The organism is Rhizobium sp. S163 (genome assembly GCF_030380805.1).
In the GTDB taxonomy this organism is placed as follows: Bacteria; Pseudomonadota; Alphaproteobacteria; order Rhizobiales; family Rhizobiaceae; genus Rhizobium.
The window spans coordinates 1,169,954-1,280,750 of sequence record NZ_JAUDSA010000003.1 but is presented as its reverse complement, the minus strand read 5'-3'; the positions used below and the strand labels follow the sequence as shown (position 1 = coordinate 1,280,750).

The 110,797-nt window shown below is 62.3% G+C and carries 108 protein-coding genes and 1 tRNA gene (2 of these 109 cut by a window edge); 58 read left to right on the top strand and 51 right to left on the bottom strand.

Features of this window, described 5'->3' with window-relative positions:
• Positions 1-354: the final stretch of a transporter gene (locus QTL96_RS06515; protein ID WP_289727116.1), read on the top strand. Its footprint begins 624 nt before the window's first position; only the last 354 of its 978 coding nucleotides appear in the window; the start codon falls outside the window, past its left edge; the stop codon is at positions 352-354.
• Between the two features lie 21 nt (positions 355-375).
• On the opposite strand, the gene QTL96_RS06510 is transcribed toward QTL96_RS06515, so the two are convergent.
• The 4 genes from QTL96_RS06510 to QTL96_RS06495 all read right to left on the bottom strand — a co-directional run bounded on the left by QTL96_RS06510 (position 376) and on the right by QTL96_RS06495 (position 4,859).
• On the bottom strand, positions 376-1,380 hold the full coding sequence (locus tag QTL96_RS06510; protein ID WP_289727115.1) for an HAD family hydrolase: 1,005 nt from the start codon (positions 1,378-1,380) through the stop codon (positions 376-378).
• Complete coding sequence (locus QTL96_RS06505) at positions 1,377-2,354, bottom strand: formylglycine-generating enzyme family protein (RefSeq protein WP_289727114.1); 978 nt, start codon at positions 2,352-2,354, stop codon at positions 1,377-1,379. Before QTL96_RS06505 ends, QTL96_RS06510 begins: the two co-directional genes overlap by 4 nt.
• Before the next feature lie 165 nt (positions 2,355-2,519).
• Positions 2,520-4,160 carry an arylsulfatase gene (locus QTL96_RS06500; RefSeq protein ID WP_289727113.1) on the bottom strand — a complete coding sequence of 547 codons (1,641 nt, stop codon included), beginning with the start codon at positions 4,158-4,160 and terminating at the stop codon, positions 2,520-2,522.
• A gap of 261 nt (positions 4,161-4,421) precedes the next feature.
• The gene (locus tag QTL96_RS06495; RefSeq protein ID WP_289727112.1) at positions 4,422-4,859 is read right to left on the bottom strand and encodes a universal stress protein; all 438 of its coding nucleotides are present in this window, start codon (positions 4,857-4,859) and stop codon (positions 4,422-4,424) included.
• Positions 4,860-5,087: 228 nt separating this feature from the next.
• Here QTL96_RS06495 and QTL96_RS06490 point away from each other — a divergent pair, with 228 nt between their 5' ends.
• Both QTL96_RS06490 and QTL96_RS06485 read left to right on the top strand, forming a co-directional pair.
• Positions 5,088-5,948: a hypothetical protein gene (locus QTL96_RS06490; RefSeq protein WP_289727111.1), complete on the top strand. Its 861-nt coding sequence runs from the start codon at positions 5,088-5,090 to the stop codon at positions 5,946-5,948.
• A gap of 69 nt (positions 5,949-6,017) precedes the next feature.
• Positions 6,018-6,866, top strand: coding sequence for a hypothetical protein (locus QTL96_RS06485; RefSeq protein WP_289727110.1), 849 nt, complete (start codon positions 6,018-6,020; stop codon positions 6,864-6,866).
• A gap of 6 nt (positions 6,867-6,872) precedes the next feature.
• Here QTL96_RS06485 and QTL96_RS06480 read toward each other — a convergent pair.
• A tRNA-Arg gene (locus QTL96_RS06480) sits at positions 6,873-6,949 on the bottom strand.
• Between the two features lie 171 nt (positions 6,950-7,120).
• Between QTL96_RS06480 and QTL96_RS06475 the strand changes: the two genes are divergently transcribed.
• On the top strand, positions 7,121-7,882 hold the full coding sequence (locus QTL96_RS06475) for a hypothetical protein (protein WP_289727109.1): 762 nt from the start codon (positions 7,121-7,123) through the stop codon (positions 7,880-7,882).
• A gap of 57 nt (positions 7,883-7,939) precedes the next feature.
• Here QTL96_RS06475 and QTL96_RS06470 read toward each other — a convergent pair whose 3' ends face one another.
• The 3 genes from QTL96_RS06470 to xylF all read right to left on the bottom strand — a co-directional run bounded on the left by QTL96_RS06470 (position 7,940) and on the right by xylF (position 11,357).
• Complete coding sequence (locus QTL96_RS06470) at positions 7,940-8,740, bottom strand: ATP-binding cassette domain-containing protein (RefSeq protein WP_026282772.1); 801 nt, start codon at positions 8,738-8,740, stop codon at positions 7,940-7,942.
• Positions 8,741-8,753: 13 nt separating this feature from the next.
• Positions 8,754-10,064, bottom strand: a complete 1,311-nt coding sequence (locus QTL96_RS06465) for a sugar ABC transporter permease (protein WP_018897225.1) — start codon at positions 10,062-10,064, stop codon at positions 8,754-8,756.
• Positions 10,065-10,316: 252 nt separating this feature from the next.
• Positions 10,317-11,357 (bottom strand): D-xylose ABC transporter substrate-binding protein, encoded by a 1,041-nt coding sequence (xylF, locus tag QTL96_RS06460; protein ID WP_018897226.1) that lies wholly within the window; start codon positions 11,355-11,357, stop codon positions 10,317-10,319.
• A 229-nt stretch (positions 11,358-11,586) separates the two neighbouring features.
• Here xylF and QTL96_RS06455 point away from each other — a divergent pair, with 229 nt between their 5' ends.
• On the top strand, positions 11,587-12,801 hold the full coding sequence (locus QTL96_RS06455) for an ROK family transcriptional regulator (RefSeq protein WP_289727108.1): 1,215 nt from the start codon (positions 11,587-11,589) through the stop codon (positions 12,799-12,801).
• On the opposite strand, the gene QTL96_RS06450 is transcribed toward QTL96_RS06455, so the two are convergent.
• Together QTL96_RS06450 and iolG are read right to left on the bottom strand one after the other, a co-directional pair.
• Positions 12,798-13,943 (bottom strand): acyltransferase, encoded by a 1,146-nt coding sequence (locus QTL96_RS06450; protein WP_289727107.1) that lies wholly within the window; start codon positions 13,941-13,943, stop codon positions 12,798-12,800. The genes QTL96_RS06455 and QTL96_RS06450 overlap by 4 nt on opposite strands.
• Before the next feature lie 307 nt (positions 13,944-14,250).
• Positions 14,251-15,243 carry an inositol 2-dehydrogenase gene (gene iolG, locus QTL96_RS06445; RefSeq protein ID WP_113012081.1) on the bottom strand — a complete coding sequence of 331 codons (993 nt, stop codon included), beginning with the start codon at positions 15,241-15,243 and terminating at the stop codon, positions 14,251-14,253.
• A gap of 167 nt (positions 15,244-15,410) precedes the next feature.
• Between iolG and QTL96_RS06440 the strand changes: the two genes are divergently transcribed.
• A complete protein-coding gene (locus QTL96_RS06440; RefSeq protein WP_289727106.1) occupies positions 15,411-15,677 on the top strand; it encodes a hypothetical protein in 267 nt (88 codons plus the stop codon).
• Here QTL96_RS06440 and QTL96_RS06435 read toward each other — a convergent pair whose 3' ends face one another.
• Together QTL96_RS06435 and QTL96_RS06430 are read right to left on the bottom strand one after the other, a co-directional pair.
• On the bottom strand, positions 15,678-16,199 hold the full coding sequence (locus QTL96_RS06435; protein WP_289727105.1) for a hypothetical protein: 522 nt from the start codon (positions 16,197-16,199) through the stop codon (positions 15,678-15,680). It abuts the gene before it with no gap.
• Positions 16,200-16,272: 73 nt separating this feature from the next.
• Entirely contained in the window at positions 16,273-17,304 is a 1,032-nt protein-coding gene (locus tag QTL96_RS06430) for a LysR family transcriptional regulator (RefSeq protein WP_112943870.1), read from the bottom strand.
• 242 nt (positions 17,305-17,546) lie between these two features.
• Between QTL96_RS06430 and chvE the strand changes: the two genes are divergently transcribed.
• From chvE to QTL96_RS06385, 9 genes are all read left to right on the top strand, one after another.
• Entirely contained in the window at positions 17,547-18,611 is a 1,065-nt protein-coding gene (chvE, locus tag QTL96_RS06425) for a multiple monosaccharide ABC transporter substrate-binding protein (protein ID WP_018897233.1), read from the top strand.
• Positions 18,612-18,711: 100 nt separating this feature from the next.
• Positions 18,712-20,250, top strand: a complete 1,539-nt coding sequence (gene mmsA, locus QTL96_RS06420) for a multiple monosaccharide ABC transporter ATP-binding protein (protein ID WP_289727104.1) — start codon at positions 18,712-18,714, stop codon at positions 20,248-20,250.
• Positions 20,247-21,455: a multiple monosaccharide ABC transporter permease gene (gene mmsB, locus QTL96_RS06415; RefSeq protein ID WP_112943873.1), complete on the top strand. Its 1,209-nt coding sequence runs from the start codon at positions 20,247-20,249 to the stop codon at positions 21,453-21,455. Before mmsA ends, mmsB begins: the two co-directional genes overlap by 4 nt.
• Before the next feature lie 126 nt (positions 21,456-21,581).
• Positions 21,582-22,577, top strand: coding sequence for an AraD1 family protein (gene araD1 / locus QTL96_RS06410; RefSeq protein WP_289727188.1), 996 nt, complete (start codon positions 21,582-21,584; stop codon positions 22,575-22,577).
• An 83-nt stretch (positions 22,578-22,660) separates the two neighbouring features.
• Positions 22,661-24,094 (top strand): aldehyde dehydrogenase family protein, encoded by a 1,434-nt coding sequence (locus tag QTL96_RS06405; RefSeq protein ID WP_289727103.1) that lies wholly within the window; start codon positions 22,661-22,663, stop codon positions 24,092-24,094.
• Positions 24,095-24,157: 63 nt separating this feature from the next.
• Positions 24,158-25,897: an L-arabinonate dehydratase gene (araD, locus tag QTL96_RS06400; RefSeq protein WP_018897238.1), complete on the top strand. Its 1,740-nt coding sequence runs from the start codon at positions 24,158-24,160 to the stop codon at positions 25,895-25,897.
• A gap of 167 nt (positions 25,898-26,064) precedes the next feature.
• Positions 26,065-26,319: a hypothetical protein gene (locus tag QTL96_RS06395; RefSeq protein ID WP_289727102.1), complete on the top strand. Its 255-nt coding sequence runs from the start codon at positions 26,065-26,067 to the stop codon at positions 26,317-26,319.
• 102 nt (positions 26,320-26,421) lie between these two features.
• Complete coding sequence (locus QTL96_RS06390) at positions 26,422-26,895, top strand: VOC family protein (protein ID WP_018897240.1); 474 nt, start codon at positions 26,422-26,424, stop codon at positions 26,893-26,895.
• A 113-nt stretch (positions 26,896-27,008) separates the two neighbouring features.
• Positions 27,009-27,251, top strand: coding sequence for a hypothetical protein (locus QTL96_RS06385; protein WP_112943878.1), 243 nt, complete (start codon positions 27,009-27,011; stop codon positions 27,249-27,251).
• A 30-nt stretch (positions 27,252-27,281) separates the two neighbouring features.
• On the opposite strand, the gene QTL96_RS06380 is transcribed toward QTL96_RS06385, so the two are convergent.
• From QTL96_RS06380 to QTL96_RS06370, 3 genes are read right to left on the bottom strand one after another with little or no spacing between them, the layout of a single operon-like run.
• Positions 27,282-28,106, bottom strand: a complete 825-nt coding sequence (locus QTL96_RS06380) for a transglutaminase family protein (RefSeq protein ID WP_112982974.1) — start codon at positions 28,104-28,106, stop codon at positions 27,282-27,284.
• Between the two features lie 12 nt (positions 28,107-28,118).
• Complete coding sequence (locus tag QTL96_RS06375) at positions 28,119-29,060, bottom strand: alpha-E domain-containing protein (RefSeq protein ID WP_112943882.1); 942 nt, start codon at positions 29,058-29,060, stop codon at positions 28,119-28,121.
• Between the two features lie 4 nt (positions 29,061-29,064).
• Entirely contained in the window at positions 29,065-30,474 is a 1,410-nt protein-coding gene (locus QTL96_RS06370) for a circularly permuted type 2 ATP-grasp protein (RefSeq protein WP_018897244.1), read from the bottom strand.
• A gap of 354 nt (positions 30,475-30,828) precedes the next feature.
• On the opposite strand from QTL96_RS06370, the gene QTL96_RS06365 reads away from it, so the two are divergent.
• Complete coding sequence (locus QTL96_RS06365) at positions 30,829-31,728, top strand: DMT family transporter (RefSeq protein ID WP_289727101.1); 900 nt, start codon at positions 30,829-30,831, stop codon at positions 31,726-31,728.
• Between the two features lie 71 nt (positions 31,729-31,799).
• Here QTL96_RS06365 and QTL96_RS06360 read toward each other — a convergent pair whose 3' ends face one another.
• Positions 31,800-33,509, bottom strand: a complete 1,710-nt coding sequence (locus tag QTL96_RS06360; protein ID WP_289727100.1) for a DEAD/DEAH box helicase — start codon at positions 33,507-33,509, stop codon at positions 31,800-31,802.
• Between the two features lie 353 nt (positions 33,510-33,862).
• Positions 33,863-34,234, bottom strand: a complete 372-nt coding sequence (locus QTL96_RS06355; protein WP_112943885.1) for a hypothetical protein — start codon at positions 34,232-34,234, stop codon at positions 33,863-33,865.
• Positions 34,235-34,513: 279 nt separating this feature from the next.
• Between QTL96_RS06355 and QTL96_RS06350 the strand changes: the two genes are divergently transcribed.
• Entirely contained in the window at positions 34,514-37,732 is a 3,219-nt protein-coding gene (locus QTL96_RS06350; protein ID WP_289727187.1) for a response regulator, read from the top strand.
• A gap of 12 nt (positions 37,733-37,744) precedes the next feature.
• Here QTL96_RS06350 and mnmD read toward each other — a convergent pair whose 3' ends face one another.
• On the bottom strand, positions 37,745-38,485 hold the full coding sequence (gene mnmD, locus QTL96_RS06345; RefSeq protein ID WP_289727099.1) for a tRNA (5-methylaminomethyl-2-thiouridine)(34)-methyltransferase MnmD: 741 nt from the start codon (positions 38,483-38,485) through the stop codon (positions 37,745-37,747).
• On the opposite strand from mnmD, the gene QTL96_RS06340 reads away from it, so the two are divergent.
• From QTL96_RS06340 to QTL96_RS06290, 11 genes are all read left to right on the top strand, one after another.
• The gene (locus tag QTL96_RS06340; RefSeq protein WP_289727098.1) at positions 38,484-39,662 is read left to right on the top strand and encodes an FAD-binding oxidoreductase; all 1,179 of its coding nucleotides are present in this window, start codon (positions 38,484-38,486) and stop codon (positions 39,660-39,662) included. The two genes, mnmD and QTL96_RS06340, sit on opposite strands and share 2 nt — an antisense overlap.
• A gap of 224 nt (positions 39,663-39,886) precedes the next feature.
• Positions 39,887-40,609, top strand: coding sequence for a DUF1045 domain-containing protein (locus tag QTL96_RS06335; protein WP_289727097.1), 723 nt, complete (start codon positions 39,887-39,889; stop codon positions 40,607-40,609).
• A 98-nt stretch (positions 40,610-40,707) separates the two neighbouring features.
• Positions 40,708-41,631: an allantoinase PuuE gene (puuE, locus tag QTL96_RS06330; protein WP_289727096.1), complete on the top strand. Its 924-nt coding sequence runs from the start codon at positions 40,708-40,710 to the stop codon at positions 41,629-41,631.
• Positions 41,631-42,128, top strand: a complete 498-nt coding sequence (gene uraD / locus QTL96_RS06325) for a 2-oxo-4-hydroxy-4-carboxy-5-ureidoimidazoline decarboxylase (protein ID WP_289727095.1) — start codon at positions 41,631-41,633, stop codon at positions 42,126-42,128. Before puuE ends, uraD begins: the two co-directional genes overlap by 1 nt.
• Positions 42,129-42,188: 60 nt before the next feature.
• Positions 42,189-42,482 carry a nucleotidyltransferase family protein gene (locus QTL96_RS06320; protein ID WP_289727094.1) on the top strand — a complete coding sequence of 98 codons (294 nt, stop codon included), beginning with the start codon at positions 42,189-42,191 and terminating at the stop codon, positions 42,480-42,482.
• Between the two features lie 37 nt (positions 42,483-42,519).
• Positions 42,520-42,810: a nucleotidyltransferase family protein gene (locus tag QTL96_RS06315; RefSeq protein WP_289727093.1), complete on the top strand. Its 291-nt coding sequence runs from the start codon at positions 42,520-42,522 to the stop codon at positions 42,808-42,810.
• Between the two features lie 90 nt (positions 42,811-42,900).
• Positions 42,901-43,194 (top strand): nucleotidyltransferase family protein, encoded by a 294-nt coding sequence (locus QTL96_RS06310; protein WP_289727092.1) that lies wholly within the window; start codon positions 42,901-42,903, stop codon positions 43,192-43,194.
• On the top strand, positions 43,191-43,553 hold the full coding sequence (locus QTL96_RS06305; RefSeq protein WP_289727091.1) for a DUF86 domain-containing protein: 363 nt from the start codon (positions 43,191-43,193) through the stop codon (positions 43,551-43,553). The genes QTL96_RS06310 and QTL96_RS06305 overlap by 4 nt, the downstream gene beginning before the upstream one ends.
• A 1-nt stretch (position 43,554) precedes the next feature.
• Positions 43,555-44,055: an ureidoglycolate lyase gene (locus QTL96_RS06300; RefSeq protein ID WP_289727090.1), complete on the top strand. Its 501-nt coding sequence runs from the start codon at positions 43,555-43,557 to the stop codon at positions 44,053-44,055.
• A complete protein-coding gene (uraH, locus tag QTL96_RS06295; RefSeq protein ID WP_289727089.1) occupies positions 44,052-44,408 on the top strand; it encodes a hydroxyisourate hydrolase in 357 nt (118 codons plus the stop codon). The genes QTL96_RS06300 and uraH overlap by 4 nt, the downstream gene beginning before the upstream one ends.
• 3 nt (positions 44,409-44,411) lie before the next feature.
• Positions 44,412-45,152, top strand: a complete 741-nt coding sequence (locus QTL96_RS06290; RefSeq protein WP_289727088.1) for a metallophosphoesterase family protein — start codon at positions 44,412-44,414, stop codon at positions 45,150-45,152.
• Position 45,153: 1 nt separating this feature from the next.
• Here the strand turns inward: QTL96_RS06290 and QTL96_RS06285 are convergent, their stop codons facing one another.
• The 4 genes from QTL96_RS06285 to QTL96_RS06270 all read right to left on the bottom strand — a co-directional run bounded on the left by QTL96_RS06285 (position 45,154) and on the right by QTL96_RS06270 (position 47,998).
• Complete coding sequence (locus QTL96_RS06285; protein WP_289727087.1) at positions 45,154-45,558, bottom strand: type II toxin-antitoxin system HicB family antitoxin; 405 nt, start codon at positions 45,556-45,558, stop codon at positions 45,154-45,156.
• 2 nt (positions 45,559-45,560) lie between these two features.
• Positions 45,561-45,749 carry a type II toxin-antitoxin system HicA family toxin gene (locus QTL96_RS06280; protein WP_018897262.1) on the bottom strand — a complete coding sequence of 63 codons (189 nt, stop codon included), beginning with the start codon at positions 45,747-45,749 and terminating at the stop codon, positions 45,561-45,563.
• Between the two features lie 43 nt (positions 45,750-45,792).
• A complete protein-coding gene (locus QTL96_RS06275; RefSeq protein ID WP_289727086.1) occupies positions 45,793-46,935 on the bottom strand; it encodes an alpha-hydroxy acid oxidase in 1,143 nt (380 codons plus the stop codon).
• A 94-nt stretch (positions 46,936-47,029) separates the two neighbouring features.
• Positions 47,030-47,998 (bottom strand): quinone oxidoreductase, encoded by a 969-nt coding sequence (locus QTL96_RS06270; RefSeq protein ID WP_289727085.1) that lies wholly within the window; start codon positions 47,996-47,998, stop codon positions 47,030-47,032.
• A 97-nt stretch (positions 47,999-48,095) separates the two neighbouring features.
• On the opposite strand from QTL96_RS06270, the gene QTL96_RS06265 reads away from it, so the two are divergent.
• Complete coding sequence (locus QTL96_RS06265; RefSeq protein ID WP_289727084.1) at positions 48,096-48,932, top strand: LysR family transcriptional regulator; 837 nt, start codon at positions 48,096-48,098, stop codon at positions 48,930-48,932.
• Positions 48,933-49,029: 97 nt separating this feature from the next.
• Positions 49,030-49,626, top strand: a complete 597-nt coding sequence (locus QTL96_RS06260; protein WP_289727083.1) for a dihydrofolate reductase family protein — start codon at positions 49,030-49,032, stop codon at positions 49,624-49,626.
• On the opposite strand, the gene guaD is transcribed toward QTL96_RS06260, so the two are convergent.
• The 3 genes from guaD to puuD are packed head-to-tail and all read right to left on the bottom strand — an operon-like array spanning position 49,623 to position 52,689.
• Complete coding sequence (gene guaD, locus QTL96_RS06255) at positions 49,623-50,930, bottom strand: guanine deaminase (protein WP_289727082.1); 1,308 nt, start codon at positions 50,928-50,930, stop codon at positions 49,623-49,625. The two genes, QTL96_RS06260 and guaD, sit on opposite strands and share 4 nt — an antisense overlap.
• 44 nt (positions 50,931-50,974) lie before the next feature.
• The gene (locus QTL96_RS06250; protein ID WP_289727081.1) at positions 50,975-51,448 is read right to left on the bottom strand and encodes a hypothetical protein; all 474 of its coding nucleotides are present in this window, start codon (positions 51,446-51,448) and stop codon (positions 50,975-50,977) included.
• Entirely contained in the window at positions 51,445-52,689 is a 1,245-nt protein-coding gene (gene puuD, locus QTL96_RS06245) for a urate hydroxylase PuuD (RefSeq protein ID WP_289727080.1), read from the bottom strand. Before puuD ends, QTL96_RS06250 begins: the two co-directional genes overlap by 4 nt.
• A gap of 234 nt (positions 52,690-52,923) precedes the next feature.
• Between puuD and QTL96_RS06240 the strand changes: the two genes are divergently transcribed.
• Positions 52,924-53,916 (top strand): P63C domain-containing protein, encoded by a 993-nt coding sequence (locus QTL96_RS06240; protein ID WP_289727079.1) that lies wholly within the window; start codon positions 52,924-52,926, stop codon positions 53,914-53,916.
• A gap of 190 nt (positions 53,917-54,106) precedes the next feature.
• Positions 54,107-54,439, top strand: coding sequence for a hypothetical protein (locus QTL96_RS06235; protein WP_289727078.1), 333 nt, complete (start codon positions 54,107-54,109; stop codon positions 54,437-54,439).
• Here the strand turns inward: QTL96_RS06235 and QTL96_RS06230 are convergent.
• Complete coding sequence (locus QTL96_RS06230) at positions 54,436-55,338, bottom strand: LysR substrate-binding domain-containing protein (RefSeq protein ID WP_289727077.1); 903 nt, start codon at positions 55,336-55,338, stop codon at positions 54,436-54,438. The two genes, QTL96_RS06235 and QTL96_RS06230, sit on opposite strands and share 4 nt — an antisense overlap.
• Positions 55,339-55,439: 101 nt before the next feature.
• Here QTL96_RS06230 and QTL96_RS06225 point away from each other — a divergent pair, with 101 nt between their 5' ends.
• Positions 55,440-55,655, top strand: a complete 216-nt coding sequence (locus tag QTL96_RS06225; RefSeq protein ID WP_289727076.1) for a hypothetical protein — start codon at positions 55,440-55,442, stop codon at positions 55,653-55,655.
• Here the strand turns inward: QTL96_RS06225 and xdhC are convergent.
• From xdhC to QTL96_RS06205, 4 genes are all read right to left on the bottom strand, one after another.
• Positions 55,628-56,446 (bottom strand): xanthine dehydrogenase accessory protein XdhC, encoded by an 819-nt coding sequence (gene xdhC / locus QTL96_RS06220; protein WP_289727075.1) that lies wholly within the window; start codon positions 56,444-56,446, stop codon positions 55,628-55,630. The genes QTL96_RS06225 and xdhC overlap by 28 nt on opposite strands.
• A gap of 307 nt (positions 56,447-56,753) precedes the next feature.
• Entirely contained in the window at positions 56,754-59,093 is a 2,340-nt protein-coding gene (xdhB, locus tag QTL96_RS06215) for a xanthine dehydrogenase molybdopterin binding subunit (RefSeq protein ID WP_289727074.1), read from the bottom strand.
• 217 nt (positions 59,094-59,310) lie between these two features.
• Entirely contained in the window at positions 59,311-60,777 is a 1,467-nt protein-coding gene (gene xdhA / locus QTL96_RS06210) for a xanthine dehydrogenase small subunit (protein ID WP_289727073.1), read from the bottom strand.
• Positions 60,778-60,810: 33 nt separating this feature from the next.
• Positions 60,811-61,587, bottom strand: coding sequence for a 3-hydroxybutyrate dehydrogenase (locus QTL96_RS06205; RefSeq protein WP_111562945.1), 777 nt, complete (start codon positions 61,585-61,587; stop codon positions 60,811-60,813).
• 254 nt (positions 61,588-61,841) lie between these two features.
• Here QTL96_RS06205 and glpK point away from each other — a divergent pair, with 254 nt between their 5' ends.
• Complete coding sequence (glpK, locus tag QTL96_RS06200) at positions 61,842-63,335, top strand: glycerol kinase GlpK (protein WP_289727072.1); 1,494 nt, start codon at positions 61,842-61,844, stop codon at positions 63,333-63,335.
• An 81-nt stretch (positions 63,336-63,416) separates the two neighbouring features.
• Entirely contained in the window at positions 63,417-63,824 is a 408-nt protein-coding gene (locus QTL96_RS06195) for an OsmC family protein (RefSeq protein ID WP_289727071.1), read from the top strand.
• A 298-nt stretch (positions 63,825-64,122) separates the two neighbouring features.
• Here QTL96_RS06195 and QTL96_RS06190 read toward each other — a convergent pair whose 3' ends face one another.
• The 3 genes from QTL96_RS06190 to QTL96_RS06180 form a co-directional block, all read right to left on the bottom strand.
• Complete coding sequence (locus QTL96_RS06190) at positions 64,123-65,154, bottom strand: acyltransferase family protein (RefSeq protein WP_289727070.1); 1,032 nt, start codon at positions 65,152-65,154, stop codon at positions 64,123-64,125.
• A 110-nt stretch (positions 65,155-65,264) separates the two neighbouring features.
• Positions 65,265-66,206 (bottom strand): efflux RND transporter periplasmic adaptor subunit, encoded by a 942-nt coding sequence (locus tag QTL96_RS06185; protein WP_289727069.1) that lies wholly within the window; start codon positions 66,204-66,206, stop codon positions 65,265-65,267.
• Positions 66,203-66,448, bottom strand: a complete 246-nt coding sequence (locus QTL96_RS06180) for a DUF3302 domain-containing protein (RefSeq protein WP_289727068.1) — start codon at positions 66,446-66,448, stop codon at positions 66,203-66,205. The genes QTL96_RS06185 and QTL96_RS06180 overlap by 4 nt, the downstream gene beginning before the upstream one ends.
• 191 nt (positions 66,449-66,639) lie before the next feature.
• Here QTL96_RS06180 and QTL96_RS06175 point away from each other — a divergent pair, with 191 nt between their 5' ends.
• The 5 genes from QTL96_RS06175 to map all read left to right on the top strand — a co-directional run bounded on the left by QTL96_RS06175 (position 66,640) and on the right by map (position 71,100).
• Positions 66,640-67,014, top strand: coding sequence for a YciI family protein (locus tag QTL96_RS06175; protein WP_018897284.1), 375 nt, complete (start codon positions 66,640-66,642; stop codon positions 67,012-67,014).
• A complete protein-coding gene (locus tag QTL96_RS06170; protein WP_289727067.1) occupies positions 67,011-68,270 on the top strand; it encodes an RNA polymerase sigma factor in 1,260 nt (419 codons plus the stop codon). The genes QTL96_RS06175 and QTL96_RS06170 overlap by 4 nt, the downstream gene beginning before the upstream one ends.
• Positions 68,271-68,368: 98 nt before the next feature.
• Positions 68,369-68,830 (top strand): SRPBCC family protein, encoded by a 462-nt coding sequence (locus QTL96_RS06165; protein WP_112536870.1) that lies wholly within the window; start codon positions 68,369-68,371, stop codon positions 68,828-68,830.
• Between the two features lie 336 nt (positions 68,831-69,166).
• The gene (locus QTL96_RS06160; RefSeq protein ID WP_018897289.1) at positions 69,167-70,228 is read left to right on the top strand and encodes an LLM class flavin-dependent oxidoreductase; all 1,062 of its coding nucleotides are present in this window, start codon (positions 69,167-69,169) and stop codon (positions 70,226-70,228) included.
• Between the two features lie 113 nt (positions 70,229-70,341).
• Entirely contained in the window at positions 70,342-71,100 is a 759-nt protein-coding gene (gene map, locus QTL96_RS06155) for a type I methionyl aminopeptidase (protein ID WP_047506259.1), read from the top strand.
• A 104-nt stretch (positions 71,101-71,204) separates the two neighbouring features.
• Here the strand turns inward: map and QTL96_RS06150 are convergent, their stop codons facing one another.
• A complete protein-coding gene (locus QTL96_RS06150) occupies positions 71,205-71,786 on the bottom strand; it encodes a PadR family transcriptional regulator (protein WP_289727066.1) in 582 nt (193 codons plus the stop codon).
• Between the two features lie 151 nt (positions 71,787-71,937).
• On the opposite strand from QTL96_RS06150, the gene QTL96_RS06145 reads away from it, so the two are divergent.
• Together QTL96_RS06145 and sbmA are read left to right on the top strand one after the other, a co-directional pair.
• Entirely contained in the window at positions 71,938-73,122 is a 1,185-nt protein-coding gene (locus QTL96_RS06145) for a YbfB/YjiJ family MFS transporter (RefSeq protein ID WP_289727065.1), read from the top strand.
• Between the two features lie 123 nt (positions 73,123-73,245).
• Positions 73,246-74,511: a peptide antibiotic transporter SbmA gene (sbmA, locus tag QTL96_RS06140; protein ID WP_289727064.1), complete on the top strand. Its 1,266-nt coding sequence runs from the start codon at positions 73,246-73,248 to the stop codon at positions 74,509-74,511.
• A gap of 961 nt (positions 74,512-75,472) precedes the next feature.
• On the opposite strand, the gene QTL96_RS06135 is transcribed toward sbmA, so the two are convergent.
• Positions 75,473-76,519 carry a polysaccharide deacetylase gene (locus tag QTL96_RS06135; protein WP_289727063.1) on the bottom strand — a complete coding sequence of 349 codons (1,047 nt, stop codon included), beginning with the start codon at positions 76,517-76,519 and terminating at the stop codon, positions 75,473-75,475.
• Between the two features lie 122 nt (positions 76,520-76,641).
• Between QTL96_RS06135 and QTL96_RS06130 the strand changes: the two genes are divergently transcribed.
• From QTL96_RS06130 to der, 3 genes are all read left to right on the top strand, one after another.
• Positions 76,642-77,226, top strand: coding sequence for an NnrU family protein (locus QTL96_RS06130; RefSeq protein ID WP_289727062.1), 585 nt, complete (start codon positions 76,642-76,644; stop codon positions 77,224-77,226).
• A 104-nt stretch (positions 77,227-77,330) separates the two neighbouring features.
• A complete protein-coding gene (locus QTL96_RS06125; RefSeq protein ID WP_289727061.1) occupies positions 77,331-78,014 on the top strand; it encodes a tetratricopeptide repeat protein in 684 nt (227 codons plus the stop codon).
• 15 nt (positions 78,015-78,029) lie between these two features.
• A complete protein-coding gene (gene der, locus QTL96_RS06120; protein ID WP_047506246.1) occupies positions 78,030-79,469 on the top strand; it encodes a ribosome biogenesis GTPase Der in 1,440 nt (479 codons plus the stop codon).
• A 64-nt stretch (positions 79,470-79,533) separates the two neighbouring features.
• Here der and QTL96_RS06115 read toward each other — a convergent pair whose 3' ends face one another.
• The gene (locus QTL96_RS06115) at positions 79,534-79,767 is read right to left on the bottom strand and encodes a hypothetical protein (protein ID WP_113196397.1); all 234 of its coding nucleotides are present in this window, start codon (positions 79,765-79,767) and stop codon (positions 79,534-79,536) included.
• A 244-nt stretch (positions 79,768-80,011) separates the two neighbouring features.
• Between QTL96_RS06115 and QTL96_RS06110 the strand changes: the two genes are divergently transcribed.
• Positions 80,012-81,274, top strand: a complete 1,263-nt coding sequence (locus QTL96_RS06110) for an MFS transporter (RefSeq protein ID WP_289727060.1) — start codon at positions 80,012-80,014, stop codon at positions 81,272-81,274.
• A 342-nt stretch (positions 81,275-81,616) separates the two neighbouring features.
• Here QTL96_RS06110 and QTL96_RS06105 read toward each other — a convergent pair whose 3' ends face one another.
• Positions 81,617-82,732, bottom strand: coding sequence for a glycosyltransferase family 1 protein (locus QTL96_RS06105; protein WP_289727186.1), 1,116 nt, complete (start codon positions 82,730-82,732; stop codon positions 81,617-81,619).
• Positions 82,733-82,999: 267 nt separating this feature from the next.
• Here QTL96_RS06105 and QTL96_RS06100 point away from each other — a divergent pair, with 267 nt between their 5' ends.
• Positions 83,000-83,878 carry a hypothetical protein gene (locus QTL96_RS06100; RefSeq protein WP_289727059.1) on the top strand — a complete coding sequence of 293 codons (879 nt, stop codon included), beginning with the start codon at positions 83,000-83,002 and terminating at the stop codon, positions 83,876-83,878.
• A gap of 10 nt (positions 83,879-83,888) precedes the next feature.
• Positions 83,889-84,179, top strand: a complete 291-nt coding sequence (locus tag QTL96_RS06095) for a hypothetical protein (RefSeq protein ID WP_113196401.1) — start codon at positions 83,889-83,891, stop codon at positions 84,177-84,179.
• Between the two features lie 10 nt (positions 84,180-84,189).
• Here the strand turns inward: QTL96_RS06095 and QTL96_RS06090 are convergent, their stop codons facing one another.
• Positions 84,190-85,101, bottom strand: coding sequence for a sugar kinase (locus QTL96_RS06090; protein WP_289727058.1), 912 nt, complete (start codon positions 85,099-85,101; stop codon positions 84,190-84,192).
• Between the two features lie 218 nt (positions 85,102-85,319).
• Between QTL96_RS06090 and QTL96_RS06085 the strand changes: the two genes are divergently transcribed.
• Positions 85,320-86,969, top strand: coding sequence for an alpha-glucosidase (locus QTL96_RS06085; protein ID WP_289727057.1), 1,650 nt, complete (start codon positions 85,320-85,322; stop codon positions 86,967-86,969).
• On the opposite strand, the gene QTL96_RS06080 is transcribed toward QTL96_RS06085, so the two are convergent.
• Both QTL96_RS06080 and QTL96_RS06075 read right to left on the bottom strand, forming a co-directional pair.
• Positions 86,966-88,321, bottom strand: coding sequence for a GAF domain-containing protein (locus QTL96_RS06080; RefSeq protein ID WP_289727056.1), 1,356 nt, complete (start codon positions 88,319-88,321; stop codon positions 86,966-86,968). The two genes, QTL96_RS06085 and QTL96_RS06080, sit on opposite strands and share 4 nt — an antisense overlap.
• A complete protein-coding gene (locus QTL96_RS06075) occupies positions 88,318-88,788 on the bottom strand; it encodes a pyridoxamine 5'-phosphate oxidase family protein (protein ID WP_289727055.1) in 471 nt (156 codons plus the stop codon). Before QTL96_RS06075 ends, QTL96_RS06080 begins: the two co-directional genes overlap by 4 nt.
• 131 nt (positions 88,789-88,919) lie before the next feature.
• On the opposite strand from QTL96_RS06075, the gene QTL96_RS06070 reads away from it, so the two are divergent.
• Complete coding sequence (locus tag QTL96_RS06070) at positions 88,920-89,732, top strand: arylamine N-acetyltransferase (protein WP_289727054.1); 813 nt, start codon at positions 88,920-88,922, stop codon at positions 89,730-89,732.
• A gap of 31 nt (positions 89,733-89,763) precedes the next feature.
• On the opposite strand, the gene ade is transcribed toward QTL96_RS06070, so the two are convergent.
• Positions 89,764-91,458: an adenine deaminase gene (gene ade / locus QTL96_RS06065; protein ID WP_289727053.1), complete on the bottom strand. Its 1,695-nt coding sequence runs from the start codon at positions 91,456-91,458 to the stop codon at positions 89,764-89,766.
• A gap of 132 nt (positions 91,459-91,590) precedes the next feature.
• Positions 91,591-92,052, bottom strand: coding sequence for a MarR family transcriptional regulator (locus tag QTL96_RS06060; RefSeq protein WP_289727185.1), 462 nt, complete (start codon positions 92,050-92,052; stop codon positions 91,591-91,593).
• Positions 92,053-92,394: 342 nt separating this feature from the next.
• Between QTL96_RS06060 and QTL96_RS06055 the strand changes: the two genes are divergently transcribed.
• Positions 92,395-93,228, top strand: coding sequence for an alpha/beta hydrolase (locus tag QTL96_RS06055; protein WP_289727184.1), 834 nt, complete (start codon positions 92,395-92,397; stop codon positions 93,226-93,228).
• Between the two features lie 102 nt (positions 93,229-93,330).
• Here the strand turns inward: QTL96_RS06055 and QTL96_RS06050 are convergent, their stop codons facing one another.
• The gene (locus tag QTL96_RS06050) at positions 93,331-94,434 is read right to left on the bottom strand and encodes a branched-chain amino acid ABC transporter substrate-binding protein (RefSeq protein WP_289727052.1); all 1,104 of its coding nucleotides are present in this window, start codon (positions 94,432-94,434) and stop codon (positions 93,331-93,333) included.
• A 177-nt stretch (positions 94,435-94,611) separates the two neighbouring features.
• Here QTL96_RS06050 and QTL96_RS06045 point away from each other — a divergent pair, with 177 nt between their 5' ends.
• Positions 94,612-94,836, top strand: coding sequence for a hypothetical protein (locus tag QTL96_RS06045; protein WP_289727051.1), 225 nt, complete (start codon positions 94,612-94,614; stop codon positions 94,834-94,836).
• A gap of 31 nt (positions 94,837-94,867) precedes the next feature.
• Here QTL96_RS06045 and QTL96_RS06040 read toward each other — a convergent pair whose 3' ends face one another.
• From QTL96_RS06040 to QTL96_RS06020, 5 genes are all read right to left on the bottom strand, one after another.
• On the bottom strand, positions 94,868-95,185 hold the full coding sequence (locus QTL96_RS06040) for a metalloregulator ArsR/SmtB family transcription factor (RefSeq protein WP_018897310.1): 318 nt from the start codon (positions 95,183-95,185) through the stop codon (positions 94,868-94,870).
• 93 nt (positions 95,186-95,278) lie between these two features.
• Positions 95,279-96,034 (bottom strand): pyridoxamine 5'-phosphate oxidase family protein, encoded by a 756-nt coding sequence (locus QTL96_RS06035; RefSeq protein ID WP_289727050.1) that lies wholly within the window; start codon positions 96,032-96,034, stop codon positions 95,279-95,281.
• A gap of 32 nt (positions 96,035-96,066) precedes the next feature.
• Entirely contained in the window at positions 96,067-97,119 is a 1,053-nt protein-coding gene (choV, locus tag QTL96_RS06030; protein ID WP_289727049.1) for a choline ABC transporter ATP-binding protein, read from the bottom strand.
• On the bottom strand, positions 97,116-97,961 hold the full coding sequence (gene choW / locus QTL96_RS06025) for a choline ABC transporter permease subunit (RefSeq protein ID WP_018897313.1): 846 nt from the start codon (positions 97,959-97,961) through the stop codon (positions 97,116-97,118). The genes choV and choW overlap by 4 nt, the downstream gene beginning before the upstream one ends.
• An 81-nt stretch (positions 97,962-98,042) precedes the next feature.
• Positions 98,043-98,999: a choline ABC transporter substrate-binding protein gene (locus tag QTL96_RS06020; protein ID WP_018897314.1), complete on the bottom strand. Its 957-nt coding sequence runs from the start codon at positions 98,997-98,999 to the stop codon at positions 98,043-98,045.
• A 234-nt stretch (positions 99,000-99,233) separates the two neighbouring features.
• Here QTL96_RS06020 and QTL96_RS06015 point away from each other — a divergent pair, with 234 nt between their 5' ends.
• The 3 genes from QTL96_RS06015 to QTL96_RS06005 all read left to right on the top strand — a co-directional run bounded on the left by QTL96_RS06015 (position 99,234) and on the right by QTL96_RS06005 (position 102,233).
• Positions 99,234-99,839 carry a thymidine kinase gene (locus QTL96_RS06015; protein ID WP_289727048.1) on the top strand — a complete coding sequence of 202 codons (606 nt, stop codon included), beginning with the start codon at positions 99,234-99,236 and terminating at the stop codon, positions 99,837-99,839.
• Between the two features lie 66 nt (positions 99,840-99,905).
• Complete coding sequence (locus tag QTL96_RS06010) at positions 99,906-100,979, top strand: hypothetical protein (protein ID WP_289727047.1); 1,074 nt, start codon at positions 99,906-99,908, stop codon at positions 100,977-100,979.
• A 123-nt stretch (positions 100,980-101,102) separates the two neighbouring features.
• Positions 101,103-102,233 (top strand): DUF2333 family protein, encoded by a 1,131-nt coding sequence (locus QTL96_RS06005; protein WP_289727046.1) that lies wholly within the window; start codon positions 101,103-101,105, stop codon positions 102,231-102,233.
• Positions 102,234-102,281: 48 nt separating this feature from the next.
• On the opposite strand, the gene QTL96_RS06000 is transcribed toward QTL96_RS06005, so the two are convergent.
• Positions 102,282-103,001 (bottom strand): LuxR family transcriptional regulator, encoded by a 720-nt coding sequence (locus QTL96_RS06000; protein ID WP_113010309.1) that lies wholly within the window; start codon positions 102,999-103,001, stop codon positions 102,282-102,284.
• Between the two features lie 275 nt (positions 103,002-103,276).
• A complete protein-coding gene (locus tag QTL96_RS05995; protein WP_111562912.1) occupies positions 103,277-103,789 on the bottom strand; it encodes a TIGR00645 family protein in 513 nt (170 codons plus the stop codon).
• Between the two features lie 151 nt (positions 103,790-103,940).
• Between QTL96_RS05995 and QTL96_RS05990 the strand changes: the two genes are divergently transcribed.
• The gene (locus tag QTL96_RS05990) at positions 103,941-105,620 is read left to right on the top strand and encodes a formate--tetrahydrofolate ligase (RefSeq protein WP_289727045.1); all 1,680 of its coding nucleotides are present in this window, start codon (positions 103,941-103,943) and stop codon (positions 105,618-105,620) included.
• Positions 105,621-105,695: 75 nt separating this feature from the next.
• On the opposite strand, the gene QTL96_RS05985 is transcribed toward QTL96_RS05990, so the two are convergent.
• The gene (locus QTL96_RS05985) at positions 105,696-106,658 is read right to left on the bottom strand and encodes an extensin family protein (protein WP_289727044.1); all 963 of its coding nucleotides are present in this window, start codon (positions 106,656-106,658) and stop codon (positions 105,696-105,698) included.
• A gap of 249 nt (positions 106,659-106,907) precedes the next feature.
• On the opposite strand from QTL96_RS05985, the gene QTL96_RS05980 reads away from it, so the two are divergent.
• A complete protein-coding gene (locus QTL96_RS05980; protein WP_289727043.1) occupies positions 106,908-109,214 on the top strand; it encodes a TonB-dependent hemoglobin/transferrin/lactoferrin family receptor in 2,307 nt (768 codons plus the stop codon).
• A 249-nt stretch (positions 109,215-109,463) separates the two neighbouring features.
• Positions 109,464-110,797 carry the 5' portion of an anthranilate synthase gene (locus QTL96_RS05975; protein ID WP_289727042.1) on the top strand. 856 nt of this gene lie beyond the right edge of the window, so the window shows 1,334 of its 2,190 coding nt (coding positions 1-1,334); its start codon is at positions 109,464-109,466; the stop codon falls past the right edge of the window.

Genomic DNA, 110,797 nt, shown 5'->3' with positions numbered 1-110,797 from the left:
GGCGTGACCTTCAACGGCGAGAACCCCGACACGAATTATCGCACCGGCACCGAGTTCCACTTCGAATGGGCGGCCGTGCAGCATTTCAATGAGCAGTTCGACGCGGGCCTCGTGGGCTACTACTACGACCAGCTGACGGGGGATAGCGGCGAGGGCGCCTTCGGTCCGTTCAAGGGACGCGTGGCGGCGATCGGTGCGACGATCGGCTGGAACTTCAAGGCCGGCGAGCTGCCGATCTCTGCCCGGATCAAATATTTCCACGAGTTCGCCGCCGAGAACCGCGCGGAGGGAGACTCGGTGTTTCTGACGATCTCGATGCCGCTGTCGATCACCAAGCCGGTAGCTGTGCAATAAGACCGGTCATCGCCGTCGGCGTTACTGGTCGAAGGCGAAGACCTTCTTCCAATCGTTCTTCATGTCGACGACGAGCCAGTTGCGGCGTTCGGCTTCATCCAGCGCCTTGTCGAGCTTGCCGAAGGCGGATTGGCGGTCGTAGGCATATTCGCGCGCGCCATCGGTGTGATGCACGATAAGGGCGAAGCCGGGCTTCCTGGCCGTGACCCAGCGCAGCATCTCGTAATCGCCATCGGAATTGCCGGCCACGAAGATCGGCTTGCGGCCGATGAACTTGTTGATCCCAGTCGGCTTGCCGGGGCCGTCATCGATGAAATCGATCTTCGGCAGGCGCTTCAGCACGGGCACGTCGTCGACGATGGCATATTGGGTGGCGATGGTGCTGCCGACGACCTGTTGCGGCGGGATGCCATAGAGCTTCTCCGTCACCGGCCGCATGAACTCGACGCCGCCGCCGGAGACGATATAGGTGGTGAAGCCGTTGGCGCGCAGATAGTCCAGAAGCTCGCGCATCGGCAGAAAGGTCATCTCGGTGTATGGCCGGCCGGATTTCGGGTGTTTCGCGGTCGCGAACCAATCCGTCACGATCTTTTCGAACTCGTCCGTCGTCATGCCGGCATGCGTTGCCATGCCGAGCTCGACCATCCCCATCTCGCCGCCCCGGGCGATGCCCTTGACGTCGCCGTTCAGGATGCTGGCGAATGGTTCCTTGGTTTTCCATTCGGGATGCTCAGGCGCCAGCGTCTTCACCCGGTCGAGCATGAAGCCGAGCTGGATATAGAAGGGCTGCTCGGTCCACAGCGTGCCGTCATTGTCGAAGACGGCGATGCGATCATCCGGAGCAACGAAACCGTCGCCGCCCTCGGTCGTGGTGGCTTTGACGAAATCGATGATCCGTTGCCGGGCAGGGGTGTCGTTCCACGAGGCCAATGGTTCCTGCGCAAGCGCCACCGCCGGTGCGGCAAGCAGGGTCACGGCGAGCAGGCAGGCGCGGGCGGCGGCCAGCAATTGTCCCATCGCGGTCATCGGGCGTCTCCCTTGCTGCCAACCCGCTTGATGCAGCGGAAGCCGACATGGCTCGTCGATGTGTCCTCGGGCTCGGCATGGCGGGCGGCAGGGCGGTAGCGGCGGCAGTAATTGGGGGCGCAGAGATGCGAGCCGCCCTTTAGCACACGACGCGGAATGCGGATATCGGGCAGGCGCGGGTCGTAGCTTGCCTCCGCATCGTCGCCGCGCGGGTTGCTGGGGATGCAGCAGGAATGTTTCGCGGGCTCCGGATGGCGCGTCGTCCAGTAGTCCGATGTCCACTCCCAGACATTGCCGATCATGTCGTACAGGCCGTAGCCATTGGGCGGGAAGGAGCGGACCGCCGTTGTCCGCTCCTCGCCCTTCGGCTTGGTCGTTTGTGTCGGGAAGATGCCCTGCCAGGTATTCGCCATCGCCTTGCCATCGGGCGAGAGTTCGTCGCCCCAGGCATATTCGCTCTCCGATCGGCCGCGCGCGGCGAACTCCCACTCCGCTTCGGTGGCAAGCTCGAGGCCCGCCCAGTCGGCATAGGCCTTCGCATCCGGCCATGCCACGTGGACGACGGGGTGGTCGAGCCTGCCGCGCAGATCGCTGATGCCGCCGAGCGGGCGCCGCCAATTGGCGCCGAACTTGAAGCTCCACCACTGCGAAATGTCGGTACCATTGACCGTCTTCGGCTGCGTGAAGAGCAGGGAGCCGGCGCGCAGCATGTGCGGCAGCGCGCCCGGATAGTCGCGCGCGTCCGGTGCCTTCTCCGCCATGGTCACATGGCCGGTCGCCTTGACGAACTCCATGAACTTGCGGTTGGTGACGGGCGTTTCATCGATCCAGAAGCCATCCACCGTCACCGGATGCGCCGGCGCTTCCTCCGGATAATGGTGGTCGGATCCCATGGCGAAGGTGCCGCCCTCGATCCAGCGCATTCCGGCCGGTGTCGCTTCCGAAGTTCCGATCTTCTCGAACGCAAGCGCCATCGCTGTCTCCCGATTGTAAGCGCTCAGCATCGCGCAGGCGCGCGCGAGACGTAAGTACGCAACGGTAAATGTCGGCGGCGTTTACGGCGCGGGTCCGTAAATGCGCGCGATAGACGAAATGTGTCGGGCGCGATTGTGGTCGCGCCCGGCAATTTCGACTTCCCGCTATTTCGCGCCCGGACCCTGGTCGATCGAGTTCATCAGCGCCGAAATCATCTGGTCGACGCTGAAGCTTGCAGGCCGTTGGCTCGGTGGGTATTCGCGGAACGTCTGCAGGAACGGAGCGACCTTGTAGACGCCGTACTGCACAAGATAGGCGTTCTTCATCACCCAATCGTAATATTGATCCGACACGACATCCGCGCGTTCGTAGGGGTCCATCCTGAGGTTGAACACCTTCGGCACACGCAGGCAGGTGAACGGGTTCGCCCATACCACGAAGCCGCCCGGCTGCCGCTGTTCGCAGAAGACGATCTTCCAGTTGTCGTAGCGATAGGCGACGAGTTCACCGTCGTCGTTGAAGTAGAAGAACTCGTCACGTGCCGACTTCGGTTGCTCTCCTTTGAGATACGGAAGTTGGTTGAAGCCGTCGAGATGGACCTTGAACTGGTTGCCGCTGATCGAGGTGCCTTTCGCAAGCTTCTCCTTGATCTCGCCGTCGCCGGCAGCCGCGAGCAGGGTCGGGAACCAGTCGAGGCCCGACATCATCTCGTTCGACACTTCGCCGGCCTTGATCTTGCCGGGCCAGCGGATCATCGCGGGAACACGGAAGGCGCCTTCCCAGTTCGTATCCTTTTCGCTGCGGAACGCGGTGGTTGCCGCATCCGGCCAGGAGAACTGGTTGGGGCCGTTGTCGGTGGTGTAGACGACGATCGTGTTGTCGGCGACCTTCAGGTCGTCGAGCGCCTGCAGCAGCTTGCCCACGTCGCCATCATGCTCGACCATGCCGTCGGCATAGTCGTTGCCCGGCATTCCGCTCTGGCCCTTCATCGAGTCCCTGACATGCGTGAAGACATGCATGCGGGTCGTGTTCATCCAGGTGAAGAAGGGCTTGCCGGCCTTGACCTGCCGGTCCATGAAATCGATGGCAGCCGACGTCGTCTCGTCGTCGATGGTTTCCATGCGCTTGGTGGTGAGCGCACCCGTATCCTCGATCTTGCCGTCAGCCGACGCTTTCAGGACGCCGCGCGGCGCGTTGGACCGCACGAATTCCTCATCACCCTTCGGATAATAGGGTCGCTCGGGCTCTTCCTCGGCGTTCAGGTGATAGAGGTTGCCGTAGAATTCGTCGAAGCCGTGTTTCGTCGGCAGGAACTCGTCGCGGTCGCCGAGATGGTTCTTGCCGAACTGGCCGGTGGCGTAGCCGAGCGGCTTGAGGGCCTGGGCGATGGTGATGTCACGCGGCTGCAGGCCGACGGTCGCGCCGGGGATGCCGACCTTGCAAAGACCGGTGCGCAGGCAGACCTGCCCGGTGATGAAGGTCGAACGCCCCGCCGTGCAGCTGTTCTCGGCGTAATAGTCCGTGAACATCATGCCTTCCTTGGCGATACGGTCGATATTTGGCGTCTTGTAGCCCACCAGGCCGAAGGAGTAGGCGCTGATATTGGTCTGGCCGATATCATCGCCGAAGATGACGAGGATATTGGGCTTGGATGTGTCCTGCGCGGCCGCAGGTTCCGCTGCGGGAGCGGGTGCCGCCGGTGCGGCCTGCTGGGCTCTGGCCGGAGAGAGGAACGTGGTCGACGTCAGCGCCATCGCGACCGCGACCGTTGCCGAAAACAGCTTCTTTGGGAGTGAGTTCGTCATGACGCACTCCTCACCGATGGATCGTTCAACATTGCGGTCTCCCTTGTGCCGGGCGGCCGATGCCGCCGGATCTCGATCGTCGTCAGCCGACGCGAGGGGAGCCTTTCGCTTTATGCGCGCGCGCGTAAGTACGTAACGGTAAATGGCGGTGTAAGCGGTGCGTAAACGGGTCGCTTGCGTGTGATGAGGTGCACCAAGCGCCGGCACCGGCAAAATGCCGTGCGCGCAGATAGGAGCCGCGGTGAAATAGGTGTGCCGCCGCTATTTCACGACCACAACCGGGATCGTCGATCTGGCCAGCACGTCCTGCGTCTGGCTGCCGAGGATCATGCGGACGATGCCGGTACGGCCATGCGAGGAGATGACGATCAGGCCGCAGTTGCGCGCCTGCGCGGTCTCAAGGATGCCGGTTGCCGCCGAGACGGCTGTTTCGTTGATGAACTCGGCCACTACACCCGCTTCCGCCGCCCTATGCCGGACAAACAGTTCGGTGGCTGCAAGCTCTTGCCTGACGCCCTGGTCATAGCTCTCGAACGCCTGCCCTTGCACGACGCCCTGCAGCGCAAGGCCGCTGAGCGGCACCGTCACGCAAACGACGGTGACCGGCAGCCCGAGGGTCTTGGCCAATGCCAGACCATGATCCAGCCCCTTGGTGGCCAGTTGCGAGCCGTCGGTGGGGATGAGAATGCGGGTATACATGCGGGGTTCCTCTTTTGGATCTTGGTGGGATCAACCTGGAGGAGTGTAAAGGACTGGGAGTGCGGGGGCTTTGATCGGTGTCAAGTGAGGATGCCAAGTCCTGCGGGCGAGGTTCCACAGATCTGAAACAGCCTCGGGACAGCTTAGACAGCTAAGGCATGCGCAGCAACGATGCCCGTTTTTAGTCGTCGAATGCGCGCAATCGCCGTCTAACATGCTGGTGCCTATATGGACAAACTACTCTTCTCGATCCTTGCCGATGGCAACTCGGAAATTCTTGAGCGCCAGATTTCGGCGATCAATCGTTTCTCGCCGGGCTCTCTTATCTGCATCCATCATGCAAAAGATACGACGCCTCCAGGACCCGACGTGCTTGACCACATTGCCGCCGGCAACGTCTTCATCAATCCCAATTCCTACGCGATCCGACCGCACGAAGGCGTCCTGCACGCCCATGTCGGCAACTTCCAATACGCGGTTGCCCAGTCCCTCGATTTCGACAGGATCGTGCTTTTTTCGGCGCAGGAACTGCTGATCAAATCGGGATTGGGCGAATATACGAAGCGTTTCACGATCGGCGCGCAGACCGAGCTCTATGAAAACATCGAGACCGCGAACAACTGGGCCGGGTTTCGGCCGGAAGTCCTGAATTTCCCCGGTGTCAAGCAAATGCTCTCCCTTCTGGGGCTGCCTCTTTTTGCCGGAGGGCAGGCGGAAGGGCAGTTCTTCAGCCGGGACGTCTTCGCCCACCTGGAGCGCGTCTTCATCGAAGCGTTTCCGATGGAGCCTTGCGGATTTCCAACCGAGCAGATCGTGCCTGCAACGCTTGGCATGCGCCACGGTTTTGCCGGCACGAACATATCGCTGCCGATCACATTCACGGCGGCGAGCGCCCAGATCGAGATATCCGAGGGCGTGCTCCGTCAGCTTGTGAAGGGTGACGGCGCGCTTCATGCGCGCGCAAGGCCGGGCGCCCTGCGGCCGGCTCATATCGGTGCATGCGTGTTGAAGAATGTCTACGCGGTCAGCCTGCCGGCGGATCGACATGAGATCTGGTGCAAGGCGGTGGGCGAGCTGGAAAACAGCTGAGCTGCCCTTCCGGTTCATGCCACGCCGCCAACTCTCCAAGCCGTCAATTTCCTAAGACTGGGCCTGTCGATGACCAATGTCCTATTTTCCCTGCCAGTACATGAAATGCCCGCCATCGTGCGGGACCAGATCGAGAACATAAACTACTTCTGCCCCGGTGCCACGATCGTCATCCACATATCGGCGGGCGCCGCTGCGCTCGAAGACGAATTTCGGCGGCAGTGCGATTTTCCGAATGTTCTGATCAATCCGAGCTCATACGAGACAAGATGGAACGAAGGCATCTTCCATACGCATGTCAGCAACTATCTCTATGCGCTTGAGCGCGGCGTAGCTTTCGACCGCATCGTTCTGCTGTCCTCGAACGAACTTCTCGTAAAGCCCGGCCTTGCCGAATACATGTCGAAATTCGCCATGGGCAGCCACGTGCAGATCTACGACCTTGCCGCCGATTGGGGCGGTTTCCGCACCGACGTGGCGAGCGACCGGTCCGTGCGCAAATTCGTCGCCAGCCTCGGGCTGACCTCCTACTTCGCGGGGCAGGCGGAAGGGCAGTTTTTCAACGAGCGCATCTTCGCCCGTATCGTTCGGGTGTTCGTCGAGAATTTTCCGATGGCGCCCTGCGGCTTCAACAGCGAAGAGGTGATCCCGCCGACAGTCGCGGCCAGCCTTTCCATGGCCGGCGTCAACTACGCCCATCCGATCACCTTCTGCGACTACTCGACGGCGATCCGGATGACGCCGGAGCTGATCGACCAGATCCGAGCGGGAAAGGGTGCGGTCTACGCGCAGCGGGTGCCGAGATCGATGCGCTCGCCGCATATCGGCGTTTCGACCTTCGAGGGGATCTTCAGCGTCAAGCGCGTGCCGCGCGAGGACTGCGAGTTGCGGCGGTATGTGCGGGGGTTGATGGGGTGAGGGAGATGGCGCACCCGACAGGATTCGAACCTGTGACCTTTGGAATCGGAATCCAACACTCTATCCAGCTGAGCTACGGGTGCATGCCTGAGGCGGTTTGAATCGCCTGTCCGATGCGAGGTTCTTAGCCTAGCTCAGCGCGTCCTTCAATCTCTCTCTGTCGAATTTCTTCGGCGTGTCGCGCTGCGGCGGTTTCTTTTTTCTGGTGTCAGCTTAAAGCTTCTCTATTCATTCATGTTTCTTTGGGGGATTTGATGAGTGAGGTGAGGGATTTGGCGCGCCGGGCGCGCATGGCGGGGCTTTCCGGCAATTTTCTGCAGGGACAGGAGATTCTGGACCAGGCACAGGCCTTGGTGAGCGACGATCCTGTTGGGCAGGCGTCGATTGCGATCGAGCGGGGGCGGCTGCACAACTCCGCGGGATCGCGGCAGGATGCGCTTCCTTACTTTTTCAACGCCTGGGAACTGGCGGAGGGCGCCGGCGATCATAACCTTGGCGTCGACGCGGCCCACATGATGGCGATCGCATCCGATCTGGCGGGAGCGGAGCATTGGACGCAGGTGGGGCTTGCGCGCGTTGCCGCCGGCGACGCGAGTGCGCATTGGGCCGGCATGCTGCACCACAATCTCGGTTGGACATATTTCGAGGCCGAGCGTTTCGATGACGCGCTTGCCTGCTTTCGTCGTGACGAGGCCGTGCGTGAGGCGGCGGGCACGGCCCAGACGCTGAAGGTTGCGCGGTACGCGGTGATCCGCACCCTTCGCGCCTTGCGCCGCTACGAGGAGGCAATCGCGCTTGGCGAGCAGGTGGTCGCGCTTGCCGATGCCGCCAACGATCAGGCGCCCTTCGTCTGCGAGGAGCTTGCCGAGTGCCATGCCGCGAGCGGCAATGCCGAGGAGAGCAGGGCGTTTGCCAGGCGTGCTCATGCCCTTCTTGCCGGCAATCCCGCTATGTCTCGCGATGAGCCGGCAAGGCTTGAGCGGTTGGCGGTCTTGGCCGGTATTGCGTCGCCCTGAAAGCAAAAGCCCGCCGGACTTTCGTTCGACGGGCTTTCTGCTTCTATTTCTCGGCGATCAGACCTGCATGGCGCCAGGGCCGGGGATGGCCTTTGGGGGCACCTTGCCGAGGATGATCATGCCGAGCACTTCGTCCTTGGTCACGTCCTCGGTGCGGGCGTGGCCCACCACCTGGCCGTTCTTCATGACGGAGACGCGGTCGGCGAGGTCGAAGACGTCGTGGATGTCGTGGCTGATCAGGAAGATGCCGATGCCTTCCTTCTTCAATTGCTTGATCAGCTCGCCCACCTGCGCGGTCTCCTGCGGACCAAGGGCTGCCGTCGGCTCGTCCATGATCAGGATGCGGGCGTTGAAGAGGATGGCGCGGGCGATTGCCACGGATTGCCTCTGGCCGCCGGAGAGCGCCTTCACCGGCTCCTTGAAGCGGCGGAAGTTGGGGTTGAGGCGGCCCATCACCTCGCGGGTCGAGGCCTCCATGGCGACGTCGTCGAGCGTGCCCCACTTGGTGCGGATCTCGCGGCCGAGATAGAGGTTGGCGGCGGCGTCGACGTTGTCGGCGACGGCGAGCGTCTGATAGATCGTCTCGATGCCGTATTTCTTGGCGTCGCGCGGGTTCTTGATATCGGCGGGTTCGCCGTCGATCATGATCTCGCCGCTGTCGCGCTTGTAGGCGCCCGAGAGGATCTTGATGAGCGTCGACTTGCCGGCGCCGTTGTGGCCGAGAAGGGCGACGACCTCGCCGGGGTAGAGATCGACCGAGGCATTGTCCACGGCGTGGATGCCGCCAAACGAGATCGAGATGTTCTTCAGTTCCACGAGAGGAGTGTTCGGGCTTGGGGAAGTGCGTTGATCAGTCATATCCAGGCTCCTCTTACTTCGACCGCGAGCGATAGACGGTGTCGAGCCAGACGGCAACGACGAGAACCGCGCCCACGACGACGTTCTGTATGGGGGTATCGACGTTTGCGAGACCCATGCCCGACTGCAGCGACTGCATGACGAGCGCGCCGAGCATGGCGCCGGCGATCGTGCCGGTGCCGCCGGCAAGCGACGTGCCGCCGATGACGGCCGCCGCGATGGTGTAGAGCTCGTAGGTCGTCCCTTGAGAGTTGGCGGCGGCGTTGAGGCGGGCGGTGGAGATCGCCGCGGCGACGGCTGCCAGGAAGCCCATCAGCGCGAAGATGCGCACCGTGACCCAGCGGGTCTTGATGCCGGCGAGTTCGGCTGCCTCAGGGTTGCCGCCGATTGCGAAGACATAGCGGCCGAAGCGCAGGCGGGTGGCGATGAAGGTCATGACGATGCCGACGAGAACGGCGATCAGCACCGGCACGGCGATGCCGTAGGAGATGAAGAGCCCCGTTTCCGGCCAGGCGATAGCGTTGGCCTCGGCGTATTTCTTGGCGATCGCTACCGGCCAGTAATAGATCGTCGAGACCCAGATGGCGCCGAGCACCAGCGCGCAGCCGAGAACAACAAGGAAATACTCGGCCCAGAGCGGCCGGCGCGGGAAGTTGAAGCGCTTGCGCTGGTGGCGCGAGCTGATGATGCCGACGATGATCAGCACGCAGGCGATCAGCCCGATGATCCAGCTCCATGTGGCGCCGACGGAGCCTTCGGCACCACCGCCCATGATGCGGAAGGTGGTGTCGAGGGGGGCGACCGTCTGGCCCGATGTCACATACCAGGCAAGGCCGCGCCAGGCGAGGAAGCCGCCGAGCGTGACGATGAAGGAGGGGACGCCCAGGAAGGCGATGATGACGCCCTGGAAGAGGCCGATCAGCGTGCCGGCGATCAGGCCGCAGATCAGCGTGATGAGCCAGGTCCAGGAATTGTCGAAGCCGAGATATTGCGGCAGGAACTTCGCCTGGACGACGCCCATGATCATGGCGACGAGGCCGAGCATGGAGCCGATGGAAAGGTCGATGTTGCGGGTGACGATGACGAGCACCATGCCGGTCGCGAGAACTGCGATCTCGGTGGTCTGGACCGAGAGGTTCCAGAGGTTGCGCGGCGTCAGAAACAGCCCGCCGGTGTAGAGATGAAAGCCGATCCAGATGACCAAAAGTGCCGCGACCATGCCGAGCAGGCGCGTGTCGATCTCGGTTGCGCGCAGGAAGCGCGTGAAAGGGTTACCCTCCGCCGAGCGCGGATGGCTCGATGAGGATTGCGTGATGTTTGCCATGGGTTTGCCGTTTCCCCCATTGTTTGGGCTCTGGCGCGGGCGCCCGAAAGCCCTTGCCGAGGTGCCCTGTTCTTCAAATCGACCACCGAGAGACTTCCGAAGCGGCCGCGTGGGGCGCGGCATCGTTGCGGCAGGGAATCAAAGCGTTCGCGGTGCGTTGCGAGGCGGGGAGCGCTTCATTGGGGCTCCATCCGCATCCGGCGCCGCGGCGAGATCGCCACGGCGCCGGTGTGTTGGCTCAGCTGGCGAGGATTAGTCGCAAGCCTTGACGCTGCCGGCCTTTACGCCCTGGCAAGCTTCAGCCTTGGTGATCCAGCCTGCGTCGATGACGACGTTCAGGTTGTCCTTGGTAATGGCTTGCGGCTTCAGGAAGATGGACTGCATCTTCACCTTCTTCGGACCGCCTTCGAAGGCGGTTACGCCGTCGATCTTGTCCATGGTCTTGCCGCCGGCGAGGTCGAGCGCGATTTCAGCAGCGCGCTTGCCGAGTTCGCGGCTGTCCTTCCAGACGGAAACCGTCTGGGTGCCGAGCGCGATGCGGTTCAGAGCTGCCTTGTCGGCGTCCTGGCCGGAGACCGGAACGGTGCCTGCCATGCCCTGTGCGTCGAGAGCAGCAACCGCGCCGCCGGCCGTGCCATCGTTGGAAGCAACAACGGCGTCGACCTTGTTGTTGTTGGCGGTCAGGAACTGTTCCATGTTGCGCTGGGCGTTCTGCGGCAGCCAGCCATCGGTGTAGGCTTCGCCGACGTTCTTGATCTTGCCCGCGTCAACGGCAGCCTTCAGGACTTCCATCTGGCCGGCGAACAGGAAGTCCGCGTTCGGGTCGGAAGACGAGCCCTTGATGAAGACATAGTTGCCTTCCGGCTTGACCTTGAACACGCCTTCAGCCTGCAGGCGGCCGACTTCCTTGTTGTCGAAGGTGATGTAGAAGGCAGCCGGGTTTTCGATCAGGCGGTCGTAGCCAACGACAGGAATGCCTTCAGCGGCGGCCTTTTCGATGGCCGGGCCGATTGCGTCGGAGTCCTGCGCGAGAACGATGAGGGCGTTGGCACCCTGCGAGATCAGCGATTCAACGTCGGTCAGCTGCTTTGCGGCGGACGACTGGGCGTCTGCGGAGATGTACTTGGCGCCCTTGGCTTCAAGCGCCTTCTTGATGGCGGCTTCGTCGGTCTTCCAACGCTCTTCCTGGAAGTTGGACCACGACACGCCGACCACGAGGTCTGCTGCCATTGCGGCGGTATGCACCGATACGAGGATGGCAGCACCTGCCATCAGCTTCAAAACATGCTTCATAATATCCTCCCGAATAGAATGCGGCCAGCCCCAGCCAGTGGTTCCTCCGGCCGCCGCGATGTGCTGTCGGGAAAGGTTTTCATTATTTTCTCGACAGTCGAGAAATTAAGTGTCAGAGATTTTTTCAACTGTCAACACCGCACTACCTGTGAATGATCTCTCACGTGGAGGTTGTTGGAGATACGGTGTGAACGAGGGGTGGAATGCACGCGGGAATAGGGCGGCCTTCATGCTGACCAGATCGAGCACGGAACTGGTGCGCCAGCGCAACAGCGTGCTGGTGCTTGCCGCGCTGAGGCGTCATGGCGCGCTGTCCCATACCGAAATAGCTGATTTCACGGGACTTTCCTCGGCCACCATTTCGGCGATTACCGCCGATCTCGAAAAGGGCGAGGTGATCGAGAAATCCGAGCAGCAGGCGGCGAGCGGAAGGGGGCGGCCGCGCGTGCAGTTTCGCCAGAGACGCGACAGCGGCTATCTGATCGTCGTCATCATTTCGTCGGATGGCGTGCAATATTCGCTGGTGGATTACGCGGGCACGCTGATCGACCGGTTCGGCGAGGACCGCTCGCATGATCCCGATGGCGCGGCTCGATTCGCGGATGCTGTTGGTGATGGGCTGGAGCGGCTGCTCGAGCGCTCGCGGCTATCGCGGGACAAGATCAAGCTGATCTCGATCAGCAGCAAGGGGCTGGTGAGCTCGGATGACGCCGTGCTCCTGTGGTCGCCGATCTTCGGCAGCGACCGGATCGATTTCGAGGCGGCGCTGAGGCCCGCATGGCAGGCGAAGATCATCCTCGACAACGAGACGCTGCTGGTTGCCGCAGCGCTTGGCGCACGCGAGGATGCGGGCAATCCCGAGGGCCTGCGGTCGCTGGCGGCGCTGTCGCTGGGGCACAGTATCGGGCTCGGGATCGTCCGCAATGCGGGGCCGGCCGAGCGGGAGATTTCGGCGCCCAATTTCGGGCACATGCTGCACGTGGCCAATGGCGGGCTTTGTCGCTGTGGGAGTAGGGGGTGCATCGAGGCTTATGCCGGGTTTTACGCGATCCTGCGCATGGCCTTCGAAGTGCCTGACGATACGATCCCGGCGAAGTTCGTGCCCGTCGGCGAGTTGGACAAGATCGCGGCGCGGGCGCGCCAGGGGCATCGGATGTCGGCCTTTGCCTTCCGGCAGGCGGGCCTTGCGCTCGGAAACGGGCTGTCGCGGCTGCTCAGCCTCACCGAGCGGATGCCGGTCGCGATCACCGGGCCCGGCACGCGCTATTACGATCTGCTGCGGCCGGGGATCGAGGAGGGGCTTGCCCAGTCGCACATGGTGCGCATGCAGGGCATGCCCGAGCTGCGCGTCGTGTTCGACGAGCCGCTCCTGGTGTTCGAAGGGCATCTCAACCGGGCGCTGTCGGTCATCGACGGTGATATCGTCCAGGGTGGGCTCGGCTAAGCCGCGGATGTCCTGCGCCGCGTGAGCGTCCTGCCGATCTTCTGTCCCTGCATCTCGATGAACCTGTGCCCGACCGCCGAAAGCGCATAAACGATCGGGATGGTGATGACGATGGAGAGCAGAAAGCGCTGGAAGTTGCTGATGTCGTGGCCATGCGCCCTGATGAGGTAGGCGATGACGGGCTGCATGACCAGCAGGTGGATCAGATAGGCTCCGAAGGAGAGTTCGCCGAGCTCGTGGCAGAACTTGTTGCCCATGAAATCGGAAATCCGGTTCAGGGGGTTTGCCAGCGGGCGGGGCAGATGCGCGTGGAAGATTAGCGCGAAGAAGGCCACGACAAGCCCGAGGCGCACGACCTCGCGCATGACGGTCATGCCGCCGCCGATCGGGATCGCCACGAAGGCCAGCGCCAGGAGGAAGTGAGTGAAGGCTCTTCCGCTTCGGGCATTGAGCGCGCCGGCGAGCAGCATGCCTGATGCGAAGACGTGCATTTTTAGCGGCAGGAAGGCCGGCATCGGGAAGTTGATGCCGACGAGGCGCAGCGCCATGGCGATCGCGACGCCGGCGATAACCACGCCGATGCTTCCGCGCAGCCATCCGAGCCGGTGGATGAAGAGCATCAGGAAGGGCAGGACGGCGTAGAACTGCATCTCAAGGCTGATGCTCCAGTCCGGCAGCGGCGTGCGGAAGGCATGCGCCGGCGACAGGCCGAAGAGGAAGCTCACATGCAGCAGCACATTCTCGAGGCTGCCGTCGAGATAGCGTTCGGGCAGCTGCGGGGTGACGCCAAGGAAGTGGTCGATCACCATGCGGCTGTCGAAGATGACCGGGCCGAGGGCGATGGCGATGGCCAGCATCACGTAATAGAGCGGGGCGATGCGGAAGAAGCGGCGGGTCCAGAAATTCGACCATGTCGAGATCTCCGACCACGGCTCCTTTTCCTGGCGCAGTTGATAGTGAAACACCATCAGGAAGCCCGAGAGCATGATGAAGAGATCGACGCCGAGATCGGGGTCGCCGATCAGCGGCAGATGCCATCCGGTGAGCAGCATTGCGTGTCCGATCAGCACCCATAAAGCGGCAATGCCACGCAAGCCGTCGAGGCTGCCAATTCGCCCGGAAGAGCCCGAAATACTCGCCATCTATTGGTCACCCAGTTCGTCGGAGGTGGCATGAATGGCCCGAGAATTGAAGGAAACCAATGGCTAATCAGAGACTATAGGCGCTGTAACAAACGTCGGACGTGTGGAAAATTTGCTAATATACAAAGGCAGGCAATGCACTTGCGAGCGCCGCGCGAGGGTGCGTTTTGTGATCGGACCGGGCGAATGTTACAGGCGGCGTCAGAGGACAGATGGTGCGATGGCGATCGCGCCGGAGGCAAAAACGAGAAATGGCCGGGTCGGGCCCCGGCCATCTCCTATGTGGCTTTCGGTCGGGAGAAAACCGTCAGCCGATCTTGATCAGCTTGCCTTCCTTGACGGACTGGACGGCCGCGTCGGCGAGCACCAGGGCGGCGAGGCCATCGGCGCCCGAGGGGGAGATCTTGGCGCCCTTTTCGATGGCGGCGATGAAGCTCGCGATCTCGTTGGCATAGGCTTCGGTGTAGCGGGTCATGAAGAAGTCGTGCAGCGGCGGGCGGGTATAGCCTTCGCCGTTGGCGACTTCGATCGAGACGGCGCGCTGGTTTTCGGCCGAGACCATGCCCTTGGACCCATGCACCTCGATGCGCTGGTCGTAGCCATAGGTGGCGCGGCGGGAGTTGGAGATGATCGCCTGCTTGCCCGACTTGGTCTGCAGGATGACGGAAACGCTGTCGTAATCGCCGGCCTCGCCAATCGCCTTGTCGACAAGCACGGCGGCGGTTGCGGTGACGGCGACCGGCTCTTCGCCGAGCAGGAAGCGGGCCATGTCGAAATCGTGGATCGTCATGTCGCGGAAGATGCCGCCGGAGCGCTTGATATAGTCGACGGGAGGGGCGCCGGGATCGCGCGAGGTGATCGTCACCATCTCGACGTCGCCGATGCGGCCGTCGTCGATGGCATGGCGCACGGCCATGAAGTGCGGGTCGAAGCGGCGGTTGAAGCCGACCATCAGCTTGCCCTTGGTCTCTTCCACGACCTTGATGCAGGCCTTGACGCGCTCGACGGAGAGATCGACGGGCTTCTCGCAGAAGATCGCCTTGCCTGCGCGGGCGAAGCGCTCGATCAGGTCGGCATGGGTGTCGGTCGGCGTGCAGATGACGACGGCGTCGATGTCGCTGGCGGCTTCGATCGCCTCGATGGTGCGGACTTCGCAGCCGTAAGCAGATGCGATGGCGTTGGCGGCCTCCGGAAAGGCGTCGGCGACGGCAACGAGCCTCGCATTGGCATCGGCGCTGACCGCCTTGGCGTGAACCTTGCCGATACGACCGGCGCCGAGAAGACCAAATCTCACTGTCATGACTTCCTCCCTTGAATTCGGCTTTCCCTTTCGCGGAATGGATGGGCCGAATTTATCTCCTTGTGGAATTTTCATTCCATTTTATCCGCGCGTCGTCAAGGCCGTGGGCCTTTCACATTTCAAGAAACCATCTTAAAGACACGTAACAGTTCATATGTGGGAATGAGATGCAGCTGATCGATCCAAACCATCCGGCCTACCGCGCGCTTTGGGTGCGCGTTCTCATCGTCGCGGTCTGCTTCGGCTGGACCGGGGTCGAGGCCTTGTGGGGAGATCCCTTCTGGGCGGTGCTGGCGGCCGGTGCCGGCGCTTATGCCGCCTACGTTCTGCTCTGGTCCTACAAGCCGGCGGAGCCTACCGAGGAAACAGCGGCTGTCGAGGACAAGACGGCCGAGCCTGCCGAAACGCAGGACGCTCCCAAGAACGACGCGTAATCAGCGTCTGGCGCTTCTCGTCTTGCGGCGGATCGCCTCGTCGATCAATTGATTGGCGATGGTCATGCGCTTGGTAGCGTTGTCGCGAAACAGCGGGTGGACGCGATCGGGATGATTGGCCTTCGCGAAGCCGCGTCGCTTGTCGCTGAGGCTCTGGACTGTGTCGTTCGTCGAGATCGCCAGTTCGGCGGCGATTTCAGGCATTGTTGTGCGGGCGAGGTGCTCCGGCATCACCGGTTCGGGCTCGATCTCGGGGAGTGGTTCGGCCACCGGCGCGGGTGAGGGCTCAGCCGGCGGCGCGGCGTCGGTCGCCTCTCGCGGTGTTTCGAATTCGAGATTCTCGAAATAGGCCTGGCCGGGTCGCGCCGATGGGGCGGAGACACCCTCCATCACGTCGAAGGCGAGGCCAGTCGTGAAGCCCGGCATGCGGTGCGAGACGGGAGCGGCCTCCTCTATAGACTCGCCATCCTCTTCCTTCAGGCGATCGAGGACCGACTGGAACAGCGATTGTCCGAATAGCATGGAGCCTCCCTTGCGCGAATGCGCATAGAACGCGACCAAGATGGCGTGGGGCTTGTGAGGCCCCATCCAGCATTCAGGTCCCGCCCTTACGGCTTTCGGCCAGCACCAGATCATAAAGCAGCCGTGCGCTCGGGGGCAGGGCGCGTTCCCTTGCGGTGATCAGACTGTAGGGCCGGACGTTGATCTCGAAATCGATCGGCAGCACGCGGACATCGGAGGCGCGCGAGCGCTGCGCCGCCAGGAAGTGGGCGACGTCGATGGCGATGGGAGCGATCGCGTCGGTCTGGCAGATGATCGCGCAGGTGAGCAGCAGCGACGAGGTGTTGACGATATTCTCTGGCACGGCAACGCCGCGCGACAGGAACATGTCCTCGATCGTGCGCCTGAGCAATGTGCCGGGGGGCTGGAAGACCCAGTCATAGTCCGTCAGGTCGGCCATGGTGGCCACACCCTTCTGCAGGAGCGGGTGGCCGCTGCGCACGATCAGGCAGGCGCGCTCGACGCCGATCTCCTGGACCTCGAAAAGCCGGGGGTTGAGATCATCCGGGATGCGGCTGATGACGAAGTCGTGGCGGGCTGCCAGAAGTTCGCGGGCGAGCACGTTGCTGGTCTCGACCTGAATGTTGACCTCGATGCCGGGAAGCGCCGTGCGGATCTGCTTGATGGCGGGTACGACGAGGCTCATGGCGGGCGCCGTCACCGCGCCGATGAAGACCGATCCGCCTTTGCCGGATCTGAGCTCGGCGATCTCACGGCTTGCCTCCCTGAGTTCCAACATGATCTTGCGCGCACGCCTTGCGAGTGCCTCGCCGAAGGTGGTCAGCACCACGCCACGGGCAACGCGCTCATAAAGCGGAGTCTTAACAATGGTCTCCATTTCCGACAGCATTCGCGACGCGGCGGGCTGTGAAATGTTAAGTGCTTCGGCAGCCGCCGAAATCTGGCCGCTATCTTCGATTGCGACGATCATGCGCAGGTGATTCAGCTTGAGTCCCGACCGCAGAAGGCCGTCATCCCCAAAAATCTCTGTCTGTATATCCACGTTCTCTAATGCCACATGCCCTGAATTGCTCGACATGGTTGCAGCCTCCCCACTGCTCTCCATCAAAAGTAATACTTTTTAACGATATACCAAATTTGTTATGCCTTTTGCCACTTATTCTATTTGACAGTTATAGGAATCCATACCAGTTTGCCGCCGTGTGCTGGTTGGCACTCAACACGTGTGAGAGCGTGGAGGAGACCTACTTCGTTTCTCGCTATTGAAGTATTATCCAATACGAAACCCGCCACAGTTCGGGGTGGGCGAGGAGTCGCCCGCGCATTTATTAACTTAGGGAGAGAGAGATGAAATCCATTATCTCATTGATGGCAGCTGCCGCGTTCGGCGTTGCTTCGTTCGTTATGCCGGCTGTTGCCGCTGACAAGGGTCTCGTCGGTATTGCCATGCCGACCAAGTCGTCCGCTCGCTGGATCGACGACGGCAACAACATCGTCAAGCAGCTCCAGGACGCCGGTTACACGACCGACCTGCAGTATGCTGACGACGACATTCCGAACCAGCTGTCTCAGATCGAGAACATGGTCACGAAGGGCGCGAAGGTTCTCGTCATCGCTTCGATCGACGGCACCACGCTGTCGGACGTGCTGCAGAAGGCTGCTGACGCCGGTATCAAGGTCATCGCTTACGACCGCCTGATCCGCGATTCGGCCAACGTCAGCTACTACGCAACCTTCGACAACTTCCAGGTCGGCGTTCTTCAGGCTGGCACGATCGTCGACAAGCTCGGCCTCAAGGACGGCAAGGGCCCGTTCAACATCGAGCTCTTCGGTGGTTCGCCTGACGACAACAACGCCTTCTTCTTCTACGATGGCGCAATGTCCGTCCTGCAGCCTTACATCGACTCGGGCAAGCTCGTCGTAAAGTCCGGCCAGACCGGCATGGACAAGGTCGGCACGCTGCGTTGGGACCCGGCAACGGCCCAGGCTCGCATGGACAACCTGCTGTCGGCTAACTACACCGACGCCAAGGTTGACGCCGTTCTGTCGCCTTACGATGGTCTGTCCATCGGCATCATCTCCTCGCTCAAGGGCGTAGGCTATGGTTCTGGCGATCAGCCGCTCCCGGTCGTTTCCGGCCAGGACTCGGAAGTTCCTTCCGTCAAGTCGATCATCGCAGGCGAGCAGTATTCCACGATCTTCAAGGATACTCGCGAACTGGCGAAGGTTACCGTTGCCATGGTTGATGCCGTCATGTCCGGCAAGGAGCCTGAAGTCAACGACACCAAGACCTACGACAACGGCGTAAAGGTCGTTCCGTCCTACCTGCTGAAGCCGGTTGCCGTCACCAAGGAGAACTACAAGACCGTTCTCGTCGACAGCGGCTACTACAAAGAAGACCAGCTGAAGTAATCTGACGAACGCCGGAATCCGCGCCTATGCGCGCGGGTTCCGGTTTCCGATTTTTAGAACGCCAGGCCGATCTTACGGCCACGGCGCTGGAATTTTGATCATGGAAAATACACTCCTCGAAATGCGGAACATCACCAAGACGTTCCCGGGCGTAAAAGCGCTCGAGAATGTGAACCTCAAGGTTCGCCAGGGTGAGATACACGCAGTTGTGGGGGAAAACGGGGCCGGCAAGTCGACCCTGATGAAGGTTCTTTCCGGTGTCTACCCCTCGGGCACCTATGATGGAGAGATCTTCTACGACGGCGACGTCCGCAATTTCAAAGTCCTGAAGGACTCCGAAGAAATCGGCATCGTCATCATTCACCAGGAACTGGCGCTCGTACCGCTGCTCTCGATCGGGGAAAACATCTTCCTCGGCAACGAGAATGCGAAGAGCGGCGTCATCAGCTGGGAAACCACCTTCAACCGCACCAAGCAGCTGCTCGCCAAGGTGGGCCTGCGCGAATCTCCGAACACGCTCGTGACCGACATCGGCGTCGGCAAGCAGCAGCTCGTCGAAATCGCCAAGGCCCTGTCCAAGAGCGTCAAGCTGCTCATTCTCGATGAACCGACCGCGTCGCTCAACGAAAGCGATTCCGATGCGCTGCTGAACCTCCTGATGGAGTTCCGCAAGCAGGGCATCACGTCGATCATCATCTCGCACAAGCTCAACGAGATCCGCAAGGTCGCCGACCAGATCACCGTTCTGCGCGACGGCATGACCGTCAAGACGATGGACTGTCACAAGGAAGAGATCAGCGAGGACACCATCATCAGAAACATGGTGGGCCGCGATCTCGAAGACCGCTATCCGCCGCGCTCGGTGCCGATCGGCGAAACCATCTTCGAAGTGAAGAACTGGAACGCGTTTCACCAGCAGCATCGCGACCGCCAGGTTCTGCACGACATCAACATCAATGTCCGCAAGGGCGAGGTGGTCGGCATCGCCGGCCTGATGGGCGCCGGCCGTACCGAGTTCGCGATGAGCGTGTTCGGCAAGGCGTACGGCCACAAGATCAGCGGCGAAGTCTATGTCGACGGCAAGCAGGTGGACACCAGCACCGTTCGCAAGGCGATCGATGCCGGTCTGGCCTACGTGACCGAAGACCGCAAGCATCTCGGTCTCGTGCTCGCCGACAACATCATGCACAACACGTCGCTCGCCAATCTGGCGGGGATTTCGAAGAGCACCGTCATCGACGGCATCAAGGAAAGCAAGGTCGCGACCGACTACCGGTCGAAGCTGCGCATCCGTTCGTCGGGCATCTACCAGGAGACGGTCAACCTTTCGGGCGGGAACCAGCAGAAGGTGGTTCTGTCCAAGTGGCTGTTCTCCGATCCCGACGTGCTGATCCTCGACGAGCCGACCCGCGGTATCGACGTGGGTGCAAAATACGAAATTTATACTATCATCAACCAGCTTGCTGCCGATGGAAAAGGCGTTCTGATGATCTCGTCGGAAATGCCGGAACTGCTTGGCAACTGCGACCGCATTTATGTGATGAACGAAGGTCGCATCGTCGCTGAATTGCCGAAGGGCGAAGCGAGCCAAGAAACCATCATGCGCGCCATCATGCGCTCTGGGGAGAAGAAACAATGACTCCTGTCAACCCGACCAGCCACGAGGAAAGCAACGTCGTTTCCGTCGTCGATTACATCCGCGGCAACATTCGTGAATACGGCATGCTCATCGCGCTCGTCGCGATCATGGTGTTCTTCCAGTTCTACACCGGCGGCATCCTGTTCAAGCCGGTCAACCTGACCAACCTCGTTCTCCAGAACTCGTTCATCGTCATCATGGCGCTCGGCATGCTGCTGGTCATCGTGGCCGGCCATATCGACCTTTCGGTCGGCTCCATCGTCGCCTTCGTCGGCGCGCTGGCGGCGATCTTCACAGTCTCCTGGGGCATGAACTTCTGGCTCGCGGCCTTGCTTTGTCTCGCGATCGGCGGCGTCATCGGCGCGGCGCAGGGCTATTTCATCGCCTATCATCGCATTCCGTCGTTCATCGTGACGCTGGCCGGCATGCTGGTGTTCCGCGGCCTGACGCTGACGGTTCTCGGCGGCAAGAACATCGGTCCGTTCCCGAAGGAATTCCAGGTCATCTCCACCGGCTTCCTGCCCGGCGACATGGTCGATATCTTCGGCACGCCGACGCAGATCACCTCGCTGGTGCTCAGCGTGATCCTGCCGGTCATCCTGTTCTACCTCGCCTGGCGCCGCCGCAAGGTGAACGAAAGCCACGGCATCGACGTCGAGCCGATGGGCTTCTTCGTCGCGCAGAACGTCATCATCTCGCTGGCGATCGTCGCACTCGGATACCTGCTGTCGACCTATCGCGGCCTGCCGAACGTTCTCATCGTCATGCTGGTGCTGATCGCGGCCTACAGCTTCGTCACCCGCCGCACGACGATCGGTCGCCGCATCTACGCCATGGGCGGCAATGAAAAGGCCACCAAGCTCTCCGGTATCAACACCGAGCGCCTCAGCTTCTTCACCTTCGTCAACATGGGCGTTCTCGCCGGTCTCGCCGGCATGATCGTGGCACTTCGCCTGAACTCGGCAACGCCGAAGGCCGGCGTCGGCTTCGAGCTCGACGTCATCGCGGCCTGCTTCATCGGCGGCGCTTCGGCATCCGGCGGCGTTGGCAAGATCACCGGCGCCGTCATCGGCGCGTTCATCATGGGCGTCATGAACAACGGCATGTCGATCGTCGGTCTCGGCATCGACTTCCAGCAGATGGTCAAGGGTCTCGTGCTGCTCGCGGCCGTCTTCTTCGACGTCTACAACAAGAACAAGGGCTAAGCGCTTCGGCGCTGCCCACCTATTCGCAGTGACTTGAATTCGCAGTGACATGAACTTGTAATCCGGCTCCCTCGGGAGCCGGAATGGCGGAGCACATTCCGCGCAATGGAAAAAAGGATGAAGACCGTGCTTATTTCGCAGATCAAGGGTTCGAACGGAGAGATCGTCGTCGCCGTGCGCGAGCCGGGCGGTACCGCGAAAGCCGTAAACAATGCCGGCAGCGTCTATGCGCTCGCCATGGAAGCCGCAAACGGTGGCAAGTCGCTCGCATCGGTGATCGAGGCGCATGGCCTGGGTGACACCGTCGATCTCGAAAAGGCTTATGCCGAAGGTCGCTTCCTGCCGCCGATGACGCATCCTGACGCCGCGCACCTGCATCTGACGGGCACGGGCCTCACGCATCTCGGCTCGGCCGCGACGCGCGACAGCATGCACAAGAAGACCTCCGAGGCCGCGGAAGAAACGCTGACGGACTCGATGAAGATGTTCAAGATGGGCCTCGAGAACGGCAAGCCGAAGGCTGGCGAAAAGGGCGTCCAGCCCGAGTGGTTCTACAAGGGCAACGGCTATGGTGCCGCCGCTCCTGGTGCCGCGCTCGTCTCCCCATCCTTCGCGCTCGACGGTGGCGAAGAGCCCGAGATGGCCGGCATCTACGTGATCGCTGAGGACGGCACGCCGTTCCGCATCGGTTTCGCGCTCTCCAACGAGTTTTCCGACCACGTCACCGAGCGCCAGAACTATCTCTACCTCGCGCACTCCAAGCTGCGCCCGGCAAGCTTCGGCCCCGAGATCCGCATCGGTGCGGCACCTGACGATATCCGCGGCACCTCGCGCATCAAGCGCGGCGATAAGGTGATCTTCGAAAAGCCCTTCCTGTCGGGCGAGGCGAACATGTCGCACACCTTCGCCAACCTCGAATACCACCACTTCAAGTACGGCCTGTTCCGCGTCCCCGGCGACGTTCACGTCCACATGTTCGGCACCGCGACGCTTTCGTTTGCCGAAGGCATCAAGACGGAAGAGGGCGACGTGTTCGAGATCGAGGTCGCCGAGTTCGGCCTGCCGCTGCGCAATCCGCTGAAGATCGACGCCGAAGAAGAGATCGTCGTCAAGCAGCTCTGATTTCTCAGCTCTGGTTTCTAGTGCCCGGCGCATTGGCTGTCGGGCCATTCTTTCATAAGCGGTAAAGGAGGCTTGCAGGGCCCATGACCATTTATCAGAACCTGATCGCCGGCGAATGGATCGGCGCGGACGCCACCAAGAATATCAACCCGTCGGATACGAACGAAGTCGTCGGCCTCTACGCCGATGGCTCGGCCGAGGACACCAAGAACGCGATTGCCGCGGCCAAGGCCGCATTCCCGGCCTGGTCGCGCTCCGGCATCTGGGAGCGCCACGTCATCCTGAAGAAGGCCGGCGACGAGATCATGGCCCGCAAGGACGAGCTCGGCGCGTTGCTTGCCCGCGAAGAGGGCAAGACGCTCCCCGAGGCGATCGGCGAGACCATCCGCGCCAGCCAGATCTTCGAATTCTTCGCAGGCGAAGTGCTGCGCCTTGCCGGCGAAACCATTCCGTCGGTTCGTCCGAACATCGGCGTCGAGATCACCCGTGACCCGCTCGGCGTCATCGGCATCATCACGCCCTGGAACTTCCCGATCGCCATTCCGGCCTGGAAGATTGCCCCGGCGCTCTGCTACGGCAACACAATCGTGTTCAAGCCGGCCGAGCTGGTTCCCGCCTGCTCCTGGGCGATCGTCGATATCCTCCACCGCGCCGGCCTGCCGAAGGGCGTCCTGAACCTCGTCATGGGCAAGGGCTCGGTCGTCGGCCAGGCCATGCTCGACAGCCCCGATGTTGCCGGCATCACCTTTACCGGCTCCACCGGCACGGGAAAACGCGTCGCCGCTGCTTCGCTCGAGCATAACCGCAAGTTCCAGCTGGAAATGGGCGGCAAGAACCCGATGGTCGTTCTCGACGACGCCGACCTCAACGTCGCCGTCGAAGCTGCCGCCAACTCCGGCTTCTTCTCGACCGGCCAGCGCTGCACGGCCTCCTCGCGCCTGATCGTCACGGAAGGTATTCACGACAAATTCGTGGCTGCGCTGACGGCCAAGCTCGAAACGCTTATCGTCGACAACGCCATGAAATCGGGCACGCATATCGGCCCCGTGGTCGACGAGAGGCAGCTGAAGACCGACACCGACTATATCGAGATCGGCAAAAAGGAAGGCGCGAAGCTTGCCTTCGGCGGCGAGCTTTTGAAGCGCGACACGCCCGGCTTCTATCTGCAGCCGACGCTGTTTACCGAAGCCACCAACCAGATGCGCATCTCCCGCGAAGAGATCTTCGGACCTGTCGTCTCGGTCATCCGCGTCAAGGATTACGAAGAGGCACTGGCGACCGCCAACGACACGCCGTTTGGTCTGTCCTCGGGCATCGCGACGACCAGCCTCAAGCATGCGACGCACTTCAAGCGCAACGCCGAGGCCGGCATGGTGATGGTCAACCTGCCGACGGCGGGTGTCGATTTCCACGTTCCGTTCGGCGGCCGCAAGGGCTCTTCCTACGGCCCGCGCGAGCAGGGCAAGTACGCCGCCGAATTCTACACATCGGTCAAGACCAGCTACACGCTGGCCTGACGTCAAAATAGCGATACGGGCCGTCGCGAGGACGGCTCGGCATCCCTCAAAAGGCAGAAGACAATGTTTAAAAAAGCGGAATGGCCGCGCAAGCTTCGATCGCAGGAATGGTACGGCGGCACCAGCCGTGACGTCATCTATCACCGCGGCTGGATGAAGAACCAGGGTTACCCGCACGACCTGTTCGACGGACGCCCTGTGATCGGCATTCTCAACACCTGGTCGGACATGACGCCGTGCAACGGCCATCTGCGCGAACTGGCGGAGAAGGTGAAGGCGGGCATCTGGGAAGCCGGCGGCTTCCCGATGGAAGTTCCTGTCTTCTCGGCTTCCGAAAACACCTTCCGCCCGACCGCGATGATGTACCGCAACCTCGCGGCGCTCTCGATCGAGGAAACCATTCGCGGCCAGCCGATGGACGGCTGCGTGCTGATGGTCGGCTGCGACAAGACCACGCCGTCGCTGCTGATGGCGGCGGCCTCCGTCGACCTGCCGTCGATCGTCGTCACCGGCGGCCCGATGCTGAACGGCTATTTCCGCGGCGAACGCGTCGGCTCCGGCACGCACCTCTGGAAGTTCTCCGAAATGGTGAAGGCCGGCGAGATGACGCAGGCCGAGTTCCTCGAAGCCGAGGCTTCGATGAGCCGTTCGTCCGGCACCTGCAACACCATGGGCACCGCGTCGACGATGGCATCGATGGCCGAAGCGCTCGGCATGGCGCTTTCGGGCAATGCCGCGATCCCGGGCGTTGATAGCCGCCGCAAGGTGATGGCGCAGCTCACCGGCCGCCGTATCGTGCAGATGGTCAAGGACGACCTGAAACCATCAGACATCATGACCAAGCAGGCCTTCGAAAACGCCATCCGCACCAATGCGGCGATCGGCGGTTCGACCAATGCCGTCATCCATCTGCTGGCCATGGCCGGCCGCGTCGGCATCGACCTGACGCTCGACGACTGGGACCGTTGCGGCCGCGACGTACCGACCATCGTCAACCTGATGCCATCGGGCAAGTACCTCATGGAAGAGTTCTTCTATGCCGGCGGCCTGCCTGTCGTCATCAAGCGTCTCGGTGAAGCAGGCCTGCTGCACAAGGATGCGCTGACCGTTTCGGGCGAGACGATGTGGGAAGAGGTCAAGGACGTCGTCAACTGGAACGAAGACGTCATCCTGCCGGCCGAAAAGGCGCTGACGCAGTCCGGCGGTATCGTCGTTCTGCGCGGCAACATGGCGCCGAAGGGCGCCGTTCTGAAGCCATCGGCTGCTTCGCCGCATCTGCTGACACATCGCGGCCGCGCCGTGGTGTTCGAGGACATCGACGACTACAAGGCCAAGATCAACGACGACAATCTCGACATCGACGAGACCTGCGTCATGGTCATGAAGAACTGTGGTCCGAAGGGCTACCCTGGCATGGCCGAAGTCGGCAACATGGGTCTTCCTCCCAAGGTCCTGAAGAAGGGCATCACCGATATGGTGCGCATCTCGGATGCCCGTATGTCCGGCACCGCCTATGGCACTGTCGTCCTGCACACTTCGCCGGAAGCTGCCGTCGGCGGTCCGCTCGCCGTCATCAAGAACGGCGACATGATCGAGCTCGACGTGCCGAACCGCCGTCTGCATGTCGATATCTCCGATGAAGAGATGGCGCGCCGCCTGGCCGAATGGAAGCCGCAGCACGAGCTGCCGACCTCGGGCTATGCGTTCCTGCACCAGCAGCACGTCGAAGGTGCCGACACCGGCGCCGACCTCGACTTCCTCAAGGGATGTCGCGGCAGCGCGGTTGGCAAGGACAGCCACTAAGCGGTCGTTTCGATCGGATGAATTGACGAGGAGGCGGGGCGAAAGCTCCGCCTTTTCCATGTCTGGGAAGCGCACGCCCCGCGCGCGGGAAGCAGGGAAGTTATAGTTAAAGATTTAATAAAATCGTGTTAGCTTGACCTCGCACTGCAATGACGACGAGGCCAGACATGCGCAAGCCCGCGCCGAAGACCACCCATCACGACGCCGACGGGACCGAGACGGAAGACAATCGCCAGCTGGTGAACCGTCTGCTCGAGAACGCGCAGCGTGAGGTGAGAGCGGAGGCGCCTGCTGCTGTCGAAGAGGAGCGCCAGACGCGCCATTCGGTGCTCGAGATCGCCGTCCTCGTCTGCTTCATCCCCTTCTACTGGCTCTACTCGCTGGCGACCCGCCGCACGGCGGAACAATACGAGAGCCTCTGAGCCCGCCTTAACGATCCGCTCCAAAGAGACCATTGCGCTGGTCAACTGATATCGCTGCCTTATGTGTCCTGACATAGGCAACGAACGCGGGAGGAGCGCGTAATGGCAAAGAACACGATCTGCGTATGGTACGACAAGGATGCGGAGGAGGCAGCGCGCTTCTACGCAAAGACGTTCCCTGACAGTTCCGTCGGGAAGATCACGCGCGCACCGGGGGATTATCCCTCGGGCAAGGAGGGGCAGGTGCTCGTCGTCGAGTTCACCGTCGCCGGCGTTGCCTGTATCGGCCTCAACGGCGGCCCCGTCTTCAAGCACAACGAAGCCTTCTCGTTTCAGATCTCCACCGAGGACCAGGAAGAAACCGACCGCTACTGGAACGCGATCGTCGGCAATGGTGGCGAAGAGAGCGCCTGCGGTTGGTGCAAGGACAAATGGGGCGTATCATGGCAGATCACGCCGCGTGTGCTGACAGAGGCGATGAACGCCGGCGGCGCCGAGGCCAAGCGCGCATTCGATGCGATGATGGACATGGGCAAGATCGACGTCGCGGCGATCGAGGCTGCCCGCCGGGGCTGAGCGCAACACGCCGATCTTGTCGGCCGCCTTGCTACTCGATTTCCGTCATCAACACCGCCTGTCGCTCGGAACGAAACCGGGCGTCCTGCCGTTATCGCCGCAGGAGAGCGTCAATGCCAGGAGTGCGGAAATTGATTGTGCTGAGCGCGTTCAACATCGATGACAGCGGCGCTCTGGTGCACGCGTTCGAACCGCGACGGATGAAGGGCGAGGACACGGCTGTCTACGTCGCCGAAACGATGGTCAACGACTACGCCGGCGTCGTTGTCTGGTGCCGCGAGGCCAATGTCGCTGTCGGCGAGCAGGGGCCATCGATCATTCTCTTCCAGTCGGGGCAGGTGCCGGAGTTCGATTAAGATGGCAGCCGCTCACTTCCGCCGCCTTGCCTAGCTCTGGGACTGACTCTGAGATTGCCCCTGGTCCGCGACCTTGACGATCACCTGCAGCTTTTCGCCCGGCGTGCCGATACGCATGCCGGAGACGGGTGCGGCGTCCTTGTAGGAGAGGCCGCTGGCGATACGGACATAGCGCTCGTCCGGGCAAATCTTGTTGGCGGGATCGAAGCCGACCCAGCCGAGACCGGGAATATGCGCTTCGGCCCAGGCATGGGTTGCCGCCTGCTCGATCTTTTCTTCCATCATCAGGTAGCCCGAGACGTAGCGCGCGGGAACGCCGAGCGCATGCGCGGCTGCCACGAAGATGTGGGCGTGGTCCTGGCAGACGCCCGTCTTCTTTTCCAGCGCCTGCTCGGCCGTGGTTTCGACGTCGCTGGTGCCGGGCTGGTAGTTCACCGTCTCGTGGATCGCGCCCATCAGCGCATGCATGCGGCCAAGCTCGTTGTCGCCGCTGACGCCCTTGATGAGCTCCTTCACCAGCTTGCCGGGCTTGGTGCGCGGCGTATCGCGCAGGAACAGCCAGAGCGGGCAGAAGCCGGTGTGGGGGCCGGTGACGCCGTTCAGATCCTCGGTCTCGACCTCGCCCTCGGCGACGATGCGCGTCACCTGCTGCTCGCCTTCCAGCGAGACCAAGTTGACGTGGTTGCCGAACTGGTCGTCATACTCGACCTCCGGCTTGGCGCCCTCGACATGCAGCGACCAGCTCAGCACCTTTTGGCCCGGCCCCGATGGCGGGGTCAGCCGCAGGCGCTGCAGCGAGAAGGCGGAGGGTTCGTCGTAGCGGTATTCGGTGACGTGGCTAATCTTCAGTTTCATGTCGCGACCCGCCTATGCGTAGAACCGGTAACCGTCGGAAATTTCCTGTCCGAGCTGGTTGTTGCGTGAGACGAAATCCTCGAGGAATTCGTGCAGGCCCTGATCCATGATGTCCTTGATCGCCTGCTTCTTCAGCGACTGGCGGATGGCGTCGGCGGTGTCGTGCGCCTTCAGCCGCTCGCCGTAATCGGTGGCGAGGTGGCCGAGTTCGCTGGTGATCTTCTCGTAGCAATAGGCGAGCGAACGCGGCATCTGGCCGTTGAGGATCAGGAAGTCGGCGATGTTGGTGGCGCGATATTCGCCGTCATAGGCCCAGCTGTAGGAGCGGTGGGCGGAGACCGAGCGCAGGATCGATTCCCACTGGACGTTGTCGATCGAAGTGCCGACGGCCGACACCGCCGGCAGCAGCACGTAATATTTCACGTCGAGGATGCGGCTGGTGTTGTCGGCGCGCTCGATGAAGGTGCCGATGCGGGCGAAATTGTAAAGCTCGTTGCGCAGCATCGAGCCGTGCAGCGCGCCGCGGATCAGGCCCGCGCGGTGCTTGATGACGTCGATCGCCTGCGGCAGATCGGCCGGCTTCAGCCGCTTCGACAGGAGCTCCTTGAGCTCGATCCAGAACTCGTTGGTCGCTTCCCATGTCTCGCGGGTGAGCGCCGTGCGCACCATGCGGGCGTTGTTGCGGCCGAAATCGACGCAGGACATGACGCTCGACAGGTTGGTGCGGTCGCGCAGCAGGTAGTCGATGGCATCAGGGCCGGTCAGCTTCGAATGGCCCTCGTCATAGGCTTCGCGGACGCCGGCGCTCTGCAGCACGCCGTCCCAGTTGTCGTCGCTGCCGCTGCTTCTGGTGAGTGACATGCGGATGCCGGCATCGATGAGGCGCGCGATATTCTCGGCGCGCTCGAAGTAACGGAACATCCAGTAGAGACCGTTTGCGGTTCTTCCGAGCATCAGATCAATCCTCCAATACCCAGGTGTCTTTGGTGCCGCCGCCCTGGCTGGAATTGACCACCAGCGAGCCCTGCTTCAGCGCCACGCGGGTAAGGCCGCCGGGAATGATCTGCACCTTGTCGGAGACCAGCACGTAGGGGCGCAGGTCGACGTGGCGGGGCGCGATCCCCTTGTTGACGAGGATCGGCACGGTCGACAGCGAGAGCGTCGGCTGGGCGATGTAGTTGCTCGGCTTGGCGCGCAGCTTCTCGGCGAAATCGGCGCGTTCCTTCTTCGACGCGGTCGGGCCGACCAGCATGCCGTAGCCGCCGGAGCCGTGCACTTCCTTGACGACGAGCTCTTCCAGGTGCTCCAGCACGTATTTCAGGCTGGAGGCCTCCGAACAGCGCCAGGTCGGCACGTTTTCCAGAAGCGCCTTGCGGCCGGTGTAGAACTCGACGATTTCAGGCATGTAGGAATAGATCGCCTTGTCGTCGCAGATGCCGGTACCCGGCGCGTTGGCGATGGTGATGTTGCCGGAGCGGTAGACATCCATGATCCCGGGGATGCCGAGGGCGGAATCCGGACGGAACGTCAAGGGATCGAGGAAGTCGTCGTCGACGCGGCGATAGAGCACGTCGATCGCCTCATAGCCGCGCGTGGTGCGCATCTTCACCTTGCCGTCGATGACGCGAAGGTCCGAACCCTCGACCAGCTCGACGCCCATGGTGTCGGCGAGGAAGGAGTGCTCGTAATAGGCGGAGTTGTAGATGCCAGGCGTCAGCACGGCGACGCGCGGCTTGCCCTTGCAGCCGGGAGGGGCGAGCGAGGCGAGCGACTGGCGCAGCAGATAGGGGTAATCCTCGACCGGGCGCACCTTGTTCTCGTGGAATAGCTCCGGGAACATGTGCATCATCGTCTCGCGGTTTTCCAGCATGTAGCTGACCCCCGAGGGCGTGCGGGCATTGTCTTCCAGAACGTAGAACTGGTCCTCGCCGGTGCGCACGATGTCGGTGCCGACGATGTGGGTGTAAACGCCGCCCGGCGGGCGGAAACCGATCATCTCGGGCAGGAAGGCATCGTTCTTCTCGATCAGCTCGCGCGGAATGCGGCCGGCGCGGATGATCTCCTGCTTGTGGTAGATGTCGTCGAGAAAGGCGTTGAGCGCGATGACGCGCTGCTCGATGCCCTGCGCCAGCTTTCGCCATTCGCGGCCGGAGATGACGCGGGGGATGATATCGAAGGGAATGAGCTTTTCGGAACTGTCGGCGTGGCCATAGACGGCGAAGGTGATGCCGGTCTTGCGGAAGATGTTTTCCGCATCGCGGGATTTGGCGATCAGATGAGCGCGATCCTGATTATTGTACCACTCAAAGTATTTTTCATATGGCTGTCGAGGGCTTTCGTCCCCGGTGATCATTTCATCAAATGCCAAAGGTGTGGCTCCCCTTTTTTCTTCATTTGAGTACAACGGAGAAAGCAATGCAAGAACCATGCTCAGTTCAAACGGAAGATTCATAAAATCATAGCTATCGGCGAAAATAGCCGAAAAACTGAGCATTTCCGGGAAGCTAGCGTCGGGGCGGCAAAGAGCAATTGTATCTCGTCGCTTAAAACATGAGCATGTGATTATTTTCCACGCGCGACGCGATTCATTTTCGGGCGATCGCCATGTCGGAGCCGTTTTTTTCGGCTTCAATGAAACTTACAATAAGCATCAACGCTTCGCCTTTGACTGCCGGTACCCGCAGCGGCTATCTCGGCCCATTTCCGTTTTCCAAGGCCGCCCATGTCGCTCGATCGCCTCGCACCCGCCATCTTCGTTCTCCTGTGGTCCACCGGCTGGGTGGTGGCGAAATACGCGGCCATCCATTCCGAGCCCTTCACCTTTCTCGCCATTCGCTTCGCGCTGTCGGCGCTGGCCTTCCTGGCGCTCTGTCTCGTGCTCAGGGTTCAGTGGCCGGATAGGGCGGTGATCTGGAAAGCGATCTATTCAGGGCTGTTCCTGCACGGCTTTTATCTCGGCGGCCTGTGGTGGGCGATCGCCAATGGGGTGCCGGCCGGCATCTCCGGCATCATCGCGGCGCTGCAGCCGCTTCTGACGGCGATGGCCGCACCGCTTCTGATCGGCGAAAGGCTGCAGCCGGTGCAGAAAGCCGGGCTCGCGCTCGGCTTCGTGGGGATCGCGATCGCCATCTCGCCCAAGCTCTTTGACCCCGCCAACGCCAATCTCGCCCATGCCCTCGTGCCGCTCGCGATCAACCTCTTGGCGATGGCGTCGGTCACCTATGGAACGCTCTACCAGAAGAAGCACCTGCAAACAGGCAATCTGCCTGCTATCGCGACGCTGCAATATGTCGGCGCACTCATCGTCAGCGTGCCGCTGATGCTGAGCTTCGAGCGCATGCATTTCGACGGGTCGGCAACGGCGGTCGCGGCCCTCGTCTGGTCGGTCTTCGGCCTGTCGATGGGCGGCGTCGGGCTACTGCTCTATCTGATCCGGCGTGGGCAGGTGTCGCGCGCGGCCTCGCTGATCTACCTGATGCCGCCGACCGTGGCGCTGGAGGCCTTCATCGCCTTCGGCGAACCGCTGACCCTGCCGCTCATTATCGGCACCATCGTTGTCGTCACCGGCGTCTATCTGACCAACCGGCAGGCGGTCGCGCCGCTGCGCGAGCAGGCGCAGTAAGACCAGCGAGCAGGCACAATAAAAAACGGCGGGATTTCTCCCGCCGTTCGGTGTTCAATCGCGTCTAGGAATTACGCGCGTTCGCGACGCTGGCCGCCATTGCCGCCGCGCGAGGGGCCGCCGCGGCGGTTGCCGCCGTTGCCTTCGCGGCGTTCACCACGTTCGCCACCGGCATTCTGCTGCGCGCCACGGTCTTCGCCATGCTTGCGGGCCGGACGGCCCTGGCCGTTGCGGGGGGCATTGCGGGCGCCGCCGCCGGGCTGGTGACGGTTGGCGTCGCCATGGGCGTGGTTGCCGTGCTGCGGGCGCTGCTGCTTGCGGGCCTGGCCTGCGCCACGGAAATCCGAGGTCGAGGCGAGATCGTTGTCAGGGCCTGCCGTGACCGGCGCGACTTCGCCGCGACGCTGGCCGCGGAAATCCTCGTTGCGCTGGGTCTGGCGTTCCGGACGGGGACGACGCTCGCGGCGCTCCTCGTTGGCGCGGACTTCCTCGCCAGCCTCGGGGCGCGGACGGCGCTCGGGGCGACCGGCGCGGGCGTTGCCACGGCCTTCGCCGCCCCTGCCTTCGCCACCACGACCTTCACCGCCACGACCCTGGCTCTGGCCACGGTTGCCGCCATTGCCGCGCTTCGGCGCCGCGTTCATGTTGGCCGGGGCTTCGCCAGAGGCAACCGCGATCGAGATGTTCATCAGGCGCTCGATATCGCGCAGCAGACGGGTTTCATCCGGTGCGCAGAAAGCGATCGCGATACCATCGCGGCCGGCGCGGGCCGTACGGCCGATGCGGTGGACGTAGGCGTCCGGCACTTCAGGCAGATCGTAGTTGTAGACGTGGCTGACAGCCGGGATGTCGATGCCGCGCGCTGCGACGTCGGTCGCGATCAGCGTCTTGATATCGCCGTCCTTGAAGGCCTTCAGCGCGCGCTCGCGCTGACCCTGGCTCTTGTTGCCGTGGATCGAGGCGACGGAGTAGCCGACGTGCTCGAGATGCTTCATCAGCTTCTCGGCGCCATGCTTGGTGCGCAGGAAGACGATGGCGCGGCCATCGGGGTTTTCGGAGAGCGACTTCTTCAGAAGGTCGGTCTTGTCGTTCTTGCCGTTGACGAAGTGGACATACTGCTCGACCTTGTCGGCAGCCTTGCCCGGAGGCGTCACTTCGACCTTGACCGGATCGGTCAGGAAGTCTGCGGCGAGATCGGCGATCGCCTTCGGCATGGTGGCGGAAAAGAGCATCGTCTGGCGACGCTTCGGCACCATCTTGGAGATTTTGCGGAGATCATGCACGAAGCCGAGGTCGAGCATCTGGTCGGCTTCGTCGAGCACGAGGTAGCGCACGGCGGTGAGGCCGATGGCGCGGCGGGCGACGAGATCGAGCAGGCGGCCCGGGGTGGCGACCAGGATGTCGGTGCCCTTTTCAAGCTGCAGCTGCTGCTTGTTGATCGAGACGCCGCCAACGACGACGTTGATGCGCAGATGCGACTTGCGCAGGAAGTTCTTCAGGTTCTGGGCGATCTGGTTCACCAGTTCGCGGGTCGGCGCCAGGATCAGCGTACGGGTGGTACGGTTGTCGGGGCGGCGTTCTTCCGGGATCAGCTTTTCGATCAGCGGCAGGCCGAATGCGGCCGTCTTGCCGGTGCCGGTCTGTGCAAGGCCGATCAGGTCGCGGCCTTCGAGAAGAAGCGGGATCGCCTTTTCCTGGATGGGGGTCGGCGTTTCGATACCGAGCTGGAACAGTGTGGCGACGATCGGCTTGGAGACACCAAGCGATTCAAAATTGGTCAAGTCATAACCTTTTCAGGGGCGCCAAAACAATACCGCCGGAACGCGGGTTTGCGGTCCGGTGTTACTCTGGCGTCAAGAACCCCGCGTGAAGTGGGAACTTGTCTTGTTGGAAAAAGCTTTCCAGCGCTTCTGCCGCGTCCCTTGGGATGCGGTCCATTCGAAATGCGCTTTTGTCCTTCTTCCTGCATCCTATTTGCTGGCAGGGGCACGCTCACGCGGCGGCCGGAAGGTGAAAGCTGGCCTGCATTTGGTCTAGTTCCGCCGGAAAGTCAAGGGGAGGGGCGTAAAAGGCCGAGCAGGGCCACGGCGCGGGAGGCGTATCGCGCGCCGTTGTCGGGCGATCGGCTGAAATGTCAGTACGGGCAGACGCGAACGCGGTAAGCCTCGCCCCATCCGTTGCGCCGCCATTCGAGATGGCAGGTGCGGTAGGGTTGGACGTAATGCGTGCGGTAGACCGGATAGGCGCGGTAGGGCCGGTATGCCCTATAGGGATATCCGTAGCGATAGCCATAGGCATAGGGATAACCGTAGCCGTCGGGATAGCCGTATGTGTAGGGGTAGGGGCGCAGCGCCTGCGACAGCAGCACGCCGCCGACGAAGCCGGCCGCTGCACCGCCCCAGGCGTAATGTTCATGCGCCATCGCCGGCGAGGCCGATGTCAGCGTCGCCGCTGTCAGCGTGAGCAGGATAGAGCCGGTTGCCATGCTTTTATGAAGTACGGACATGTTCGCCTCCTGTGACGGACGAATTGTTCTTAGGCGTCGGCAGCAGAATATCGCGGCGGCCTAAGAAATGGCTGGGATTTTAGCACGATTTTCTAGGTTTTGCTTGGCGATGACAGGAGCATCAGTCGCTGCAACCACGCATGCTCTTCTTCTACTCTTCTCAATCTGCAGCGTTATTTTTGGTTGGGCGGGTCATGGTTAATTCGTTGTTAAACGCCTCTCGGCTATGGTCGATGACGTAGCAATTTACCTAGTGTTTTCATGGTGGAGCAGGTGTTTTTGGGACCGAACGGGGACATTCTCGAACTGGCATGCGGCCGGATCGCGGATCTGGACAACCCTGCCTATGTCAAGAACAGCGAGCTGCGCTATGTCGCGGTCAATCAGGCCTATGCGGATTTCTTCGGCAAGGAGATTTCCGATTTTATCGGCCGGCGCAGCCGCGAGCTGTTCGACCGTCCGGAAGAGCAGGACCGCGAGGACAAGGAGCGGCGCGCGCTGGTGTTCGGCAGCGAGGAAAGCGCGCTCTGCTTCGACGCGACAGGCGATCTCCATGACCGCGTGAGGATCGAGAGCTTTGCGCTGTCGGAGGAACGGATCTACGTGCTCGGCATGTTCGAAGAGGCGCGCAAGGCGGCGCGTCCGAAATGGCCGGCGGCGCGGGCGCTCAGTGACAACAGCACGGATATCGACTTCCTGCGCGATGTGATCGAGGCGCTTCCGGTTGCCGCCTTCGTGCGCGATCAGGATCACCGGCTGGTTTATGCCAATGCATCTTATGAACAGTTGACGGGACTGCCGCGCGCCGAGTCGCTGGGCAAGACCGAACGCGAGATGTTTGGCACGGCGTCCGGCGACATGGTGAGCCGCGGCCATGTGCAGGCGCTGGCCAAGGGAGAGGCGCGCGATATCGAGAGCTTGGTTCCTCGCGCGGATGGCGGGGTCTATCCTATCCTCGCGCAGATCAACCGGATCGATGGCGGCGACGGCCGGCACTATACGGTCGGGTCCTACTCGGATGTCTCGCTGCTGAAGGAGCGCGAAAGCGCGCTCATCGCCGCGCAGGCGCATACCGAAATTCTCCATCGCGACATGGCGCGCGTGCTGAATTCGCTGCCGGTCGGCGTTCTGATCCTTGAGAGTGATCTGACGATCCGCTACGGCAACCACGCCTTCTACACGATCTCCGAGCTGCCTGAGGGCCTGTTCGACGGCAAGGGCTTTGCCGAGCTTGTCGAGTACAACCACACGCTGGGGCGCTATCCGCCGGGCGTGACCGCCGAGGAAATCCTTGCGCGGCGCACGGATCAGTTCCGCTCCGACCAGCCGGCTGCGGCCGAGATCAACTGGGGCGAAAAGTTTCTCCTGGTCGACAGCCGCAAGATCTCGACGGATCGCATCCTGCTGACCTATGCCGACGTGTCGGCCGTGCGCCGGCATGAGCGCGAAATCCACGCCGCCCGCGAAGAGCTCGAGAACCTCGGCGAACTGATGGGCGATGCGACGCATGCGATGTCGCAGGGGCTGCTCGTGCTGCAGGATGGAGAAATCCTGCTCAGCAACGATGCGCTGGCCGGGATGCTGGACCTTGCATCCGAGCGCGTCGCCATCGGGCGCAACTGGCGCGAGATGCTGGCCTTCTGCGCCACGCGCGGTGATTTCTCGGAAGATGCCGATCACCTGCTCAACGATATCGGCCAGGCGCTTGCCGACGGCCAGCCGGCGTCGCATCTCTTTCGCGTGCCCGATGGCCGCTGGGTGCAGATGGACGTCATGGTCAGCGCGCGCCGGCATTGGGTCGTGCTGTTTACCGACATTTCGGCGATGAAGATCCGCGAAGTCGATCTGGAGAGCCTGCTTGAACGCGCCGAGGTCGCTGACCGGGTGAAGTCGGAGTTCCTGGCCAATATGAGCCATGAAATCCGCACGCCGATGAATGGCGTTCTCGGCATGGCGGAGCTGCTGTCGAAGACCAATCTCGACACGCGCCAGAAGACTTTCGTCGATATCATCACCAAGTCCGGCAATGCGCTGATGACCATCATCAACGACATCCTCGACTTCTCGAAGATCGATTCCGGGCAGATGACGCTGCGGCGCGTGACCTTCGACCCGATTGAGGCCGTCGAGGATGTGGTGACACTTCTGTCGTCGCTGGCGGCGGAAAAGAGCATCGAGCTTCTGGTGCGCGTCATGCCCGGTCTGCCTGCGGCGATCATCGGCGACGCCGGGCGTTTTCGCCAGATCGTCACCAATCTCGTCGGTAACGCCGTCAAGTTCACCGAGCGGGGCCATGTGCTGGTCGAGCTCGGCTATGTCGCCGGTGCGGCCGACGAGATCATGGCGACGCTGCGCATCGAGGATACCGGGATCGGCATGCCGAAGGACCGGCTCGACCAGATTTTCGGCAAGTTCTCGCAGATCGATTCCTCCTCGACGCGGCGCCACGAAGGCACCGGGCTGGGATTGGCGATCACCGCGGGTCTCGTCGACCTGTTCGGCGGTTATATCGAGGTCGACAGCGCTGTCGGCGAGGGTTCGGTCTTCACCGTCACGCTGCCGTTTACCGTCGGTGCCAAGCGGGCCGAGCCGCGGCCGCTGCCGGTCAATGTGCGCGGCGCGCGCGTGCTTGTCATCGATGACAACGCCGTCAACCGCCAGATCCTGACCGAGCAGCTTACGCAATGGGGCTTCGATGGCGCGGCCGCCGAAGACGGCGTCGAAGGGCTCGCCATTCTCGAGGAAGCGTCCGCACTCGGCGTTTCGATCGATGCGCTTGTTCTCGACTACCAGATACCCGGCATGAACGGCGCCGACATCGCCCGCCTGTTGCGCGCCGACGAGCGCTTCGCCGACCTGCCGATCGTCTTCCTGACGTCGATGGATATCTCCGGCACCGAGAAGGAATTCGCGGCGCTGAACGGCCAGGCGCATCTGATGAAGCCGGCCCGCGCCAACGTGTTGCGCAACACCATCGTCGATGTCGTGCGGACCAACCGGATCAGGCTGGCGCCGACGCTGCGCCCCGTTATCGAGGCGCCGCCGCTCGAACCCGAATTACTGCCGGAAGCTTTCAACGAAAGAGCGCCGCCGTCCTTCATCGACGTGCTCGTCGCCGAGGACAATGAAGTCAACCAGATCGTCTTCACGCAGATCCTGCAGGCGACGGGACTGAACTTCCTCGTCGTCAAGAACGGCGAAGAGGCCGTCGAGGCCTGGGAGGCCTATACGCCGCGCATCATCATGATGGATGTGTCGATGCCGGTCATGAACGGCCACGACGCGGCGCGGCGCATCCGCGAGCTTGAGCGCGGGCAGGGGCACCGCGTGCCGATCATCGGCGTCACCGCGCATGCGCTCGACGCCGACCGCGATCTCTGCCTCGACGCCGGCATGGACGACTACATGGCCAAGCCGATCAGCCCGGAACTGCTGGAAGAGAAGATCGCGCTGTGGCTCGGCAAGGAAGGCCGCACGAGCGGGATTTCGCTGAGCTAGTCTACAACTGGCCTAGCCCTCGGCGCGCTTGACGCCGCACAGCATTTCGCGCTTGCCGGCAAAGCCGGGACGGCGCTCGACCGCAAAGCCCGCGGCGCCCAGATTGCGCCGGACGAAGCCGGCCGCTGCGTAGGTGGCGAAGGTGCCGCCAGGGACCGTCTTTTCACAGACGAGCGTCATCAGTTCCTGCGACCACATGTCGGCATTGCGCGAAGGCGCAAAGCCATCCAGATACCAGGCATCGAAACCCGCCTTGGCGGCCGACACCCCATCGAGCGCCCGGCCGCAGACGACGCTGAGCGTGGTCTGCTCGTCGAGTTTCAAGGACACGGTGCCCTCGGGCATATCCGGCCATGCAGAGGTGAGCGCGATACGCTCGGCGTCGATCTCCGGCCAGTGCGACAGCGCGCGGTCGATCTCGTCTCGCCGCATCGGGTAGAGCTCGAAGGACATGAAGTGCAGTTGCTGGCCTTCTGCGCGCCTCAGCTTCCAGTTCCTGAAGGTCTCGGCGAAGTTCAGGCCGGTGCCGAAGCCGAGCTCACCGATCAGGAAGTTTTGCGCCCCGGCCCATCGCTCAGGCAGGCCGTTTCCGGCTAGAAAGACATGGCCGCATTCGAGGCGGCCGTCGGTCTGGCAATAAAAATGGTCGCCAAAGGCCGGCGAATAGGGCATATCGCCGTCGCGCCATTCAAGCGGCCGGTTCGCTATTTCGAGGTCTGCCGCGTCCATCTGATCGGGATCGATATCTGTCATGCCAACAGCCGATAGTCCGGCCTTGCCCTCGGGTCAATCGTCCACTGATCTGTTGATCGTCGGCGGCGGCATCATGGGGCTCTGGGCGGCCGTCTACGCAGAGCGCATGGGGATCGACGCGGTGCTGATCGATGCCGGCGTGCTTGGAGGCGGGGCGAGCGGCGGGTTGCTGGGCGCGCTGATGCCGCACATGCCGGATAAGTGGAACCCGAAGAAGCAGTTTCAGTTCGATGCGCTGGTAGCGCTGGAGGCCGAGGTGGCGCAGCTTGAGGCCGAGACGGGCCTCTCAACGGGCTACCGTCGCTCCGGCCGCCTGATCCCGCTGCCCAAGCCGCATCTGCGCGATATCGCGCTCGGCCATTCCGCCGATGCCGAAAGCCATTGGCATACAGGAGAGCGCCGCTTTCATTGGAATGTGATCGATACGCCTGATGTATCCGGCTGGCCGGACGCTTCCGGTATGGAGGGCGGCTTTGTGCATGACACGCTGGCCGGCCGGGTGGCGCCACGATCGCTGACGGGTGTGCTCGCAGCGTTCCTCCGCCGCGCCAAACACATCCGCATCATCGAGAATTCAGCTGTTCGCGGCATAGATGCCGAGCGCGGGATCGCCGAGACCGATGCCGGGGCGATCGCCTTCGGACATTGCATCATTGCGGCCGGTTATCAGTCGTTTCCGCTTCTGGCGCGCGACACATCGGGGCTGACACAGCCGCTCGGCCAGCCGGTAAAGGGCCAGTCGGCGCTTCTGAAGGCCGATATCGATCCTGGCCTCCCGACAATCTTCCGCGACGGGCTTTATGTGGTGGCGCATGAGGGCGGGCATGTCGCGATCGGCAGCACCAGCGAGAACCGTTTCGATGCACCCTTCGCGACCGACGGGCAGCTGGATGTTCTGGTCGAGAAGGCGCGGGCACTGGTGCCTCTGTTGCGCGACGCGCCCGTTATCGAGCGCTGGGCAGGGCTGCGCCCCAAGGCGATCGACCGCGACCCGATGATCGGTCCGCATCCCGAACATGAGAGATTGCTGGCGCTGACCGGTGGCTTCAAGGTTAGCTTCGGCCTCGCGCACCGGCTGGCCGAGGCGGTGGTGCACATGGCTGCGGGCAGTGCGGTACCGTTTGCGGTGCCCGAGAGCTTTCACCTGATCAATCATATTCACGTCGCTTCACGCTAAAGTGCCTCGCGATCGCTTGAATTCTCTCGTTTCGCCTACGCTTTTCCGTTTTTCGCTGCCTAAATCCTGAAATCAGCGGCCACTTTCGCGAGATAAACAGCAATTCACGTTAAACGTGAATTAGCACTCGCTGTCCTTCGTCAATCTGTCATGCAAATCGCCTATCTGCTTGCAAAACGGCAGCGCGCCGACGAGTCGCGCCTGGTGCCGACGGAGATAATTGCATGCGATACGCCATCTGCTTCACGCCCGCCGCGAATGACCCGCTGTCGCATGCGGCTGCCAATTGGCTTGGCCGAAACGTGTTTTCCGGCGAGATGGTGGAGCCCACTGCAATCCGCGGGCTCAGCATTCACGAGGTTGCCTTTCACACGGCGGTGCCGCGGCGCTATGGTTTTCACGGTGCGCTGAAGGCACCATTCCGGCTTGCGACCGATATGTCGGAGCCGCAACTCCTGCGGGAACTGATGCGCTTCTGTGGTACACTCACGCCGTTTTCCATTCCGCGGCTCGAGGTTGCGCGCACCGGTAGCATCTTCAGCCTGGTGCCGTCGCTGCCCTGCGACAACGTCCAGTATCTGGCCTCCTCGATCGTGCAGCAGTTCGACCAGTTCCGCGCGCCGCTCAGCGATGCCGATATCGAGCGCAGCGATCCGGATGGGCTTTCGGCGGCGCAGTTCGCCAATCTGCATCGCTGGGGATGCCCCTATGTGATGGACGAATTCCGCTTCCATATGCCTTTGACCGGCCCGGTCAGCCTGGTCGACATGTCGCGCATCGAGCGTTCGCTGCGCAGCGTTTTCGAGCCGGTTCTCATCGATCCGGTGAAGATATCGAACGTGGCGCTGATGGTCGAAGAGGGCAATGGCGGGCCGTTCCGGGTGCATTCGCTGCATCCGATGGGCAAGGTCAGCGCGCGGCGCGAGCGGGTTCCCGTTCCGGCCTAAGCGGTTGTGCGATAAGCGCAAAAAGCTGTTGCGCAGTTTCCGTCTCGACATTCGCTCTTGAGGTGTTACCGTTCGACGACTTTCTGGAAGGTGATTTCATGGTATCCGAGACTTACCCGCGCAATCTCGTCGGCTATGGCCGCAACACCCCCGACCCGAAATGGCCCGGCGGCGCCAATATCGCCGTGCAGTTCGTCATCAATTACGAAGAGGGCGGCGAGAGCTGCATTCTGGATGGCGACGCGGCCTCGGAAAACCTGCTGTCGGAGATCGTCGGCGCGGCCGCCTGGCCCGGCCAGCGCAATCTCAACATGGAATCGATCTACGAATACGGCTCGCGGGCCGGTTTCTGGCGGCTTTGGCGGATGTTCACCGAATTCAAGGTGCAGGCGACCGTCTATGGCGTGACGCAGGCGATGGCGCGCAACCCCGAGGCGGTGGCGGCGATGAAGGAAGCCGGCTGGGAAATCGCCAGCCACGGCTACCGCTGGTTGGAATACAAGGATTTCCAGGAAGAGCTGGAGCGCAAGCATATCCTCGAAGCCGTGCGACTGCACACCGAGCTTACGGGCGAGCGGCCCTACGGCATGTACCAGGGCAAGCCATCGGACAATACGCTGCGGCTGGTGCAGGAGGAGGGCGGCTTCCTCTATTCGTCGGACAGCTATGCCGACGATCTGCCTTTCTGGGTGAAGGGCGTGGACGGCAAGCCGTTCCTGATCATTCCCTATACGCTCGAAACCAACGACATGCGCTTTGCGACGCCGCAGGGCTTCAACTCGGGCGACCAGTTCTTCACCTATCTCAAGGATGCCTTCGACACGCTCTATGAAGAGGGCGAGGCGGGTAGCCCGAAGATGATGTCGATCGGCCTGCATTGCCGGCTCGTCGGCCGCCCGGGCCGCGCGGCGGCGCTGAAGCGCTTCATGCAGTATGTGCTCGACCATGAGAAGGTGTGGATCCCGCGCCGTATCGAGATCGCCGAGCACTGGCACAAGCACCACAAGCCGGAGGCCATCTGATGATCGCACGCGACGAATTCATCTCCCGCTTCGGCGGCGTCTTCGAGCACTCGCCCTTCATCGCCGAGCGGGCCTATGACGACGGTTTCGTCGGCGAGACGCTTGATGTCGACCGCGTGCACACGGCGCTGGTGGCGATCTTCCGCGCCGCGAGCCCGGAGGAACGCGTCGGTGTGCTCCGCGCCCACCCCGACCTCGCCGGCCGCTTGGCGATTGCTGGCGAATTGACCGAGGACAGCAAAAAAGAACAGGCCGGCGCCGGCCTCGACCGGCTGAGCCCCGAGGAGCATCAGCGCTTCACCGAACTCAACCGCGCCTATGTCGAAAAATTCGGCTTTCCCTTCATCATCGCGGTGAAGGGTCTCGACAAGCAGGCAATCCTCACCGCCTTCGAAAAGCGCATCGACAACAGCCGCGATGCGGAATTCGAAACGGCGACCGCGCAGGTGGAGCGTATCGCGCTCTTGCGGCTCGAGGCGCTTCTGCCCTCGCGCTGAGCGACTGCGCTTTTCTCTTGTCCGTCCGCCGCTTATAGTCGTCGCCAAGGGAGCGATTGCATGAGACCATCCGAGGTGCTGGAGCAAAACAGGCAGGCGATCCGCGAGGCGACCAAACGCTTCAATGCGGCGAACCCGCGTGTGTTCGGTTCGGTGGCGCGTGGTGAGGATCGGGTGGATAGCGATCTGGATATCTTGGTTGATGCATTGCCGGGAAGCACGCTGCTGACGCTGGGCGGTTTGCAGGATGCGCTCGATCAGATGATGCTTGGCACCGAGGTGCATTTGCTGACGCCGGGTGACTTTCCGGAGGACGTGCGTCGTGAGGTTCTGAACGAAGCAAAGCCGATATGAGCTGCTACTTTGTTGTCGGCGAGCGGTGGATAGGGCCGTGAAACCGTCCGAAGTGCTGGAGAGAAACAGGCAGGCGATCCGCGAGGCGACGACGCGCTTTAACGCGGCGAACCCGCGTGTGTTCGGCTCTGTGGCGCGGGGCGAGGATCGGGCGGATAGCGATCTCGATATTCTCGTTGATACGCTGCCGGGCACATCGTTGTTCGATCTCGGCGGGTTGCTTGAGGAGTTGAAGGATATTCTGGGGGTGAAGGTGGATCTGGTGACGCCGGGCGGCTTGCCTGAGAACATTCGCGAGCGCGTTCTTCAGAATGCCATGGCGATATGAACATGGCGCGGTCGCTCTTTCCTGACTTACGGCGACGTGCTTTTCTCTTTCTCATCCGCCGCTTATAGTCGTCGGGAGGGAGCAAAGGCGATGAAACCATCGGAAGTGCTGGAGCAAAACAGGCAGGCGATCCGTGAGGCGACCAAGCGCTTCAATGCGGCGAACCCGCGTGTCTTCGGCTCGGTGGCGCGGGGTGAGGATCGGGCGGATAGCGATCTCGATATTCTCGTCGATACGCTGCCTGGGACGTCTCTTTTCGATCTCGGTGGATTGCTGGAAGAGTTGAAGGACATCATGCAGGGAACGGATATCCATCTCATGGTCCCCGGAGATTTCCCTGAAAGAGTGCGCGCGCGCGTTCTCAGCGAGGCCAAGCCGATATGAATTCGGATTGGCTGCGATCCTATCTTGACCAGATGGAACAGGTTTCCCACGAGATCGGCGATTTCGTTAAGGACACGTCCAAGGAGGCGTTTCTTGAAGATGTGATGAAGCAGCGCGCCATCGGCATGAATTTGCTGATGATCGGCGAGGTCGTCACGCGATTGTCCGAGGAGTTTCCGGAGGTCGTCGCAGCCCATCCGGAAGTGCCCTGGACAAAGATGCGCGGAATGCGAAACAGGATCGCGCACGGCTATTTCAATATCGACCTCGAGACGGTCTGGGACACGGCGACGAACAATATCCCCGAGCTGATCGATACGCTCCACATGCTACGCCACTGGCGCATACAAGGCGAATGACGTGACAGACTTCCTCGATATCCAGCCGCTGACCAAAGCCGCCTTCGCGCCCTTCGGCGAGGTCATCGAAGCCGACCCGGCGACGATGCGGTATATCAACAACGGCACCACCGAGCGGTTTCATGCGCTGGCGTCGGCCGATGTCGTGGGCGACGGTGCTCGTGTCATCATCAACCTGTTTCGCGGGCTGCCGCGCGATTTTCCCTATGAGGTCGGGATGATGGAGCGGCATCCGTTCGGCAGCCAGAGTTTCTCGCCGATCTCGGGACGGCCGTTTCTGGTCGTGGTATCTGGTGACGAGGGCGGCAAGCCGGGGCGTCCGCAGGTGTTCCTGGCGCGGGGCGATCAGGGGGTGAATTATGGGCGCAATGTCTGGCATCATCCGTTGATGTCGCTTGGCGCGGTCAGCGATTTCCTGGTTGTCGATCGCGACGGGCCGGGCAACAATCTGGAAGAATATTTCTTCGACACTCCCTTTGTCATCAGCGAGCCCATTTCATGACCGGATTGACCACCCATGTCCTCGATACCGCCTCCGGCAAGCCGGCCGAAGGGCTGAAGATCGAGCTGTTTCATATCGAGGCCGAGGTCCGCCGGCACGTGAAGACCGTCGTCACAAATGCCGATGGCCGCGTCGATGGCGGGCCGATCCTTGTTGGCGAGAGTTTCAAGGCCGGAACCTACGAGCTTCTGTTTCATGCCGGCGATTATCTGCGCGGCACCGGTGCAGCACTCCCGCATCCCGCCTTCCTCGATCTCGTGCCGATCCGCTTCGGCATCGCCGACGAGAGCGCGCACTATCACGTGCCGCTCTTGATCGCGCCCTATGGCTACTCGACCTATCGCGGGAGCTGAGTGATGCGTTTTGCCGCGATTGCCGATGTGCATGGCAACCACCTGGCGCTGGAAGCCGTGCTTGCCGATATCGAGGCGCTTGGGATTTCCGAGATCGTCAATCTCGGTGATTGCCTGAGCGGGCCGCTCGAAGCGGGCAAGGCGGCGGACAGGCTGATGTCGCTCAATGCGCCGACGGTGCGCGGCAATCACGATCGCTACCTGATCGAAAGCCCCGCCGACGCCATGCCCTCCTGGGAGCAGCACGCTTATGGGCAACTGTCGGCCGCGCATCTCGGCTGGCTGCGAAGCCTGCCGTTCAGCGCCGTCTATCGCGACGAGGTCTATCTCTGCCACGCAACGCCTAAGCATGACGAAACCTATTGGCTGGAATCCGTCTCGCCAGACGGTCATGTCTTCCTGAAGCCTCTCGAGGAGATCGAGGCTCTGGCCGAGGGAATCGAGCAGCCGCTGATCCTCTGCGGCCACAGCCATGTGCCGCGCATGGTGCGCCTCAGCGATGGGCGCCTGATCGTCAATCCCGGCAGCGTCGGCTGCCCCGGTTACAGCGACGACACGCCCTATGAGCACAAGGTCGAGGCCGGGCATCCGCTGGCCTCCTACTGCATCATCGAAAAGACCGCGTCCGGCTTCGCGCCGCAGTTCCGCACCGTTGCCTATGATCACATGGCGATGTCGCGGCTGGCGCGGGAGAACGGGCGCGACAGCTGGGCGAGTGCGCTGGCGACGGGGTGGGTGCGCTGAGCTAAGCCGCCGCGTTGCGCTCGATTTCGTGCTTCGCGGCCTTGGCGAGAAAGGCCGAGCGTGACAGGCCGGCAGCAGCTGCCACCGCGTCGATCCGGGCCAGAACATCCTCCGGCAGCGTGACATTGATGCGCACGGCCCTGCTTGAGGCGGCTTTCAGCGAGACGAGGATCGCGACGCCGTCCTTGTTCTCCGGGTTGGCCATGACCGTTTCGAGCGAGGAGGGTTGTGGAAGCGTTTCGCCGTCCTCGATCAATCCCTCGACGTGAAAAGCCAGGGCTTCCTCGGCCATTTCGCGCGCCTCGTCCAGCGTCGAGCCAGCCGTGATGGCGCCGGGAAAATCCGGAAAGGAGACGCCGTAGTCGCTCTTAGCGTCCTTGTGGATCAGTCCGATATAGTTGCGCATGATCACCTCAACTTCAGGCCCGACTGTTTCTCGATGCTGCGCAGCGTCCCGATCGGAATGTCCCGCTTGGGATGCGGCACCGTCACGCGGCCCGGCTTGTCCGCGTGCTTGAACTGGGCATGACTGCCTTTGCGGCCGACCTCGAACCAGCCGGCTTTCTGCAGCAGGGCAATGACGTCGGCGCTCTTCATCGGGCTGAATTATACACAATGATGTGTATGATTCAAATCGCGCCTACTGCCGTCCCGCGATGATCGACGAGTTCACGTCCTTGATGTCGCGCTTGCCGCAAAGCGCCATGGTCACGTCCATCTCCTTGCGCAGGATGCTGAGCGCCAGTGACACGCCTTCCTTGCCCATGGCGCCGAGGCCATAGAGGAAGGGGCGGCCGATGTAGGTGCCTTTGGCGCCGAGCGCCACGGCCTTCAGCACGTCTTGGCCGGAGCGGATGCCGCTATCGAGGTGGATTTCGATCTTATCGCCGACGGCGTCGACGATCGAGGGGAGCATGCTGATCGAGGAGGGGGCGCCGTCGAGCTGGCGGCCGCCGTGGTTGGAGACGATGATGGCGTCGGCGCCGGTGTCGGCGGCCGCTTTCGCATCCTCGACGTCGCAGATGCCCTTGATGATCAGCGGGCCGCCCCACTGTTCCTTGATCCAGGCGACGTCAGCCCAGGAGAGCTGCGGGTCGAACTGCTCTGCCGTCCAGGAAGACAGCGAGGAGAGGTCGGAGACGTTCTTGGCGTGGCCGACGATGTTGCCGAAGGAGCGGCGCTTGGTCTGCAGCATGTCGAGGCACCAGAAGGGTCGCGTCGCCATCTGCCAGATGTGCTTGGGCGTGAATTTCGGCGGCGCGGAGAGGCCGTTGCGCAGGTCCTTGTGGCGCTGGCCGAGGATCTGCAGGTCGGCGGTCAAGACCAGCGCCGAGCACTTGGCGGCCTTGGCGCGGTTGATCAGGTTCAGCACGAAGTCCTTGTCCTTCATGACGTAGAGCTGGAACCAGAAGGGCTTGGTGGTGACCGAGGCGACATCCTCGATCGAGCAGATGCTCATGGTCGACAGCGTGAAGGGAACGCCAGCCTCTTCGGCCGCCTGCGCCGCCAGCATCTCGCCATCGGCGTGCTGCATGCCGGTCATGCCCGTTGGGGCGAGCGCCACCGGCATCGATACCTTCTGGCCCACCATCGTCGTCTCAAGCGTGCGGTTCGTCATGTCGACGAGTACGCGCTGACGCAGGCCGATCTTGGAGAAATCGCTTTCGTTGGCCCGGTATGTCTGTTCCGTCCAGGCGCCGGAATCGGCGTAGTCGAAAAACATCTTGGGGACGCGGCGCTGGGCGAGCGATTTCAGATCGGCAATGGTGAGAGGTTTCGTCATGGATAAGACTTTCACATCTGAATAATGCGACCGGCCATATCACATATAAATTGCATTCGAAACGGTATCTTTTCCCGCTCGTGTTCGCGTTCCGTCAGGGGATCAGCAGCAGGCTGCCGCTGCTCAGTCCGGCCTCCAATTCGCTTTGGGCTGCGGCGGCATCGGAAAGGGCGAGTTCGCGGGTTGGAAGCGTGAGAATGCCGAGCCGGATGGCCTCGATCGCGGCTGTTGCCGCTTCCAGGTAGAAGGCTGGATCGGCGCTCGCCGCCATGATGCTCGGGTGCGACAAAGACTTGTTCGGGCGCAGCGCCTCGATCGCCACCGGCGGTATCGGCCCCGCTGCCTGGCCAAAGCTCGCGGCCATGCCAAAGGGGCGGATGCACTGGATGGTCTTCGCCAGCATCGCGCCGCCGATGCCATCATAGGCCACATCGACGCCGCGCCCTGATGTCAGCGCCATGACGTCTGCGACCAGATCGGCATCGCGGCCGATCACCAGATGGTCGGCGCCGTTGGCGGTCGCCAGCGCCGCCTTCTCCGCATTGCTGACGGTGCCGATGACGGTGGCACCGATGTGCTTGGCCCAGCGCACGAGAAGCGTGCCGAGACCGCCGGCGGCGGCGTGCACCAGGATGGTGCTTTCAGGCGTCACCGTGTGGATCCGGTGGAGCAGCATATAGGCCGTCATGCCCTTGAGCATCATGGCGGCGGCCTGTTTCGAACCGGCATCGTCGGGCAGGCGGATGGCGCGATGCGCCGGCAGCAGACGGGTCGAGGCATAGGCGCCGACGGGGGCGCCCATATAGACGACGCGGTCGCCGGGAGAGAAAGTCGTGACGTCGGCGCCGACCGCCTCGACCACGCCAGCACCTTCGGCGCCGATGACGGCGGGGTAGTTGGGCAGCGGGTAGAGGCCCTTGCGATGATAGATGTCCAGGAAATTGACGCCGATGGCGTCGTGGCGGATGCGGATCTCGTTCGCCCCCGGCGCCTCCGGTTCTTGCGGGGTAACCGTCAGCTGCTCGATGCCGCCGGGGGCGGTGAGGGCGATTGCGATATCCATATTCCGATCTCCTGTGCCTGTCTGGCGCCGAAGATGGGGGATGGCTGCGTGATTGAAAATTCCCTATGATCGCACATTGCTTGGGAAAAAATGATCAATGCTGGATTGGGAAGATCTGCGCCATCTGCTGGCTCTGTCGCAACTCGGAACCTTGTCGGGTGCCGCGCGGGCGCTCGGGGTCGAGCATGCAACGGTATCGCGGCGCGTGGCGCATCTGGAGCGCGAGATCGGCGCCAAGCTGGTTGACCGGCGTGGGCGACGGATACTTTTGACGGCGGAGGGTGCACGTGTTGCCGCGATCGCCGAGCGCATGAGCGGCGACGCCATGACCATCGCGCGCGGCGGTATCGGCGCCGATCAAAGCCATGTCGGCGAGGTCCGCATCAGCGCGCCGCCAGCCTATGCGGGCGCGGTTCTGGCGCCGCCGCTGGTGCGACTGAGAGCGCGGCATCCCGGTATCCGGATCACGCTCATCGGTGAAACACGCTATGCCTCGCTCGGGCGGCGGGAGGCGGATATCGCCGTACGGCTTAATCGGCCTGAGAGCGGAGATCTGACTGTCTCGAAGATCGGCGAGGTGGGTTTCCATGCCTATGCGGCATCAGACTATGCCGAGACGGTCCATGAGCACGACTGGACGTTTATCGGCTATGATGAGGGGATGGCGTCGTCGCCGCAGGAGGAGCGGCTGGCGGAGATCGCCGCCGGTCGGCCGATCGCGATCCGGGCCTCGACGCTGGAGTTTCAGGTGGCGGCAGTCAAGGCCGGCGGCGGCGTGGCGCTGCTACCCGATTTCATCGCGGAGGGCCAGGGGCTGGCGCGGCTTGATCTTGATGGAGCCGACATCACGCGGGATCTGTGGCTTGTCGTCCATAGCGACATCAAGGATGTGCCGCTGGTGCGGGCGGTGATGGATGCGCTGCGCGAGCGTTGACGGCGCGATTGCTGAATAGATGCGGATTTCCGGTTCGGCGGATGTCGGAATAGCTTGGACCGATCCGTCCTTTGGGAGAACACAAGAGGAGGAAGCGATGCGAGAGTTGATCCTGGCCATGGCGATGACGCTCGATGGTTTTGTCAGCGGCCCCGAGGGTGAGACCGAATGGATTTTCACCGGTGACGAGGAGGCGATTGCCTGGAAGGTCGAGAACGCCTGGAATGCAAGCCTGCACATCATGGGCAGCCGCACCTTCGAGGGAATGGCGCGCTTCTGGCCGACATCGACCAACGTCTTCGCACCCGCGATGAACCAGATTCCCAAAGCGGTGTTCTCGAAGAGGGGCGCGGCGATCCTGCCGAAGGCGATCGACGCGGCGCCATCAGGCGAGCCGCAACCCGGCGCCGACAGCTGGAGCACAGCCTATGTGGCGAGCGACGATCTCGGCGAGGAAATCGCCAGGTTGAAGGCCGAAGACGGCAAGCCGATCATCGCCCATGGCGGCGCCACCTTCGCGCGCAGCCTCATCGCCCATGATCTGGTCGATCAATATATGCTGATGGTCTACCCGCTGGCGCTCGGTCGCGGCCAGCCGATCTTCTCCGATCTGGCGCAGCCGAGGCGGTTGCAGCTGGTGAGCACGCGGGTGTTTCCCAAGGGCGCCATCGCGCAGGTCTATCGGCGGGCCTAGAGAGCGTCTTTCGCCGCCAGGCCGGCGACATAAGTCTCGACGATGGCGCGGTCGTCGCCCATGGTCTGCAGCAGAAAGAGCTCTTCCGGCAGCGTTTTCACCACTTCCATCTTCAGGGCCATGGCCGGCGTCGCGCTAGCATCGAGCACCACCACGTCGGCATCGGTGCCCTTGTCGAGCGTGCCGATGCGGTCGGAAAGCGAGAGGGACTGGGCGTTGCCCAATGTCATCAGGTAATAGCTTTCCAGTGGGTTCAGGCGCTCGCCGAGTAGTTGCTGGATCTTGTAGGCCTCGTCCATGGTGCGCAGCATGGAATAGCTCGAGCCGCCGCCGATATCGGTGGCGACGCCGATGCGGACCGGCTTGTCGCGGCGCATCAGCGCCTTCAGCGGGAAGAGGCCGGAGCCGAGGAAGAGGTTGGAGGTCGGGCAGTGGACGGCGATTGCGCCGGCCTCGCTCATGGCGTCCGCCTCGCGATCCGACAGGTGGATGCAGTGGCCGAAGAGGGTCTTGTCGCCGAGCAGGCCGTAGCGGGCGTAGATATCGGTGTAGTCGATCGCGTCGGGATAGAGCTCGCAGGTGAACTTGATCTCGTCGTGGTTTTCGGAGAGATGCGTCTGGATGTGGAGGTCGGGGAATTCGCGGGCGAGTGCCTGCGTCGCTTCCATCTGGGCGGGCGTCGAGGTGATGGCGAAGCGCGGGGTGATGGCGACGTGATTGCGGCCCTTGCCGTGCCATTCCGCGATGATCTCTCGGGTCTCGTCATAGCCCATCTGAGGCGTGTCGAGCAGGCCCTGCGGGGCGTTGCGGTCCATCATCACCTTGCCGCCGATCATGCGCATGTTGCGCTTCATGGCTTCGGCGAAGAAGGCGTCGGCGGAGGTCTTGTGCACGGAGCAGTAGGCGACGGCCGTCGTCGTGCCGTGGCGGATCAGTTCGTCGTAGAAGTGCGTGGCGATACGCTGAGCATGCGCGCTTTCGACGAAGCGGCATTCCTCCGGAAAGGTGTAGGTGTTCAGCCATTCGAGAAGATTGGCGGCATAGGAGGCGATCACCTGCATCTGCGGGAAGTGCAGGTGCATGTCGATGAACCCGGGCATGATCAGATGCGGGCGGTGGTCGATCTCCTGTGCATCGGCTGTGGCCTTGGCCTTCACTTCGGCATAGGGGCCGCTTTCGACGATGACGCCATTGTCCATCAGCAGGCCGCCATCGGTCTCGTAGCGATAGCTTTCGCTGTCGGTCAGGCTCTGAGGTGCCCTGAGGAAGGAGAGCAGGCGGCCGCGGAGGAGGGTTGGGGTCATGGGCGTTCGCCTTTATCGATTGCGTGTCGTCGTCGGAACAGGGCTCAGGGCGCCGGCTTGGCTGGGAGGGCCGCCACCGATGCGGCGCAGCCGTATAATGTCCTGCCCTGAAATACCAGCTTTGCCGCGAGATCGTAACGCTTCGCGGATGAGCCGTCGACGCAGGTCTCCCTGGTGACTGTCAGCGTGTAGTGCTGCGGCGGGTGAGTGATGGTCCATGTCGCGCTGTCTTCAGTCATCGCCATCGGGCCGGGGTTTATGGTGATGACGTCGTTCTTGCCCGCCCGGCTGAAGGTGATCTGGCCCTCGCGGATGCTGAGCGCCCAGAATGGGCCGGTGCCCAGCACATTGACTTCGCCCCATATTTCCTTGGGGGCGGTGATATCAGCGGGGACGGTTCCCGTGGTCTTCACGTCTTCCTGTTTTGCAATGGCCTCCTCGGCCCGCGCTTCCGTCCATGCCTGCCCCGAGAGGGCGATAAGATTGGCCAGAAGCAGGGGGCGGAGGCCTTTGATCATTCGCGTTTGCCCTCGACCGCGCTTTCGAACCAGGCGACGAGCAGCTTGCGCTCGTCCGGCGTGATGTCGGTGACGTTGCCCGGCGGCATGGCGTGGCTGCGGCCGGCCTGGATATAGATCTCCCGGGCGTGTGCTGCGATCTCGGCGTCGTTTTCGAGGATCACGTTTTTCGGCGGCCGCGCCAGGCCCTCATAAACAGGCTCGGCGGCATGGCACATGGAACAGCGAGTGCCGACAAGCTGCTTGACGGCGGGAAAATGCGGATCGCCGGCGAATTGCTGGAAGGCCGGGGCGACCTGTTCGGCGGCCGCGTCCGTCTCGCCGGTCAGCACCTTGGGAACGGTGGAGAGCCACATGATCAGGATGAACAGGATCACGGTCGCCAGCCACGTCCAGGTCGGGCGGCCCTTGCGAGCATGCGTTGTGTTGAACCAGTGGCGGATGGTGACGCCCATCAGGAAGACAAGTGCGGCGATCACCCAGTTGTAGGCCGTGCCGAAGGCCAGCGGATAGTGGTTCGACAGCATGAAGAAGATGACGGGGAGCGTCAGATAGTTGTTGTGCAGCGAGCGCTGCTTGGCGATCGCGCCATATTTCGCATCCGGCGTGCGGCCGGCGATCAGGTCGGCGACGACGATCTTCTGGTTGGGGATGATGATCATGAAGACGTTGGCCGACATGATCGTCGCGGTGAAGGCGCCGAGATGCAGGAAGGCGGCGCGGCCGGTGAAGAGCTGAGTGTAGCCCCAGGCCATGAAGACGAGCACGGCATAGAGCACCACCATCAGGCCCCAGGTGTTCCGGCCGATCGGCGACTTGCAGAGCAGGTCGTAGACGATCCAGCCGACGGCGAGCGAGGCGAGCGAGATGGCGATCGCGACCGGGGCGCTGACATCGAGCACGTGGCGATCGATCAGGAACAGATCGGCGCCGCCGTAATAGACGATACAGAGCATCAGGAAGCCGGAGAGCCAGGTGAAATAGCTCTCGTATTTGAACCAGGTCAGGTGCTCGGGCATCTGAGCCGGTGCCACCAGGTATTTCTGGATATGATAGAACCCGCCGCCATGCACCTGCCACTCCTCGCCATAGGCGCCGACGGGCAGATGCGGACGCTTCACCAGGCCGAGATCGAGCGCGATGAAATAAAAGGACGAGCCGATCCAGGCAACGGCGGTGATGACGTGGAACCAGCGAGCCGCAAAGGCCAGCCATTCCCACGCGATGGCGTATTCATACATTCAGTTCCCCTATTCTCTCCGATTCAGCAGTGTGCAGAATGTTTTGCCGGGAGAAAAGGGGGGAGGCGCTAATGCTGCTTCCAGTGCACATGTTGAGCAATGCGCCAACCTATCCTCCTTAGGCGTGCAATGGCCATAAGGTTTAGCAAGCATGCGCTTTTCTCGATATTTTATGCTTGCTAGAAAATAGCAAGCATGTAGATTGCCTTTTAAGCAAGCATGGAGATGATTGCTATGGATGATCGGCAAAGCAAGGGCGGTAAGATTCGCGCGGAGCGGCTTACGGCAGAACAGCGGCATGAAATTGCTAGTGCGGCTGCTAAGGCTCGGTGGGCCGAGGCGTCGAGTTTGCCGAAGGCAACCCATACTGGGACGCTAAGGATAGGGGAGGCAGAGATACCGTGTGCGGTGCTGTCGGATGGAACGCGTCTATTGACCCAAGCTGGGTTCCTTCAAGCGCTGGGGCGCTCTTCCAAGCCGAAAGGAAAGTCGCAGCAAGTGACTGATGGTCTGCCGCCGTTCTTGGCGACAAAAAGCCTGAAACCTTTGATCACGCAAGAGGTTGTCGACGCCACTGTCCCTATTTCGTTTATAACTCCCACTGGAGGTAAAGCTCACGGCTTCAAGGCGGAATTATTGCCTTGGGTGTGCGACCTGTTTTTGCAGGCAAGAGCAGATGCACTTTTGACGGCGCAACAGCTTCCTCTCGCGGAGCAGAGCGAGGTATTGGTTCGAGCGCTTGCCAAAGTTGGCATTGTAGCTCTCGTAGATGAAGCTACCGGTTTTCAAACAGAACGGGACCGGGATGAGTTGCATCGGCTGCTGTCAGTTTACTTAGTCGAAGAACGTTTAGCCTGGGCAAAACGGTTTCCCGATGAGTTTTACAAGCAGGTTTATCGCCTAAAAGGCTGGAAGTGGCCTGTCGGCCGGGCAAAGACACCTTTTTTGGGGCATATTACCAACGATGTCGTTTATGAACGGCTGCCGGCAGGAGTGCTTGCTAAGCTTCGAGAAGTAAACCCGACTGACGAGGAATCGAAACGTCGAAAATTCAAGCATCATCAGTTCCTCTCTGAGGATGTTGGGCAACCGGATTTGCGTGACCACATTCTTCAGATTCTTCCGATTATGAAAATCTCGAAGTCGTGGGATTCGTTCAAGCGACACTTGGACGTTGCGTTTCCCAAGCCAGGCACTCAAATTGACATGATGCTTGACGATGATTGAGTTTACATTTTGGGATGTTAAGCCGTGAGGGTTCATTCACACGATATCGTTTAAGTTGCCCTCTCAATATCTTATATTGAAAATTTAGCATTAATTGAAATTTTGGGACTCGGTTACATTTTCTCCGTTGAGGCCGCCGGGTAAGGAGTAAACAGCCTCGGCGTTGCATTCATCAATGGAGAAGATGCCGATGCGCAGCATTCTTGTATTTCTGATGATTGCTTTTTCCTTTGCCGCCCAGGCCCATGACGCTCCATCCGGTTGGGCGTACGAGCCCTATTGTTGCAACGGCGACAACGAGACGGGCGATTGCCAGATGATCCCGCCGAAGAGCGTCGCGATCACGCCGAACGGTTATCGGGTGACGCTTCTGCCGGGGGATCACCGGCTCGTCACCCATGCCCATGTCTTCCTGCTGCCAATGGGTCGGGCGATGAAATCGGGCGATGGCGATTACCATCTCTGCCTGTTTCCCAACGAGGATACGCCGCGCTGCTTCTATGCGCCCGAAATGGGTTACTAAGCGCTCTCCCTGTCGCGGGCGATCTCTTCCAGGATCCAGCTGCGGAAGGCCTTGATCTTCGGCACGTTGCGGCGGTTTTCGGCGTAGACCAGCCAGTAGCCGCGATCGTCGCTGCAGGTCATCTCGAAGGGCTGATAGAGCCGCCCCTGGGCGAGTTCGTCGCCATAGAAGGCGGGCGTCAGGATGGCGACGCCCTGGCCGGCCATGGCGGCACTCGCCTCGAAGGTCTGCGATCCATACTGGCTGCGCGGGCGCGATTCCAGGCCGAGGTCAGTCAGGCCTGCCGCCTTGAACCAGATCTGCCACCAGGGATCGGTGGCGCCGATGATCGGCAGCTTCATCAGGTCTTCGGGCTTGTGGATGCCGCCGATGCTTTCCGCCAGTTTCGGGCTCAGCATCGGGGTGAAGTCGACATCGAGCAGCTTGTCGGCGATCAGCCCGCGCCAGTTGCCGTCGCCCGAGCGGATTGCGACGTCGACGGATTCGCGGGTGAAGTCGATCAGCGCTTCCGATGTCGACAGCCGCACCGCGATCGCCGGGTGCCTGAGCTGGAAGGTGCCCAGCCGTCGTGCCAGCCAGTGCGAGGCGAAGGTGGCGATGGTGTTGATCAGAAGCGTCGATTCGATCTCGCCGCGCGCCTCGGCCATCGCCTCGTTCAAAAGCACGAAGGCGTCGGACACTTTCGGCAGCAGCAGTTCGCCGGTGTCCGTCAGGCTGATCTGGCGCGGCCGGCGCAGAAAAAGCGGCTCGCCGATATTCTCCTCCAGCAGTTTCACCTGATAGCTGACGGCCGTCTGCGTCATGCCGAGCTCGTCGCCGGCCTTGGTGAAGCTGCCGAGCCTTGCCACGGCCTCGAAGACGCGCAGCGCATTCAGCGGAACCTGCTTGGACAGCTTCATGGATAAGTTCTCTTTATGCATGCAGACGGTTGTTCGATTGGAATTGCAGCATTAATCGGCGCAATCTGCAAGTCATCAGATCAGATTATCGAGGTGATGTCATGGCTTGCGTAACCAACGAAAAAATGGCCCAACAGGTGGCCGGACCGACCCATATCAGGTCTTTCGAGTGGCTGGCGCATCTGTTGCGGGGGCTTGCCGTGCGTCTGGCGCGGCCGGACCGGCTGGATCTCGAGGGCATGCCGGATCGCGTCAAGCGCGACCTCGGCTTCATGGACGGGCGCGATCCCTATATCGAGGATGCGCGAACACGGTAGGCGGCGAGCGCGGTCAGGATTTCGGCCGCGGTCATGGCGGCGATCACTTCCGGGCGCTTGTCGCGCACCTGTTGACCGCCGATCGGCAGCGTCAGCCGCTCCATCCATTCCTTCTCGCCACCCGCCTCGCGCTGCAGCCAGCTTGCGAAAGTGGCGCGCTTGGTGGCCGAACCGATCATGCCGGTATAGGCGAGATCGGTGCGGGCGAGCGCCTCGCGGGCGATCAGGAAATCGAGCGCATGGTCGTGGGTGAGGATGACGACGACGGCGCCCGCGCGCATCTCCTTAACCAGCGCTTCGGGCATGGCGACGAGCCGGGCATTGATGCCATCAGGCAGATGCGCGAGTTCGTCCTCACGGGTCTCGATCACGGTGACGTCGAGCGGCAGCGGCGAAAGCGCTATCGCGAGCGCGCGGCCGACATGCCCGGCGCCGAACAGCCACACCTCCGCCCGCCGCTCCGCTTCATCGCTGCGTCGCTCGTCCAGCTCGCGGATCACGGCATCCGTCACCCGGCGAAACCTGAGCTGCGTGCGCCCGCCGCAGCATTGGCCGATCTCCGGGCCGAGCGGGATATCCATCATCTCGCGGCCGTCGGCGCCGTGTAGAAGCTTGCGGGCGTTGGCGATCGCCATGAACTCGAACTGGCCACCGCCGATGGTGCCCCAGATGGTGTCGGTCGCGACCAGCATGAAGGTGCCGGTTTCGCGGGGGGTGGAGCCCTGGGTGCCGGTGATGTCGATCAGGATCGTGTCGGGGTGGGTGGCGAGGAATTGGGGGAGGGTGGTCATTGTGGGATGACCGGGGGGATTGTGGGGATGGGGTTGGTCTGGGCGGGGCTTGTGTGGGGCGAGTTTATGAAGGTGAGGTTTGTGGGTGTGATACCCCCCTCTGCCCTGCCGGGCATCTCCCCCACAGGTGGGGAGATTGGCTGGGGGCGGTCGCTCGCTCTACCCTCAACGTCTGCGAAAGCATTGCCACGAGTCGATCTCCCCCCTTGTGGGGGAGATGCCCGGCAGGGCAGAGGGGGGTACGCCACACCCGCAAGGCCAGCAAATCCTGCGAGCCCAGCAAACCCACCAAACCCCACATTCCCAATCATACCGCCTTCATCCGCTCGACCGCCATCAACACCCGCTCCGGCGTCGCCGGCGCGTCCAGCCTCGGGCAGACCTTGTAATCCGCCACACTCGCCACCGCCATCGACAGCGCTTCCAGCACCGAGATCGCCAGCATGAAGGGTGGTTCGCCGACGGCCTTGGAGCGGCCGATGGTCTGTTCGGCATTTTCGGACCATTCGGCCAGCTTGACGTTGAAAATCTTCGGGCGGTCGGAGGCGAGTGGGATCTTGTAGGTGGAGGGGGCGTGGGTGCGCAGGCGGCCCTTGGCGTCCCACCAGAGTTCTTCCGTCGTCAGCCAGCCCATGCCCTGCACGAAGGCGCCCTCGACCTGGCCGATGTCGATGGCGGGGTTGAGCGAGCGGCCGACGTCGTGGAGGATGTCGGTGCGGTCGATCAGGTATTCGCCGGTCAGCGTGTCGATCGAGACTTCGGTGCAGGAGGCGCCGTAGGAGTAGTAATAGAAGGGCGTGCCCTTTCCGGCGGCGCGGTCCCAGTGGATCTTCGGGGTCTTGTAGAAGCCGGCGGCCGATAGCTGGACGCGGGCGAAATAGGCTTGGCGGATGAAGTCGGGGAAGGGGATTTCCTGGTTGCCGACGCGCACCCGGTTGGGCAGGAAGGCGATCTCGGAGACCGGGACGTCCCATTTTTCGCCAGCGAAGGCGACGAGGCGTTCCTTGATCTGGCGGGCGGCGTCATAGGCTGCCATGCCGTTGAGGTCGGTGCCGGAGGAGGCGGCGGTCGCCGAGGTGTTGGGCACCTTGCCTGTGGTCGTCGCGGTGATCTTCACATGCTCGATATCGATCTGGAAGCTGTCGGCCAGAACCTGCGCTACCTTCGTATAAAGGCCCTGGCCCATCTCGGTGCCGCCATGGTTCAGGTGGATCGAGCCGTCCTGGTAGACATGGACGAGGGCGCCGGCCTGGTTGAAGGCGGTGAGCGTAAACGAGATGCCGAACTTCACCGGCGTCAGCGCGATGCCCTTTTTGATGTAACGGCTGTCGCGGTTGAATTCGATGATCTCTCGGCGCCGCGCCTGGTAATCGGCGCTCTCCTCGAGCTCGCCAACGATCCGCTCGAGAATGCTGTCCTCGACCTCCTGGTGATACGGCGTCAGCGTGCGGCCGGAGCCGGGCTGGCCGTAGAAATTCAGTTTTCTGATATCAAGCGGGTCTTTGCCGACGGCATAGGCGATTTCCTCGATGAAACGCTCGGCCCCCAGCATGCCCTGCGGGCCACCGAAGCCGCGAAAGGCGGTGTTGGAGACCGTGTGGGTCTTGAGGGGCTTGGAGGTCAGGTGCACATGCGGGTAGAAATAGCTCGAGTCGGCATGAAACAGCGCGCGGTCGGTGACCGGACCCGACAGGTCAGACGAGAAGCCGCAGCGGGCGGCATAGGTGGCGTCGACTGCGTGGATGCGACCTTCCTCGTCGAAGCCGAGTTCGTAATCGACCATGAAGTCGTGACGCTTGCCGGTGGCTGCCATGTCCTCGTCGCGGTCGGGGCGGAACTTGATTGATCGTTTCAGCTTCTTGGCGGCGATGGCGGCGAGGGCTGCGAACTGGTTGCCCTGCGTTTCCTTGCCTCCGAAGCCGCCGCCCATGCGGCGCACGTTGACCGTCACGGCGTTGGAGGGGATGTTGAGCACATGGCCGACGATGTGCTGGATCTCGCTCGGATGCTGGGTCGAGGACCAGACGGCGACCTCGTCGTCCTCGCCGGGAATGGCCATGGCGATCTGGCCTTCGAGATAGAAATGCTCCTGGCCGCCGATCCGCATCTGGCCCTTCAGCCGGCGGGCGGCGTTTGCCATCTCGCTCTTCGCCTCGCCACGGCTCAGCGTCATCGGGCTGGTGACCAGCGCGCCGCCGTTCTCCAGCGCGCCATCGATGTCGCTCCAGTGGGCGAGGTCGCGATACTCGATCTTCGCCTTGCGGGCGGCGCGGCGCGCGATGTCGCGGGTCTCGGCGATCACGGCGAAGATCGGCTGCTGGTGGAACTCGACTTTTGTTTCGGCGAGCAACGGCTCGTCGTGGCTGCCGTTGGAGCTGACGTCGTTAATCCCTGGCACGTCCTTGCCGGTGAAGACCCAGACGACGCCGGGGGTGGCGGCGACTTCGGAGAGGTCCATGCCGACGATCTCGGCATGTGCCCGGTCCGACAGGCCGAGCGCGCCGTGGAGCAGGCCTGCAGGCTCCGGAAGGTCGTCGATGTAATCGGCCGTGCCGGTGACGTGCTTGTGCGCGCTGTCATGGCGGCGCGAGGCGTGCATCGGGCCTGATATGATGAAGGTGGGGTCGGGGAAGGCAGACTTGTCCATCAGGGGTTGCCTCCTGTGGTGGGTGTTTGGGGGTGGGTGATTATTGAGGGCGTGCCGCGTGGCCCCCTCATCCGCCTGCCGGCACCTTCTCCCCGTTGGGGAGAAGAGACTCGGGGTGGGCCGCTCGCGCCATCTTCCCTTCGCCCCATAGGGGAGAAGGTGGCCCGAAGGGTCGGATGAGGGGGCTGCACGGCACAACGCTGCATATCAGCAATCATCACGCCACCTCCTCGAACCGCCGCAACTCAGCCGGCGCACCCGTCGTCTCCAGATAAAACCGCGTCAGCAAATTCTTCGCCGTCAGCTGCCGATACTCCGACGTCGCCCGCCAATCCGAAAGCGGCTGGAAGTCGGCGTCGAAGGCGTCTCTCACCGCCTCGATCGTCTCTTCATTCCACGGCCGGCCGATGAGTTCGTTTTCGACGGCGCGGGCGCGTTTGGGCGTGCCGGCCATGCCGCCGAAGGCTATCCTCACATCGTTGACGTCGCCCTGCTCGTCCAGCGTCAGATAGAAGGCGCCGAGCACGGCGGTGATGTCCTCGTCGCGGCGCTTGGTGATCTTGTAGACGGCAAAATGCGTGTCTTCGGCCGGGTAGGGCACGAAGAGGCTTTCGACGAACTCGCCGGGGCGGCGGTCCTGCTTGCCGTAGTCGATGAAATAATCCTCCAGCCGCAGCATGCGCGTGCCCTCCGTCGAGCGCAGCTTGACGGTGGCGCCGAGCGCGATCAGCGGCGGCGGGCTGTCGCCGATCGGGGAGCCGTTGGCGATGTTGCCGCCGATCGTACCCATGTTGCGCACCTGCTCGCCGCCGATGCGGGTGATCAGCCGGCCAAGCGTCGGGACCTTGCTGGCGATGGTCTCCAAGGCGCGGGTATAGGTCACGCCGGCGCCGATGGTGATGCCGCCTTCGCCCGAGGTGATCGTCTGCAATTCCTGGAGATGGTTGATGAAGACTACCGGGTTCAGCGCCCGCATCTGCTTGGTCACCCACAGCCCGACATCGGTCGAGCCGGCGACGATGGTCGCCTTCGGCTCGTCGGCCAGAATGCGCGCCAGCGCCTCCAGCGAGCCCGGCACCAGCAGACGGTCCTCGCCCGAGGTGATCGAGATGGTGCCCGATCCCTGCATCGCCCACAATCTTGCGACGATGTCGGAGCGGGTGCGCTCCAGCGGGTCGAACAGTGCGCTCGGCCGCGTCCTCGCCACCTGCTCGGCGGCTTTGACGATCGGCTCGTAGCCCGTGCAGCGACAGAGATTGCCCTGCAGCGCCTTTTCGATCTCGGCGCGATCGGGGTTGCTGTTTGAAAGCCACAATCCGTACATCGACATCACGAACCCTGGGGTGCAGAAGCCGCATTGCGAGCCGTGACAGTCGACCATCGCCTGCTGCACCGGATGCAGCGTGCCGTCTTTCGCGGCCAGATGCTCGACAGTGACGACATGGGTGGCGTTCAGCGAGCCGATGAAGCGGATGCAGGCATTGACGGATTCATAGTGCAACTTGCCGTCGATCAGCCGGCCGACCAGAACCGTGCAGGCGCCGCAGTCGCCCTCGGCGCATCCTTCCTTCGTGCCCGTCAGCCGGCGCTTCAGCCGCAGGAAATCGAGAAGCGTCTCGGTAGGCTTGACGTCTTTCAGCGTGACGTCTTCGCCGTTCAGGATAAAGCGGATGCTGTCGGTCATGTCGTTCCCGGTTTTTCTCTTTATTTAAAATGGTTATGCCGCCGTCCAGCCCCCGTCAATCGAGATGTGGGTGCCTGTCACCTGGCGGGCCTCGTCGCTGGCGAGATAAAGCGCTAAGGCACCGATCTCCTCGGCCTTGACGAATTCATGCGTCGGCTGCGCTTTCAGGATCACCTCGGTCTTGACCTGTTCCTCGGTCATCCCGCGCGCCTTGGCGGTATCCGGGATCTGCTTTTCCACCAGCGGGGTCAGCACGTATCCCGGGCAAATGGCGTTGACGGTCACGCCCGTTTCGGCAAGCTCAAGTGCGGCCGTCTTCGTCAGGCCGAGTATACCATGCTTTGCCGCGACATAGGCGGATTTGAACGGCGAGGCGACGAGGGCGTGCGCCGAGGCGATATTGATGATGCGCCCGTGCTTCTTCTCCTTCATCAGCGGGATCGTCGCGCGCATCGTGTGAAACGCGCTGGAGAGATTGATCGCGATGATCTGGTCCCACTTGTCGATCGGGAAATCCTCGATCTTCTCGACATGCTGGATGCCGGCATTGTTGACCAGCACGTCGACGCCGCCGAAGGTCTTGGCGGCGGTGGCGATGAGATCGGCGATCTCCTCCGGCTTGGTCATATCAGCAGGGTGATGGATGACGCCTGCCTTCGAGAGTGATTCAAGCCTTTCGGTTATGCCCTTGATTTCCTCGGGCTTTCCGAAGCCGTTGAGGACGATGTTGTCACCCTTGCCGGCGAATGCGGTAGCGATCGCGAGACCGATGCCGCTGGTGGATCCGGTGACGACGACTGTTCTGGCCATGAGGTTCTCCGATTTGCCCTGCGACGCGGTTGTGTGGAGCGTAGTCCGGAATCGGTTGGGCTGGCAATTGGCTACGATAGAAGGTGGAAACCTTGTTTATCGGTCTTGCGCGGATAGTCTCACCACGCAATCTAGCGCGCGACGCGAGTGAAGCAGGAGAGGGCTGACGGAAAAGGAATTTCACTTTTGTTTCTTTTCACATTCGTTTGCCTGCATTATTCATTCAATCCGAAGCAGCTCATGGGAGGATGACAATGGCGGGGTATGTACTGGCGATCGATCAGGGGACGACGTCGACGCGGGCGATCGTGTTCGATGGCGAGATGAAGATCGCCGGCGCGGGCCAGAAGGAATTCAAGCAGATCTATCCGCAATCCGGCTGGGTCGAGCATGATCCGGAGGAGATCTGGGACAGCGTCGTTTCGACCATCAAGATGGCGATCCGCGAGGCTAAGATCAGCGCCAAGGACATCGCGGCGCTCGGGATCACCAACCAGCGCGAGACCGTCGTCGTCTGGGAGCGCGAGAGCGGCAAGCCGATCCACAACGCCATTGTCTGGCAGGACCGCCGCACCGCGAGCTATTGCGACAAGCTGAAGAAGCAGGATCTGGAAAAGACGTTCACGAAGAAGACCGGCCTGCTGCTCGACCCCTATTTCTCCGGCACCAAGCTTTCCTGGATGCTGGCCAATGTGAAGGGGGCGAGGGCGCGCGCGGCCAAGGGCGAGCTCTGCTTCGGCACGATCGACACGTTTCTGATCTGGCGGCTCACCGGCGGCAAGAGCTTCGTGACCGACGCCACCAATGCGTCGCGGACGCTGATGTACAACATCGCCAGCAACGAATGGGACAAGGACCTCTTGGAGATCCTGCGCGTTCCCTCGGCGATGCTGCCCGAGGTGAAGGATTGCGCGGCCGATTTCGGCGTTACCGAGCCTCATATCTTCGGCGCCGCGATCCCTATCCTGGGCGTTGCCGGCGACCAGCATGCGGCGACGATCGGCCAGGCCTGCTTCGAGCCCGGCATGATGAAATCCACCTACGGCACTGGCTGCTTTGCCGTGCTCAACACCGGCGCCGACATGGTGCGCTCGAAAAACCGGCTCCTGACGACCATCGCCTACCGGCTGGACGGCGAGACGACCTATGCGCTTGAAGGCTCGATCTTCATCGCGGGTGCGGCCGTGCAATGGCTGCGTGACGGGCTCGGGATCATCGACAGCGCGTCGAAGACCGGCGAACTGGCCGATGCCGCCGACCCCTCGCAGGAGGTCTATCTGGTGCCTGCCTTCACCGGGCTCGGCGCGCCGCACTGGGATGCGAACGCCCGCGGCGCGATCTTCGGCCTGACGCGCAACAGCGGGCCGAAGGAATTTGCGCGCGCGGCACTTGAGGCCGTCTGCTACCAGTCGCGAGACCTGCTCGACGCCATGCACAAGGACTGGAAGGGCGGCGTCGACGAGACGGTGCTGCGCGTCGATGGCGGCATGGTGGCCTCGGACTGGACGATGCAGCGGCTGGCCGACATTCTCGACGCGCCGGTCGATCGCCCCGTGATCCTTGAGACCACGGCGCTGGGTGCTGCCTGGCTCGCCGGCAGCCGGGCGGGTGTGTGGCCCGACAAAGAAGCGTTTGCGAGGAACTGGAAGCGCAACAATCGCTTCGAGCCCGATATGGACGAGAAGACGCGGGCGGCGAAGCTCAAGGGCTGGCGGAGCGCGGTGAAGCGGACGCTCAGCGACGCCTGACGCGGCGCGCCGGCGGCGTCTTTGACGGCTCCGCCGATCGTTCTACAATGCCTGCCAATCTTGACATGTGGAGGAGCGGGCATGGTGTCGATGACGGTCGAGCTGCGCAATGTCGCGGGAACCCAGGCGGCGATGGGATGGGCCGGCGGCCATACGCTCGTCGTCGACAGGCCGCAGGGCAAGGCGGGCGGGCAGGGGCTCGGCTTCAACGGTGCGCAGCTGCTGGCGCTGGCGCTCGGTGGCTGCTTCTGCAACGACCTGCGCTATGTCGCCGAAGAGATGGGGTGCGAGCTCGGCAGCATCGCGGTGTCTGTCACCGTGGAGCTCGATGGCAGCCCGCTGGTGACGACCGCCGCGCATATGCAGGTTGCCTGCGAAATGGCCGACGGCTCCAGCGCCGACGCGGTGATCGAGAAGGCCAAGGCGAGCTGCATGGTCAGCAACTCGCTTCAGCGGGGCGTTGCCGTCTCGATCGAGGCGGTGCGCTAGAGCCTTTCCGGGTTAGATTGAAGCATTCTGTTGGCTCAAACGGAGTCGTATGGTCGACCGGCCGGCGCGCGTCGTAGCCAACGCATACGGCCAAGCCGGCCGGTCGATCAGGCGGCCCGTTTCAGCCAACCCCCGCTGGTTTGCTTCGCAAACCGGCTAGGGGCCGGGCATCTTTCCGCCAGGATTAAAGGCGATCGGCTCGACCGTACCTGGGGTATGCCCTTCGCCAATCGCCTTTGCCCTGACGAAAACCTGCTCCGGCAGAATGCTTCAAGCTAACCAGGAAAGGCTCTAGGCTTTACGCCGCAACCACCTGCCGCTGGCGTTTCGCGGGCGGTGAGTACAGCCAGCCGGCACCGCTGCGGTCGGCCACGGCGCGGATCGCCAGCGACAGGCCGATGGCAATGACCACCACCAGCGGCGCGGTGAGATAGCCGAGCGTTGCGCTGGCACCGATCGCGGTGGCGATGGTGGCGACCAGGAGCGAGACGATCATCACATGGGTGACGTAGACGGGCAGCGTGTTGCGGCCGAAATAGGCGAAAGCGTTGCGCACGCTCTCCCAGCGCGAGAGGAGCACCGCCGTGCCGCAGAGCCAGGCGAGGCCGGCGATGGAGGAGGCGAGCGCCCAGCTGCCCTTGTCGACGGCCTGCAGCCGCCAACGCAGCACATAGAGCGCCGAGAACAGCAGGAAGCCGCCGATCGCCGTCAGAAACGGGCGGGCGGTGATGAGGTGCACGACCGATCGCCCATACCAGCAGCCGAAGAGGAAGAAGACGAAATACTGCAGCACGTTGCGATGGGTGAAGAGATCGATCGATATATGGTCGCCGAAGGTGAGGACCGAGACGATGGCGGCGATCGCGATGGTGATCGCATGCGGCGTCGATTGCAGCAGCTTGGTGGCGACCATGAAGATGGCGAGCGCCCAGATGAACCAGATGCCGGTATTCGGCGCCCACCACATTTCCAGCAGCTGATAGGGATCGCTGCCTTCCGTAGGCACGAGCGCGTTCTGCTGCACGTATCGGAAGAACAGCCAGCGGGCGGTGCTCCAGATGGCGAAGAGGTAGACCAGCAGCCAGATCTTGCGGCGCAGGAAATCGCTCCACGGCGCGCGCATGGCCGATGCCGCCAGGAAGCCGGACACCGTGAAGAACAGCGGCATGCGGATCGGCGTCATGATGGCGCTGAAGCGTGCGTAGAGATCAGGTGCTATGGCGTGGAACTGGTGGTAGAGCAGGGTGTGATAGATCACCACCAGGATGATCGACATGCCCTTGGCGATATCGAGCCATTCGATACGGGTCTTCTCCTGCCGCTGCTCCAAGCGCCGTCCTCCATTTTGCATTGCAGCAAATTGAAGGGGGCATTGTGGCGAAAACGTGGGATAGCAGAAATTTATGGCCGCTATCCGCAGTTGTCTTCTGTGGGAGGCGCTCAGAACGGATTGACGTAGTTGGTGATTGCGATCTGGCGCAGTAGCACCTTGCGGATGATGTGCGTCGGCGTGACGTGATCGGTGTAGATCGCGGCATCGCCGGTGCTGCCGGCCGGCAATACGTCGGCGGCGTCCCTGTCGTCGAGCCTGATGCGAACGGCAAGCGGCAGGGAGGCGATCTCCTTGGGTGCCACGGCGAGGCCCGAGGTCTGCGTCTGGCCGCTTGCCACCGCCTGCAGCACGCTCTCCACCTTGCCCGGATAGACCTTGCCCGGCGCGTATTTGAAGGTGATCTCGACCGGCTGGCCGGGGGTGATGTAGCGCGCGTTGATCTGCGCGATCTCGATGCCAATGATCGTGTCCGCCGTATCGATGAAGGCCATGACGGGCGCCAGCGGCAGGCTGCTGACGCGGGCGCCCTTGCGAAGCGCGAGATTGGTGACGTAGCCGTCGGCGGGCGCCCGGACCACCGTCTTGTCGAGGTTCCACTGCGCCTCGGCGATCTCGGCCTGTAGCTGGTCGGTTTGCGCCTGTGCTTGCTCGACGTCGAAGCCGCGGCCGGCGCCGGTGGTCTGCAGCCGCGTCGTCTCGGAGAGCCTCAGCGTGGCGAGTTCGAGCTGCGCCTTCAGGGCGTCGAGCCTGGCCTGGTAGGGCACGGGGTCGATGCGGAAAAGCACATCACCCGCCTTCAGCGGCGTGTTGGCGATAACGGGGACATCGATGACCTCGCCGGCCACATTGGGGACGATCGCCACGGAATTGCGCACGACCAATGCCGCGCCCTGCGGTGCGCCCCAGCCCATCGGAATGAACAGGCCGATCAGGAGAAGCAGGAAGACCAGCGCCGGCGATACCTTCCAGAAAAGGTTGAAGGGCACGATCTTCAGCTTCACCAGCAGGAAGAGGATGACCAGATAGACGTTGAGGAGAACGACGATCATCGGTTCTTCTCCGCATCCGGCACGCGTGGGACGTCGACATAGGCCCAGATCACGACGAGCGGCCAAAAGGTGAAGCCGAGCAGCAGCGTCACCCAGCCGCCGACGCTGACGGCCTTGGCCCAGGGATGATTGCGCCTGCGGGCGATCATGCCGGGCAGCATCGCCAGGAAGAGAATGACCGCAAGCGTGCTGGCCGCCAGCACGATCAGCACGATCCACGCGAAAATATCGACGGCGCTCATGCGGGGTCTCCCTGCGGGTCAAGATCGACCGCAACAGACCATGCGGTGGTGCTTGCGCGGAAGTACGCAACGGTAAATGGCCGCTGCTGCATCCGGCCCCGCCCGACCGCGAGCCCTGACCGCCGCAATTTTTTGCTGCGCCCTGTCGGCGGGCGGGTTACTCCTTCGTCATTGAGGAAGAGGAGTATGAGATGCTGTATGCGATCCTTTGCTATGCCGATGAAGAGCGGGTTTTCTCCTGGACCAAGGAGGAAGAGGACGCCGTGATGGCGAAGCTTTATGCGGTTCAGGCGCCCTTGGCCGAAAGCGGCAAGCTCGGGCCTGTCGGCCGGCTGATGCCGACGACGGCGGCCACCACGGTGCGCAAGGGCAAGGAGGAGCCGCTGGTGCTCGACGGGCCTTTTGCCGAGACCAAGGAAGCGCTGCTCGGTTTCTACGTGGTTGACTTCGACACGTTGGAGGAGGCCGTTGCCTTTTCCAAGGAGCTTTCGTCGGTCAATCCCGGCTCTACATCCTATGAAATCAGGCCGTTCTACGTGTTCCGGCCGGGAGAGAGTGCGACATGACAGACATTGCCTGGATCGACGTTACGCTGTCATCCGCCCGGCCGAAGGCGCTCGGCGCGCTGCTCAGATACTTCCGCGATCTCGATATCGCGGAAGAGGCCTTCCAGGAGGCCTGCCTGCGCGCTGTCAGAACCTGGCCGGACAAGGGGCCGCCACGCGATCCGACGGCTTGGCTGATCTTCGTCGGCCGCAACAGCGGCATCGACGCGGTGCGCAAGCGCTCGAAGACCCAGGCGCTGCCGGATGAGGAGCTGATCTCCGACACCGAGGATGCCGAGAGCGATATCGCCGAGCGGCTGGATACGTCCAATTATCGCGACGACATTTTGCGCCTGCTCTTCATCTGCTGCCATCCCGACCTGCCGGCGACGCAGCAGATCGCGCTGGCGCTCAGGATCGTCTCAGGTCTCTCGGTGCAGCAGATCGCCCGGGCCTTCCTGGTCGGCGAGAGCGCCATGGAGCAGCGGATCACCCGGGCCAAGGCGCGCGTCGCCAAGGCCGGCGTTCCCTTCGAGACGCCGGATGCGGCGGAGCGGGCCGAGCGGCTGTCGATCGTCTCGACGATGATCTATCTCGTCTTCAACGAGGGCTATAGCCAGGCCGATCCCAAGGCGGAGGCCTGCGCCTTTTCCGACGAGGCGATCCGGCTGGCGCGGCTTTTGCTGCGCATCTTCCCCGGCGAGCCGGAGCTGATGGGGCTCCTGGCACTGATGCTCTTGCAGATCTCGCGGCGGCCGGCACGCTTCAGCGCCGACAACGAGATCGTACTGCTGGAGGATCAGGACCGGTCGCTCTGGAACCGCGAACTGATCAACGAGGCGCTGGCGCTGCTCGACAAGGCGATCCGCCACAGGCAGCCGGGGAGCTATCAGTTTCAGGCGGCAATCGCCGCGCTGCATTCGCGGGCCAAGAGGGCCGAGGATACCGACTGGGAGGAGATCGAGCTGCTCTACCGCGCCCTGGAGCGCATGCAGCCGTCTCCTGTTATCACGCTCAACCGCGCGGTTGCCGTGTCGAAGCTCAGAGGGCCGGGCGAGGCGCTGACGCTGGTGGAGACGCTTGGTGAAAAGCTCGACGGCTATTTCTATTATCACGGTCTGCGCGGCGGGCTGTTGAAGCAGATCGGCCGCCCGCGTGAGGCGCGCGAGGCTTTCGATCGGGCGATCGCGCTGGCGCATTCGGCACCCGAGGCCGCGCATATCCGCCGGCAGATCGACAGCCTGAAGATGGAGCCGGCGCTGCCGGCGGTGAAATAATTGCGAAAATCACCTTGCGCCTTGTCGGATCGGCGACATCTCACACGTTCTTGTAACAGACTGATCAAGAACAGGTTTCACGAAACAGGAGACGACACATGACCGCCATGCACGAGCTTATTCTCGTCCGCGAATTCGATGCGCCGCGCGAAAAGATCTTCAAGGCCTGGACCGATCCCGAGCTGATGAAGGAGTGGTTCGTGCCGCGTCCGTGGACGATATCGGACGCCAAGCTCGACGTGCGCGCCGGCGGCGCCAACCTGATTGTCATGCGCAGCCCAGAGGGCCAAGAGTTTCCCAATCGCGGCGTCTATCTCGAAGTGATCGAAAACGAGAAGCTGGTCTTCACCGACGCCTATACCAGCGCCTGGGTGCCATCCGAAAAGCCGTTCATGACGGCGACCGTGCTACTCGAGGATCTCGGCAACGGCCGTACCAAATACACGGCAACGGCCGTGCACTGGACCGCCGAGGACAAGAAGACCCACGAGGAAATGGGTTTTCACGAAGGCTGGGGCAAGTGCGCCGATCAGCTCGCCGAGCTTCTGGCGCGGATGTGATTTGGAGAGCGCCTCACCCTCATCCCGGCCTTGTGCCGGGATCCAGCGCGATCAAGTCCTTGATCGCAGAAGACTCTTTTCGCCGCGCGGACGCGCGTCGGCTGGATTCCTGTCACAAGGACAGGAATGAGGGAGGTCTTCGGTTCATGCGGCGTATGAGGCGGTTCGCAGGATGATTCCGTTCAGGCTTTGAAGTGGTTGAAATGAGAGTCGGATTTGGTGGTGCGCTGACATCATCCCATCAACTTTATCGAACGATCCGTTCTAGAATTTGTCATTGCGCCCCACCTCGGCCATCCTTATCTGCAATCTAAAGATTTCAACGGGATGCACGCCATGGAACTCGGCCTTTATACCTTCGCAGACGTCAACCCCAATCCTTCGAGGAGCAAGGGGGCGGAAGGGGCCGAGAGGTTGAAGCATCTGATCGAGGAGATCGAGCTTGCCGATCAGGTGGGGCTCGATGTCTTCGGGCTGGGTGAGCATCACCGGCCGGATTATGCGGCGTCTGCGCCGGCCGTGGCGCTGGCGGCGGCCGCGGTGAAGACCAAGAACATCCGGCTGACGAGCGCCGTCACCGTGCTGTCCTCCGATGATCCGGTGCGGGTGTTTCAGCAATTCTCGACGCTTGATCTTCTTTCCAACGGCCGCGCCGAGATCATGGCGGGGCGGGGGTCGTTCATCGAATCCTTCCCGCTGTTCGGCTATAATCTCGAGGATTACGACCAGCTGTTCGAGGAAAAGCTCGACCTTCTGCTCGCCCTTCGTGACAGCGAGGCGGTGACGTGGTCAGGCGAGATGCGGCCCGCGATCAACGGGCGTGGGGTTTATCCCCGGCCGTTCCAGGATCCTTTGCCAGTGTGGATCGCGGTTGGCGGCACGCCGCAGTCGGTGGCGCGCGCGGGTGCGCTCGGGCTTCCGGTGGCGCTTGCCATCATCGGCGGCGAGCCGCATCGTTTCGCGCCGCTGTTTGATCTCTACCGCGAGGCGGCAAGGCGGGCAGGGCAGGATCAGGCCAAGCTCAAGACATCGATCAACGTCCACGGCTTCGTCGCCGACACCACGGATGCGGCGGCCGACCAATTTTACGGGCCGCAGGCGGAAGTGATGAACCGGATCGGCCGCGAGCGCGGCTGGGGGCCGACCAGCCGCCCGCATTTCGACGCCTCGCGCGGGCCGAAGGGGGCGCTTTTCGTCGGCGATCCTGAAGTGGTGGCCGAGAAGATCATCGCGCATCACAAGCTCTTCAAGAACGATCGCTTCCTGCTGCAGATGGCGATCGGGCTGATGCCGCACGACCAGATCATGCGCGGGATCGAACTCTACGGCACGAAAGTCGCGCCGATCGTCAGAAAGGCATTGACTGAGAGCGGCGAAGGGGCGAAAGCCAGCGCCTAAAGCAGGAGCTTCATGGCGTAAAGGATGAATTGGATTTCCCCGGGCGTCGTGTTCTGTTCCAGATTCGAGAGCCGGCCGACCGGCCGTAACCTTAGGGCCGGAAACGGAATTTCATGATTATCGAGACTGAAGACGAACTCCTGAAGCTCAAAGAGATCGGCCGCATCTGCGCCAACGCGATCCAGATCATGGCGTCGTCCATGGAGCCGGGGATCACCACGCAGGAGCTCGACGATATCGGCCGCAAGGTGCTCGAAAGTGCCGGTGCGCGTTCGGCGCCGGAGTTCTGCTACCAGTTTCCCGGTGCAACCTGCATCAGCGTCAACGAGGAGATCGCGCACGGCATTCCCGGTTCGCGCGTCATCCGACCTGGTGATCTCGTCAATATCGATGTGTCGGCCGAAAAGGACGGTTTCTTCTCCGATACCGGCGCCTCCTTCGTCGTGCCGCCGTCGAAATCGAAGTTGGACAAGCTCTGCCGTGACGGCAAGCGGGCGCTTTGGGTCGGTCTCAACCAGGTGAAATCGGGCGAGCCGCTGGCCAAGATCGGCCAGGCGATCGGCGCATTCGCGGCCAAGAACCGCTATACGCTGGTGGCGAACCTCGCCAGCCACGGTGTCGGCCGCTCGCTGCACGAGGAGCCGGGCGAGCTTTCGACATGGCCGGATCCGTCCGAAAAGCGGATCATGACGGATGGACTGGTGTTCACCGTCGAGCCCTTCCTGTCGCTCGGCGCCACATGGGCCGAAGGCGGCGACGATGCCTGGACGCTCTATGCCGATCCGCAGGCGCCGACGGTGCAATACGAACATACCGTGGTCGCGACCCGCAACGGGCCGATGATCCTGACGCTGCCGGACGGGCAGGCGTAAAACCGGTTTCGACGATCTGTCTTACGATATAACGGACCTATAATGCGAGACGCCCTGCTCAGAGAGCAGGGCGTTTCCGTTTGGCTCTGTGAAGCCGGTCGTGCTTAGTCTTGCTTGGGCTGCTGCAGGATTTCGGCGGCGGCGCGTTCGAGGATGCCGGCGATGCGCTTGGCCTCGTCCTTCGACCATGGATAGCGCAGCTTCAACGCCGATTTCAAAAGCATACGCGCGGCGACGACTTCGCTCTTGTCCTCGGGGAAGGCTTCTTCCTCGCGTTCCCTGCCATAGCTTTCCGGGCCGCGGCTCTCCGGATCGAAGATGCGGCGCACATGCGCCATCTTCTCGCCGATGCGCTCCAGCTTTCCAAGCGTCATTTCGATCATGGAACTGTTCTCCTCGACCTGTTTGCGGCCGCTTTCGGTGATGCGGTAGAGCTTCTTCGTGCCCTCCGCCTCGACCTCGGCGAGGCCGGTTTCTTCCAGATAGGTCAGCGCCGGATAGATGACGCCGGGGCTTGGGACATAGAAGCCGCCGGAGCGCTCTTCCAAGAGCTTGATCAGCTCGTAACCGTGGCGCGGCTGTTCGGCCAAAAGCGCCAGGATGACCAGCTGCAGGTCGCCTGCCGCGAACTTCCGCCCCATGCGAAAGCCACCGCCACCCATCATTCCACCTCTAAAACCTCTCATCGATCACTCCTTATGATGTATCGTTGATTATGTCGTAAAACATATATCGTAAGATATGGCGTTTCAAGGGCGCACCGAAAATTTCCGGAATTGATGGGTTCATCAGAAAATCTTGATTGCGGCTCACCGTGTGCGGCGCGATAAGCGAGCCATGTTGGCTCGCAATGAACTCCCTCATGCACCCCTGTTTCGCACGGCTCTGGCCGGAATGATCGCCATGGCGGCGGCCATGGGTTTCGGGCGCTTTTCCTACACGCCGATCCTTCCCGGCATGATGAGCGGCGTGCCGCTGTCGGCCGCCGATGCCGGCTTCGTCGCATCCGCCAATTTCGTCGGTTATCTCGTGGGCGCGGTTCTCGCCGCCTATGGCTGGGCGGCGGGGCGGGAGCGCAAGGTGGCGCTGTCGGCACTTCTCGCCAATGCCATCCTGCTCGCCGCGATGGCCATGACCCATTCCGTCATGCTCTTTGCCGTCATCCGCTTTCTCGCCGGCCTCGCCAGCGCATTCGCGATGATCTTCACCTCGTCCATCGTCCTCAGCCACGGCGCTGCCGCCGGCAACGACCATGTGCAATCGGCGCATTTCGGCGGGCCGGGGGCGGGGATCGCCTTGTCGTCGGTGATGGTCTTCGTCATCGGGCTCGTCGCGCATGGCGGCCCGGATGCCTGGCGGATCGACTGGATCGGCGGGGCGATCTATTCGGCGATCAGCCTCGTGCTCGTCTGGCTGCTTTTGCCTTCGGGGCCCGTCGTCAGCGGGCAGACCGGCAAGGAGCCGCCGATCACATGGAGCCGGCCGATGCTCTTGGTCACGCTCTCTTACGGGCTGTTCGGCTTCGGCTATGTGATCACCGCCACCTTCCTCGTCACCATCGCCCGCATGGCGGCATCAGGTGCCGTCGTCGAATTCCTCTGCTGGTTCATCGCCGGACTGACATCCGCCATCGCGCTGTTTGCGTGGAAGCCGTTGGTGCGGCCGCTCGGGCTCGGCTGGATCTATGTCGCGGCTCTTCTGGTCGAAGCGCTCGGCGTGCTCGCAACCGTCATGCTGCCGCCATCCGTCGCGCCGCTGATTGGCGGCGCGCTGTTCGGCGCGACCTTCCTGGCGATTACCGCCTACGGGCTGCAGATCGGCCGCAAGCTTGTGCCTTCAAGTCCGCGTCGGGCCTTCGCGATGATGACGGCCGCCTTCGGCTTTGGCCAGATCGTCGGCCCGATCGTCGCCGGCGCGCTTGCCGAGCACACGGGAAGCTTCGTCGCGCCCACCTATGTGGCGGCCGTAGCGCTTGTCGTCTGCGCCATCATGGTCATGCCTGTGATCAAGAAGCTCTCCTAAGCGGTTACAATTGCGTAACAATGGCGTCAGGCCATTGCCGCTTTCCGCGAACTGCCTTAATTTCCGGCGCAATCGCTCTTATAGAGCTTGCGAAGACACTCGTTCAGGAAAGCAATCCCACCCGTGTTTCTATCCTACTTCCCGAAGCCGAAACTCTTCTTCACATCGGCCGTCGTCTGGGCGCTCATCGGCGTTCTCCTTTGGTATTTCGGAGGCTCCAGCCTCGGCGCCGCGATCGGCCTGCCGCCGCTTAGCCCCGGTCAGGAAGCGCCGATCGGCGTGTCCGTGTTCTGGTCGACGCCGTTCCTGTGGTTCTACATCTACTACATCGTCTTCGTCGCCATCTTCGCGGGCTTCTGGTTCACCTACAGCCCGCATCGCTGGCAGATGTGGTCGGTGCTCGGCTCGGCGCTGATCATCTTCAACACCTATTTCTCGGTGCAGGTCAGCGTCGCCATCAATGCCTGGTATGGTCCGTTCTACGACCTGATCCAGCAGGCGCTGGCAAAGACCGCGCCGGTCACCGCCTCGCAGCTCTATCTCGGCATGCTCGGCTTTGCCGGCATTGCCTTCGTGGCGATCACCGTCGGCGTGCTTAACCTGTTCTTCGTCAGCCACTGGATCTTTCGCTGGCGCACGGCGATGAACGAATACTACATGGCCCACTGGCCGAAGCTGCGCCACATCGAAGGCGCCTCGCAGCGTGTGCAGGAAGACACGATGCGCTTTTCGTCGACGGTCGAAAGCCTCGGCGTCAGCCTGGTCAGCTCGGTCATGACGCTGATCGCCTTCCTGCCGGTTCTCTTCAAGATCGGCGCCAGCATCACCGAACTGCCGCTGATCGGCGATGTCCCGCATGCGCTGGTCTGGGCGGCGATCTTCTGGTCGGTATTCGGCACGGTGTTCCTCGGTCTCGTCGGCATCAAGCTGCCGGGCCTTGAATTCCGCAACCAGCGCGTCGAGGCCTCCTACCGCAAGGAACTCGTCTACGGCGAGGACCACGCCGACCGCGCGACGCCGCCGACGGTGGCCGAGCTCTTCGCCAATGTCCGCCGTAACTATTTCCGGCTCTATTTCCACTACATGTACTTCAACGTCGCCCGCATCTTCTACCTGCAGGCCGACAACCTGTTCAGCCTGATCGTGCTGGTCCCGTCGATCGTCGCCGGCAAGCTGACGCTTGGCCTGCTCACGCAGATCAACAACGTCTTCGACCAGGTGCGCGGCTCGTTCCAGTATCTCGTCAATTCGTGGACGACGATCGTCGAACTCTTGTCCATCTACAAGCGCCTGCGCACCTTCGAATCCGCCATCGACGGCGAGCCGCTGCCGGATATCGATCAGCGCTATCTGGAGCGTGAGCAGGGGATTATTCACGCCGACGGCTAGTTTGGTGTGAGGTTGGGTTTGGGAGGCGCCGCGTGTCTTGGATGCGCGGCGTTTTTTGTTTTTGCGGGGGTGCGTTTGCGGGGTGAGTCCACGGTTTGCCCTGTGCCCGGGATACCCCCCTCTGCCCTGCCGGGCATCTCCCCCACAAGGGGGGAGATCGACTCGTGGTGAGGTTTTCGCCAAACAATTGACGTGGAGCGAGTGGCCGCGCCCAGCCGATCTCCCCACCTGTGGGGGAGATGCCCGGCAGGGCATAGGGGGGTAACACACGGCAGAACGCCACCCACCACGCACACCAAAACCGCGCGCGAAGCAAAACCTCGCGACGGTCGGCGGCATAAAACGGGAAGGGCAGGCGGTTTGTGGTCGGTGGTATTGGTTGTCAGGCTGTCCGCCTGCCCGATCACCTCGGTTTCCGGTTCGCCGACCCGACAGGAGCGTCTCTCGGATCGGTCTTGCCGGTGGATCATCGGCCCTGACGGCGTCTAATCCCCTTGGCAACCATCACCACACGCCGGATTTCGAGCGGCTGAGCATCCGGTTCGCGACCCGGCTCCCAGTGCGGTGACGAGGGGAGTATGGCGGGGTGGTGTGGGGTGGGGATGAGAAAAGTTCGGCGTTGGGGTTAGAGTGTTGAGCGGGTTGAGGGATTTGTTTTGTGGGGTGGGTGGTTGTGCCCGTGCGGTGGGGTGGTGGTATGGGAGTGATCTGGCGATGTCGTTGATGTCGGTGCCGAGCCACCCCCCTCTGTCCTGCCGGACATCTCCCCCCACAAGGGGGAGATCGACTCGTGGCGTGCTCCGCATCCAAACAATGAGCGTGGAGCGAGCGGGTGCTCCCAGCCAATCTCCCCACCTGTGGGGGAGATGCCCGGCAGGGCAGAGGGGGGTATCACACGGTAAAACGCTCACCGGTGGGCAGATGATGGGCAGAACGCCCTACGGTCCGCCGCCCCCAAAAATCACAACCCCGAAGCCGGCGTCCCCTGCAGCTTGCCGCGGGCCTTGATCACAGGGATCGCCTCCGAATAGCTCACACAAGCCACATCCTCCCGGTGGCAGACATCGCTCACCAGCCGGTCGAGTGCCCGCCAGTAGGCGCCGCCGTTCATCTCGACGAAGTGGAAGCCGAGCTGCAGCGGAATGCGGTCGCCTGCGTATTGCTTGTCGAAGGCGCTTTTGAACGCTCTGTAGGCGCGGTCTTCGAATTCCTTGCTGTCGGCCTTGTCTTCCTCGCCCTTGGAGTGGCGGACGAAGAGGTTGTAGTCCATGCCGACGATCGGGCGGTCGCGCGGGCCCTCGGGGATCAAGGGAAGGCCGAAGCGGATGATGCCGCCTTCCTCGACCGGCATGGCCGGACCCTTGGTGACGAGGCTGGCGTCATAGGTGAAGCCGGCCTTCTTTTCGGCGGCGATCATGTCCGAGCCAGCGGTGGCCGAAAGATAGGGCGCGCGAAAACCGTGGATGCCGTGGTCGACCAGATCCTGCCAGCCCTTCGGCTCTTCGAGGCCGACGCCCTTCCAGGCGTTCTTCAGAGTCCGGTGGAAGGTGGCGTATTCGTCCGACCAGTCGGCCTCGCTCCACTGGCGACCGTCGAAATGGCCGCAGGCGTGGCTGGAGATGTCGTGGCCCTCGAGATGGGCGTGCCAGATGTTGCCGAGGCGCTCGCGGATCTCGTCGTCGCTCTGGGCGAAGCCGATGTTGGAGCGGCCGGGCTTCTGGTGCGGCGCCTGGTAGGCCTTCTTCATCTCCTTGTTCATCAGGAAGGTGCAGGAGAGGAAATAGGTGAAATGCGCGCCGTTCCTGGCGGCCATCTCGCGGCTCTTCTGCCACAGCGCATTGTCGTGGGCGCCGTCGAAGGAGATCATCACCAACTGCTTCGGCTTGGTCGCCGGGGCGGGGTTTGACGCGCCGTCGGCGGTCTGGGCGAGCGCCGGGGCAATGGCCGGCGCGAGCAGCGAGAGGGCAAGCGAAAGGGAAAGACAGGAGCGAGAGATTATACGAGACATGGGCACCGCGACGATTTGTTTCGGGCTTTTCTGTTACAGAATTGAGGCGAAGCTGCGGTGCCGCTGGCATTTTCCTGCTCACGACGATAAGCCTGTCTCATAGTCAAAACAGGAATTTAGCGATGCAGCTTCTCATCTTGAGCCTCATCCTCTTCATCGGCCTTCACCTGATCCGCGTCGTCGTTCCGGATTTCCGCCGGTCGATGATCGACAAGCTCGGCAAGCCGGTCTGGGGCGCCGTCCACGGCATCCTCAGCATCGTGACGTTGCTGTTCCTCGCCTATGCCTTTGATCAGGCGCGCGGCATGTACGGCACGCTCTACAATCCGCCGATCTGGATGGCGCATATTACGCTGACCCTGATGCTGATCGCGATGATCTGTCTGGTGGCGGGCTTCCTGCCCGCCGGGCATATCCGCGCCAAGCTGAAGTTTCCGCTTCTGGTGGCGATCAAGATCTGGGCGCTGTCGCATCTTCTGGCCAATGGTGAGCCGGAGGCGATCGTGCTGTTCGTGGCGTTTCTTGCCTGGGCGGTGCTGCTCCGGATCTCGATGAAGCAGCGGCTGCGCAATGGCGAAATCAAGCTGCCGGTGTTCGTCTCGGCCAAGTATGATCTCTATGCCGTCATCATCGGCGCGGTGCTCTGGGCGGTCATCCTGTTCAAGCTGCACGAACTGGTGATCGGCGTTTCTCCGCTTGTGATGTGACGATTCTTTCACATCCCCCTTACAACGGATGCAAAATGGGGTAGAAGGCCCGACAATGTGCGTGCAACCCGCATGATTTTGCATATCCGCTGCCGGAGACGAGAATGGCATTCAACGACGATAGCTTCATTCGTGAGGTCAATGAGGAACTGCGTTCGGACCAGATGAAGGGCGCGTGGCAGCGTTTCGGCCGCTACCTGATCGTGCTGGCCGTCCTCATCGTTCTCGGCACTGTCGGCTACAAGGTGTTCCAGTATTGGGACAACAACCAGTCGTCCGGCACCGGCGACCAGTTCATTGCCGCCATGAAGCTTGCCGACGAAAACAAGAGCGACGAGGCGCTGACAGCGCTCGAGAAGCTCGAGAAGGAAGGTCACGGCGACTATCCGATCCTGGCCCGTCTGCGTGCCGCCTCCGTGCTTGCCCAGAAGGGTGACGCGACGGGCGCCATCGCCGCCTTCGACGTGATCGGCAAGGACACCAAGGCGCCGGCGCCGATCCGCGATGCCGCCAAGATGCGCGCCGCATGGCTCCTGATCGAAAACGGCACCTACGAGCAGGTCTCGGCCCAGGTCGAGGAAATGGCCGTTCCGACCAACGCATTCCGCCACTCCGCTCGCGAAGCGCTCGGCCTTGCCGCCTACAAGGCCGGCAACATGGCTCAGGCCCGCCAGTGGTACCAGGCGATCGCCGACGATGCGCAGTCACCGCGCAATGTTGCCAATCGCGCCCAGATGATGCTTGATAACATCACCGCATCCGGCAAGGCGCCCGCCGCACAGGGCTGAGTTTAGGGTATTTCAATGAGCTTTACGGTCGCGATCGTCGGTCGCCCGAATGTCGGCAAGTCGACGCTTTTCAACCGGTTGGTCGGAAAGAAGCTGGCGCTTGTCGACGACACGCCCGGCGTCACCCGCGACCGCCGCCCCGGCGACGCGCGCCTGATGGGGCTGACCTTCACCATCATCGATACCGCCGGTCTCGAAAAGGCCGAGGCCGAGAGCCTGCAGGGCCGCATGCGTGCCCAGACGGAAGCGGCGATCGACGAGGCCGACATCTCCCTCTTCGTGGTCGATGCCAAGTTCGGCCTGACGCCGGTCGACAAGGAACTGGCCGAGATGCTGCGCCGTCGCGGCAAGCCGGTCGTTCTCGTCGCCAATAAGTCGGAAGCCAAGGGCTCGGATGGCGGCTTCTACGACGCCTATACGCTCGGGCTCGGCGAGCCGGTGCCGATCTCGGCCGAACACGGGCAGGGCATGCTCGACCTGCGCGACGCAATCGTGGAAGCGGTCGGCGAGGATCGCGCCTACCCGCCGAAGGAAGATATCGCCGAGACCAACGTCAATCTTCCCCACGAGATGGAAGAGGACGAGGACTATGAGCCCGAATACGACGACACCAAGCCGCTGCGCGTGGCGATCATCGGCCGCCCGAATGCCGGCAAGTCGACGCTGATCAACCGCTTCCTCGGCGAGGACCGCTTGCTCACCGGCCCCGAGGCCGGCATTACCCGCGACAGCATTTCCGTCGAGTGGGACTGGAACGGCCGCACCATCAAGATGTTCGACACGGCGGGCATGCGCCGCAAGGCGCGCGTCACCGAGAAGCTCGAGAAGCTGTCGGTCGCCGATTCCTTGCGCTCCATCCGCTTCGCTGAAACCGTGGTCATCGTCTTCGACGCAACCATTCCCTTCGAGAAGCAGGACTTGCAGCTGGTCGACCTCGTGGTTCGCGAGGGACGCGCCGCCGTTCTCGCCTTCAACAAGTGGGACCTGATCGACGAGCCGCAGGCGCTTCTGGCGGACTTGCGTGAGAAGACCGAGCGGCTGTTGCCGCAGGCGCGCGGCATCCGCGCCGTTCCGATCTCCGGCCAGACCGGCCGCGGCCTCGACAAGCTGATGCAGTCGATCATCGATACGGACATGACGTGGAACCGCCGCATCTCGACCGCCAAGCTGAACCGCTGGCTGGATTCGATCACGACGCAGCATCCGCCACCGGCCGTCTCCGGCCGCCGCCTGAAGCTGAAGTACATGACGCAGGTCAAGGCCCGCCCGCCGGCCTTCATGATCTCCTGCACCCGCGCGGATGCGCTGCCGGAATCCTACACGCGCTATCTGGTGAACAGCCTGCGCACGGATTTCAACATGCCCGGCGTGCCGATCCGGATCATGTATCGCGAGAAGGACAATCCGTACGAATCCAAGAGCGGCGGACGCCGCAAGCCGCAGCCTGCCAAGTGATATTGTCGGGTGCAGCCAAGGCTGCGCCCGCACTCCGCTTCTTTAGCGATGATGATGGGCTGTCTCAGCCGTCGAAGTAATAGATCGGTTCGCGGGTCAGTTCGCCGTTGCCGACGTGGCCGTAGACGTCCTTTCCAAGAATCCAGAAGCTTATCGCCTGGGTTTCCATGGAAAAAATGTAGTCTCCCGATATCCAGTGCTCGGCTTTACTTCCGGATAGCGAAAACAGGTGTTCGCCGGCCTGGTACATGACCGCCTTGTGCGACTTCGAATCATATAGATAACGTTCGTCAGCCATGTTGCGCCCTGATTCTACATGGTGAGAATCTCACGCAGGCCGTGCTTTGTCTAATAATCCTGATTTAATATATATGACTATTTTTGGTATAAAGGCCGCCGGGGCTGCCCGCCCGAAGCGCAATTCTTGAAAATTATGTGACAGGCTGTCGGATGCGGCTGATGTCGGACGTCTTGATGGGGAGGGCGTGGATCGTCTTTTATAGGGCATCCGCGCCGGATCGGTTCGCACAGGGAGGTGCACGATGATGAGCCATTCGCATCAGGGGTCCTATCGGTGGGTGATCGTGGCGGCGGGGGCGCTGATGACCTGCGTCGCGCTCGGGGCGATGTTTTCGCTGGCGATCTTCCAGGAGCCGATCGCGCTCGACACCGGCTGGTCGCATATCGGCATCGCCAGCGCGATGACGCTCAATTTCATCGTCATGGGTATCGGCGGCTTCGTCTGGGGCGCTGCGAGCGACCGGTTCGGGCCGCGCGCCGTGGTGCTTGTGGGCGCCGCATTGCTCGGGCTTGCGCTGGTGCTTTCCAGCCGGGCGGTGACGCTCCTGCAATTCCAGCTGACCTACGGCATTCTCGTTGGTATCGCCGCCAGCACCTTTTTCGCGCCGATGATCGCGGCGACCACCGCATGGTTCGACGAGCATCGCGGCCTTGCCGTCTCGCTGGTCTCGGCCGGCATGGGCGTGGCGCCGATGACCATCTCGCCCTTCGCCCGCTACCTGATCTCTGCCTATGACTGGCGCACCGCGATGCTGATCATCGGCATCGGCGCCTGGGTGCTGTTGCTTCCGGCCGCACTCCTGGTGCGGCGCGCGCCAGAGAGTGCCGAGGATGAGGTTGGCGCAGCGCCGGTTGGTGGCGCGACGGCCATCGGCTCATTGCCGGCGGAGCGGGGGAATGCGCGGCTCGCCGACGTGTTCCGCTCTCCGCAGTTCATCGTGCTCGGGCTCACCTTCTTCGCCTGCTGTGCGGCGCATTCGGGGCCGATCTTCCATATGGTGAGCTATGCGACGATCTGCGGCGTGGCGCCGATGGCAGCCGTCAGCATCTACAGCGTCGAGGGGCTGGCGGGGCTTGGCGGCCGGCTGATCTACGGTTCGCTTGCCGATCGCGTCGGCGTCAAGCCCGTCATCGTTGGCGGGCTGCTCATCCAGGCGATTGCGCTGATGGGCTATCTCTTCGTCAGCCGGCTGGGCGAATTCTACGCGCTGGCGATGATCTTCGGCAGCGCCTATGGCGGCGTCATGCCGCTCTACGCGGTGCTGGCGCGCGAATATTTCGGGCAGAAGATCATCGGCACCGTCTTCGGCGCCGCCACCATGCTCTCCAGCCTCGGCATGGCCTTCGGCCCGCTGATCGGCGGCTGGATATTCGATCACTTCGCCAACTACTCCTGGCTGTTCATCGGTTCGGCGCTGGTGGGGCTGGGCGCTGCCGCGATCGCGCTGGCGTTTCCGCCGCTGCCGGGTGAGCGGGGGCGTCAGGCTGTGGGGGCTGCGGAGTAGGGGAGCTGAGTGGGGCGTGCTTGGGGTTGATGGGTGTAGCGTGGCGATAGAGCCGCAAACCCATTCGTCCGTGACGCTCTGCTTTCTTGCTCCCGCCTCCTACCTCTCCACCCTCATACCTGTGCTTGTCACAGGTATCCAGCGCGCTCAAGTCCTTGAGCGCAATAGAGTCTTTCCACGGCGCGGACGCGCCGTGGCTGGATCCCCGCCACAAGGGCGAGGATGAGGGAGTTTGAGGCGGCGTGGCGGGCAATCGCTGCCGAATTGGTCGAGGTTGCGTGTGCAACGTCCAGCCAGCCGAGGCCACCGTATCCGGCACAGCGAGTACCCCCAGCGGGCGCTCTACACCATCGTCGCCGCGTCGCCATCGCCGAGGCGCTTGTTGCGTGGCAGCGACTTCGCGTATTGCCAGGCCTTCTTCCATTTCGGCGTGATCACCCCGTTGGCGGCGCGGATGTTGGTGATGAACTGCAGCGTCGCCGCTTCCCAGGAATATTGGACGGCGAGTTCGCGGGCCTTTTGACGCGAGGCGGAGAGCGCCGCGAGGCAGGCAATACGGAGATCGTCGTCGAGCGCGCCGACCTCGCTGTCCTCGCCGATGATATCGAGCGGGCCGGTGACCGGGTAGGCGGCGACGGGGACGCCGGAGGCGAGCGCCTCGAGGATGGTGTTGCCGAAGGTGTCGGTCAGCGAGGGGAAGACGAAGACGTCGGCTTGCGCATAGATCGCCGCCAGTTCCGGGCCGACCTTGAGGCCGGTGAAATGCACATCCGGATAGCGCCTCTCGAGCTCGGCGCGGGCGGGGCCATCGCCGACGACGACTTTTGAGCCGGGCAGATCAAGATCGAGAAAGGCCGGCAGATTCTTTTCAAGCGCCACGCGGCCGACCGTCATGAAGATCGGGCGGGAAAGGCCGAAGGGCTTTTCCTCAAGCTCGGCCGGGTGGAACTGGTTGGCGTCGATGCCGCGGCTCCAGGGCATCAGGTTGCGGATGCCCTTTTCGGAAAGCTCGCGCGCCAAAGAGGGGGTGGCCACCATGCAGCCGGCGCCGGAATTGTGGAACCACTTGACGAAGGCGTAGAGCCAGCTCTTCGGAATGGGGAGCCGGGCCGCGACATATTCGGGAAAGCGGGTGTGGTAGCTGGTGGAGAACGGCATGCGGTTCTTCAGGCACCAGCGCCGCGCCGTCAGTCCCAGCGGGCCTTCGGTGGCGATATGGACGTAGGACGGCTTGTGCTTGGCGATTTCGCGGGCAACGCTGCGGTAGCGGGCGATCGACAGGCGGATCTCGGGATAGGTCGGGCAGGGGATGTTGCGGAAGCCCTGCGGCGTCACCATCGCTACTTCGACGCCGATCTTCGCGAGCTCGCGATTGGTGTTTTCGATCGAGCGGACGACGCCGTTGACCTGCGGATGCCAGGCATCCGTGACGATGACCAGCCGCTCCGGCTTGCCCATCGGCAAGGCGGCGACGTTTTCGCCATCGCTGGCATTTTGCAGGCGTTGCAACATGATCCGACTTCCATCCGCGCCATCGGCGCACAGCTCCGGGCGGGCGCCGGATAATCGATTCCCGCGCTCATATTCTCGCTGCTGTCGATGATGGAAATATTACAGGCGGGCGGTACAGCCTTGTGCAACCGCAGCTGTTATCTTGGGTTGTGTTCGGTTTGTTGTTTGCAATCGGCAATGTGCTATCCCTAGCTGCAGTTAGGGGAACAATCCATGTTGAAACGATTGCGGGTGCTGGCGTTGCTGGCGACGTCGATGCTTGTCGCTTGCGCGAGTGTGGATGCCAAGAAGATTGCGAAATTTGGAGAGGCGACAACCGCGGTTGCGCAAATCGTTGCCGACGTCCCCGAGGTGGCTGACAAGGTCGCTGCTCAGGCTGAATTCGAAGATCAGGCCACGGCGTTCGAGAGCCGTGCAGGCGATCCAGTTTTTCCACCTGCAGTTCCAGATCAGGATGAGGAACTGCGAAAGATCTGGGCGGTGCGCATCGGTACTTTGAATGCGATCTCCAACTACGGCGCTGCGTTGGCGGCGGCTGCAAGTGGCGAAGATGCCACGAAACTGGATAGCGCCGTCGGGAATTTGAAAACGGCGGTGAATACAGTGCCTAAAGTCGCCAAGAATGAAAAATTTCAAGGTGCCGCATCCCTCGTGCAGAACGCCAGCAAGCGCCTGTTTATTCACGTCTCGGATGCGCGGCTGCGAGAAGTCATCACCGAAGCCCATCCTCTGATCGTTAAGAGTGCCGCGCTGTTGTCTACCGACCTGGAAAAGGTTGGGAAGATCATCGAGGGCGACTACGAGAGTTGGCTACGAGCGAAGAAGCGCATACTCCGTGACGCTCGAGAGGACGGAACCAGCGCTGACCTATATGGCATGTACCAACAGTTCTCGAAGGACTTCGACGCGATGCAGGAGGCCATGGCCTTCTTTCGTCCTCGGCAGGCGCCCCGCTACGCACAGTTGCTGTCGAAAATGGTCGACGCTCATGCTGCGTTGAAGACACCCGATGCCGATGCTTTCAAAATCGAAGACTTCGTCTCGGCCGTCAAAGAGATGGCCGATGCGTTCAAACAGCTAAATAACAAATAGGGGAACGACCATGGCGATCACTCTGTTGGATCAGTGCATTCAGGCTCTTTTTGATCGCATCGACAGGACTACAGATAAAGTAGAACGCCAGGAGCTCATCAAGATCAAGAACAAGCTTATAGCCCTGAGAAAGAAACAGCTGCTGACCGAACTCGATCAAAGCTCGCATCGATATCTAGCGATTACCGGTCATCTCGAAGCCATAACCGCCGACATGAAGGCGACCACTGACGCAATCGATGCAGCAAGCCAGGCGGCGGCTCTGCTTGTTCGGATATCTGCACTGTTGGCGGGCGTCTAATGCCCCCCACTCAAACCCCAAGCCTATCCTTCGCCACCAGCGCCCCATGCTCGCTCACAACCCGGGCCGCGACCTTGGCGGCGAAGCGGGCGGATGCGGGGGCGTTCCGGGTTTCGAGATAGCGGGCGATGAAGGCGCCGTTGAAGCTGTCGCCGGCGCTTGTCGTGTCGACGACCTGCTCGACCCGCTCGGAGGGCACGAAGGTCTCTTCGCCGTCGAAATCGAGCGTTATGCCGTCGGCGCCGTTCTTGACGACGACGTCGCGGACGCCGAGCGCGCGGTAGCGGTGGATGGTCGCCTCGATCGAGACGTCGCCGAAGTGCAGGGCCTCGTCCTCGAAGCTCGGCAGCACCATCGATGCGGCGCGCGCGCCTTCGCTGATGGTCGCGTGCATCTCGTCATAGCCGGACCACAGGCGCGGGCGGATGTTGGGGTCGAAGGCGACCAGCTTGCCGGATGCCTTGGCGCGGCGTGCCTCGGAGAGCAGCGTGTCGGCGTCGTCACGCGAGAGGATCGCGAGTGTGATGCCGGAGAAATAGACGACGTCGGCGCCTTCGATCGCCTGGCGCAGGAAGTCTGGATCGGCGGCGAGCTGGCGGGCGGCGGAGTTGTCGCGCCAGTAGCTGAAGGAGCGTTCGCCATCCTTCAGGCTGATCATGTAGAGGCCGGGGGCCTTGCCCTTGATGCGGCGGATGCTTTCCGTGCCGATGCCGGCTTCGGCGAAGAAGGCGACCATCTCGTCGGACATGGCGTCGTCGCCGAGCGCGGTGCAGTAATCGACCGACCAGTCTTGAGGAAGGCAGGCGCGGGCATACCAGGCGGTGTTCAGCGTATCGCCGGCAAAGCCTTTGCGCAGCAGCCCGGCGCCGGCCTGCGACAGCTCCACCATGCACTCACCGATCGATAGAAAACGTCCGCCCACTGCCTGCCTCCCAGATGTTGCGTGTTCGCTGATACGCGCCGCGCGCGACGCTGACAAGCGCGGATTGGCCCGATGTCGCGATGTGCGGCTCGCTCGATGCCGGCGGGTTGGCCGGTGTCTTTGCAACTGGCGCGCAAAAAGACGTGAGCGCGGTTGTCTTTTGCTTTCTGCGCTTTAGTCTCGGCATGGACACGAACAACGGTAGGGATCGGCGACAGATGGTGGTTCGGACGGGCGGGAATGCGGACTGGTGGCGGGGTGCTGTTGTCTATCAGGTCTATCCGAGATCGTTTCAGGATACGAATGGCGACGGGCTCGGCGATCTCAAGGGCATCACCAGGCGTCTGCCCTATATCGCCAGCCTTGGCGTCGACGCGATCTGGCTCTCGCCCTTCTTCAAGTCGCCGATGGCCGACATGGGCTACGATGTCTCGGACTATTGCGATGTCGACCCGATCTTCGGGACGATCGCCGATTTCGACGAGATGATGGTGGCCGCGCATGCGCTGGGTCTGAAGGTGATCATCGACCAGGTGATCTCACACACGGCGGATGTGCACCCCTGGTTCGTCGAAAGCCGCTCCAGCCGCACCAACGACAAGGCGGACTGGTATGTCTGGGCCGATCCGAAGCCGGATGGGACGGCGCCGAACAACTGGCTGTCGATCTTCGGTGGACCCGGCTGGGAATGGGACGGCGTGCGCCGGCAGTATTACCAGCACAATTTCCTCACCTCGCAGCCGGATCTGAACTTCCACAACGCGGATGTTCAGGACGCGCTTCTGAAGACGGTAAAATTCTGGCTCGACCGTGGGGTCGACGGCTTCCGGCTGGATACGGTCAATTACTACTTCTGCGACAAGCTCTTGCGCGACAACCCCCCGCACGAGCCCGATACCAGCGATGGCGGGCTGGATGCGCCGGATACCAACCCCTATGGCATGCAGAACCACCTCTACGACAAGACGCAACCCGAAAACATCGGCTTCCTGCAGCGTTTTCGCGCGCTGCTCGACCGTTACGAGGGGCGCACGACGGTCGGCGAGGTGGGCGACGGTGCGCGCTCGCTGAAGACGGTGGCAGCCTACACCACCGGCGGCGACAAGCTGCACATGTGCTACACCTTCGACCTGCTTGGCCCGGAGTTCACCGCCGCCCATATCCGCAACTGCGTCGATGCCTTCCAGACATCCGTAGCCGATGGATGGGTCTGCTGGGCCTTCTCCAACCACGACGTCAACCGCCATCTCAGCCGTTTCGCCAAGACGGTCGAGGAGCGGCCTGTCGTCGCCAAGCTGGCGATCTCGGTGTTGGCGGCACTGCGCGGCTCAATCTGCCTCTACCAGGGCGAGGAGCTCGGTCTGCCGGAAGCCGATCTCGCTTTCGAGGATCTGCGCGACCCCTACGGCATCCGCTTCTGGCCGGCCTTCAAGGGCCGAGATGGATGCCGCACGCCGATGCCCTGGGAAGCGGCCAAGGCGCATGCCGGCTTCACCACGGCCGAAAAATCCTGGCTGCCGGTGCCCTATGAGCAGGCGGCGCTCTCGGTTGATGTGCAGGAAGGCGATGCGCATTCCGTGCTCACCCACTACCGCGACACGCTGGCCTTCCGCAAAAAGCATCCGGCGCTGATCGACGGGGCGATGACCTTCCTCGACACCAACCAGGATTTGCTGGTGTTTACCCGGAAGAAGGAGGGCGAGACGCTGCTGTTTGTGTTCAACCTGACGCGGGAGCGGGCGGCGTTCGGCTTGCCTGCGGGGATGGTGCTCGGCGAACGGCTGGAGATGCCCGGGGCGGGTGGAACGGTTGACGGCGGCAAGGTGGTGCTCGGGGCGCTGGATGGCTTCTGCGCGCGGCTTGGCTAATCCCCGTCCAACGTCGTTTCCTCGACGAAGACAGGCTGTCCGTCGAAGGTCAGCGAAAACTGTCCGCGCCCGGTCGGCACCAGCTGGATGGGCGAGATCTTGTCGGCGAGGCGGCGGCGCAGGAGGAGAAGCCGGGTCTCAAGATTGTCCTTGAATTCGGGAAGCCTGAGCGATGTGGAGAGGCGCAGTTCGCGGTTGGTGAAACCGGTACGGCCGCTCTCCACATGGGCGCGCAGCATGTGGTTCAGCAGCCGGCCGGCAATGCCCTTGATGATGTATTCGTCGGCAATGAAGATGCTGTCGTCGAAGGCGTAGTAGCGGATTTCGATCCGGTGGGTGTTCTTCCCCGGCGGCTGCCCTGATGGCGCCGGCTTCTGGTCTTCCGGCAATGCCTGCGACAGGGCGATGACACCGGCCAGATGCTGGGCCGCAAGCGTCAGCGCTGCCTCCTGCACTGCTGTAAAGGCAAGCCTTCGGCGGCTTTCGGCGCCGAGAACGCCGATGAGGTGACCGCCTGAGATCATCGGCACGGCAATTTGGCTCATGGTCTCGGCATCCATCGGCGGGGCGATGGTGCGGGTCAGATTTTCATTCTCGGCCGATGCCTTGACCGCGGCGCTGTAGCGTCGCGCCCGGCTGAGATCGCTGATCTTGACGATATCCCGCTCACGGGCCGCACTGCCGAAGACGCCGTCTCCGAAGGCGATCTCGGAGCCGACGCCCGATCGCTCGTAGCCCAGGCTGCCCGCCGTCGCGAGCTGGCCGCTGTTTTCGTCGGCGAGAAACACGACGGTCTGGTCGCATCCAAGCGTGTCGCGCATCCATTCCAGCGTCGCGTCAAGAGCGGTGTCGATATGGGCGGGAAGGTGGGCGAGTGTCATGGCGAGGCTGGCGGTTGCCTCGAGCAGCGGTTCGCGCGCGACCGGTTCGATCGGGGCTGCCACGGGCGAGGGGTAGATCGTGATATCGACCACCCGGAAGATATCGACGCCGCGAAGCCGCATGATGCCGGTCATGCCGACCTGCGCGCTCGTCGCATCGAGTTGGGTCGAAACGCGGTTGAACAGCGGACCGTCGAAGACGGTCTTCTCATAAACCGCGCGCAACCGGCACTGGCCGCCACGGGCGCCATCGACCAGCAATATGGCTGCCTTCGGGTTTTCCGCGAGATTGGCCATTGTCGTGTTGAAAAACTGGTTGGAGAGGCCGACGCGCTCGCCGTCCACCAGCACGACATGCGAGAGGTAGGAGACATTGGGAATGCCGTTCGCCGAGGAAGTAGCGATGATCGAGGGGACGATGCCCTCGAAGAAGGTTTCCATATCGCGTAGCCGCAGCGCGATCTCCTTCATTCGGGCGCTCCGATCAGCGCGCCGGCGCTGCTGCCGGGTGTCTTGATGGAGATGGTTCGGACATCGAGTATGGCGGTGGCGAGATCGCGGGATGTCAGCCAGACCTCGATCATCGACGAGGGGACGCCCTGCTCGGCGAGCGCTGCGGTGACGCCGGCGATATAGCGCTCGCAGAGCGCGTGGTCGTCGTCGGTGGCGGCGCGCAGGCTGGCGCTGCCCTTCAGTTGCAGCGAGCGATAATCGGACGGGCGCACGAAGGTGAAGGCGGCTTGCCCGGTCTCGATTATGTTGGCGAGCGTATCCGGCCACTGCCAACCGGAGATCAAGACTTCGATGGTTTCGCCACTCGGCAGGACGCGGCAGCCGACGCCGCGGCCGACATCGGGCTGGTTGGCACTATCGCTGGTGCCGACGATCATCATGACAGGGCCGGCAATGAAACCGGCGATTTCCTCATCGAAACGCACACCCGACCGATCCCCCAGATGTCCCCGCCGCCAGCATAAGCGAGGGGCTGGGCCGTTAGCAAACTTTTAGGGAGCGGTGGCAAATGGGCGACGGTACAAGCTAGGTGTCACACCAGATGAGGGATCAGGACATGTTTGACTTCGACCAATATGCGAGGCGGATCGGCCTCAAGGACATCGACATCACGCCGGCCGGGCTCACCGCCCTGCAGCGGGCGCAGCTTGCCGCCATTGCATTCGAAAGCATCGACCCGTTTCTCGGCCGGGTTCCGAGCCTGCAGCACGCCGATATCTGGAACCAACTCGTCGAGAAGAAGCGCGGGGGATATTGCTTCCAGCTCAACTGGCTGTTCGGCGAGGCGCTGAAGCATCTCGGGTTCGAGGCGCGGCCGATCCTCGGGCGGGTGCGCATGGGCGCGCCGGTCGGCGGCATCAGGGCGCATCTCGCCTGGATCGTGACCATCGGCGGGGAGGAGTGGCTGGCGGATGCAGGCTTCGGCGGGCCGGGACCGCGCGATCCGGTTGCCATCCGGCCCGGCGAACAGCTGATCGGCGGCATGACCTTTCGCCTGCGGGACGACACGGCAACCGGCGAGCTGGTGCTGGAATGGCAGGGGCCGGACGGATGGTTCCCGCTCTTCGGCTTCGATGAAAGCCCGTTTACGCAGGCCGATCTCGAAGGCGCCAACCAGCTTTGCACCGTCTGGGCGGCGCTGCCGTTTCGCGACAACCTGATGATGAGCATCCGCCTGCCGGATGCCGATGTGGCTTTGATGAACCGTGGCCTCCGGCGCTCGGGCGCGCAGGAAACGAAGAGCCTGCAGATCGGATCGGCCGACGAGCTGGCGACCTCTCTGCGTGATCTCTTCGGTCTCGATTGCGAGCCGGAAACCGTGGCGCGGATCTGGTCAAGGCTCGACACGCCGGTGCGGGCTGCCGCCTGAACCGGAAGGTGGTCTTCTTTCCACGTGGATGTCAGATCAGCCTGAACTGATCGACATCCACCATGCCCCTGTCCGAGATCTTCAGATGCGGGATGACGGGCAGCGGCAGGAAGGCGACCTGGAGGAAGGGTTCTTCGAGGGTCGTGCCAAGGGCGTAGGCTGCCTTTCGCAGGTCGTGCAGCGTGTCGCGGACGGTTTCGTAGGGTTCGAGGCTCATCAGGCCGGCGAGCGGCAGGGGGATTTCGCCGGTGACCTTGCCGTCCTCGACGACGACGAAGCCGCCCTTGATTTCGCCGAGCCGGTTGGCGGCCATGGCCATGTCGTCTTCCGAGACGCCGACGACGCAGATGTTGTGGCTGTCATGGCCGACGGTGGAGGCGATCGCGCCCTTTTTCAGGCCAAAGCCCTGGACGAAGCCGTTGGCGTGGTTGCCGTTCTTGCCGTGGCGCTCGATGACGGCGACCTTGATGATGTCGTTGTCGAGATCGACTGCCGTCTGGTTGCCCTTGACCGGCAGGCGATAGCGGCGGTGCTCGGTGATGATCTTGCCCGGCATGACGCCGATGACGGGCGTTTCGCCATCGGCAACCGGCACGCCGAAGTGGGCGGCGTTGACCGGCCTCGCCTTGACGCTGTCGAGGCCGACGGGGGCGATGGGCTTGCGGGTTTCGAACAGCTCCGAGGTGACCTTGCGGCCGGCGGAGAAGACCATCTCGGCCTTGCAGTTTTCGAGGCTGTCGAGGATGGCGAGATCGGCGCGCCAGCCGGGGGCGACGAGGCCCCGGTCGCGCAGGCCAAAGGCGCGGGCGGCGGAGATCGAGGCGGCGCGGTAGATGGCGAGCGGCTCGACGCCGTTTTTGATCGCGGTGCGGATCATGTAGTCGAGATGGCCCTGCTCGGCGATATCGAGCGGGTTGCGGTCGTCGGTGCAGAGCGCCAGATGCGGCGACAGGCGCTCGGTTATGATCGACATCAGCGCGTGCAGATCCTTGGAGACGGAGCCTTCGCGCACGAGGATGTGCATGCCCTTGCGGATCTTCTCCAGCGCCTCTTCGGCGCTGGTGCATTCATGCTCGGTGCGGATGCCGGCTGAGAGATAGCCGTTGAGGTCGTTGCCCGAGAGAAGCGGGGCGTGGCCGTCGATATGCGCTCCTTGAAATGCTGCGAGCTTGGCCATGCAGACGGGATCCTTGTGGATCACGCCGGGGAAGTTCATGAATTCGGCAAGGCCGATGACCTTCTCGTGGTCGCGGAAGGGCAGGAGCTTTTCGATCGGCAGGTCGGCGCCTGATGTTTCCAGATGCGTGGCGGGGACGCAGGAGGAGAGCTGGACGCGGATGTCCATGATGGTTTGTTCGGCCGACTCCAGGAAGTAGCGGATGCCTTCTTCGCCGAGCACGTTGGCGATCTCGTGCGGGTCGCAGATCACGGTCGTGACGCCATAGGGGAGCACGCAGCGGTCGAACTCGTGCGGGGTGACGAGCGAGCTTTCGATGTGGAGATGCGTGTCGATGAAGCCGGGGACGACGATCTTGCCGGATATGTCGATCTCGGTCTTGCCCACGTAATCCCCGCAGGTGCCGACGATGGTGTCGCCGGAGATGGCGATGTCTGACTGAACCAGTTCGCCCGTCACCAGATCGAAGAACCGCCCGCCCTTGAGCACGATATCGGCCGGCTCGCGGCCGGTTCCCTGGTCGATGAGGCGTTCTAGTCTTTCGGTCATGGGGCTCTCTGGTTCGGTGTCGTTGGGCGGCCACTCTAGAGAGGCGGGCGCTCGATGGGAAGGCGCGGATCGGTCTTGTCCTCGTCCATGCCGTCGCAGGGCTAGTCCCGTTCCGGGGTGGCAGGGTTGGGTCTATTCGGTCTTGCCGAGGGCGCCGATCAGCGTGTGGATCTGCTGGTTCAAGGTTGCGATCTCGGTCAAGGTCATGCCGGAGCGGCTGAGCAGCGTGTCGCCGAGGCATTTGCTGCGGGCGAGCATGTCGCGGCCCGCTGATGTCAGGAAGACGTTCACCTGGCGTTCGTCCTGGGTCGAGCGGCGACGTTCGAGGAGGCCCGCCTGCTCCAGGCGCTTGACCGGCGGGGTGATGGTGCTCGATTCCAGCGACAGGCGATCGGCGATGGCGCCGATCGTTGCACCATCCTGCTCGCCCAGCACATTCAACACCAGATATTGCGGATAGGTGATGCCCATCTCGTCCAGCATCGGCTTGTAGGTGCGGTTGATGGCGAGGCTCGCCGCGTAGAGCGAGAAGCACAGCTGGTCGTCCAGCGGCGGCGTGGTGGTGCCGGAGGCGGGGGGCTTGGCAGAGCCCATATGGGAAGCGTGTATCTGGTCGGTCATGCCGAGGCTCCATCTGTCTGTCCAGATATCATTACCATAAAAATGATATCGCGATAATCTTTTTCGTAGACAAGAAAATCTGAGGTGCTATGAATATGTTTATCGCGATATCGATTATCGCGAAAACAAATGGAGATGAAAATGACTGACGACATCCAAAATGCCTCAAGACGGCATGTTATGGTCGCAGGGCTCGGCCTCGTCGCGACGGCCGCTGCCGCCTCCTTCACCAATTCGGCTGAAGCCGCGAGCCACAAGCATTCCGCAGCCGCCAACCAGAAGACCGCTCATTCGACAGGTAAGGACAAGAACGCCATGACCAGCAGCTACATCACCACCAAGGACGGCACGCAGATCTTCTACAAGGATTGGGGCACCGGTCAGCCGATCGTGTTCCATCACGGCTGGCCGCTTAGCGCCGACGACTGGGATGCGCAGATGCTCTACTTCCTCGGCAAGGGCTACCGGGTGATCGCGCATGACCGTCGCGGCCATGGCCGCTCCAGCCAGCCGGGCCACGGCAACGACATGGACACCTACGCGGCCGATGTCGCCGAGCTTGCCGAACATCTGGATCTGAAGAATGCCATTCATGTGGGCCATTCGACCGGTGGCGGCGAAGTCACGCGCTATGTCGGCAATTATGAAAGCCGGGGCCGGATTGCCAAGGCGGTGCTGATCGGCGCGATCCCGCCTGTCATGCTGAAGTCCGACAAGAACCCCGGCGGCCTGCCGCTTGAGGTGTTCGATGGCTTCCGCACGTCCATTGCCGCCAACCGGGCGCAATTCTATCGCGACATCCCCGAAGGTCCGTTCTACGGCTTCAACCGGCCGGGCGCCAAGGTCTCGCAGGGCGTGATCGACAATTGGTGGCGGCAGGGGATGATGGGCAGCGCCAAGGATCAGTATGATTGCGTCGCTGTGTTTTCCGAAACCGATTTCACCGACGATCTCAAGAAGATCAAGGTTCCGGTTCTCGTCATGCATGGCACTGATGACCAGATCGTGCCGATCGCCGATTCGGCGCTGCTTGCCGCCAAGCTTTTGAAGAACGGCACGCTGAAGACCTATGACGGCCTGCCGCACGGCATGGCGACCACGCATGCCGAGATCATCAACGCCGATCTCCTGAAATTCTTCCAGGCCTGATCGAGGCCGGCTGCCACCAAGGTTATTTCTAAAGATCCGCAAACGAAAACCGGGCGCCCGCGAGGGCGCCCGGTCTGTATTTGATCGCAGAGGCGAGCCGAATTACTCGGCGGAGACGATCTTGCCGGCTTCCCACTTGTAGAGGGAGAAGCTCTGCGAGGTCAGGTCGCCGGTTTCGCCGTAGGTGAGCTTGCCGATGGCGGTTGCGATCGGCTCGCCGGCCTTCAGCGCCGTTGCGACGGCTTCGGAATCTTCGGCGCTTTTCGCCTTTTCGATGCCGGCCTTGATGACTTCGACGGCGGCGTAGGCGTTCAGCGTGAAGGCTTCGGCCGGGATGCCCTTGGCCTTCAGTGCGTCGGCGGCGGCCTTGGAGTCAGGGCTCTTGGTGGCGTCCACGGCGTTGGTGAAGATGGTGCCGGCGGCAGCATCCGTGCCGATGTTCCAGAACTCGGTGTTCGAGAGGCCGTCGCCGCCGATGATCACGACATTGACCTGCAGGTCATGCAGCTGGCGGGCGAGCAGGCCGCCTTCCGGGTGGTAGCCGCCGAAATAGACGACGTCGACCTTCTCGGCCTTGAGACGCGTGGTCAGCGCGCTGAAATCCTTGTCGCCGGGCGAGAGCGCGTCGTCGAGGACTTCCTTGATGCCGCCGGCGTTGATCGTTGCCTTGAAGTTGTCGGCGAGACCCTTACCGTAAGCGCCCTTGTCGTTGATGATGGCGATGCGCTTGTCCTTGAAGTTCTTCAGGACATAGTTGGCGGCGACTTCGGCCTGCTGGTCGTCGCGGCCGCAGGTGCGCAGAACGTTGGCGAGGCCACGCTTCGTCAGGTCGGGAGCCGTTGCGGTCGGGGTGACCATCAGGACGCCGTTTTCAGCGAAGACGTCGGAAGCCGGGATGGCGACGCCCGAGGTGACCGGGCCGACGACGAAGCGGATGCCGTCGCCGACGAGCTGGTTGGCGGCCGAAACGCCCTGCTTGGGTTCGCCGGCGTCGTCAGCGGTCTTCAGCACGACCTTCTCGCCGAGGATGCCGCCGGCCTTGTTGATTTCGTCAACGGCGGTCTGGGCGCCGTTCTTCACCTGGTCGCCGTAAGCGGCAACCGGGCCGGTCAGCGGTGCGATCAGGCCGATGGTGATATCGGCATGCGCCAGCGGCGCGAAAGAGATGGAGGCAACCAGCGCCGCCGTCAGGGTCTTCAGGGTCATTTTGTCTCTCCTTGGATGGGTCTTCGACCCGCGACTGTCCTGCCGCTGCGATCAATCCAGGCCATACAAACACCCATTTCCGGATGTGCCAAAGACGACGGACTGCGCGCGGCAAACGCGTCCATCCGGCCATGTTTGGCTCGAAGGACGCATGGCAAGTTTATTAGGAATTTCGAGGTGAATGCGCAAGAAGATAAAGAAACGCGGCCGGGTTTTGCCATGATCGGCAAAAATCGCGCCGGTTTTGGCAAAGTTGGATCAAGTTTTCGCGATTTTGGAGCGGTCGCGGCGGCGGCTCAGTCGCGTGTCTCGGACTTGAGCGCACAAAAAAGGATCGGCAAACCAGAGGTCGCCGATCCATCAATATCAAATGGTGCTAAAAACAGTCAGCCGCTCCATTGAGAAGCGACCAGAAACAACGTGATGTGGGAAATCAGGCCGCGGACTTGGCGCGGACGGGTTCGGCGTAGATCTGCGTCAGGGTCTCGAGAATGCGAATGACCTGATCGGACGTGCTGGAATAGTAGATCGTCTGTGCGTCGCGGCGGGTCTTGACCAGCTTCTGGGCGCGCAGCTTGGAGAGGTGCTGCGACAGTGCCGACTGGCTGAGGCCGACTTCGGTGGCCAGCGCGCCAACGGGGATCTCACCCTTGACGAGATTACAGAGGATCAGAAGTCGCTTGGGATTTGCCATTGCGGACAACAGTGCGGCGGCAACATTCGCGTGAGCGGTCAAATCAATTGTGTCCATAATCATCTTCCCATGGAAACGGAATTCAAAAAAACGTCTGCCTGAAATTGCCGACGCTGAAAACTAGCAAGAGGGGTTCAAGATTGTATATAGCTAAATTTCAGGTATTGAGTATTTCATGTTAGATATATGTGAATAAAGTTCAACGCGGCTGCTGACAGGTGTGTCAAACTCGTGTCGCACTAGCAAATCGCCCGAAATCACATCAAAACCGGCGCAATCGACTCCACAAATAGCCCATTTGGTGCCCGTACGGGCTTTATGCGCGATCGCTGTTTTCCTTGCCAAATCCGGCTCCAGGGCTAGCAAATCTTGCACTACCTCGGCAGCGCTTTCCGCGAGTTCTTCGTTGGCCGCGGAGCGGATGACCAGCTCCTCTCCATCAAGAATATAGGCGCGGCCGAAGCCGCCGTTGAGGCTGGCGCTCTCGGGAATCAGCCGGAAAAACCTGAAATCAGGGAAATCGACGTAGAGTTTCGCCTTGGAATGGCGGGCCAGAAAACGGTCACGAATGCGTGTGTGGGCCGTGCTGTCGCGTTCGACGGCTGCCGCGCGGCACTGAGTCGTCAGCCGCGCATAGGCCAGCGGGTCGCCCTTGCCGGGTTCGCCGGTCAGAAGCGAGGCGCGCGGATCGGCGTCGAGCGCACGGGTGTGCGCCGAGAGACCGGAGACGAGGATGACGGGAACGCCATCGAAATCGGTGCCGAGGAGCACGCGGCTGGAGAAGGGGAAGCCGGTCTTGGGGTCGAGGACCGCAATGGCGGCGTAGCGGGCGGAGCGGAGAAGAGTGCGCGCCAGCTTGCGCGCCTCTTCGTCCGTTTCCCTGATGACAGAAGCTTGATCTTTCATGTCCACTTTTCTGGCGCAAGCGGACGGTCGGATCAAGCCTGTTCTTTCTTCCTGTGCTGCGTCAGGCCGGCGACGACGTCCTGGGCGGAAATCGTGCCGATGATGGCGCCGTTTTCGACCACGCCGATGCTGCCCGGCTGGCGGGAGAGCGCGTCGAGAATATCGATCAGCGGGGTCTCGGCCTTGGCCGTGCCGCTGACGCTGGCGCCTGCCGCGGCATCGCCGAGGCCCGAATGCATGACGTCACGGGCGGTCAGCATGCTGATCGGGTTCATGTGCTGGACGAAATCGGCGACGTACTGGTCGGCCGGGTTCTTGACGATGTCCTGCGGCGTGCCGCACTGGATGATGCGTCCGCCTTCCATGATGGCGATGCGGTTGCCGATGCGGAAGGCCTCGTCGAGATCGTGGCTGACGAAGAGGATGGTCTTCTTCAGGCGGCGCTGGAACTCGAGCAGTTCATCCTGCAGGCGGGTGCGGATGAGCGGATCGAGCGCGGAGAACGGCTCGTCCATCAGAAGGATCGGCGCGCCTGTCGCAAAGGCGCGGGCAAGGCCGACGCGCTGCTGCATGCCGCCGGAGAGTTCGTTGACCTTGCGATCAGCCCATTTGGTCAGGTTGACCAGCTCGAGCTGTTCGGCCACGCGCTTCTTGCGCTCGCCCTCGGCCATGCCGGCGAGTTCGAGGCCGAAGCCGACATTGTCGGCGACCGTGCGCCACGGGAGCAGCGCGAACTGCTGGAACACCATCGAGACGGTGTGCATGCGCAGGTCCCGCAGGCCCTTGGCCGAGGTCTGGTAGGGATTGACCGGGCCTGATGCGGTGTTGACGGTGACCTCGCCGCGCACGACGGGAGCAAGCCCGTTGACGGCGCGCAGCAGGGTCGACTTGCCGGAGCCGGAAAGGCCCATGAGCACGAGAATTTCGCCCTCCTGGATTTCCAGCGAGGCGTCGGCGACACCGAGCACGAGGCCGGTTTCGGCGCCGATCTCGTCGCGGGTCTTGCCCTTGTCGGCAAGGGTGAGGGCGGCCTCCGGCTTGTCGCCGAAGACGATGCTGACATTGTCGAAGCGAACCGCGGTCATGCGCCGTCTCCTTCACCCGCCACGCGGAACATTCGGTCGAGGATGATCGCCAGGATGACGATGCAGAGACCTGCCTCGAAGCCCTTGGCGACGTTGACGGTGTTGAGCGCGCGCACAACGGGAACGCCGAGGCCGTCGGCGCCGACGAGTGCCGCGATGACGACCATCGACAGCGAGAGCATGATCGTCTGCGTCAGGCCGGCCATGATCTGCGGCGTGGCATAGGGAAGCTCGACCTTGCGCAGCACCTGCATCGGGGTCGCGCCGAAGGATTCGGCGGCTTCCACGAGCGAGGGCGGCGTCGAGATGATGCCGAGGCGCGTGAGGCGGATGGGGGCGGGGATGGCGAAGATCACTGTGGCGATCAGGCCGGGCACCATGCCGAGGCCGAAAAGGATAAGCGCTGGGATCAGATAGACGAATGTCGGAATGGTCTGCATCAAGTCGAGGATCGGCCGCAGCAGCGAATTCACCCAGGGGCGGCGGGCAGCCGCGATGCCGAGCGGAATGCCGACGATCATGCTGACGAAGGTGGAGGCAAGCACCAGCGCCAGCGTCGCGGTCGTTTCCTTCCAGTAGCCCTGGTTCATGATGAACAGCAGCCCAAGACAGGTGAAGACGGCGACGACGACCGAGCGCCTCAGCCAGTAGGCGATGGCGGTGATGGCCAGCACGACGATCAGCGGGTGCGGCTTCTGCAGGACGAACAGGATCCCGTCGATGACGTGGGACAGCACGAAGGCAAGCTGGTTGAAGAACCAGTCGGCATTGGAGGTGAGCCAATCCACGAAGGCTTTCGCCCAGGGACCAATGGGAATTTTAAAGTCGGTGATCCAGTTCAAGGGCGTGCCTATCCAGAAAGAACAACAACAGGGGCGAGGATAGCGAAAACGGGGTGGTCAGAGCCACCCCGTCTTTCGATATCAGAGGCCGAGGCTTTTCTTGACGGCGGCAACGCCGTCGCCGCTGCCGTCAAGCGTCTTGACGCCTGCGAGCCACGGCTCGATTGCCGTCGGATTGGCCTTCAGCCATTCCGTCGCGGCCTTTTCCGGCTCGTCGCCGTCGTTCAGGATCTTGCCCATGATCTGGTTCTCCATCGGGAGAGAGAAGACCATGTTCTTGAGCATTGTGCCGACGTTCGGGCATTCCGTCAGGTAATTGGCGCGAACGTTGGTGAACACCTTGGCGCCACCGAAGTCGGGACCGAAAACGTCGTCACCACCCGTGAGATAGGTGAGCTTGAAGTTTTCGTTCATCGGATGCGGCGCCCAGCCGAGGAAGACGACCGGCTTGCCGGCCTTCTCGGCGCGGGCGACCTGCGCCAGCATGCCCTGCTCGGAGGATTCGACGACCTCCATGCCCTTCATGCCGAAGGTATCCTTCTCGATCATGTTCATGACGAGACGGTTGCCGTCGTTGCCCGGCTCGATGCCGTAGATCTTGCCTTCGAGATCTTCCTTGTGGGCGGCGATGTCCTTGAAGTCCTTGATGCCGAGCTCAGCGCCCTTGGCGTTCGTCGCCAATGTGTATTTCGCGCCGGTCAGGTTCGGGCCGAAGGATTCGACCGACTTGTCGTCGATGAAAGGACGAACGTCCTTTTCCTGGGTCGGCATCCAGTTGCCGAGGAAGATGTCGATGTCCTTGTTCTTCAGCGACTGGTAGGTGACCGGTACGGAAAGAACCTTCACGTCGGGGGTGTATCCGAGACCCTTGAGGATCACGGATGCGGTTGCTGTTGTCGCGGTGATATCGGTCCAGCCCACATCCGACAGATGGACGGTGGAGCAGCTGGCGGGATCAGCGGAATATGCGGCGGTTGCGACAGAGAGTGCAGCAACGGCTGTGGCAGTGATCAGTTTGAATGCGCTTGTCGTTTTCATTTATAGACTCCCAGTCTTACGTTCCCAAGCCAATCACCAATAGCCGAGTTTTACAAGCGACCTCAGTGCGTTTGCGCCGCATTGCGGTATCCGATTGCGACGTGTCGTATTTAATGGATCGCTTGAATTTTGTCAGTTTTGAAGGGGTTTTCCGGCAATTTTCTGTGATTAACGATAGCCGGGGGTTTTCTTGATCGTATCCAGCTTTCAAGAAGCGGAGAGACGGAGAATGCAATGGCGAAGCTCTACTTCAACTACTCGACGATGAATGCCGGCAAATCGACGATGCTGCTGCAGGCCGCGTATAATTACGAGGAGCGCGGCATGCGCGTTCTTCTGCTGATCGCGGCGTTCGACGAGCGGGCGGGCAGGGGCGTGATCGGCTCGCGGATCGGGCTGCAGGCCAATGCGGTCGCCTTCGAGCAGGATGCCGATCTGTTGTCGCTGATCGCCGAGCAGGGGGCTGCGGGCGAGCCGATTGCCTGCGTCTTCGTCGACGAGGCACATTTCATGACGCGCGAGCATATCTGGCAGCTGGCGCGCGTCGTCGATCGGCTGAATATCCCCGTCATGGTCTACGGGCTGCGTACCGATTTCCAGGGCAAGCTGTTTCCGGCTTCGCAGGAGCTGATGGCGATTTCCGACGAGATGCGCGAAGTGCGCACCATCTGCCATTGCGGCCGCAAGGCGACGATGGTCGTGCGCCTCGACGGCAATGGCGCGGTGGCGCGGGAAGGGGCGCAGATCGAGGTCGGCGGCAACGAGAAATACGTGTCGCTCTGCCGCCGCCACTGGGACGACGCCATGAACGGCGAGTGGGTCGCCGAGGCTGTCGACTAAAGCGCTGCTTCCATTTGAGAATGAACGGCTCTAGTTTGACGGCATTCGATTCCCCGGGGATATCAGGTGCGCAAGCCTGTCTCGTTTGACACCACATTTGATGCTGCCAGTGCGATTGCCGACGAACTGCCGGTGAAGGTCAAGACCTGCGCCGATTTCGTCGGCGAGTTCGCGCGCCATCCTGGAGAGATCGACGACGAGCGCTTTCTGGTCGAAAACGAGCGCTTCCAGGGTTTCGCCGCTGATGCGAGGAACCTTGCGGAGCTGCTTGCCGAGCTGGTGGCGACGCTGGATGCGATGACGGTCAGGGTGTCGTCCGACCTCGACAGTTTCCGCGGGTTGACGGCGACCGAGCGGTTCATCGGGCATTTTTCGCGCCAGCGCATGTGGCGGCGCCACAGCAGCCGTGTCAGGGCCGCGCCCGTGGTCGAGCGGCTGCGCGACCTGATGGTGAAGTCCGACAGTGTCGCCGGGCTGATCACGCACCACCGCGCGGTCGTGCTCAGCGCCCACAAGGAGGCCGAGCGCAGGCTGGTCGATATCGTCGAGCGCCGGCGCCGATTGGTCGACGAGATCGACATCGCCCGCATCCGCATCAAGGAGCTCAATGCCAAGGCGCTGACGACGCAGGGGCGCATCGGCGTCTACGGCAGCAAGGCCGAGTGGGATCGGATGGAAGAGGAGCGCAGGGCGCTGAAGGCGCAGGCCGATGAGGTCTCCACCCGCGAGCACGAGCTGCGCGACGAGAGCCAGCGGCGCGAGCGCTTCATCGGGATCTTCCAGCTTCTGGTGGACGGGCTGAACACCGAGATCGGCCAGTGCAACACGCTGATGCGCAAGCTGATGATCGATACGGAAGAGCGTCTTCTGATTTATCAGGCGCAGGTGGATACCGATATTCCGGGCTCGAAGGTGCAGATTTCGTCCGAACTGTTTCCCAATATTGCAGATGCCATCGTTCTCTTCGAACGCGACATGTTGCTGCCGCAGGAGATCGAGCATCGCAAGCGCACCGCCGACGCGCAGTTCGGCAAGAAGTTTCCGGCCTATGCGCATCAGAACGAGGATGTGCCGGGCGCGCCTTTGATCGATACGATGAAGATCTCCTCGCGGCTGCGCTTCCGGATGCCGCGCCCATAGGCGTGCCGCCTCTAAACGGGGCCGAAGAAACAATAATATCAGCACGATGTTGCCGTTTCGGATGCGGATGCATATTTGAGGGCGAGTGAAACACGCGCTTTTGGATGCAGAGGGGAATGGGCGATGCTTGACGGAATCTCCGGTTTTTTCAGATCGATCGGCCGGGCGATTGGTCGTTGGGCGCGGTTTTTCGTGGCCTGGGCCTTCTGGCCGTTGATGGCCGCGCGCGGCTGGTATGGTCGGCGCAGCTGGCTGGTCAGGCTTCCCGTCATCGGCGTGCTAGCGCTGCTCATCCTGATGTACGGCTATTTCTTCGTTCAGACGCAGATGTGGACCGGCTTCAACCCGTCCTTCGTCGACCAGTACAAGCTTGCGGAGCGCAAGGTTCAGGTTGGCCAGGAAATTCCGCCCGCCGAGGGTGCGACCACGCCTGCGGCCAAGACCTGCCAGCGCTCGGCGATTGTCGACGTGACGGCCGATCTCACGGATTTCAACGTCAACCAGAACTCATGGATTTCCTCCATGCTGCTCTATCGTCTCGGCTTCTTCGGGATCGACTGGGACCACACGCCGTTTCTCGACAACAAGGCTTCGTTCCAGCGCGGTGTGAACCAGGCCCTGCGCCGCACCTCGGCGGAGCTCGTCGATACGCTGGGCCGCGTGCGCGGCACCTCCGGCATCAACAACGACCTGCAGAGCGCGCGTGGTAACCTGCAGTTTGACGAATACAGCTGGTATTTCGGGCTCAATCCCTTTGGCCCGAAGACGCCGACGCCGAGCTATTATCGCTCGGCGATCGACAGCCTTCGCAAGTTCAATACGGATCTCTCCAACTGCAACGCCGTCTTCGATACGCGCGCCGACAACCTCATCCAGTTCATCGACCGTATCGCCAACGATCTCGGCGGCACCGCCGACATGCTGGCGGAGCGCTCGGCCAACCATGCGAGCGGCTGGTTCGACACGCGCGCCGACGATCGCTTCTGGTTCGCCTATGGCCAGCTCTACGGCTATTACGCCATTCTGGCCGCCGCCCAGTCGGATTTTTCGCGGGTGATCGCCGAGCGCAATCTTGGCGCTCTCTACGGCGCGACCAATGCACAGTTCCAGGCTGCCTTGCGCATCCAGCCGGCGATTATTTCCAACGGCCGCGAGGACGGCTGGATCATGCCGAGCCATCTGGCGACCATGGGCTTCTATATTCTGAGAGTGCGCTCCAACCTCGTGGAGATGCGCGCGGTGCTCGGCCGATAAGGGCGAGCTTCATGGCGCGGCCATTGGCGCGCCAGGCGTGGCTTGGCGTCAGGTGATCAGCTTGTAGCGGATCGCCTTGGCGACCAGCTGGGTGCGGTTGACGCAATCGAGCTTCTTGATGGCGCTGGTCATGTAGGCGTTGACCGTGTGGTCCGACAGCGACAGGATCTGGCCGATCTCGATCGAGGTCTTGCCCTGCGATGTCCAGCGCACGACTTCGCGCTCGCGGGCCGACAGCGGCGGGTGCTCGTTGGTCTTGGCCGATTTCACCAGATTGAAGGCATCGAGCGCATGCAGCATCAGCATGTTGAGCTCGTTGACTTCCGCCTGGCCGAGCGGCGAGCGCGTGCCGGAGAACCAGAACAGCAGCCGCTGGTTATCTGCGGTATAGGCCGGGAAGGAGATACCTAGCCGCATGTCGAAGTCGGCTTTCAGCTCGCTGAATTCGGCGGGCAAAATGCCTGTCTTGTCGCAAAGGGTCCAATGCCTGGGCAGGGCCGAGGCGGCAACGCCAGTCGAAAACATCGGCAGCTGCATGAAGCGGGCGCGGTCGAACCTGCTGATATAATCGGCGGGAAGATTGCTTTCGATCAGCAGGGACTTGAGCAGGAAGCTTTCGGACGTCGGTGCGTCCATCAAAGTGGCGTACTTGAAACCGAAAGCCTCGGCGATGCGAACCAGAACTTGAGCGAATGCCGGCCTGGTCTTCACGGCTGCGATTTCAGCCGTCAATACTGACTGCCTCTCCGAGGTAGTTACGTACGACATTAACAATTTCCTGCGCGCCAACAACTTCAACCATAAGATCGACTATCTGATATATTTGCTAGTCGGAAATTGTGCAGCGCACATTGAATAGATTAATGTGTTATAATTTAAACACGAAAAATCTCTCATTGGTTGTTTTTAGATTTTTGTAAATCAACCTTTTGTCGATTTGGGTCGATGCGCTCACGAATTGAGCGTTGTGGCAAATGAAAAGGCAATGATTTGCCTTGCGCCATATGTCGCAGGCGACTTAGCCGCCCGCGAATCAGCCGGCTCTAGATTTTCGAGGTGTCTTTTGCCTTTTTCATCAGCTGCTCAAGGAAACCGAGCATGACGGCGGAGACGACGAAGGCGAGATGCATGGCTGTCAGCCACATGATCTTGCTGTCGGTGAACTGGTTCGAATTCAGGAAGACCTGCAGCAGGTGGATCGACGAGATGGCGACGATCGACGAGGCGACCTTGATCTTGAGGCTGCCGGAATCGAGCTTGCCGATGAAGGAGACATCGGTTTCGTTGTCGTCGAAGCGGCTGACGAAATTCTCGTAGCCCGAGATCATCACCATGACGATCAGGCTGGCGACAAGTGCCGCATCGATGAGGCCGAGCATGGCCAGGATCATCTCGCCTTCGTCATAGGTGAAGACGTTGATCGCCACCTTGGAGAACTTGTAGGCGAAGGAGATCGCGTAGACGGCCAGCGACAGCGCCAGGCCCAAATAGAAGGCGACAAGGATCCAGCGGCTGGACAGAATGATGCGCTCGACGATGAGCTCGAGTGATTTCATGGTTTACCCCCGTAAATGCTGAATCAATGCGTTGGTGATAGAGGTTGATGATGTGCTTGCGCAACCGGCGCAGGGTTCAAACTTTCGGTATATTTCACCATTGCGTTGGCATAAACGTGACCTTTGGACGATGAATATATCTGAGGGCGGCATGGCTGAGTATAAAACCGACATCGAGATCGCGCGCGCCGCGGTGAAGAAGCCGATCTACGAGATTGGCGACAGGCTCGGCATTCCGGCGGCGCAGCTCTCGCCCTATGGCCACGACAAGGCGAAGATCAGCGCCGAATTCACCGCCGCGCAGGCGGGCAAGCCCGACGGCAAGCTCATTCTCGTCACCGCCATCAACCCGACGCCGGCAGGCGAGGGCAAGACGACCACGACGGTGGGGCTCGGCGACGGGCTGAACCGGATCGGCAAAAAGGCCATGATCTGCGTGCGCGAGCCATCGCTCGGCCCCTGCTTCGGGGTCAAGGGCGGGGCGGCCGGCGGCGGCTATGCGCAGGTCGTGCCGATGGAGGATATCAACCTCCACTTCACCGGCGATTTCCACGCGATCACGGCGGCGCATAACTTGCTCTCGGCGATGATCGACAATCACATCTACTGGGGCAACGCGCTCGATATCGACGTGCGCCGCATCACCTGGCGACGCGTGATGGACATGAACGACAGGGCGCTGCGCGAGATCGTCGCCTCGCTCGGCGGGGTTTCGAACGGGTTTCCGCGCGAGAGCGGCTTCGACATCACCGTCGCCTCCGAAGTCATGGCGATCCTTTGCCTGGCATCGGACCTTCACGATCTGGAAGAGCGCCTCGGCAACATCATCATCGGCTATCGCTTCGACAAGACGCCTGTATTCGCGCGCGACCTGAAGGCCGATGGCGCCATGGCCGTGCTTCTCAAGGATGCGATGCAGCCGAACCTAGTGCAGACGCTGGAGAACAATCCGGCGCTGGTGCATGGCGGCCCCTTCGCCAACATCGCCCACGGCTGCAACTCCGTCATCGCCACCAAGACGGCGCTGAAGCTTGCAGACTACGTCGTGACCGAGGCGGGCTTTGGTGCCGATCTCGGCGCGGAGAAATTCTTCGACATCAAGTGCCGCAAGGCCGGGCTGAAGCCTGACGCGGCGGTGATCGTCGCCACCGTGCGGGCGCTGAAGATGAATGGCGGCGTGGGGAAGGGCGATCTCGGACGTGAGGATGTTGGCGCTGTGACGCGCGGCTGTTCCAACCTTGGCCGCCACGTCGCCAATGTCCGCAAGTTCGGCGTGCCGGTCGTGGTCGCCATCAATCACTTCGTTTCCGATACGGATGCCGAAGTGCAGGCGGTGAAGGCCTATGTCGCGCATCTCGGCGCCGAAGCCATCGTCTGCCGCCACTGGGCGGAAGGCTCGGCGGGCATCGAGGAGCTGGCGTGGAAGGTCGTCGAGATGGCCGAATCCGGCAACGCCAACTTCGCGCCGATCTATCCCGATGCCATGCCGCTCATCGAAAAGATCGAGGAAGTCGCCGCTCAGATATATCACGCCGGCGAAGTCAGCGTGCCGAAGACGGTGCGCGACCAGCTGAAGGTCTGGGAAGAGCAGGGCTATGGCGATCTGCCCGTCTGCATCGCCAAGACGCAATATTCCTTCTCGACCGACCCCAACCTGCGCGGCGCGCCGGAGGGGCACGTCGTTTCGGTGCGCGAAGTGCGACTATCGGCGGGCGCCGGCTTCGTCGTCGTCATCACCGGCGAGATCATGACCATGCCCGGCCTGCCGAAATCGCCGGCCGCCGAGCGTATCCATCTTAATGAGGATGGGGCGGTCGAGGGGTTGTTTTAGCTTCCTAGATCGCTTCAAGAGGTTCTGTTTCCGATTCACCCGGTCGCCACAAGCCGCTGACGCTATTGCCATTTTTCAATGGCAATAGCGATATCCGCCCTTGCGCTCGAGCACGTCGAGATGGAAGTGGGTCTCGTGGGCGGCGTCGCTTTCGGGGTCGAGCACCGTGGTGAAATAGAGGCAGCCGGCGGCGCTGACGGTGCGCTGGAAGGCGCCGATCAAGGTCGAATCCTCGCGCCTTGGCTTGACCGCGATATCCTCGCCTTTCTCGAAGCTGAAGCTTGCGATATCGACTGCGTTGCCACGCGCGTGTTCTGAGATCTTGCCGGTTTCGGCGCTGTTGCGCAGGCGGCAGATATAGGAGGAGGCCTGATTGATGGTGGTGATGCGACCCTGATCGGCGGCCGCAATGGCGGCGGCCGGGATGACCGTCCCCTTCATCCAGCGAGCAAGCGCCAGCGCCACCGGGCAGCGGAAGACGCCATCCGGCTTCAGCTTGATGCCGGGCAGGGCTTCCGTCACCTTGATCGGCTTGTCGATGCCGCAGCCATTGCCGTCGTCGATACGGCTGAGATCGGTGAAGACGACGCCGAGCGACTGCAGCTCCTTGACGCATTCGGAGTGGTCGGCATCGCTTTCCGGCTCGATCGTCAGATGCTGGGCCTCGAGCGTCTGCTTGTCGGGAAGGTTGGGGCCCTGCACCTCGCGCTTGGGCGCGGCGGCGTCCTTGCTCGTCGTGTCGGAGGAGGGGGCAGGTTTATCGCCGTCTGAGGTGTTCTCGCCGGGTTTCGTGTCCGGCTTTGGAACATCGGGGCTGGCGGCGTCGGGTTCTGCGACGTCTGGCTTAGTCTCCGGTTTAGGCTGCGGCTTGGGCGCGACATCGACGTTTGCTGGGTCGTCAGCCTGCTGTTCGACCTGCTTGTCGCCTGGTTTTACTTCCGGTTTGGGGCCGGTCTCGGGCAGGCCCGCGCCGGTCAATATGATGAGGCAGAGGAATGCCGTCGCGATATGGGCTGTTTTCTTCACGCATCCATCCATCGTTTCGGTCCCAGCCGTTAACAACGTTTGGAGGCGGATTTCGTTGCAATTTCGCAACGTTGATCTTCATCATGAAAACATGACTGTTCAAATCATGATATCTTGGCGGAATATATTGACAACCATACTCATGTTTTTTATGCGGCAAGAAGAAGGCGGAATTATTCGCCTGAACACCTAGCCAGCCCCTCCAAGCGCAGACGCGCGAAGACCAGCCAGCCCGGTACTTTTTTCATTGAGGGGTTGATTATGGTTATCCGACATTGGCGCTCGGCGCTTTTGGTGAGCGCGGCGTTTGTCTGCGCTGGTCCGGTCTCGCAGGCGCTGGCGCAGAGCGCGCAGACGACGACGCCGGCTGCAAATGCTGAGACGGACGAAAACGGCACGACGCTGCAGAAGATTGTTGTGAAGGGGAAGCGGGTGTCCCCGCCGGCGCCGGGCAGCGCCACCGACACGCCGCTGGCGACCGAGACGACGGCCGCTCAGATCGAGAACAAGCAGATCACCAGCATCAGCGATCTTGGCCGCATTGCCGAGCCGGGCGTCAACTTCAACCGCAACACGGGTGGCGTCAACATTCGCGGTCTCGAAGGTAGCCGCGTTCTGACCACTGTGGATGGCATTCCGCTGACCTTCCTTTCGGACGCGACACGCAGCGCGACCGGTGGTGTCGATACCTTCGACTTCTCTTCGCTCTCGGCTGTTGACGTTCTGCGCGGCGCCGATTCGAGCCGCGCCGGCGGTGGTGCGCTCGGCGGTGTCTTGGCCGTGCGCACGCTGGAGCCGGAAGACCTTATCGACGAAGGTCGCGATTGGGGCGGCATCGTCAAGTACACATATGACAGCTCCGACAAGAGCTCCTCGCCGTCTGCCGCCATCGCCAAGCGTATCGAGAACACCTCGATCATGTTCCAGGGCGGCTACAAGACCGGCAAGCAGACCGACAGCCAGGGAACCGTTGATACATACGGCCCGACCCGCACAGCGCCGAACCCTTCCGACTACGATCAGCATAACCTGCTGTTCAAGCTGCGCCAGCAGCTCGAAGGCGGTCACACGATCGGCCTGACGGCGGAAAGCTATCGCAAAGATCGTGATACCGACGCCAAGACCAACCAGCTGAGGGTTCTAACGTCGCGCGATCAGTATCTGCCCGGGAACTACTTCACCAACGACGCGTCGGCTCGCGACCGCGTCTCGCTGGACTACAAGTTCCAGTCCGAGAGCGACGACAGCCTCGTGGATTCTGCTTGGGCGTCGCTTTACTGGCAGGATCAGACGCGCGGAACCGGATATAACGGCTATCGCTCCACCTCGGTCATCGGTCCGATCGGTCGTCTGAACGACTATGACGAACGCGCGATCGGCCTCGTCGGCGCTTTGGAAAAGAACGTCGATACCGGTTACCTCGACCATAATTTCGTCTTTGGCTTCGACATCGCTCACATTACGAGCGAGCAGTATTCGTCGGGCTACGACAATTGCCCGGCACCGCTGCCTAGCGGCGCCTATCCGACCGGCTACTCCGCGTGCGCCAATCTGCACACCAACCAGGCTGACACACCAAAGGTTGAGACCGGCCGTATCGGCCTGTATCTCGACGACAAGGTCAGTTTCGGTGATACCGGCTTCTCGGTTACGCCGGGCGTGCGCTTCGATTGGGTCAAGCATGATCCGAAGATGACCGATGCCTTCGCCGACAACGCCAGCAATCCGGCGCTGCCGAACGGCTTCAACGATACGGCGATATCGCCGAAAATCCGGCTGGAGCAGGAAGTCAACGATCAGGTTCTGCTTTACGGTCAGTGGGCCATGGGCTTCCGTGCGCCGACTGCTGGTGAACTGTTCAGCACCTTCGGTGGTCCGGGTACATACCTGCGTATCGGCAATCCCAACCTGAAGTCGGAAACCAGCAATGGTTTTGAAGTCGGTGCCAAGCTCGGCGACGATGATCTCGGTGGCCGCGTGAACCTGTTCTACAACCGCTACCGCAACTTCATCGACACGACGAGTCTGAACGCCGCACAGGCTGCCGCTCTCGGCTACACGCTGTCGCAGTATCCGCAGGGCGGTATCAGCACCTATAACAACGTGGCGAACGCCGAGATCTTCGGTACGGAAATCTCCGTCCACAAGCGCTTCTCGAACGGCTTCCGCGCTCTGGCGGGCCTCGCTTATGCGGAAGGCAACAACCTCGATACGAAGACCTTCCTGCAGTCCGTGGCACCCCTTAAGGCCGTCGTCAGCGTCGGATACGACACCGAGACTTGGGGTGTTGGCCTCGATTGGACCGGCGTCAAGCATGCGCGGGGCCAGACCATCGGAACCGCGACGTCTACGAGCTACTTCAGCACGCCGGGCTACGGCATCGTCGACCTGACCGCGTGGTGGGAGCCCGAGCAGATCAAGGGTCTGAAGATCAATGCCGGCATCTACAATGTTTTCGACAAGACCTACTACGACTACGCCTCGGTCCGCACCGGTGGCTCGCAGCCTCGCGAATACTACTCCGAGCCGGGCCGCACCTTCAAAATCTCGCTGACCCAGCGCTTCTAAAACAATCGAAAGGGCGGCCTCCGGGCCGCCCTTTTTCGTGGCCGCATTCGCCTCTTGCGCTCTCTCTCATCTCACGCTAACAATTCCGCCCATGAACATGTCCTTGAACATCGCAATCTGGTGGTGGGCTCGCTAAGGCGGCCTCGACCAATCGTGTCCAAAGACGACGATGAGCCGCCCGGAAAACACCAGGCGGCTTTTTTTGTTTTTAAGGCCGCCTGTCATCCGGGCCGATAACGGAGTGAAGCAATGGTAACGATCATCAGGGATGACGGAGCGGAGATTTACGAGACCAAGGGTGGCATCACAGTCACGCGGCAGCGCCGGGCGATCCCTTATGCCGACGCGGTCTCCTCCTATATCGACAAGCTCGACGAGCGCCGCGGGGCTGTATTCTCGTCGAACTACGAATATCCGGGCCGCTACACGCGCTGGGATACGGCCGTGGTCGATCCGCCGCTCGGCATTTCCTGCAACGGCCGCAAGGTCTGGATCGACGCCTATAACGAGCGCGGCGAGGTCATTCTCGGCTTCGTCACCGAGCGGCTGAAGACGATCTCAGAGCTGGAACTTGGTGAGGCGACCAAGCGACGGCTGGATCTCACCGTGAAGGCGCCGGACCGGGCGTTTACGGAAGAAGAGCGCTCGAAGATCCCGACTGTTTTCACCGTGCTGCGCGCCGTTACCGATCTCTTCTATTCTAAGGCCGATGCCAGCCTCGGGCTCTATGGCGCGTTCGGCTACGATCTCGCCTTCCAGTTCGACGCCATCAACCTGAAGCTGACACGGCCCTCCGACCAGCGCGACATGGTGCTTTATCTCCCTGATGAGATCCTCGTCGTCGACAATTATTCCGCCAAGGCCTGGATCGACCGCTACGATTTCGAAAAGGGCGGGCTGACCACCGAGGGCAAGGCCGGCGACATCCCGGCCGAGCCGTTCCAGCGCACCGACACGATCCCGCCGAAGAGCGATCACCGCCCCGGCGAATATTCCGAGCTGGTGACCAAGGCGAAAGAGAGCTTCCGCAAGGGCGACCTGTTCGAGGTCGTGCCCGGGCAGAAGTTCATGGAGCGCTGCGACAGCAAGCCGTCGGACATTTCCAAGCGGCTGAAGGCGATCAATCCGTCGCCCTATTCCTTCTTCATCAATCTCGGAAACCAGGAATATTTGGTCGGCGCTTCGCCGGAGATGTTCGTGCGCGTCTCCGGCCGCCGCATCGAGACTTGCCCGATCTCAGGCACGATCAAGCGTGGCGACGATCCGATCGCCGATAGCGAGCAGATCCTGAAGCTCCTGAACTCGAAGAAGGATGAGTCCGAGCTCACCATGTGCTCGGACGTCGACCGCAACGACAAATCGCGCGTCTGCGAGCCGGGTTCGGTCAAGGTCATCGGCCGCCGGCAGATCGAGATGTATTCGCGTCTCATCCACACGGTCGATCATATCGAGGGACGTCTGCGCGACGACATGGACGCTTTCGACGGCTTCCTCAGCCACGCCTGGGCGGTCACCGTCACCGGCGCGCCGAAGCTCTGGGCCATGCGCTTCATCGAAAGCCATGAGAAGAGCCCGCGCGCCTG

Excerpts from the sequence above, each read along its gene's own strand:
- QTL96_RS06510 (WP_289727115.1), bottom strand. The coding sequence starts at position 1,380 with ATGACCGCGATGGGACAATTGCTGGCCGCCGCCCGCGCCTGCCTGCTC.
- QTL96_RS06505 (WP_289727114.1), bottom strand. The coding sequence starts at position 2,354 with ATGGCGCTTGCGTTCGAGAAGATCGGAACTTCGGAAGCGACACCGGCC.
- QTL96_RS06500 (WP_289727113.1), bottom strand. The coding sequence starts at position 4,160 with ATGACGAACTCACTCCCAAAGAAGCTGTTTTCGGCAACGGTCGCGGTC.
- QTL96_RS06495 (WP_289727112.1), bottom strand. The coding sequence starts at position 4,859 with ATGTATACCCGCATTCTCATCCCCACCGACGGCTCGCAACTGGCCACC.
- QTL96_RS06490 (WP_289727111.1), top strand. The coding sequence starts at position 5,088 with ATGGACAAACTACTCTTCTCGATCCTTGCCGATGGCAACTCGGAAATT.
- QTL96_RS06485 (WP_289727110.1), top strand. The coding sequence starts at position 6,018 with ATGACCAATGTCCTATTTTCCCTGCCAGTACATGAAATGCCCGCCATC.
- QTL96_RS06475 (WP_289727109.1), top strand. The coding sequence starts at position 7,121 with ATGAGTGAGGTGAGGGATTTGGCGCGCCGGGCGCGCATGGCGGGGCTT.
- QTL96_RS06470 (WP_026282772.1), bottom strand. The coding sequence starts at position 8,740 with ATGACTGATCAACGCACTTCCCCAAGCCCGAACACTCCTCTCGTGGAA.
- QTL96_RS06465 (WP_018897225.1), bottom strand. The coding sequence starts at position 10,064 with ATGGCAAACATCACGCAATCCTCATCGAGCCATCCGCGCTCGGCGGAG.
- xylF (WP_018897226.1), bottom strand. The coding sequence starts at position 11,357 with ATGAAGCATGTTTTGAAGCTGATGGCAGGTGCTGCCATCCTCGTATCG.
- QTL96_RS06455 (WP_289727108.1), top strand. The coding sequence starts at position 11,587 with ATGCTGACCAGATCGAGCACGGAACTGGTGCGCCAGCGCAACAGCGTG.
- QTL96_RS06450 (WP_289727107.1), bottom strand. The coding sequence starts at position 13,943 with ATGGCGAGTATTTCGGGCTCTTCCGGGCGAATTGGCAGCCTCGACGGC.
- iolG (WP_113012081.1), bottom strand. The coding sequence starts at position 15,243 with ATGACAGTGAGATTTGGTCTTCTCGGCGCCGGTCGTATCGGCAAGGTT.
- QTL96_RS06440 (WP_289727106.1), top strand. The coding sequence starts at position 15,411 with ATGCAGCTGATCGATCCAAACCATCCGGCCTACCGCGCGCTTTGGGTG.
- QTL96_RS06435 (WP_289727105.1), bottom strand. The coding sequence starts at position 16,199 with ATGCTATTCGGACAATCGCTGTTCCAGTCGGTCCTCGATCGCCTGAAG.
- QTL96_RS06430 (WP_112943870.1), bottom strand. The coding sequence starts at position 17,304 with ATGGAGAGCAGTGGGGAGGCTGCAACCATGTCGAGCAATTCAGGGCAT.
- chvE (WP_018897233.1), top strand. The coding sequence starts at position 17,547 with ATGAAATCCATTATCTCATTGATGGCAGCTGCCGCGTTCGGCGTTGCT.
- mmsA (WP_289727104.1), top strand. The coding sequence starts at position 18,712 with ATGGAAAATACACTCCTCGAAATGCGGAACATCACCAAGACGTTCCCG.
- mmsB (WP_112943873.1), top strand. The coding sequence starts at position 20,247 with ATGACTCCTGTCAACCCGACCAGCCACGAGGAAAGCAACGTCGTTTCC.
- QTL96_RS06405 (WP_289727103.1), top strand. The coding sequence starts at position 22,661 with ATGACCATTTATCAGAACCTGATCGCCGGCGAATGGATCGGCGCGGAC.
- araD (WP_018897238.1), top strand. The coding sequence starts at position 24,158 with ATGTTTAAAAAAGCGGAATGGCCGCGCAAGCTTCGATCGCAGGAATGG.
- QTL96_RS06395 (WP_289727102.1), top strand. The coding sequence starts at position 26,065 with ATGCGCAAGCCCGCGCCGAAGACCACCCATCACGACGCCGACGGGACC.
- QTL96_RS06390 (WP_018897240.1), top strand. The coding sequence starts at position 26,422 with ATGGCAAAGAACACGATCTGCGTATGGTACGACAAGGATGCGGAGGAG.
- QTL96_RS06385 (WP_112943878.1), top strand. The coding sequence starts at position 27,009 with ATGCCAGGAGTGCGGAAATTGATTGTGCTGAGCGCGTTCAACATCGAT.
- QTL96_RS06380 (WP_112982974.1), bottom strand. The coding sequence starts at position 28,106 with ATGAAACTGAAGATTAGCCACGTCACCGAATACCGCTACGACGAACCC.
- QTL96_RS06375 (WP_112943882.1), bottom strand. The coding sequence starts at position 29,060 with ATGCTCGGAAGAACCGCAAACGGTCTCTACTGGATGTTCCGTTACTTC.
- QTL96_RS06365 (WP_289727101.1), top strand. The coding sequence starts at position 30,829 with ATGTCGCTCGATCGCCTCGCACCCGCCATCTTCGTTCTCCTGTGGTCC.
- QTL96_RS06355 (WP_112943885.1), bottom strand. The coding sequence starts at position 34,234 with ATGTCCGTACTTCATAAAAGCATGGCAACCGGCTCTATCCTGCTCACG.
- QTL96_RS06340 (WP_289727098.1), top strand. The coding sequence starts at position 38,484 with ATGCCAACAGCCGATAGTCCGGCCTTGCCCTCGGGTCAATCGTCCACT.
- mnmD (WP_289727099.1), bottom strand. The coding sequence starts at position 38,485 with ATGACAGATATCGATCCCGATCAGATGGACGCGGCAGACCTCGAAATA.
- QTL96_RS06335 (WP_289727097.1), top strand. The coding sequence starts at position 39,887 with ATGCGATACGCCATCTGCTTCACGCCCGCCGCGAATGACCCGCTGTCG.
- puuE (WP_289727096.1), top strand. The coding sequence starts at position 40,708 with ATGGTATCCGAGACTTACCCGCGCAATCTCGTCGGCTATGGCCGCAAC.
- uraD (WP_289727095.1), top strand. The coding sequence starts at position 41,631 with ATGATCGCACGCGACGAATTCATCTCCCGCTTCGGCGGCGTCTTCGAG.
- QTL96_RS06320 (WP_289727094.1), top strand. The coding sequence starts at position 42,189 with ATGAGACCATCCGAGGTGCTGGAGCAAAACAGGCAGGCGATCCGCGAG.
- QTL96_RS06310 (WP_289727092.1), top strand. The coding sequence starts at position 42,901 with ATGAAACCATCGGAAGTGCTGGAGCAAAACAGGCAGGCGATCCGTGAG.
- QTL96_RS06305 (WP_289727091.1), top strand. The coding sequence starts at position 43,191 with ATGAATTCGGATTGGCTGCGATCCTATCTTGACCAGATGGAACAGGTT.
- uraH (WP_289727089.1), top strand. The coding sequence starts at position 44,052 with ATGACCGGATTGACCACCCATGTCCTCGATACCGCCTCCGGCAAGCCG.
- QTL96_RS06290 (WP_289727088.1), top strand. The coding sequence starts at position 44,412 with ATGCGTTTTGCCGCGATTGCCGATGTGCATGGCAACCACCTGGCGCTG.
- QTL96_RS06285 (WP_289727087.1), bottom strand. The coding sequence starts at position 45,558 with ATGCGCAACTATATCGGACTGATCCACAAGGACGCTAAGAGCGACTAC.
- QTL96_RS06280 (WP_018897262.1), bottom strand. The coding sequence starts at position 45,749 with ATGAAGAGCGCCGACGTCATTGCCCTGCTGCAGAAAGCCGGCTGGTTC.
- QTL96_RS06275 (WP_289727086.1), bottom strand. The coding sequence starts at position 46,935 with ATGACGAAACCTCTCACCATTGCCGATCTGAAATCGCTCGCCCAGCGC.
- QTL96_RS06270 (WP_289727085.1), bottom strand. The coding sequence starts at position 47,998 with ATGGATATCGCAATCGCCCTCACCGCCCCCGGCGGCATCGAGCAGCTG.
- QTL96_RS06265 (WP_289727084.1), top strand. The coding sequence starts at position 48,096 with ATGCTGGATTGGGAAGATCTGCGCCATCTGCTGGCTCTGTCGCAACTC.
- QTL96_RS06260 (WP_289727083.1), top strand. The coding sequence starts at position 49,030 with ATGCGAGAGTTGATCCTGGCCATGGCGATGACGCTCGATGGTTTTGTC.
- guaD (WP_289727082.1), bottom strand. The coding sequence starts at position 50,930 with ATGACCCCAACCCTCCTCCGCGGCCGCCTGCTCTCCTTCCTCAGGGCA.
- QTL96_RS06250 (WP_289727081.1), bottom strand. The coding sequence starts at position 51,448 with ATGATCAAAGGCCTCCGCCCCCTGCTTCTGGCCAATCTTATCGCCCTC.
- puuD (WP_289727080.1), bottom strand. The coding sequence starts at position 52,689 with ATGTATGAATACGCCATCGCGTGGGAATGGCTGGCCTTTGCGGCTCGC.
- QTL96_RS06240 (WP_289727079.1), top strand. The coding sequence starts at position 52,924 with ATGGATGATCGGCAAAGCAAGGGCGGTAAGATTCGCGCGGAGCGGCTT.
- QTL96_RS06235 (WP_289727078.1), top strand. The coding sequence starts at position 54,107 with ATGCGCAGCATTCTTGTATTTCTGATGATTGCTTTTTCCTTTGCCGCC.
- QTL96_RS06230 (WP_289727077.1), bottom strand. The coding sequence starts at position 55,338 with ATGAAGCTGTCCAAGCAGGTTCCGCTGAATGCGCTGCGCGTCTTCGAG.
- QTL96_RS06225 (WP_289727076.1), top strand. The coding sequence starts at position 55,440 with ATGGCTTGCGTAACCAACGAAAAAATGGCCCAACAGGTGGCCGGACCG.
- xdhC (WP_289727075.1), bottom strand. The coding sequence starts at position 56,446 with ATGACCACCCTCCCCCAATTCCTCGCCACCCACCCCGACACGATCCTG.
- xdhB (WP_289727074.1), bottom strand. The coding sequence starts at position 59,093 with ATGGACAAGTCTGCCTTCCCCGACCCCACCTTCATCATATCAGGCCCG.
- xdhA (WP_289727073.1), bottom strand. The coding sequence starts at position 60,777 with ATGACCGACAGCATCCGCTTTATCCTGAACGGCGAAGACGTCACGCTG.
- QTL96_RS06205 (WP_111562945.1), bottom strand. The coding sequence starts at position 61,587 with ATGGCCAGAACAGTCGTCGTCACCGGATCCACCAGCGGCATCGGTCTC.
- glpK (WP_289727072.1), top strand. The coding sequence starts at position 61,842 with ATGGCGGGGTATGTACTGGCGATCGATCAGGGGACGACGTCGACGCGG.
- QTL96_RS06195 (WP_289727071.1), top strand. The coding sequence starts at position 63,417 with ATGGTGTCGATGACGGTCGAGCTGCGCAATGTCGCGGGAACCCAGGCG.
- QTL96_RS06185 (WP_289727069.1), bottom strand. The coding sequence starts at position 66,206 with ATGATCGTCGTTCTCCTCAACGTCTATCTGGTCATCCTCTTCCTGCTG.
- QTL96_RS06180 (WP_289727068.1), bottom strand. The coding sequence starts at position 66,448 with ATGAGCGCCGTCGATATTTTCGCGTGGATCGTGCTGATCGTGCTGGCG.
- QTL96_RS06175 (WP_018897284.1), top strand. The coding sequence starts at position 66,640 with ATGCTGTATGCGATCCTTTGCTATGCCGATGAAGAGCGGGTTTTCTCC.
- QTL96_RS06170 (WP_289727067.1), top strand. The coding sequence starts at position 67,011 with ATGACAGACATTGCCTGGATCGACGTTACGCTGTCATCCGCCCGGCCG.
- QTL96_RS06165 (WP_112536870.1), top strand. The coding sequence starts at position 68,369 with ATGACCGCCATGCACGAGCTTATTCTCGTCCGCGAATTCGATGCGCCG.
- QTL96_RS06160 (WP_018897289.1), top strand. The coding sequence starts at position 69,167 with ATGGAACTCGGCCTTTATACCTTCGCAGACGTCAACCCCAATCCTTCG.
- map (WP_047506259.1), top strand. The coding sequence starts at position 70,342 with ATGATTATCGAGACTGAAGACGAACTCCTGAAGCTCAAAGAGATCGGC.
- QTL96_RS06150 (WP_289727066.1), bottom strand. The coding sequence starts at position 71,786 with ATGAGAGGTTTTAGAGGTGGAATGATGGGTGGCGGTGGCTTTCGCATG.
- QTL96_RS06145 (WP_289727065.1), top strand. The coding sequence starts at position 71,938 with ATGTTGGCTCGCAATGAACTCCCTCATGCACCCCTGTTTCGCACGGCT.
- QTL96_RS06135 (WP_289727063.1), bottom strand. The coding sequence starts at position 76,519 with ATGTCTCGTATAATCTCTCGCTCCTGTCTTTCCCTTTCGCTTGCCCTC.
- QTL96_RS06130 (WP_289727062.1), top strand. The coding sequence starts at position 76,642 with ATGCAGCTTCTCATCTTGAGCCTCATCCTCTTCATCGGCCTTCACCTG.
- QTL96_RS06125 (WP_289727061.1), top strand. The coding sequence starts at position 77,331 with ATGGCATTCAACGACGATAGCTTCATTCGTGAGGTCAATGAGGAACTG.
- der (WP_047506246.1), top strand. The coding sequence starts at position 78,030 with ATGAGCTTTACGGTCGCGATCGTCGGTCGCCCGAATGTCGGCAAGTCG.
- QTL96_RS06115 (WP_113196397.1), bottom strand. The coding sequence starts at position 79,767 with ATGGCTGACGAACGTTATCTATATGATTCGAAGTCGCACAAGGCGGTC.
- QTL96_RS06110 (WP_289727060.1), top strand. The coding sequence starts at position 80,012 with ATGATGAGCCATTCGCATCAGGGGTCCTATCGGTGGGTGATCGTGGCG.
- QTL96_RS06105 (WP_289727186.1), bottom strand. The coding sequence starts at position 82,732 with ATGGGCAAGCCGGAGCGGCTGGTCATCGTCACGGATGCCTGGCATCCG.
- QTL96_RS06100 (WP_289727059.1), top strand. The coding sequence starts at position 83,000 with ATGTTGAAACGATTGCGGGTGCTGGCGTTGCTGGCGACGTCGATGCTT.
- QTL96_RS06095 (WP_113196401.1), top strand. The coding sequence starts at position 83,889 with ATGGCGATCACTCTGTTGGATCAGTGCATTCAGGCTCTTTTTGATCGC.
- QTL96_RS06085 (WP_289727057.1), top strand. The coding sequence starts at position 85,320 with ATGGTGGTTCGGACGGGCGGGAATGCGGACTGGTGGCGGGGTGCTGTT.
- QTL96_RS06080 (WP_289727056.1), bottom strand. The coding sequence starts at position 88,321 with ATGAAGGAGATCGCGCTGCGGCTACGCGATATGGAAACCTTCTTCGAG.
- QTL96_RS06070 (WP_289727054.1), top strand. The coding sequence starts at position 88,920 with ATGTTTGACTTCGACCAATATGCGAGGCGGATCGGCCTCAAGGACATC.
- ade (WP_289727053.1), bottom strand. The coding sequence starts at position 91,458 with ATGACCGAAAGACTAGAACGCCTCATCGACCAGGGAACCGGCCGCGAG.
- QTL96_RS06060 (WP_289727185.1), bottom strand. The coding sequence starts at position 92,052 with ATGGGCTCTGCCAAGCCCCCCGCCTCCGGCACCACCACGCCGCCGCTG.
- QTL96_RS06055 (WP_289727184.1), top strand. The coding sequence starts at position 92,395 with ATGACCAGCAGCTACATCACCACCAAGGACGGCACGCAGATCTTCTAC.
- QTL96_RS06050 (WP_289727052.1), bottom strand. The coding sequence starts at position 94,434 with ATGACCCTGAAGACCCTGACGGCGGCGCTGGTTGCCTCCATCTCTTTC.
- QTL96_RS06040 (WP_018897310.1), bottom strand. The coding sequence starts at position 95,185 with ATGGACACAATTGATTTGACCGCTCACGCGAATGTTGCCGCCGCACTG.
- QTL96_RS06035 (WP_289727050.1), bottom strand. The coding sequence starts at position 96,034 with ATGAAAGATCAAGCTTCTGTCATCAGGGAAACGGACGAAGAGGCGCGC.
- choV (WP_289727049.1), bottom strand. The coding sequence starts at position 97,119 with ATGACCGCGGTTCGCTTCGACAATGTCAGCATCGTCTTCGGCGACAAG.
- QTL96_RS06020 (WP_018897314.1), bottom strand. The coding sequence starts at position 98,999 with ATGAAAACGACAAGCGCATTCAAACTGATCACTGCCACAGCCGTTGCT.
- QTL96_RS06015 (WP_289727048.1), top strand. The coding sequence starts at position 99,234 with ATGGCGAAGCTCTACTTCAACTACTCGACGATGAATGCCGGCAAATCG.
- QTL96_RS06005 (WP_289727046.1), top strand. The coding sequence starts at position 101,103 with ATGCTTGACGGAATCTCCGGTTTTTTCAGATCGATCGGCCGGGCGATT.
- QTL96_RS06000 (WP_113010309.1), bottom strand. The coding sequence starts at position 103,001 with ATGTCGTACGTAACTACCTCGGAGAGGCAGTCAGTATTGACGGCTGAA.
- QTL96_RS05995 (WP_111562912.1), bottom strand. The coding sequence starts at position 103,789 with ATGAAATCACTCGAGCTCATCGTCGAGCGCATCATTCTGTCCAGCCGC.
- QTL96_RS05990 (WP_289727045.1), top strand. The coding sequence starts at position 103,941 with ATGGCTGAGTATAAAACCGACATCGAGATCGCGCGCGCCGCGGTGAAG.
- QTL96_RS05985 (WP_289727044.1), bottom strand. The coding sequence starts at position 106,658 with ATGGATGGATGCGTGAAGAAAACAGCCCATATCGCGACGGCATTCCTC.
- QTL96_RS05980 (WP_289727043.1), top strand. The coding sequence starts at position 106,908 with ATGGTTATCCGACATTGGCGCTCGGCGCTTTTGGTGAGCGCGGCGTTT.